The organism is Candidatus Brocadia sp. (assembly GCA_021646415.1).
Taxonomy (GTDB): domain Bacteria; phylum Planctomycetota; class Brocadiia; order Brocadiales; family Brocadiaceae; genus Brocadia.
This window is the reverse complement of sequence record SOEU01000002.1, coordinates 288,357-403,699: the sequence shown is the minus strand read 5'-3', so window position 1 is coordinate 403,699 and position 115,343 is coordinate 288,357. Positions and strand designations below refer to the sequence as shown.

The window sequence follows — 115,343 nt, the reverse complement described above, 5'->3', positions numbered from 1 at the left end:
GATTGAAAATGTACACGATCAAAAATTGTATCATTAATACTTTCAATAATTTGTTTTACAATAACAGGTATTTCTTTTAGTTTCTGTAGAGGTGTTTGATAGGTTACGCCAATTTTAAAAAGGACACGTCTTTTCCCCATTTTTTTATAATTATGAATACGGGCATTTGTAAGATTTGAATTGGGGAAAACTATTTGTTCGCCTCCCAGGCTTGAAATTCTCGTGGTCTTTATACCGACATTTTCTACAACCCCCATTTTGTCATCAACGATAATAAAATCACCAATCTTAAAGGGGCGATCAAAAAATATTATAAAATAACTAAAAAAATCGCTTAACACACTTTGTGCTGCAAATGCCACTGCGACACCGCCTATTCCAAGCCCTGCAATAACCGCTGAGATTTTAAAGCCAAGATTGTCCAGAAGAAAGACTAAACCAAATCCCCAAATGATGATATTTACAATAGTTGATATTGCTGCCAAATTTGTTATGCGCTCTTCAACACCAACCTTTTTTGACCAGTAGTAGCTTATGATATGATTAATAATTATGGTAATAAATCGAAGAATACAAAAAGTAATGATTACAACAATAGCAGAATCAATGATTTTTGTTACCGATGGATCGAGCTTTAAATAAGTTAACCCAAAATAAAAAGCAGAAAAATAGAACAGGGGGATAATGAATTTTTCAATGGTCGAAATGATAAAGTTGCTCGTGACAATTTTGGTGCTTTCAGCCCATACCTTAAACCGCTTCAAAATTACAATTTTAAATATTCTGACAAGGATTAACGACGAAACGAAAATACCGATACTTATAAGATAATCTAATATGGTGTTGTCAAAGTATTTTTGGTTCAGAATAAGTTGTATTTGGTTCAAAATGGGTTGTATCATGTATTCTTTCAGGCTTTCAAGAGAAGATACGAAAACAAGTTCTGCATGACAGGCATGGGTGAGTGTGCAGATGGAAGAGAAAGGGGGTGCACGAAATAAAAGTGCACCCCTTCAATGTTAGTAATTTTTCTGTTCTATTTCTCCTTTTCTTTAAGATACTTTGAAGGGTCTTTTTTAAATGATTCTTCACACATCTTGGAACAGAAATAATAAGTTTTACCGTCATGTTCCAGTTTAACCGCTTTTTCTTTATTCACCTCCATACCACACACCGGGTCTTTGTCGACATCCTTCTTCTCAGTTTCCTTTCCGGCTGCGATAACAGAGCCTACCAACACAGTGTTTACCACACAGACACCAAATATCAATGTACTCACAACAACAAAACTATAACCAAACTTTTTTAACATTTTATTGCCTCCATACATTAAGAAGTTTAACCCGAACTACCGAGAACACTCTCAGTAAAGCTACTATACATAGCGACATAAGTTTACAACTGTCTGTCATTCCGGGCTTGACCCGGAATCCGGTGTTTTTCTGGATTCCCGCTTTCGCGGGAATGACATATTCGTATCTGATTAACGTATCATGAATCATTTGAACTTCGATAACGCTTCATTGAAGGCAGTCTTAAGTTCAGCTATAGCTTTTTCTGTCCCAGACTTTACATCCTCCCATGCATCTTCAGCGGCTGTCTCCAGATCATGCAACCTCGTCTGCATCTCTTTATATTTGCCCTGTAATGAATCAATCGTTTTTTTATATTCAATCTTAGCGTCCGCTTCTGCCTTTTCATATTTGGCCTTTAAAATATCTATCTTTGCGTCCCATTCTTTTAGCTGTGCCGTCAGTTTTTCTATGTACACTTTTCTCTTGTCCATAATCTACCCCTCCTGCTAAAAATTTGTCTTAACTTTCTAAAAATAAAAAAGCCTTACTGCAAAGATATGAACATCTTCGGCAGTAAGGCTATCTTCAATGGCAGAGACGCATTGGCAATGCGTCTCTGCAAAAGACCCTTTACTTTGCGCCCCCTGATTGCTCAGGATTTGCCATTTTCGTGATGTTTAATTTATTTTATGTTATTAAGTTCTTTACATTTGTAGATGTAATAAAATATTTTAACCTTTTAAAAGCTTATCTCGCCTCGCTACTATAAACAAAATATAAATTTAATGTCAATCAAAAAAACACACGTATTAATTTATAATTCTAATTCATCTAACTTTTTGCATATCATATAATTTCTTAAGTTCGGAGATAGTAGTTGATTGTTCGGGATTTTTATCCACTTCATATTCTTTGGGCTTTTCTCTCACCTCTAACTTCTTAGCTCTTTTGTCCAACTCTTTCCATTGTTCGTCAGAAAGCCCTGTTCCTATTTTAGATACTGTCTTGTATTTCCTTCCTTCTCGAATACCGACCAAAAAAGCCCTGCCGCTCTGCAAGGGAGGGACGAATAGGAGTTTCAGGCTCTGCCATAACTTTTGCGAGGCCTTTTAATCCCTTTTCTTTAACCCTCAAGGCTATTTTTCCGATATCTGCTGTTACGTTGTATGCCTGCTCGAGTTCTTTCCTTATTTTATTTTCCGGGAATCAGGTGCTTTTTTGTTCTTCAGTAAAAGACTTTTTCGTATAAAAATAGCTAAATCCTGCAACCAGAAGCAAGATGATTACAGAGGTTGCAGCACCCTGACCAAAATCTCCCTTATAAAAAAAGAGTTTGTAGGCATAAACAGATAAGGTTTCTGTTGAACCTCCTGGTCCGCCGCCCGTGAGTACATAAACAAGGTCAAAAATTCTTAAGGCGTCTATAGCCCGGAATAAAATAGCTACTCCTAATACTGGTAAGATCAAAGGCAGTGTTATAAAACGGAATCGCTGCCAGCTGTTTGCACCGTCAATAATTGATGACTGATATATTTCCATCGGTATCGCAGACAGTCCGGCTAATATAATGATAGCTACAAAGGGGGTCGTCTTCCAAACATCAGCAATAACGAGAGAAAAGAAGGCCAGAAAAGGTTCTCCAAGCCAATTGGTTCTTTTTATTGCAAGAAGCTCGAGAAAATAGTTAATAATTCCTAAATTGTAGTCAAACATCCATTGCCATATCCTGGCCGTTACTACTGTCGGGATTATCCACGGAATAAATATAAGGACTCTTAAAAAGTTATTTTTTGGTGATAATCGATTCATCACAATTCCCAAAAACAAGCCCATGACGGCTTCAAGAAATGTTGAAACGAAAGTATATGAGAGTGTAGTGGAAAGTGAATACCAAAAACGAGTATCGGTCAGAATTGCTTGATAATTATTCAGTCCCGAAAATCTTTCCTGGGGTAAAATTAATTTTGCATTTTTGAAAGAAATGAAAAGGGTATCTACAAATGGTATAAAACTAAAGGCCAGCAGTAATGCAATACCTGGCAATAAAAACAGAAAAGGAGGTTTAGTTCCGGGCAAATTCATTTTGAATATAGTTTAGTCTTTTTTGAATATTTTGTAATGCTTTCTGACTGCTTGTTTGATTCGACAATACCTTATTAATATGTTTTTGCAGAACATCGCTTACCCATTGATAATAAGGAACGTTGGGGCGTATTTGGACATTTTTAAGAGCTCTTTCTACTACGGGGAGAAAAGGCAATTTTTGAAGTACCTCCGGGTCTTTATACAAATGAGTTTTCGTTGGTGCCCAGGACAGATTCATAGCTAATTCCTTTTGTGATTCATTGGAAGTCAGGAACTCAATGAGTTGCCATGCCTTTTCTTTTTTCTTTGAGTGCGCATTGATCGCAAGGTGCCATCCCCCATAGACAGATGAGTTGCTAACGAATTTTGGCAACTGCGACACCCCTACTTTATCTCTCAGGAAAGGGTCTTTCTGGCACAAATCCCAAACATACATCCAGTTTCTCAAAAAAAGACTTCTCCCTTGTTGAAATAAATGTCTTGAGGATTCTTCCATAAGTTCACTGTGGGTATTTGGCGGTGATATGCGATACTTCCAGATCAAGTCGTGCATAAAATCCAAAATCCTTTTGTTTTTTACAGAATTCACAATCACATTGCCGTTAACATCGATTATCCCTCCGTTGTTGCTTCCTATGAATTCAATAAAATTACACACCAGCCCTTCGTATTGTTTTCCCTGCCAGAGATAGCCGTAAATATGCTCAGATCGAGAGATTTTCTTACTGGTATTTATAAGTTCTTTCCACGTGGCCGGTGGTTTTTTATGGTATTTTTCTAATAAATCTTTTCTGTAGTATAAGAGTCCAATATTAGCATCCCAGGGAAGGGCATAAAGATTACTCTGTATGACGTTTATTTTCTCAATTATGGGAATAAAAGATGCCTGATATTCAGCAGTTACGTATTTTCCAAGGGACTCTAACCATCCGGCAGATGCGAATTCGGCAATCCAAATCGTATCAATTCTTACCACATCAATATCGGGAGATTTTGCCCCTAAAGTAGTTAAGTAATAATGGTGTTGTTGGTCTGTAGGTGCAGGCAGGATATTTAATTTTACTTTTACCGAAGGATTTTTCTTTTCAAATTTGTGTAAGAGGTTCTTTACTGTCTTAATTTCATGAGTACCGGCGCCAATACTGAAAACGACATCGTCTTTGTTTTTCGTCCCCGAAAAACTGTAAGCAATCCATAACCCGATTACAATATAAAAGAGTATGAAGATTATGTTCATGCTAAGGAATTCCAAAGTTTTATCATAGCATACCAGACAACCCCCTGAATCCCCATTTTCTAAGGGGGACTTGAAGAAATCCCCCTGAAGAAAGGGGAGCAAAGGGGTTGTTTAACCGTCATTTGTCGTGTCTCTAAAAGTCGCTGCCACAGGTAGCCCAATTTAATTGTATAGGAATTTCAAACAAAAATTTCCTCCCCCTCACTGAGGGGGATAAACAACTGTCCCCTGCTGGCGGGTGTGAAGGGGACCTGGCATTGCGAAAATAAATATTTTAATTTGGTGAAGGCCTCATTTAACCAGGTTATAGACCATTTGCATCTCCCGGCGTTCCTGATATCTCGGACCGGCAGGAGAAAGATGTATTTCTGCCAATATTCCCTGCATCATCTATCCTTGCCCCCGTTATCGGATCAAACCAATGAATATCATCTGGAGAGAATCTCAAGCTTACCCGTTCACCTGTTTTTATTCCATTTAAAAAACTTTTTACGTACCAGATGATGTTTGAGGCAATTTTGACATGGCTTATTGATTCATGACCAAGATATTCTTCATGCTCGACTGTACCAGGTATGGTAAAAGATGAACTTGTTCCTTTCACTGACAAGGGTTTTCCAGTCGTTAGGGTTAATTTTTCCGGCCGTACACCCAGAATAAGATTCTGTTTCGCCGGTATATGAGCAGGAAATTCAATGATACTATCCCCCAGGATAAAGGAGTGAGTATTGCGGATGTTTACTGGCGCCGTGTTCATGGGTGGGGTTCCGACAAAACACGCAACAAAGGTATTCTGGGGATTCTCGTATATCTCATCAGGAGTACCAATCTGTTGTAACATGCCTTTGTCCATGATGGCTATGCGATCTCCCAGGGTAAGCGCTTCGGTCTGATCATGGGTAACATAGAGGGTCGTAACATTCCGTTGTCTTTGAAGTTTCTTTAGCTCTCCGCGTGCCGAAAGCCGAAGACGTGCATCGAGGTTACTCAGGGGCTCATCCATGAGAAAGACTTGTGGATTGCGGACAAGGGCCCTTGCCAGTGCCACCCGCTGTCTCTCTCCACCCGAAAGCTCTTTTGGGTACTTTTGTAACAAGCCGGTTAACCCTAACATTTCAGCCGTTTTAAGAACCTTCTGGTGTACATCCCTTTCTTTTCTGATTCTTAGTGGGAAAGCGATATTATCGTACCCCTTCATGTGAGGATATAAGGCATAATTCTGGAAGACCAGGGCAATATCTCTTTTTCCGGGAGGGACATCGTTAACGACACGCTCATGAAAGAAAATGCATCCGGATGTAGGTGTTTCTAAACCTGCGAGCATGTTTAACGTGGTGGATTTCCCGCTTCCGCTGGGACCCAGGACAACAAGAAATTCCCCGCTGTTTATATCCATAGTTAAGTTTCTCACGACGGAATGGTGATTGTATGCCTTTGAAAGGTTTTCCAGTCTTATTTTCATCCTTTTACCGCACCCGATGTTAATCCCTGTACTACATATTTTTGGAAGAACATCAAAAAGATGAGAAGTGGGAGTGTCACAACGACGGAAGCCGAGGCGATATCTCCCCATGGGATCTCAAACGTTCCCTGGAATAAAGCAACACCAACCGATGCTAATCTTGACGACTCATCCAGGGTAAAGGTTAAAGCAAAGAGGAATTCATTCCAGCAAAAGATGAAGATAAGAACCGCAGATGAAATAATGCCGGGCAATGACATGGGTGCGATTATGTACCGAAAGGTTTGAAAATGAGTACAGCCGTCTATAAGGGCTGCACAATCCATCTCTCCTGGTATTTTATCAAGATACTTTACCATGAGAAAAAACGAGAGAGGAAAATTTTGAGCACAATAGGTAAAGATGAGAGAAACGGGAAGATTGATCCACCCCAGGACATAAAATAGTTTATAAAGCGCGGCTACAAGACTTATTGAGGGGAGAGCAAATAAGATTATTATCATAAATAAAATGACTGTCTTCCCTCTGAAGGAGAAACGAGATATGCCATATGCTGCAAGAAGTGACAGAGGTATTGTGGTAAATACGGTTGCTAATGAAACCATAAAAGTATTGAACAGGTAGTAAGGAAAGTGGCTCCCCAAAAAAACATTTTTGTATGAAACAATACTGTAATTTTTCGGGAATATAGGTGGCAATTGCATAATCTGGGCAGGTGGTTTCAGGGACGTCAAAAGGATCCAAAGAAAAGGGCCTATACTCCAGAATAGTATAAAGATTATAAACAGATAAAAGGCGAGTTTTTTGATCATTATTTTCTCGAATGAAAAATTGAATAACAAAAAACAAGCCCAAATCTCAACGAAAAGATGATATGGTATGGCAGGAGACAATAATTTTTCTGATAAAATGCCCGTACTATACCATAAATGAAATAACACATGAAAAGTCCTTCAAGGATAGTAACAGAATTGATACATTGGGAAGGTAGTGATCCTCTTTTATGAAAAAAAAATGATTGCCTTCTCACTGTCTTTCTTTGCCTTCAGTGTATAATAAATCTCTTTAAATATCCATTGTTATTCCTCTAACTGATGTAAGTATCCCTATGACTATCAGGCTTCTTTCCCTTTCGGAAGATTCTTTATTCTTAAACGCAGAAAGGCAACTCATGTGAATTGCCTTTCTGCTGTCTTCCGGGATCAAATATGCAGATACCTTTCCTTGCGGTATTATTGGCTTTATTTTGAATGGCATTCGCATTTGCAATTTTTTTCCGGTACAGATGGAAAATGTCCGCATTTATCGCACTTCTTTTCCTCAGCGGCTATCGCAGAGCCAAGCAACGTGGTATTAACGACACCAACAGCAAACATCAATACACTTGCAACAACAAGACTATAACCAAACTTCTTTAACATTTTATCCCCTCCTCACATAAAGAAATTTATCCCGGACTACCAAGAACACTCTCGATAAGTTACCGGGATTGATAAAGAATTTCTTTATCGTTATCATTTCCAGAAGAAACACAAACCGAACTATTCATGCCAGATATTTTTAATATGGGACATTTTTCATGATTTTCTGTTTTACAAAATGTCCTGATTTCTTCCACATTAGGATACAAGGTCAGCGACAATTCTCTATAAGCATTACATATTTTTCCGTTTATTTTAAATTTCTTGCAAAAACGATCTTTATCTTTCATCTTTTCTCCTTTTTTCACACGATTCTGTCTCAGTTGTTATTATTTCCTCAAAGATGAATCACATACTCCCTGATAATCCCCTGTATGTCATTTCTATCCGCTTTTCCCTTGAATGAAGCATGAAACGACTTGATCTCTTTGAGCTGTTTCTTGTTAATCCCATAGATTTTTTGAAAATTGGTGGTCTCGTGTTTTGTTAACCAATTTTTTGAAACCAAAAAATCAATGGCATACTGAACCGCATCTTTTTGCACAGCATAACCTTTGGGAAACCACCATCCGAGTATACCTTCCAGGGTATCTTTTGCGTTCCGATGTCTGATAAGGTAATCAAGAAGGGCCATTAGCACCTCCTGATTACTACAGTTTAAGATTTTTTTCTCCATAACGGACACTTCTTCCTTTCTGTCTCAACATCAAACACTGAAAGAAAGTTGTCTTTGCGAGGACGCTCGCCCGAAGCAATCTCGGTGGCAGGATTACTTCCCGGTCACCCGCAATGACTATTTTATCTGTCATCTTTTTTAAGATATTTTTTCTAATAACGTTGTTCAATTTCGCAACAGAAATGCCAAAAGTATTTCTTTTTTATCCTTCATTTTTCCGGGTATTTTGCCATTTGTTAATAATAGATGCGGGTTTTTGACCACATATACTTTTTTTATTATGTTTTTCTATCGCAATAAAAGTCAAAGAGATACAACCAAAATCAATATGCGGCATGAAAATGCGGCGTGGCTACCGCATTTGACAGAAAGGAAGAACTGATTTATACACCTGGTGTGAATTAACAGTAATAGGTCGCATACAATTTACGAATCTTACTATACTACGGGTGGTTTTATATGTATAAAGCGGACATAAAGCAGGTAAATCTAAAAATTTCGTAAGGTGAGGATAGGGAAAAATTACCCGTTTTTTGTCCGGAAGGCATGTGCGTCAAGGTTATATTTTTGAAGAAGCCTCTGAAAAGTCCGCCGGTCTTTTCCTGCGGCTTTTGCGGCGTGTGTGATGTTCCCTTTGTGGGTAATAAGGAGATTTGTTAGATAGGATCGTTCGAACTGACTAATGGCCTGTATTTTAACCTTTTGTAAAGAATGATCTGCCACCAGAAGTTCGGATGCCGTAATGAATGGGCTGAAAGCCTTCTTCTCCTCTCGTAACGAACAGACTTCCAATAATTCCTGCCGCATGGCGAAAGAATGTCGATATCCTCTTCGTGTAATAGACATCCCTGCATTTAAGCGCGGTCTAGGGTCTTAAATGTTAATATTTTCATTATCTTGTTAATTTGATCTTTCCAGCAAGAAGGATCAACATTTATTTTTTGAGATGCGACCCTTCCCCTTTCTTAATCTGGTAGGACAAACGTCCCGCTTGTCAAAAGGCGGTTATTTTCCAGCCAAAAGTTCGAATATTTTCGGATGGAAATGATACGTGTTAATTAAGCTGTGAATATATATTACCTTAAAAATGCATTTTAATCTTCTCATACTCTTTTCTGTAATTTCTCCCTTAGCCAGACGCCTCTGTAAATTTTTAAAGGCAATTCTAAGGCACTTATGTCTTTGCTTTCAGAAGTTATACCAACTAGAAAATAATCTTTTAGACAAATTATCAAGATTCAGAATAACACTGACTACGGCCTTCGTTACATTTACCATAAAGGTAAAATCAAGTTTTTCATAGTTATCGTATGGGGTATGATAGTAAGGGTTTCTGAACATGGCTGTGTCCGTCAACATAAAGGCCGGGTATCCGTGATTCCAAAAGGAGGCATGGTCGCTCCACCGTGTTTGAGGGATAATATAACCTGATAACAGCACCTTATATGATATAACATTAAGTTCAGGGACATATTCATTTGTTATACGGCGGAAGGCATTCATAAGAGACTTAGACCGGTAATTTGCAATAACACCGAGAAAATCACCGGTTTTAGATACTGGAATTCTTACCAACGGAGGGATACCCTGACTTCCCGGTACTTTATTTGTATATCCAACACACTCCAGGATGAGGACTGCCCCGTATTTCCTTTTCCATCTTTTTGCCTCTTTTACAAAATAGTTGCTCCCGACCCGAAATCTGAAGGTCTGTGGTTGGGGTTCTTCAAGGGTAAAGGCGACACATTGGATGGTCGTGTTGAGCTTCTGCCTGCACAGAATCCCCGCTGCTTCAAGGGGCACAGCTACACCGCTAGCATTGTCATCAGCACCCGGGCTTTTCCATGCGGCATCGTAATGGGCACCCAAAAGGATACATTCCTTTCCAACATCACTTCCTCCCATGGTAGCGATGATATTTCGGTATCTCCTTCCATAGAATGGCACATCCTGGTTTTCCACCTTGAGGGTAAAGGAGCGAAAGGTTTCTTCTATAAATTTAGCCCTTTCCTCTAAGGCGTCATAATTCAACCATGCATGACGCAATCCTTCCATGTCACGGACATACCCTTGGATACGGTCTTTACTCACTTCTGAAAGCACTTTGTGAATATTGGATGACAAACGGCCAGACCTCCTCAATCAAAAATTAAAAATAGCGCCAAATAACAAACAAATTCCACTTTCCCAAATCTCAATTACTGGTCTTGATTATATTGATTCTTCGCTGATAAATACCAACAACTGGTAAAGCTGAGATAGTCGTTGGGTAATTGAAATTTTGAATTTGTTTGCGGTTTTTGTTATTTGGAATTTATTGTATCCCATTTCAACAGCATTCATCAGGGAATTGAGATGTTTTTCTGCCACGAACGGTAACGGCATCATGAAACTTATTAGTTCAGTAACAGACCCTTATCAACCCATCGGGACAAAATACAGACTTACGAGGCAGTGCCTTGAAGCCCTTTTACAACACCAGTTCTCCGTGGATATACTCACGAAATCCCCTCTTGTTCTGAGGGATATTGATCTGATTAAGAAATTTCAAGATATAGAAGTTGGCCTTACCATCACAACTGATAATGAAGAGATAAAAAAAGCCTTTGAGCCACATGCCCCACCCATTCATACAAGGATAAATGCCCTGAAAATACTCCATCAAAATGGAATAAAGACCTATGCCTTTATAGGTCCCGTGCTGCCTATGAACCCTGAGGCACTTTCAAGGGAAATAAGACCTCATGTTGACAGTGTTATTATTGACAGGATGAACTACGTCTCAAAGACACTCAGAATATACAAACGAGTGAATCTGAGCAAATGGCTTGATAATGACTTTATAAACGATATTATCAGGAGATTGATGGCCGAATTCGTGGAATACCTGTAAAGTATCCGATATATTTAAATTAACCACAAACGCCTGATGGTCACCTCATCCAGTGTGGTAGTTACACAACATTAAGTGAAATTCTGTAGAATTTTATAACCACCCCTTCCCCTCCTTCGCAAGGCAACGTCATTGAATTAAGATACTGTATCGCCCTGAGCTATATTCTATCAGCCCTTTGGGCTTTACTCGAAGAAAAGCTCTCTCCCTTAATTCACTGACATTGCCTTCGCAAGGTGGGGACTTCGTCGTGAGCTCAGTCGGACGAAAAGGTGAGGTTTTCCATAGCATATTGAATAACTACAGTGTGGACTTGGAATTGTTGGTATCCCCGAACTTATTACTTCGTTTTCATCCGTTCTATTATCATCTTCACTCTTGCAGGAAAAAAATCCCTTTCTTTGCAGAGAAATTCATATAACACATCCTCATCTATTGTTCCATCTTCTACCTTGTAATCTTCTGTAGTTGTAGGACGGTAAAATATTTCTCTTACATCTTCATAATTCTTGCTGACCCTGGATTTTATATCCGGGGGCAGCTGTTCAATACGTCCATACTCCTGTATGAGCCGTAAGGCAGTCTTGGGCCCAATTCCCTTTATACCATGATTAAAATCTGTGCCTATGAGTATGGCTACATCAATAAGTTGCTCTAAAGAAATTTGATAATGAGAAAGTATTTCGTGTGTTTCTATAATTTCCGGTCTAACTGGCCGAAATCTCCCTTTGCTGGGGAGAAATTCTTTACCCGAAATGGTAACGAACCTCAAAAGACGTGGGGTACCGAAAAGAAGTGAATCATAATCCCTATGATAGGGGTAAGCTTTACGCCCATGATAAATTACCCATAGACCAGGCAGCAAAAGTGCGTTGGAATAACCCAAGACTTCAGTCCTGACTCAGACCTGAAGGTCTGAGTTACCGTATCGTGGATAATTTCTGTTTTTTTAACTGCTTTTATAAATCTTTTCCATTGTCTGTATGGTATCAATCTCAGGAGACATCTTGTCATCTCTCACCCTTAATATCAGGGAAGAGGCGAACCTTCCGCATCTACGAAAGGCGGAAAAATGAAGTGTTGCATACCTGCGTTCATGGTTCGACAAGCGTTCATCTGAACTCACCCCGAAAACTCATCACAAATGGTAAACAGGTTACCATACTTCATTTAACGAAACAATTCCAAGATTAAAATCAGAAATCACCGTCCGCGCTGCCGCGGCACTTGATGGAGACGCAAAAGACTACTACGCCACCAATAATATCTCTCAAAGGAATACGTACTATAAGGATGAGGCTTCCTTACCGTCGGCCAAAGGTAGAGTTCCTTAATCTGTATCACCGGATAGGTATATTCCATTTTCCCCAAAGGTAATATCCTCTTACCCTGGATCTTCCCAGCAACGGTAATTGGCTGTCCCTTTATAGAGAGATTACTATCCTGATGACGGTCGTCAAATGCCAGAAACCTTCCCTCCGATTTTTCGATATCTTTTGGTTTTCCACGGAAGTCTGAAGGACTTTGCAATACCTCAAGTAAGGTTCCCCCTTCAGTTTTTTTTGCCCCAACAATAAAACCACTCAGGATAATTAATTCTCCTTTATAACGATCGGGGATCTCCAGCACCTCTCTGAACGTAACTCCTGGTTTCACTTGCTTTCTGATTTGCTCAGATATGACCGGAGCACAGCCAGCTATCAGTAATAGGATGGTAATCGATACTCGTTTCAAGTTTATTGGTAATATCTTATTTTGCAAATAATTCAAAACGTGGATCATTTTTAGGGAGCATCAGGGTCAAGATTTTCAATTTTATTCATATTCTATCAGTATCACAGAAATATTATCTACCCCTCCTTTATTATTTGCCTCATGTATCAAATTATCAACCGCTGCAGTAAGGTCATCCCGGTACTTTTGAATAATCGATCCTATTTCTTTATCTGAAAGCATATCGGTGAGACCATCCGAACAAAGGAGAAGAATATCGCTTGGTTTAAGTTTTACATGCTCTAATCCCGGTTCTAACGTTTTCTGACCGCCAACGGCCTGAGTAAGTACGCGCATCTTTTGCAAGGGAAGATACCCCCCTACCACAACACTCTTTTTCACAACATACATTTCAGCGGTATGATCCCTGGTAATCAGCTTTATTCCTTCTCTGAGAAGATATGCCCTGCTATCACCAACATGGCATATGCACGCAATATCCCTGATGATTAACATCTGTATGAGGGTTGTCCCCATGCCCATGAGATTGATGTCTGTCGTTGACCTTTCCTTTACAGTATTGTTCGCCTTCGACAGAGATTCCATTAGGAGCTTTGAAATATCCTCTTCACTCCTGGCGTTGCCTAAGTTTTCTTTGAGCCAGGTATAACATTCTTTTACCGCCAATTCACTTGCCACTTCACCTGCCTGATGTCCTCCCATTCCGTCAGCAAGGAGGAAAATATTCATCGGTCCATCAACCAGGATACTATCCTCGTTGTGCATCCTCTTTCTACCAATATCTGTCTTGTATGCCACTTTCATATTAAGAGCGGGTTCTTTCACATTTTAAAACAGGTAATACGCCCGATGGCATGGTTTTCACAAATCTTCAGGTAAAATAACCAAACCATTAAATCTGAAATTCAGCCGCAATAAATGTATGATCCGACGGTTTTTTTAAAAGTCTCGGGGTGATATCAATCCATGCTTTTATTGATTTCTTTGCCAGAGGCCGGGTTGCCCAGATTTGATCAATCCGCCAGCCCTTTTTTCTTGCTATGGCGTTTTTTACCCGATAATCCCAAAAGGTATATTGTTCGGGACCATGCTGATGCAGCCGGAAAACGTCAACGAGCCCCCATTCTTTAAATCTCTGGAGGGCCGCATGTTCATCGGGATGGAAGCATATGCTTCCCTGCAGGTGATCCGGATCATAAACATCTATGGGCTCAGGGGCAACATTAAAATCCCCCATCCACAGCAACTCCTTGTCTGAACGGAAGTTTTTGGTAAAGTAATCATACAATCTCTGAAACCAATCCAGCTTATACCGGAATTGCTTCAGAAGCGGATGGACACCCTGAGGAATATAGGTATTGATTATCTGGATTTTATTTACGGTGGCTGTAATCAGGCGGGTTCCTTCGGATTCTTCTTCGTCAAAACCTACCCGGACATCTTTCAGAGGGGCTTTGCTTATTATAGCTACTCCGTTGTATGACTTCTCGCCACGGAAAACGGCATGGTAATTGATCTCTTCAAAAGCAGTTTGTGGAAATTCATCATCCGGCACTTTTGTCTCCTGAAGGCAAAGAATATCAGGCGATTCTTTCCGTATCCAGTCAAGGACTATGTTTAATCTGGCTCTCAGCGAATTGACATTAAAGCTGGCAACTTTCATAGTATCTTCCAAAGATAATTTTGACATTTTTAGCAAAAATATGAATAAAATTAACCCTGTCAGGGTTTTAAACCCTGACAGGGTTGACTCACGAATTTCGTACTTCGGATTTTATCTTTTCCGACTTGTTCGAGTTAGGTAAAAGTTTTCATAAATATTTTGCTATCTCTTTTTTCAGTCTGTCAGAGATTTCCTGGAGTATTATTTCATCAGGAATATACTGAATCTTTATGGTTTCCATCATCTCAAAACCACATTCTTTCAATATATTCTCTACATGGCTAGCCGCCTGTCCTCCCCAGCCATAAGAGCCAAAAGCAAGTCCAATCCTGTTTTTTGGGGATAACCCTTTTAAATATGTTAAAAGCCCTGACACGGTAGGAAGCATATTGCTATTTAAGGTAGGAGAACCCACACAAATAAATCTTGCAGTCAATACATCGGCAATGATATCAGAAATATGATTTTTTCTGAGATTAAGCATTTTTATGGAAACCCCATGTGATTCAAATGCCTCTTGTATCGTATGGGCAATCTTCTCTGTGGATCCCCACATGGTATCATAGATTATCAGCCCTTTTTTCTCCGTCTGATTGGCAGCCCATTTCCTGTATTCACCTACAATAGCATTTACATACGAACGCCAGACAACTCCGTGACCTGGGGCAATCATGTCAATAGGAAGAGGAGAAATCAAATCCATAGCCTTTTGAACCATGCTGGAATACGGTAAAACAATATTGGCATAATATTTTTTTGCTTCTTCAACAACGATACCATGGGGATATTCATCATCAAACCTTTCAGCAGAAGCAATATGCTGTCCAAAGGCATCATTGGAAAAAAAAATATTATCTTCCACCAGGTAGCTCACCATATTGTCCGGCCAGTGAACCATGGGAGTAAGAATAAATTTTATATTTTTATTACCAAGCGAAATTGTCTCATCCGACTTAACAACCCTAAAATTCCAATCCCTGTTTTTGTAATGTGCTATTAACCCTTTCTGCCCGTTCGGGGATGTTATAATTGTAGCATTTTCCGCCGTTTCCATGAGCTGCGGCAGGCTGCCCGAATGGTCCATCTCCACATGGTTCGAGATAATATAGTGAATATTGGAAGGGTCAGTAAGATGTGATATCCGCTTTATCATTTTCTCATAAAGGTAAGGTCTTACATTATCAACTAATGTAATTTTTTCATCAAGTATCAGGTAGGCATTGTACGTTGAACCCCGTTGAGTCAAATAGCCATGAAAATTCCTCAAATCCCAGTCAATTTCTCCGACCCAATAAATATTTTCTTTCAGTTTTATCGGCTTCATGAATCTTTCTCCTGTTACAGTAAAATTTATCCTATTTTTGGATTGTGGCTATCAGAAAACACCAAACCTTTATCAAATTTTCTGAAAAAACATGGTTTATATCATTCATTATATATGTACTACACAGATTTCCAAACGAATAATCTCCGCACATTGAATTAGATGATGTCGGGAAGTCTCTCTTTGAATAAATACAGCAAAGTAGTATAGTATATAAATTATGATGAGCGTTGTGAGTATGACAATGAATTTTTTAGAAAGGAGTTAATAATATATGCAAAACATACATGAACGGAAGCAAAGATGATACTTCTTATTGGTGAGGCAGGTTCAGGATACGATTTCTTTGAAAAATGTGCAGAAAAAATCGTAATGCGCAACGAGGCGGGTAAAGAGACATCACAAGCCCCTTCAAAGAATTCTTTCCGTAGGATCTCCTGTACCTGAAAATGAAGGAATTATTTATTTCAAACGAAAAATCTTAAACCCGGAATGGCTGATATCATTGTCAGGAATTGTTAAAGGGAAATACCATTGCTTCGAAAAATGATCGAGATAATCCTTATCATTATCATAAAAAACAAACAGTGCCGATTTTGGCATCGGGCCTCTGTAGCTAAATCTGCTATAGAGTTGCTGCTTTTCCGGAGTACTTCCCAGGCCACCTTGCTCTAATGGCCAGAGCAGCTTTATCCGATGCCTCTGCTCTTCTGGCATTAAATAATAGAATGTAAATACATTGATATTTGAAATAAATACAGACTCGGCATCCGTCTGAGTCAGCTTTTCCACTATTTGGCGATGGTCATAATAATCCCAGGCATTGTCATATTTACCTCCGACATAGACAGATGGGCTGATAACACCATTCGAACGGCTGTTCGGTATATAATAATTTACTACAAGCAGCATCAAATTTACTAAAATCATGATGCCACCAACAATACGCCACTTCCATGCATAAAGGTCCGTCATCCATACCCCGAGCAAAATCGGAAAGAACCATACAGGAATCAGCCACAGACGTGAACCCATTGAACCGAATGGTGTGATTCGCCAGATTCCAATAAAGTTAAAAACAAGAAAAACCCATATCCCCCAAAATAGTTTCTTTTCCTTTTTACCATCCTTTAAAAAACAAAACGTAACCAAAATAACTATGACAATTCCCAGGATTCCCCAGGCAAATGAAATAACACTTTTACCTGAAAAACGGGCATAGAGCCCATCACCCGATAAAGTATACAAAAGATTTAAAAGTGAAGTTTTCAGCGAAGCCGGAGGGATTGCCGGTCTTTTTTGAAATAAAACATTTCCAAAAACCAATGCTGAAATAAATCGAGGTATCAGGCCAATCAGAAAACCGAGCGAGCAGAAGCTTCCATTGATTAAAAACTGCCGAAGACCAGGCCACATGAATATTGCATAACAAATAACAAGCGCTATGGCACTGGGCAGAAATATTACATGGTTCCACACACCAAGCGACAAAAGAAAACCGGTAAGTATCCAGCCTATTTTATTGATGTATGGTTTTTGACTTCGGCAAAGTCTAACGTATACCCAGATCGTCCCGAAGAAAAGAAAGGGATTAAGGACAAACACCTCGCCGCATAGTCGCGAAAGCATAACAACCGGTGGAAATGTTACAAGGAAGCTGGCTATCCAGAACGCACGAATAGCAGAAAATTGCCGTACGATGTCATAAATCGCAATAATTGTTATGAGTGTGAAAACCGGACCTAAACACCGCAAACTCAAAATTGAATTCCCTAAAATCTTTATAACGATGGCAAGCAAATATGCATGAATTGGAGAGGTATAATAGTTAAAAATGCCATACAACGGCCTTGCGCCATCAAGAATCATTTCTGCAAAGAGGCCAAATACTGCTTCATCCCGGTGCAGTCCGACAATATCCTCTAATCTCCAAAACAAAATAATAGTGCCCGTAAACAGCCAGACCGGAAACCACACTCTCTTCTTTATTTCGTTCACCATCATTGGCAGTTTCCTTCTAATGCCCTGGCTTTCTTTTGCAATACCGGATTGAAAATTATTTCCTGGTCTATACTACGCGGTGAAACAGGAATACCTCCGCGGTGGGAAAGGATGTAGTGAATGGTAACGTTTTCCTTCCCGGAGGCAGTAAACTCCGGAATGTAGCGGCTAAAAGGGTTCATGGGATGAATCAGACTGTGCTCGTCCAATAAGTGGATGAGCATGACGGTGGCCACTTTGGAAACAGAAAAAAGACATACACAAATTACTGTTTTCTTTTCAGCTTATCCCGAGAGTGTTCCCGGAATTTCTTTATCTTCGGGGCAATTATGATGCGACAATATGCTTGCCCGGGATTCAGCTTATAGTACTCCTGGTGATAATCTTCTGCCTTATAAAATACCTTAAATGGAACAATCTCGGTCACGATAGGATCACTCCACAATTTCTCTGTCTGAATCTCCTGGATCACCTGCTCGGCTACAGCCTTTTGTTCCTGGCTGTGGTAAAAAATCACCGAGCGGTACTGCGTGCCGACATCCTGCCCCTGGCGGTTCAGGGTAGTCGGGTCGTGTACCGTGAAGAAAATTTTTAGAATTTCTTTCAATGAAATAACCTTCGGTTCGAACGTGACCTGTACTACTTCGGCATGCCCTGTTTTCCCGGTACAGACCTGTTCATATGTGGGATCATCAACCCAGCCGCCTGAATACCCGGACTCAGCCTGCTCCACCCCTTCCAGCTCTTCAAAAATCGCCTCTATACACCAGAAACAGCCTCCGCCAAGCGTCACGACTTCTTTCTCTTGCATGGAAGTAACAGCTTGATCTTTTGATTGGTTCATATTTACAGAGTCCTTAAAAGTACCAGACAGTGCCATGCTGCCCAGTAATAGACCTAAAAATACTTGTGTGAACATAGCAACACATACCTCATAGTATTGTTACAAAAATATCAACTAACGATGATTCTTTCGTTGAGTAACATGATATGGTACCCCGGCACCCTATACGAGAAATCTCAACCATGATTGAATTTTATGCCATTCTTTGCTGCAAAAGTCAATAATTAAGTAAATGTAATCCGTTATAGTTTTATGCTATAAATTTATTGTATAGCAATTTTTCATTTTATTTATTTATGCGGATTTCTGGGGTATGTGATAACCGATTATGTATTTACTTACATAATCGGCGGATGACCTCCCCTTCATCGTTCGACTGAGCCCTCGGCGTGAGCCCGGTCGAACGCTCACGCCGAAGACTCAAGACGAAGCCCCCTTCTTACGAAGGAGGGAGGAAGAGGGGAGGTTATAACTTAACCCAAAAAACTACTCTTCCACTTCAATATTGAAGAATCTCATGAGGGTGCGATTGATTGCATCGGCAATCTTGCGGCGAGTGTCTTCAAGAGACAAGAGCTTCTCCTCATGAGGGTTGACAATAGTACCACATTCAATTACTACTGCCGGACTTTGTATATTATACAATACGAAGAGTCCCCAGGGACTTACCCGGTTATATATTCCCCTTTTCCTATCAATACAGATCATTTTCTCCACGTCGGCATGGTAGAAATTCGGTTTAAATCCATCGCTCAGCATTTCGTCTGCAAGAAGTTGAGCAAAGGCCTTGCTCCTTTCCGGAAAGCGATTACCCTCTGAGTAATGAATGGAGAATCCACTCATTTCATCCCACAGCGGACTATTCTCTCCTTCTCGCCTTGCCCTTTCAATATCCTCTGCCTGTGCGGCATCATGATGGATTTCAATGTAAAGATCGGAAACGATTCTATTGGCATAGTTTACCCGCTCCTGTAAACCCATGTTTCCTGATGCCAGAATAACCTCGTAGTGTATGCCAAGAACTTGATAAAAGTCACTTTTAAAATGCCTGACAATGGCATCATTAAACTGACATTCAAATATACCCGAATAAGATTGAGCCCCCCTGTGGTCTATTGTGGATGCGGGGTCTTTCACATGTCCTGAAAAGATGAGTACCGTAGGTTCCGTTTTTACAGACTCTGATTTACAAATTTCACCATAAGCCATCAAGAAAAGACAAATAAAAACAAAGAGTACAGACCTTAATTTGATGATCAGGAATTTCATTTTAGAGGGTGGCACGGACAAACTTGTTTGTCCGTGCCTAATTTAATGTTTACAAGGAATTTCAATCAAAAGCTCCTCCCCTTACTGAGAGGGACAATCATCTGTCCCCCGCTGGCGGGGGTGAAGAAGGTGGATTCGCTTCGCTTAATCCACCCTACATACTTTTACTTTTGAAGTTTGGTAAACTTCGAGCCTTCAAGCGTTAGGTTGTACATAAGCCCCTTCTGGCCGAAAACGAACCCGACGATGGGTTCCTTGATTTTCGTTGTGTCGATAGAGGCTGCCGCCCCAAGATTTATCAGGGCTACCGACCCGTCAACCCCTGCCTTCCAGCCGGAGCTTTCACGGAACTTCTTAAGGGCCTCGTCTTGCATGAAGACAAGGATGACGTCTTTCTTTTGGCCCCCGAACTGGAAGCCGTATGAGGCGGCCGCGACGCTGTAATAATCAACGGTCTTTCCATCAATTCTCAGCGCTCCCTCACCGTACTCACCGCCAATAACCAATCCCCCTTTGATGACCCCCGGTAATACAAGCACACCCTTTGCGCTCTTAAGAAATTCCTCTGCACCTTTTACTTCCTTACGGAAGCGATCCAGAGAGGCATCCACGCTCGCATCAATCTCCTTAGCCGTTTTAGCATAGGAGGCGTTGCCCAAAAGAAATCCTGAAACAGCTGTGATACATACGGTTGACGCAAAGATTCTTATAAAGCGTGATTTCATATTTTGCATATTTTTTCTTCCTTTCTATGGTAAATATCAGAGCTAAACTCCTTGCCTTATCCATATCCACCCTCTCTGAAAGAAATGGAGTAGGGGTGGGTTAAACGAAGTGAACCCGTCGGCACAATGGCCTACAACAGGAGATTTGGGGCCCCCGCAGGAATTCCAGGGGCACTATACTTAATTTTCGGATTATTCAGGTAATGAAGAAAAATAATTAAGTATGGCGTCCCCGGAATACCCACACTTCATGAGCAGTACGCAATTGAGACAATAATTCTTTAGCTTTTTTGTGATATGCATCGCGAGGGTTAAGCAGCGCCAACACATAAGCTGTATCAACGAAAAAACGAGCTTGGTTCAAATAATTCTTGATCTTTCATACGCTTATAATCTCGTAACCCAAATAAATCGGAAAAGACGAAATCCGAAGCACGAAATTCATGAGCCAACCCTGACAGGGTTAATTTTATTCATACTTTTTGCTAAAAATGTCATAATTATCTTTGGAAGATACTAAAAATATTATACACCTTACGCCCGCGTTTTAAAAGTATTCGTTCTGCGCCAGCATGTTCTGCCTCTAAGATTGTTTGTCTGAGTACCCCTTTTAGCCTAAAATACAAAATGAATCCTATAGATAATCGTGTCCCTTTAACTACAGATTTACAGAGTAAACATTCATGAGCAGAAAGCACACCAAAGGGCATGAAAATACATCACTCTCCCTTAATCCCGTCAAGGGAGGAAATTTCCCTCGCCCCTTGCCTGTCCTGAGCAAAGCCGAAGGGATGGGAGAGGGTCTGAGTGAGGGGTATTTTTGTACTAATATTTCCGGATTTGAATGTATATATTTCCTCCAATCAATATCTGGCATTATCTCACCTTTTCCTTTTGTAAAAACTTCTTTTTTGTTCAAGTTTTTAACAACCCCCTTCATCCCCCTTTATTAAGGGGGATTTGGGTGCGCTTTGCCTAACCCAACCTTATAAAGATTCTGTCACAATTGCAACAGATGCCGAACAACCTAGCCTGGTTGCCCCAGCCTCTACCAGGGCACGGGCACTTTGAAAATCCCGAATCCCGCCGGCGGCCTTTATGCCGAGTCTGTCACCCACAACTGCCTTTATTAATCTGACATCTTCCAACGTCGCACCACGGGCGGTGAAGCCAGTCGAGGTCTTGACAAATGCAGCGCCAGCTCGCTCTGCCAACAAACATGCCGCAATCTTTTCTGTTTCATCCAGAAGACCTGCCTCGATAATCACCTTTACCGGGACTGGTCCCGCTGCTTCAATGACCGCACGGATATCCTTATAGACCGTCCTGTAATCACCTTCTTTCAATGCACCCAGTGGAATGACCATATCCACTTCGTTTGTGCCTAGCTGTATAACGTGACTCGTCTCCGCAACCTTAGTACTCGTTAAATTTGCCCCTAATGGAAACCCCACAACGGTAATAACCAGACAGCCAGTCCCTGCTAATTGCCTTTGGGCCTCTTCCACAAAGACCGGATTCACACAGACCCCACAGAAATGGAATTGCCTTGCCTCATTGCAAATCCTCAGTATGTCCCTGCGTGTTGCCTCGGGTTTCAATAAGGTGTGCTCAATGAACGGGGCTAAATCGAAGGGTTTTTGGACAGATTTTGGTTTTTCCACGTATTTCCGAATAGCTGGCTCCGTGGATTTAAGCCCCATGGCATTGATTGCTTCGTTAATCTTTTGAATTAATGTGTGAATCATTTCTACCCTTTGCTTGTTCCCAAACCGAGTTTTGGTCCTACCTGAACACCACAGGACCACTCAATAACCAAACAATAACTTGGAAGTCCCTTGTATGATTGAATAATTATTGTCTCTTAAATTTCCGGCGCAGATAGCGCCACACTTTTCCCCAGTTCAGGAAGACGTGCAGGGCTGCAAGGATCAAGGTGGCGTAGGCAAAATAGCGGTGTGGGACAAACCTGCGGAGTTCGAGTCGCGACTGCACATAGCCCACAATTCCTGTAATGGAAATGGAGAATATGAGCAGGATACTGATTATGTAATTTATATCTTCTCGCTTCATTTTTAACACAGCACAGTCCAACCAGTTTTCGCTAATGCATACATGGATAAGATTAACTACTATTCCCCATTATAACTTACCATTATCCAGACTTTTTTTGTTAATTCTTTTCCTTGTTGGAAAACTTTTGAATGATTTTAATTTTATCTTTCCTTATTCCCCTCACGAAAGAGGCACATTGAAGGCATTGTTCTACCTCCCCTTCTCCCCTCCTTCGCAAGGAGGGGATGAAATCTTACAAAATTTCGTCCTAGTATAAACCCGTTCTCTTACATTCATTAGGGTAAGTACTAACAAGATTTGGGAATGAGGAAAAGATGTTTTTTGTTAAGGAAATTTCATGGGCTATCAGTCCGTGAAGATATATGAAAACACCAATTTTAGATAATTGGCCATTTTCTTACCAATACTATAGTGTACCTACCGCATGCAGATAAATAACGGCCTCATTTTGGCCATCGACACCAATGAGCTGGTTTACTTCTTCATCCAGAAATGCACCCACACTCACAGAACCGAGTCCCAGAGAAACTGCCTGCAGGTAAATGTTCTGGCTAATATGCCCGGCCTCCATGTATACGTAGCGAAAGCCACGTTCTCCATACTTGTGACGAATCCGGTCAAAGATGGCCGATAATACAAAGGTAACATGAGCATCTCCTAACATCTCTTGCTTTAATCCAGCGTCGGTAATCACTTTTCTAAAGTCCCCAAGCTTTACCAACTCTAACGAATGATTAAGCACGGCATAATGGTAGATACCCTGAGGCAAACCCTCCGCATTGTTAGCAATTACATAAATCTCAAAGGGATAAAGGGCACCTGCGGAGGGTGCCGTGCGGAGGGGTTGATCATATGATTTGCCCGTTATTCCCTGTGCCGAAAACAGTAGCTGGGATAATTGAAGCAAAGTAAGTGGCTTGCTGGAATAGTTACGGACGGAACGCCGCTTTTCAATGGCCGATTCAAGGGATATTCCACGGTATTCTGGTTTCGGTAATATTATTACCTTTGAATCAGGATAGTTCTTATATTGCGGTGGCCTCTTTGGTCTACGGTGAAACAAATCCCCTATGACACCAAGCCATGTCAAAGAAGTTTCGTGATGGAAACGCTCACCAATGCTTAATTCCTTCTTCACGTCTTTACTATGGGACAACGGTACATAAAAATTTGCTAAAAGCGCAAAACTGGCTATTGCAATAGAAAGAGTCCTTATGTTTAAATAAATTTGCATATAACTTTTAATAGATTTATAGTATGACACTGTAAAAACTTCTTTTTTAGGAAAGTTTTTTACCCCCCTTGTGTCCCCCCTTGCGAAGGGGGGGAAAGAGAGGGGGCTTTTGGTTGCGGCAGTGCTGCGCTAGATAATAATGATACATTGTAATCTTGTATCATATAACCGCAAGTGGAAATTAATGAGAAACTTCCATCCCTTAATTCAATAACAATGATAAACATAGTAATTTTCATTTTATTCATGCGGGTTTTGTGATCATAACCAAATAACAAATAACCCACGATAGACCTCCTTTTCATCGTTCGTCTGAACTCACTCCGAAGACTCACGATGAAGTCCCCTCCCTTGCGAAGGCGGGGAAAGAGAGGTGGTTGTCTTTGGTCGCGGCTATGCTGTGCTAAGGAATTTCGAAATTGCGATTGTAGAGCGAAGAGACTCTTCGCTCTACGTTGAAAAAGTAGCTGAAAACCTAATTTAAATGTTTTAACCGCTTAATGCAAAAAGAGGATGCTATGTCAAAAAACCAATTTGGACTTGTTGGGCTTGCCGTTATGGGGCAAAATCTGGTCTTGAATGCCGCAGACCACGGTTTTCGTGTCTCGGTTTTCAATCGTACCGCAGAAAAAACCCATGAATTTATGGCGGGTGAGGCAAGAGGCAAGAGTATTACCGCTACTTATACGATGGAAGAGTTCGTCAATAGCCTGGAGCGTCCACGCACCGTTCAGATTATGGTCAAGGCCGGTAGGGCGGTGGATGACGTTATCAGCCAGCTAAAACCGTTGCTGGATGCAGGCGATATCATCATTGATGGCGGCAACACCTTTTTTTCCGACACCGAGCGGCGGGCAAGAGAGTTGGGATCAATAAACCTGCGCTTTATCGGCATGGGCGTTTCCGGTGGGGAGGAAGGTGCCCGCTACGGTCCCAGCCTGATGCCGGGTGGCACCAAAGAGGCATACGCCATTATTGAGCCGCTGGTAACGGCCATTGCAGCAAAAGCGCCGTCAGACGGTACGCCATGTGTAACCTACATTGGTCCTGGTGGTGCTGGTCATTACGTCAAGATGGTGCACAACGGCATTGAGTACGGCGATATGCAACTGATCGCCGAGAGTTATGCTGTGCTCAAAACTGCCATCAATCCCTCACCAGAGGAATTTCATCGGATTTTTAGCGACTGGAACGCCGGAGAACTTTCCTCTTTTCTTATCGAAATTACTGCCGACATCTTTACCAAACGGGATGATAAAACCGGTAAACCACTGGTTGATTTAGTTTTGGATAAAGCCGGGCAAAAGGGTACCGGCAAGTGGACCAGCCAAAACGCCCTCGATATCGGTGCCGCTATTCCCACGATTACGGCAGCGGTAGACGGGCGCATTCTTTCCTCCATGAAAGAAGAACGGGTGGCTGCCGCTAAAATACTCTTCGGCCCGAAGGGTACCTATAGTGGTGACCGGCAAAAAATCATTGACGCAGCACGGGCTGCGCTGTATGCATCAAAGATTTGCTCCTATGCGCAGGGCATGGCCCTGCTCAAAAAAGCCTCGTCAGAATATGGCTACGGCCTGGACTTATGTGAAATTGCCCGTATTTGGCGTGCCGGGTGCATTATTCGTGCCAGGTTATTGGACGATATTACGCATGCCTACCGTCGCAACCCGGCCCTGCCCAATCTGCTGATGGATGATGAATTCAAACAAGCTATCCAAAGCCGGCAGGACGCCTGGCGTTTTGCCGTTAAGACGGCTGTTGATTTGGGAATTCCTGTACCAGCAATGAGCGCCTCACTGGCCTATTTTGACTCATACCGCTCAGAACGTCTCCCTGCCAACCTTATCCAGGCCCAACGCGATTATTTCGGGGCACACACCTTTGAAAGGGTCGATCAACCAGGTGTATTTCACACGAATTGGAAGGAAAAATAAGCCGTGATGTAGAGTTCGTTCGTCCCCCTGGCGTGAGTTTATTCATAAACAAAGCACGCTAGTACAGGATAACAGAGTCAATCGTTGTCATTCAAATGTTTTCCACCTTTTTTAAACTGCGACTGTTACCTGCAATTGAACATTGAACAGGTGTTTATTCTTTGTTTCTATCAGGGAAAGAACAAATTAAGGTATCAAATTGATTTTTAATTGAATGTAAAATTTTTTGGCAAAATTCTGTGAGCGTATTATCCCGGGCCCCCATAACAAGGATACCGTCACCGGCAGAAACCATCTTATGAATTGCTGGAATAATATCGTCTCTCCTTTCAATAAAAAAGGCATTTTTGCCGCCTTCTCTTACCCGTTTAACAATATCGGCAGAAGAGATATTTTTTCTTGCAGTGCCTCCGGCATAGAATATTTCTGGCATAAAAAGTATGTCGTGAGGAGAAAGAACTTTCGTAAATGCTTCGACAAATTCCTCTTTCATAAAATTGGTGGGACCATAACCGTGCGGCTGAAAGATGGCAATGACCCGCTTACAGCCAAGCTTTACAGCATTTATTGCTGCCATAACTTTTTCAGGATTGTGGGCATAGTCGTCTATTATCCTTATTCCATCAACCTCACCGGTAATATCCATCCTGCGTTGTACACCCCTGAATTCTCTCAGTGCTGCTGCTGTTTTGCTATCACTGATGTTTAAACTCCTCGCCACAGCGATAGCTGCAAGTGCGTTCGATACATTGTAACTACCGGGGAGATTTATCTCAAAGGCCTGATTGTCCACGGTGAATGTGGATTGAAATGATTTGTAGGCTATATTTTTTGCACATAGACCGGCGTTGTTGTCTAATCCATAGGTAACAACACTCTTATGCTCAAAATCTATCATTCTCAGATACGGACAATCGGTATTGAGAATGAGCCTTTCCCGTGTGTTTTGTGAAAGAGTTATAAACATCTTCGATATCTCTTCGGTAGACTTGTGATCTTTCGAGATATTGGTAATAACGGATACGCGGGGTGTATACAAAACAATGCTGCCGTCACTCTCGTCAGCCTCAATGGAAATAATATCCGAGGCACCCGTCTTTGCGTTACCTAAGGAGGAGTTGTTTACATAATTTTTGATACAGCCACCTACGATAATGGTGGGAGACAGGCCGGCAAAGTCGAGGATGTAGCCCACCATACAACTTACCGTGGTCTTTCCATTCGTTCCTCCAATAGCAATGCCATATCCAGGGTTAAACATTTCAGCAAGGAGGTCGGCACGCTTTATAATCTTTTTGTCAAATATACGTGCTTTTTTAACATCAGGGTTATCTTCTTCGATAGCGGAGGAAACAACTACGTAGTCGGTATTTTCTTTAACACCAGAACCATCCTGAGGATGGAGTGAAATACCCTGGATTAAGAGCTTGGAGAATATATCCTGGGTAATATTTTTATCGTAATTTCTGTCAGAACCACCGACAATATGACCTTTCTCCCTGAGAACCTGGGCAATTGCACTCATACCAATGCCACCTATACCTACGAAGTGATACGAAAATTTCCTGAAATCTCCACAACTCCCCCTCATCCCCCTATCCCTTCTTTAATAACGGGGAAGCACAGCGATTGGGAGGAAATTAACAAAGGAAAATGAAGGAAAATTTGGGATGTATTCTGCTTTATTGCATGTCTCATGGATTAGGACTATACAAGATGGAATTTTAATTGTCAAAATATTTCTCTGTTGTTTCCATTATTCATTCTTGACAAGTTTCATCATTCATTCTAGAATCAAACGCATGTTTATGGCTATTCATCTTTAGCCATTTCTAAAACGATGTTTTTGACCAAAAATTAAATCAAAAGTAAAAAAACATACATTCAAAAATACACATCAAAATAAAACTGAAAGTTGTGTGTTTACTTCTATTACACAGCTGGGGAGGGGCAACATAATGGATGCATTAGGTAGACACATCATTTTGGAGATGTGGGGATGTTGTCACGATATCATTGACAACGTTGATGTTGTAAAAGAAATTCTCACAAAAGCTACAAAGTCCATAAAGGCAACATTGGTAGATGTCGTGTGTCATCGATTTAGCCCCTACGGTGTTACGGGAGTCGCAATTCTTGCAGAGTCTCATATTTCAGTTCATACATGGCCTGAACATGCGTATGCCGCAGCAGACGTCTTCATTTGTGGTGGCAACATCATCAACCCACAAAATGCCGCTGCTTTTATAATACAGGCATTTCATGCAAAAGAAACCTCCCTGTTAGAATTGAAAAGAGGAAATCTCTCGTCCAGGAAGATACAAGATGGCAAAACGATGGAAATGAATGTAAATATCTTGGATTCTTGTTCTCCAATCTGTTTATAGGAACGGTGAGAAATCGTATGGAAAAGGCTCCGGTAAATTGGATAGATGATTATTTTAACAGTTACGAATTGCACAAACATGCCTTCAAGGATGTTGTATGCCAGGTTCAGTCAGAGATCCAAAAAATTATCATAGTCGATACCTATAATTTCGGAAGATGTCTCATCCTTGATAATGAGTTTCAATCGGCGGAAACTGATGAATTTATCTACCATGAAGCACTGGTACACCCTTCTCTTGTTTTACATCCGGGCGCAGAAAACGTACTTATTCTGGGGGGTGGCGAAGGGGCAACGTTGCGAGAGACGCTTCGCTATCAAACGGTAATAAAAGCCGTAATGGTTGATATTGATAAGGAAATGATACATTGTTCCAAAAAGTTTCTTTCCTCATTTCACGCTGGCTCATTTGATGACAACCGTGTGGAACTCGTCATTGAAGACGGCAGAAAATATCTGGAACGGATACAGGATAGGTTTGATGTGATCATTGTAGACGTAAATGACCCGTTAGAGGGTGGGCCATCATATATGCTTTTTACCCTGGAATTTTATCAGATTGTTGCAGAAAGGCTTAAAGAGGATGGAATACTCATCATACAGTCGGGTGCAGCCTCTGTTTCAGAGAACGATGCATTTACTAGCATTTGCAATACATTAAGCAAGGTGTTTCCACATGTATTCCCCTATGTTACATATATCCCTTCTTACGCACTCCAGTGGGGATTTTCCATGGCAACATATAACCCATCTAATCTTGATATCACGGGTGAAGAAATTGATGCAAGGGTCAATTCAAGGATTATCGGCGGGCTTCGTTTTTACGATAGTATTACACATCATGCACTATTTAATCTACCAAAATATTTACGGGCAGACATCCAAAAACAAAAGCATGTAATACGGGATAAAGACCCCCTAAAAGAACACTATCCCGGTATTTCTGTGGACAAGCCGTAAAGCTAATAGTCTTCGCCCCCGGCAATTCATTTCAACCCTGATTGCTGAACGTTCACAGTATGCAAAAACCACTGTCACAAACTGCCTTACATTCCATTTCTAACAAATATTTTTTGATGTGTATCCCGAAGGCATACCCAGTTAATGAACCATCAGAACCGACAACTCTGTGGCAGGGAACAACTGGGGGAAAAGGGTTTTTATTATTTGCCAGACCCACCGCCCTCGCGGCAAGGGGATGTCCAATCTGTTCTGCAACCCACTTATATGACCGACGTTCTCCATAAGGTATTTCTCGTAATTTTCTCCACACCTTTTGTTGAAATGCAGTACCTTCACTTAAGTCTAAAGGAAAATCGAAGTTTACCCGTTTACCTTCAAAATATCTTTTTAATATATCTATTTCGGCTTTCAGAAGTGAATCGTTTTTCTGGATTTTTACCAATGTGCCTTTCAAATATGGACGTGGAAAATCTTCCTCACTGGTGTGGGGGAATGAAATCCGGCAAACCCCTCTTGCGTTTTTTGCAATGTACACGTGGCCTATTGCTGTAAAAAAACTGCCAAAATAAATTATTTCCGGATTATTTACTCGAACCTTTGTGCCCAAATGTTAACCTGTATCCTTTGATAAAACCCATTATCGTTAAAGTAATAAAAAGCAGGGTTGCAAGTACAGAGATCGAAAGGGTGGTAATCCCCCATAATTCCTTTATAAAAAAATCCCATTCTTTGTATTTTAATAAACGTATACCAACTTTTTCAAGGAAGAAGAAAGTCAATGAAAGAATACCAACTCCAAGGACAAGATGTTTGATATCCTGTTTGTGAGGTGCCATAGAAACCGCAAAAATAATAATAGTCAATACGAAGAAGATGTGGCGTATATTTTTTATATGGAGGTGATCCTTAAAGGTATTAAATGTGACCCATACGGTATCAAGCAAATGTCGTATCAGGTCGAAAAACCCCTCGAACGTAAACTGAATTTCCTGGGGAAATGTGCTATTGATCTGGATAGGGTTGGAGAGTATCTTTGATATAAAAAAGATAAAAAACGCACAACCAAAAATTGGCGCTGAAGCAATCATGAAGTCGAAGAGAAAAGGGACCTTTGGCTTGTCGTATTTAATCCCCGTATTATTGGATGTAAACAAATTCAGTTCTTTAATAGTTGTTCCCGTGATAAGACACAACAACGCATGGCTGAGTTCATGTACGATTGTACCAGGGAAAAGAAATCCTTTAACCATCTTGTTATTGGTATATTTCGTCCATAGTCCACAAGTTGCAAAACTGAGGAAAATGACAAGAATAAGACCGATAGCTAGTGAAAAATAAATCATATGTGTGAATTAGATTAGCAGAGGTCTTTAGGTATGTCAACCCCAAAGGTAATTTTAACAGTAAATATTATCCCACGAGGGCGATGCATGAAACTGGCATCAAAACCATAACCATGTAGCCGTAATTTAGCTGAACTTTCACGCAAAGAATTGCTTTGCAATTTGGAATTTGTAATATATAATATTGATTCAAATCGCCGCAGAGAGCGCAAAAGAACACAAAGAAACGGCATGGAAGATGTAAGGATAATAATTGTGTTTTGCATCTTCTCAACCACACAAACTCTCAATTTCAATCTCTGCATTTTCAGCATTCTCTATGGTAACCTGTACTGTCAAATATTTATAACTATATGGGGACGTAGCTCAGTCCGGGAGAGCGTCTCGTTCGCAACGAGAAGGTCGGGGGTTCGATTCCCCTCGTCTCCATTTTTTACCTCCTTGTATGTCAAGCACCTACGACTTTTGCCCCCCTCAAAAAACCGTCACCAATGTGCCCCTAATTAAAAGTGCGTTTTATAAGTGTCTATACGACTAATATTTATACTTTATTACGAGGGGTTCGATTCCCACAGTTTCCCCCAATAACTCTGCTCTTTTCAAAACGATATCAATAGCCTTTTGCTGTTTGTCCGTCAGTTCAATTGAAATCATCTTCATCATCAGCCAATCCAATATACCTGCCGGTGTCAATACATAGTTCAAGGCTTTCATTAAGTCACGAATTATCAATAAATTAATTGTCTCACAGGATACAAATGCTTATACTTAAGACTCGTAAGTAGGTAAGACATTTCTTTATTATTGACCAGAATCAAAATTTACTGGTAGTAAAGGAAGTTCCCATGCTGGAAAGAATACAAATTTCTGTCAGAGGTCTTGTTCAAGGGGTAGGGTTTCGTCCTTTTATCTATAATCTCGCTACAAAGTTTTCATTAGCTGGTTTTGTACAAAATGACACAAACGGTGTTTTCATAGATGTCGAAGGCCGTAATGAATCTATAAAAGAATTTCTTGACCACCTTATGAAATCACCACCTCCCCACGTTATTATTGAAGACATCCGCTATAGGTCATTTCCTCCAAAAGGTTACAAAGAATTTGTCATCGAAGAAAGTGCTATAAAAGAAGGCGATACTACGATAGTTTCTGCCGATATTTCGATCTGTCAGGATTGTTTCAATGAAATGCACGACCCGACAGAACGGCGTTATCGTTACCCCTTCATTAACTGTACCAATTGCGGCCCCCGTTTTACTATTATAAAAAATACCCCTTATGACAGGGCCAATACAACGATGTCAAGTTTTACTATGTGCCCGGATTGTAGGAAGGAGTATTATGATCCCCAAAATAGAAGGTTCCATGCCCAGCCCAATGCCTGCCCTGTTTGTGGTCCTCAGCTAACATTATACAGTAGCAAAGGCTTGAAAGTGCATACACTCGACCCCCTTTCTACTGTTTGCACCCTTCTGAAAGAGGGAAAGATTGTTGCTGTGAAAGGGATTGGGGGATACCATCTGGTCTGTGACGCAATGAATAGCATGGCTGTTTCTCTGCTGAGGAAAAGAAAGAACAGAAATGACAAACCATTTGCCGTAATGATGGAAAACATCGGGACTATAAGGCAGTTTTGCCACATGAATGGCAAGGAAGAGACTCTCTTATTATCGGCACAAAAACCTATCGTGCTGCTGAGAAAAACGGGCCGTTGTGCGCTTTCCCCAGAAGTTGCCCCTGAGCATAAATATCTTGGTGTAATGCTGCCTTACACCCCCCTTCACTATCTGTTACTAAATGAATCAGGACTTCCCCTCGTGATGACAAGTGGAAACATGCGCGATGAGCCAATCGTTTATAATGACTCAAGTGCCTTCGCAAGGCTCAAAGGTATTGCAGACTATTTCCTCATGCATGATCGTGAAATCTTTATAAGATGTGACGATTCGGTTGTAAGAGTAAACGAAGATAAAGAAACGATCATCCGCAGATCGAGAGGTTATGCACCATTTCCACTAAGACTGCAATACACTATTACAAGACCTATCCTTGCCTGCGGGGCATTTCTGAAGAATACATTCTGCCTGGCACATGGAAACCATGCTTTTATAAGTCATCATATAGGAGACCTCGAAAATACAGAAAGCTTACACTCTTATGAGTTAAGTATCGAACATTACAAAGATCTTTTTTCCATAGAGCCGGAGATAATTGCATACGACCTTCATCCGGAATACCTTTCCACCAAATATGCCCTTACTCAGAGCGACAATATTTTAAAAATAGGAATTCAACACCACCATGCCCATATTGTAAGCGGTATGGCTGAGAATGGCATTAGCCATAAGGTTATTGGTGTGGCATTTGACGGATTAGGATACGGAGACGATGGCAACTTGTGGGGAGGGGAATTTCTCATTGCGGATCTTTCAGGTTACGAAAGGGTTGGTTACCTTGATTATGTGCCCATGCCCGGCGGAGAACAAGCAATCAAAGAACCATGGCGTATGGCTCTTTCGTATCTTTATCAAATTTATGGTGATGCTATCTCACAGTCCTCCCTCCTTCCTCCTCTCCAGTTTGCTGCGCAAGCAAAGAAAAACTTAGCAATACTTTTTAAGATGCTGTCACACCGTATTAATTCACCGTTAACATCAAGCATGGGGAGGCTCTTTGATAGTGTGGCTTCAATACTTGGCTTGCAGCATTCCGTTAACTACGAAGGTCAAGCTGCAATAAAACTCGAATTAATTGCGGATGAATATGAGACTGGAAGCTACCCGTTTTATATTGATGTCATTGAAGGGGCACGCTTCAGCATGCCCTTGCACATCGTTCAATGGTGGCAAATTATTGAACATATAGTAAATGATCTGAAATCTAAGACTGCAAATTCGGTAATTTCTGCGAAATTTCACAATACTATAGTAAATACGGCACTTCAGGTGTGCACAATACTCCGTGGCTGCCTGGGTTTAAACGACGTCGTTCTGTCGGGTGGAGTGTTCCAAAACAATTTCCTTTCCAGCCGGCTTATCCGTGAACTCTGTTCAAACGGTTTCAAGGTATATTTCCATCAAAAAATCCCATGCAACGATGGGGGTATCTCATTAGGACAGGCAGTTATTGCCAGCGAAAGGTGTAAGACATGTGCTTAGCAGTTCCCATGAAACTTATTAAAAATAATGGCATCACCGGTGTGGTCGAACTTGGCAGCCTGAAAAAGGAGATCGGGCTTCAGCTTTTAGAAGATGTAAAGGTTGGTGATTATGTGATCGTCCATGCAGGTTATGCTATTCAAAAGTTAGATGAAAAAGAGGCGGCTGAAACGATCGCATTGCTTGAAAGTTTTTTGCAATAATGATTTTTTTACTGAGATATGCCGCATGTTTAAATACCTTAGAAACCTGTATTGCCATATCCTTTGTATAAAGCAGGAAAATAGTTTGCATTTTCAGACAAGTTCATATAATATTCAAAACTTTAAAAATAATATAAAAGACCTGTTTTGAAGCATAGTTGTGATAGTCAAAATTATAGAGTTTTAGAAGTTTTTATTTGACGCATTAATACTTATAAAAGGAGATGACATGACAGTGCAAAAGGCTACCAATATCAAATGGCATCATGGCAAAATTACCAAAGACGATAGAATCAAACTCATGAAACAAAAAGGGGTAACCATCTGGCTCACAGGCCTGTCAGGTTCGGGAAAGTCAACAATTGCGGTTGAGCTTGAGCATGCCCTCCTTGAAAATAAACATCTGGCGTATATACTTGATGGTGACAATATTCGTCACGGTCTCAATAAAAATCTTGGTTTCTCACCCGAAGACCGTACGGAAAATATTCGGCGCATTGGCGAGGTGGCAAAGCTGTTTACGGATGCAAATATGATAACCATAACGGCCTTTATATCGCCATACAGACAGGACAGGGACAATGTCAGGAAACTCCTGAAAGATGGGGAATTTGTAGAGATTTATGTAAAATGTCCCCTTGAGGTCTGTGAACAGCGTGATACAAAAGGGCTTTACAAAAAGGCACGCGCAGGCGAAGTCAAGGAATTTACCGGCATATCAGCACCGTATGAAGAGCCTTTGCATCCTGAGTTGATGATCGACACCTCAAAGATGACCGTTGAGGAATCAACGAGGATAGTATTAAATTATCTTGAGGGAAAGGGGTATGTGAAGTTTTGAGGAATGTGGCTGGATGTAATACAGGTAGGTTGGATTCACTTCTTTAACTAACAATTCAAATATCTCTGTCACGCGCAATCGTAGCCAAATTGACCACCCTACTCCCCTCCTTCGCAAGGAGGGGACAAAGGGAAAGCAAAAACTTGTCTTTTTAAAAAAGGAGAAAAAAACTAAAAATCTTTTATAATGCTGAACCACGCGCGCTTATTAAACTCTTCTGAACCATTTAAGGGTAATTCATACCCTGCAAGCACACAAAGTTCCTGGCAAAGATCCCATCGAAGCCCCCGGCAGGAGATCGACGAAATATTGTTCTTCTTCATCCAATCCAAACCCCTTATGCCCGTTTAATTCAATAAAAGGCGTAATACCATGCAAAACAGGATTTTTGTGTATGGTAAAAGTTTTTGATACCGCTGCGCCGTAAAGAAAATCCATATCGGCATCTTCTTTGTTGTTTCCACTTGTGGGAACATCCACACCCAAAAAGGTATGGAGACTTATGAGATGTCCCAGGTCTATCCAGGAGGCAAGTTGTTGACCGAGAGTTGTTATTCCATCACCCAACTCACGATCCTCATCACCGGTGGGAATATTGATTAAGGAACCTGTAGATAACGATACCCTATCATTCTCAACAAGCATGGCTCTCAGAGCAATCCTGGTATCACCAAATCCTACATTATCGGTATCTTCAACGGTATTGACATGCAGTACCTTTGGCTCAACATCAACCTTGAAACGAAGAGTAAGAGGCAATTCTAAGGCAAATGCAAACTCATTGACATCCGCTTCACCATGATGTTCGTCATCTATATAAATATAGTTAAAGCGAACTTCCCTTTTGAAGAATGCCGGCGTAATGCGCAAAAGTGGCACTCTCGGCGCCTTGAATTCGGTTTCTTCACACGTCTGCCGGGTGTAAGCCACCCCTCAAAAAAATTTAGAAATCCAAGATTTCTTTTTATACCATGATGTTCAAGCGGTGTTTTTAATAGCTCACTCGTAGATGTATTCCCCTTGATTTGATGGATTTTTTCTTCGTGCGCAAAACCTTAGGCTATTTCCGTAATGAACAAACCCAGCAAACATAATAAAACTGTCATACGACAAGGCATGTTTCTTCTCCTTTCTGCATATTAAAAATGATCGCCTCCGGACAGTAAACATTCTATAGTTGATTTTCATTCAAATTTAAACTGGGAGCGTTCCCGATTTTTTGTGATTTCTGCTGGTTTTGGTGAAATGTTGCAGAGTGTTAACCCTGACAGGGTTTAGAACCCTGTCAGAGTTGTGTCGTCCTGCCCCCATGAACAGTTACAAAAAATCGGGAATGCTCCCATTTAAACCTTCGTATTAAATCTGTTGTTTAAGATATTGTCAACAGTCCAGATCTAAATATTTTTCCAAATCTTCCGATAATACTTAAGCTTAAGCCTATATTGAATACTTTAGACAGCTATTGAATATTCTAGAATACATGGGAATACTTGAGAATATCTTAACATGTATAATTAATGTCGTTAAACTAAACAAGATTTTTCTTGTAGCAAAAACTCCGGAAAAAAGGAGAAAATGTATGTGGTTGACAATAGGAAAAAAGGTGAATAGCAGTTTTGTAGTAATAACTTTGATAGTAACGATTATCGGTGGTTTGGTTTTGCATCGGATAACGGACTCTACAGCACCTAACCAGACAATATTAAAGATGATAACACCATCCATGATCGGAGTTGAAACTCTTTGTGGATTAGCCTTTAGCACAGTACAGGGTTCTATTTCCTCTGGAAATGAAAGATACATTCAAGACCTTGAGAATAGAAATAATGTTGCACGTCTTTATTTTAATCTAAACCTTGCATCCTTGTGTAAATCGATAGATGAAAAGGCAGATGAACTATTAACTATTCTTGAGGGTATGCCATATTCAGAGATGGCAAAAGATGCTCAGTTGGCTACGGCACACTTCAGGGCAGGAATAGCACATTCTGGTTTTGCAATATCGGAATTTCTGAAAATACCAGATGAAGCATATGTAAAGGAGTATGAAACTGCAGTCGTTTTGCGTAAGAAGGGATTAGCCGACTTGCAGGTATGCTCAAAATGGTTAACCGGCAGTGCTCAGGAATTAATTGATAACCTGCGAGACGAGGATGAACAATTTATGAACCATGCGAAAAGGGTGTTTGAGATACAGAGGGGAAATGATTATCAATTTAACCCAAAATATCTGGAGGAAAAATTCGTATATAATCCTTAAAAATACAAGAAGGATACGATCTTTTCAGATCTGCGTCGTCTTTCAAATCACTGGAAATCCATTGCTTCAATGCCTGCGCTAAGTTTGACAACGGTCTTCATTGTCTTCCAATCTCTCTAATAGGCCGTCTATGTTGTCCAAATACAGCGCTTCTTCATTCACTTCTTCCCATGTGATACCGTATGGGAAGACGGCAGGAGTACAACCCGCGATATAAGCAAATGTCTCATCTGAATTTTCGCAATGTTTATGCACAAATTGTTCCTGCTTCCTATTCTGCCTTGCTTTGATTTGATTTGATTTGATTCTCCACGGACTGTTTTATTTTTGCAACATAAGAAGGATCGAGTTTAACGTCCAACATTTGTCGTTCTGTTATAGCACAGAGTCAATCCACCCCAAAATGGTTCTTATAGCCTTTTAAAATATTCTCCCTTCGTATTTGGGAAGCCAATGTCTCGCAGCTTGAAGTCTTCACTCCCTTTTCATACGCTTGTGGCCCGGAAGCAAGGATTTCTTCTTTTTCTTCCTGGCCATTATTATCTATTGCGGTAACCTATTAAATTTTCAATTTCCTTTTCTAACATTTCCAATTTTCTGACATCTGGCGGGGTCTTGTCACTTTGCATATCTAATTGTTGCCACTCTTTAAGAAGGTTGAATTGTTATCATTATTGCATTGTTTTGCCTCATTTTCGGCAAAACCACCGTGGGCGGCGTATAAGTGACCCCTTTTGGCTTTCTTTTAATCAGTTGTGCTTATGTATGAAAGCGATCAGGCGACCCACAAGTAAGTAAACCAGTCCGGCGAAGGCGGCCAGCCAGGCCGACAATGCGATATACACAAAGTAGCGCGGAATCACGTGCAGAAATTCCAGTTCCATCGCCTGAGCCATCTGGAATGTACAAGCGGTATACATGCCCAGAGGAAAGATCGCTCCCCAATATAAGGGATCGTACTTCAATGGGAATCGCTTGTAGACATACCTCCACGCAGCCAGAATAAAAAGCATGGGGATCCACCACGTCCCGGTCGCCCAAAAAAATACCGTGAAACCCTTCAGGAAGGGGAGCAGCGACCGAAGGAATGGAGCGTCAGGAGAGTTGATAATCAACAGAGAACCGGCAAGCGTGGAGATGGCCATTGCGCCCATGTTGATCCAGTAAGGTGGCGTCAGGTCACCGGGAGAAAACCTGAAGAACGTGTAACGGTAGAAAATAAGGGAAATCATCCAGATGTAAAGCATGCCGCCCCACAACCACATGGACAGGGCAAAGAAATTTACCTCAAGCTTATACGGTTGTTCCCAGTGTGATGCTATGAGGGCGCTCAGGACAGAGATCGACTGGGTGGAAACGACAGCAAGCAGCCACGCACCGGTAATGCCCTCGTCCAGAAGTGGCTTATTCTCCTTAATGGTAAATGCGGTAAAAATGGTGTAGGTCAAAGCTATCCAAAGGACGATTCCCAGAATCCATAAAAATATTGCTACCCGGTAGTTCCCTGAGATCAACACAAACTGGCTACCGAGAACGCAGGATCCGGCAATGGACGTGAAGAAACCCGGACCCCGTTTATGGTCGACCATATCGCTGAAGAACAGGCTTCTGAACCAAATGACTCGCAGCACATTTAAGAACCATAAGACCAAATAAACGATGATATTCAGCCAGAACAGGGCAAAAGCGATAAATGGCATCCCTAGCAAGTGGGCTGCAAGGGAAATAATACCTGTAGCCATGACCATTGCGAAATAGGCTGGAGACAAATCCTTTACTCTCTCTTTCAAGCCATTCTTGAGAAGTGAATAAGTGTCAACATGAACCATCGTATGTGCCTGCCGCTCTTCTACGGGATATTATCTCTAATTTCTTTTCAGTTCCCCCCAGTTTCGTAAGTCTCCTGGCACTTTCCCCAGTGATAAGAGCTACGAGGCTGAGCCTGACCAGAGACGTCTTTTCTTTACTACCGGTCAACTTCGCTGCCTTATCAAGCAATTCATCTTCTATGTTTATTGTTGTTCTCACCGTATTTCCCAGTGGTAAATTATTCTCCACTTTCCTGCAATACCATATGCGTCCCACCGCATTTGTTGCAATGAAAAGCGCCTGGCTCAATCTCTCCGTGCTCATACATAGTTGCCAACTCCATTGCATGTTCTTCCGTGTTGGCATACGCAACGACGGTGTCTAGTTCGGTGTAAATCTTGTAACAATTGAATGGATGTACCTCCCCGTCTACAATTGCATATAAATTTTTGCTCATATCTCCCCCCGTCCTGAGTATTTTTAAAAACTACCCCCAGAGTACACTAAGAAATCTATGAAAATCAGCAAGTTACAAATTTTATAACCGTATTCCACCGTGTCTATTATTTCAGTGCTCAGCATACATGATCTTCACTGCTGATATTAACACGCGCAATAAAACTATACAAAAATACACTAGAATAAACAATATGAAATTGCCTTGAATCGGCTGAGATTAAAAGTAAAATCAATAAATGGCTCACAAAAGAACATTATACTATATCACCCCCTATCCCCCTCGTTAAGGGAGGGAAAATACCCTCACCTTTCTTGGGGAAGGGTCTGGGTGAGGGTTATTTTTGTATCGATACAAACATTGATATTTCTATGAAATACATTGATGAGTTTCGTAACGGGACTGTTGCAGCGGGCATATCCAAAAAAATTGCTTCCCTTGTGGAAGGTCACGACAGGATTACCGTTATGGAGGTATGCGGCAGCCATACCATGTCAATATACCGGTATGGACTTAAAAATCTGCTCCCCAAAAATCTGCGATTACTCTCCGGGCCCGGGTGTCCCGTTTGTGTTACTTCTACGAGTTATATAGACACTGCCATAGCAATGGTACAGAAAACAAATTCACGTTCTGTTTCAGAAAAGGAAGTACTGGTAACCACATTTGGGGATATGATGAAGGTCCCCGGGTCTTCTTCGAGCCTTGAAAAGGAAAGAGCTAAAGGGGCAGCAGTTGCAGTGGTTTATTCTACCCTTGATGCTTTACGTCTGGCGGAGAAGCATCCGGATAAACAAATCGTATTCCTGGCTATAGGCTTTGAGACCACTGCGCCAACCATTGCAGCATCGATTATTGAAGCGGAGCGGAGAAGATTAAAAAACTATTTTGTTCTTACAGCACATAAGGTAATGCCACCAGTTATGCAGGCACTTCTAAAAGATAGAGATTTGGATCTCGATGGATTTTTATGTCCGGCACACGTAAGCACCATTATCGGATCGAGACCATATGAGTTTATAGCGCAGGAATTTCATATTCCTTGTGTAATCGCAGGTTTTGAACCATTAGACATATTGCTTGGAATATACATGCTCATTGAGCAAATTGTAAAGAAGGAGGCAAGTGTCAAAATTCAATATTCACGGGTAGCAAGAGAGGACGGGAATCAGAAGGCACTTTCTTTATTAGAAAGGGTTTTTGAGCCCTGCGATGTTGAATGGCGCGGACTTGGGCTTATTCCGAAAAGTGGCCTTAAATTAAGAGGTGTTTACGCAACGTATGATGCCCTCTCGGTATTTCGGATTTCGGATTTCGGATTTCGGATTAATCCAGAAATCCGAAATCCGAAATCCGAAATAAATGGCTGTATCTGTGGTGATATCTTGAGAGGTATAAAAATGCCATCCGAATGCAAACTTTTCAAGAAGGTTTGTAATCCTGAGCATCCAGTAGGTGCATGTATGGTTTCAAATGAAGGAACATGTGCCGCATGGTACAAATATGGTGAAACGTAACCCGAATAAGGCGATAAAGGCAAAATCCGATGCACGAAATTCGTGAGTCAACCCTGTCAGGGCTTAAAACCCTGACAGGGTTAATTTTATTCATAATTTTTGCTAAAAATGAAAAATACTAAGATAACACTTGCACATGGCAGCGGTGGGAAATTAACTCATGAGCTTATCAAGCAACTCTTTTTACCAAACTTCAATAACGTAGCCCTTTCTCAGTTAAGTGACTCCGCACTTTTACAATTAAACGGCATGAAATTGGCTTTCACGACAGACTCTTATGTTGTTAAGCCACTATTTTTCCCCGGCGGGGACATTGGAAAACTTGCGGTTAGCGGTACTATTAATGACCTAGCCGTTGTGGGGGCAAGACCGACGTTCCTTTCGGCAGGGTTTATTATAGAAGAAGGCCTTGAGATGTCGCTGCTTGAGAAGGTCGTACGTTCTATGAAGGAAACAGCAACAGGAGCTGGTGTTGATATTGTAACCGGTGATACAAAGGTTGTTGAGAAAGGCAGTGCTGATAATCTCTATATTAATACCTGCGGGATAGGGATTGTCGATGACAGGGCAAATCTTTCCCCATCATCCATTACAATAGGCGATAAGATAATCATGAGCGGTACGATCGGAGACCACGGGTTAGCAGTCCTTTCCGAGAGAGAATCTCTGGGTTTTAATCCCTTGATTCAAAGCGATTGCGCCCCCCTATCCAGCATGATTTGCAAGCTAATCGCTTCAGGTGCAAATATAAAATTCATGAGAGACCCCACACGGGGAGGTCTTGCAACCACGCTGAATGAAATAGTAAATCCACAAAAATACGGTATCGTAATCGAAGAACAAAGCATTCCTATGAACGATAGCGTAAGGGCGTTATGCGAGATACTGGGATACGACCCCCTCTATATTGCCAATGAAGGAAAGGTGGTAATTGTTGCCTCAGCCGATGATGCTGTTAGGATACGTGATATACTCAGGGAAGACGATCTGGGCAAAGATGCTGAAATTATTGGAGAGGTCGTTGGAGATTCACATGGCAAGGTGTGTTTAAAAACTGTGATTGGGGGAACGAGGATTATTGATATGCTCGTAGGTGACCAACTTCCCAGAATATGTTGACCGTGAAAAAGAAAGAATCCACTTTGGTTTGTCATTCTATATGTGTTTCAGAATTTTTTTCGTGATTACTTCGTTTGGCCAAATAGTTACAAAAAAAATAAATGATATTTATCATCTCTATGTTATAATGATTTATTAAAAATACTTCAGTAAGCGTTAGTATTGATACTCTTTTTACAAACGTAAGGTGCGTTGATGAATCCCAGTTTCTCTGTAGGAAATATTCCCATATATGGGGACTTGATTCTCTCCCCTATGGCCGGTTTTTCAGATATTCCGTTTCGGCTTATCTGCCGGGAATTTGGTATGGCAATGAGTTACACAGAAGTAATTTCCATGGAGGGGATACTCTGGAAAAACAAAAAGACCTTCAAACTCCTTGATTTCAGGCCAGGAGAGAGACCTGTCATCTTTCAGATTCTAGGTAATGACGAAGACAGGATCGCCGAGGCCTGTCAAACAATAGAGACGCTGGGACCAGACATCATTGATGTTAATATGGGTTGTTCTGTATCGGATATAGCCGGCAAAGGTGCCGGAGCGGGACTCCTGAAAAATCCTGCCAAGATCGGTCGCATTTTTCATAAACTCTCAAAGACTCTCCGGGTCCCCGTAACAGGTAAAATTCGACTGGGATGGGATGACAAATCACATAATTACCTGGAGGTCGTCAGGATTCTTGAAGACAACGGCGCCTCTCTTATAGCCGTTCACGGCCGAACGAGATCGCAATTCTTTAACGGCAGGGCTAATTGGGATGCAATTGCTGAAATCAGGCAGACTGTAAAGATCCCGGTAATTGGAAATGGAGATGTAAAGTGTGTGGCTGATATCGAACGAATGAAAAAGAATACAGGATGCGATGGGGTGATGATTGGACGGGCCGCAATAGGTCACCCCTGGATTTTTCAACGTAAGGACAGGGATCAGATTGCACATTTCGATAAGATAGAAATTATCCGGCGACACTTATCGCATATGCTGGAATACTATGGAAGTGATACCGGTATTATCCTTTTCCGTAAACATGCAATCAAGTATATTATGGGCATGCCTAACGCAACGGAATTGCGCCCACGTCTTGTAACCTGCAATAGTTCTGAAGAAATTATCGATCTTATTGCATCTCATTTTGACCGTATTCAGAAACATGTGGCTGCGTAATTATTATTTCATTGTGGACGCTGATGAACACGGATTTTTAGTATTTTCATTTAGACAGGATTGACAGGATAGACAAGATAATACTGAGAATTAAAACAAGTAATTTTGTAAGATTATCAAATAGTAAATGCTTTACGGAGACTTAACAGAGAAGATTATAGAGAATCTGAATAAAATTCATGAAGTACAATTGGTTAATTATCTCAAAGCCGTTAATAAAGAAGTTGGTATACTTTTAAATTTCGGCAAAGAAAAACTGGAATTTAAGAGAAAAGTCTTAAAATTGTGAAAAATGGGACTAGTTGTATAAAATAGGTTAGATAAATGAAATCAAAATATCCTGTAAATCCTGTCTAATAACAGAAGGGAAAGTATGAAGACCGGTGTAATATTAATTTCGCATGGCAGTAAATTGAGTAGCGGCAACGACGGATTATTTAAGGTGACAGAGATGCTCCGCGCGATGAACCGATGGGATATCGTAGAAGCCGCCTTTCTGCAATTGGCAGAGCCAGGATTCCCTGAAGTTGTAAAAAAAACCGTGGAAAGTGGAGCGAATCGTATTGTAGTAATGCCCCTCTTGTTATTTAAAGGGAATCACGTCTATAAAGACATCCCGGAAATGCTGGAAATCGAGAAGAAGAAATATCCTCACGTCGAGTTTATCTATTCTAACAATATTGGCGCTGATGAGCGAATTGCCCTCATTGCGGCTGACCGTATTCATGAAGTGTTGATAGAAAAACAGTATGGGAGCAGGCAGCGTATCGAACAACCGCAAGCGATCGTTGACGAAAGTTTTGAAATTATAAATAACCTGGTCGATTTGGAGTCAGTACCCGAACTGCACAGACCAATTATCCAACGCGCTATCCATGCTACGGGTGATACAGAATATGCATATAATTTGGTTTTCCATCCCAGGGCAGTTGAAGCGGGCATTCACTCATTAAGAAGTGGTAAAAACATTGTTACGGATGTAAATATGGTGAAGTCTGGAATCAGTAAGAGCCCTGTTGAAAAATTTGGGGGCAAAATCGTTTGTAAGATTTCGGACAGATCCATTACTGACGAGGCTAAACGCTTGGGTAAGACCCGCGCCATCGTGGCTATGCAACATTCCATCGATGAGATGAAAGACGGTATTGTGGCTATTGGAAATGCCCCCACTGCCTTATTTGAGCTTATTGACCTGATAAAAAAAGGATTAGCACAACCCGCCCTGGTAGTTGGTATTCCTGTGGGCTTTGTAGGGGCAGTCGAGGCAAAACATGCGTTAAAGGATATTCCCATACCTTACATAACCAACACCAACCGGAAGGGTGGAAGCGCCGTGGCAGTGTCGATTGTAAACGCTATTATAACGTTGGCCAAAGAACAACGAGGAAAATAACAGGAAGGGATACGTGAGGAGAAAAGAGAAAGGAACAATCATATGTCAACCGGGAACGATTGGCCTACTACCAAAAAAATTTTCGGATTTACCATGATAATATCAAATCCACCATCCATCATAATTAATAGGACAAACGTCCCCGCTTGTCACGATAAGGCATTTCATTATTTATTTCTTTTTTTCTGTCATAAATACTGATAAGATATTTTTACCGTTAATGTGTATTTATGACTTTAAGAATTTAGGATCTAAATAAATTTTTAAAAAATTATTTATGCCTTTACAATTTGGCTACACAACGGGAAGTTGCGCCACTGCTGCGGCCAAGGCGGCTGCAATCGGGTTATTTAAGGGGAACATTCCTGATGAAGTAGAAATCGATACCCCGGCAGGTATTAAAATTAAGCTTAAAATACTCGATAAGCAATTATCAGACAATACGGCATGTTGTGCTGTACAGAAAGATGCCGGAGATGACCCGGATGTGACGAACGGATGTATGGTGTATGCACGGGTTGTTCAGGCTTTTAGCGAAACCATTGAAATTGATGGTGGTGAAGGCGTGGGTCGGGTGACAAAGCCAGGGTTGCAGGTACCTGTGGGTCATGCGGCGATTAACCCTGTACCGAGAAGCATGATTGAGAATGCGGTCAGAGGAGTTATTGGTAATAGCGCAGGAGCAAAGGTTATAATCTCAGTACCCAATGGAAAGGTTTTAGGAGAGAAGACATTTAATCCAAAGCTCGGCATCATTGGCGGGATTTCAATCATTGGAACCACAGGGATTGTGAAACCCATGTCAGAAGACGCCTACAAGACCTCTTTACTGTGCGGACTTGATATTGCTAAGGGAATTGGATACGAAACGGTAGCGCTGGTGCCGGGCAGTCTGGGTGAGCGCGCCATATTAAATCTGGTAAACATCCCCAAAGACCAGATCATTCAGATAAGCAATTTTGTTGGTTTTATGCTGGACGCAGCCCGAGAAAGGCGCTTTAAGAAGATCATTCTCGCAGGGCATCCGGGTAAATTGGTAAAGTTGTTACGTGGTGATTTTCATACACACAGCGCCGTCTCAAAACCTGCAAATGATATTCTCATTGATATTATCATTCAGCATTGTCACAACCAATTGACCACCCCTCTTTCCCCTCCTTCGCAAGGCGGGGATGCAGGGGAGGTAAAAACTTTCCAAAAAAAGAAGTTTTTACAAAGTACTACTATAGAGCCGCAGGTACAAAATGGGGATCAGGAATCGGGGGGCAGGGGACAGAAGCCCGAAGTGAGAAACCCGGCCCCTATAAGTGAACTCGATGAAAGCGAGAATACCTTACAAGGGAATACTACCTTTGAAAGTTCCCCTCTACCAAATGAAATATTTAACCGGCTGAAAGAGGTTTCAACGGTAGAAGGAATTGTTGAATTATTAAGAGATTATCAATGTATGTTTATAATGGATGAAGTTGCAGAGAGGGTTGAAGCAAAGGTACTCGAATTTTACCGGGCTAAACAGCCGTTCTCCACAATAGAGGTTGGCGTAATTTTATTTGATATGAAAGGTGCAATTATAGGTATTTCCGATAGTGCTCAATCATGGTTGAATCTTACAAAAACAAGGTCATTATCGTAGGGTGCGGACCGGGATTAAAGGCTTATATTTCACCGAAAGCCCTCTACAACATTAAAAAGGCAGATATCCTCGTGGGAAGCCGACGCTTATTAAAGCTTTTTCCCGGTGTAGATGCAGAAAAAATAATCTTAGAGAAGAATTATAGTGTCCTGGTAAAAAAGGTTGCCGACTGGAGTGCTAAAAAACAGGTTGTGGTTCTGGTGAGTGGTGATCCGTGTTTCTTCAGTTATGCAAAAACGATTGTAAAGAAGCTGGGTCGTGAATCTTGCACAATTATTCCTGGAATTAGCAGCATACAGCTAGCCTTTGCAGCCGTTGGGGAAAGCTGGGATGACGCCTGTTTTGTTAGTTTGCACGGAAGAAATGACGAATATGCCCAACTCATTAAAAAAGTCAGAGAACATGGGAAGGTTGGAATTCTAACGGACCGTGAAAATACGCCTGCCGTTATTGCCCGGCAGTTATTAAAAAGCGGAATCCAGGAGAGACAGCTGTTCGTGTGCGAAAATCTTTCCCTTCCTGAAGAATCTGTTCGTGAGACAGATTTAGTCTCAGCGGCACATTTAAAAACAAACGGCGCATCTGTAGTGATTATAAAAAAATATTAAAATGGAACCTGGTAACTTCTACGGCATTGGATTGGGTCCCGGAGATCCCGAACTCCTTACACTACAGGCGATTCATACCATTCAAAAGGTAGATTGTATCTTTGTCCCGAAATCTGATACGAAAGAAGATAGTTTAGCATTAGAGATCGTTAAGGATTATGTAAGAGGGAAAAGGGTAACCGAACAGGTCTACCCTATGACAAAGGACAAATCCATACTCAATACCGCCTGGCTTAAAGCCGCAGAAGAGGTTCATGCCGAAGTTGCAAAAGGATGCGATGTAGCTTATCTAACCTTGGGTGATCCCATGACATTCAGTACCTATATATATTTGCTGCGTCATTTAAGCGCCATGCTGCCAGAACACGTCATACATACAATACCCGGTATTACCTCATATAATGCCGCTGCATGTATGGCCAATTATCCACTATTGACGGGCGACGAGCAGCTGGCAGTGGTTCCCGTACCAAAGGACATTACGGAATTGCGTCCCATCTTAGAAGCATTTGATACAGTTATTCTGATGAAGGTGGCCAAGAAGCTGGACGAGGTGATTCAATTACTGGAAGAGATGAAGCTTTCTGGAAATGCCTTATTCGCCTCTTATATCGGGCAAAAAGACGCCTATCTTACTTGTGACGTCGTATCGTTAAAGGGCAGCGGAAGGGGCTACATGTCAGTATTAATCGTGAAGCAAGTGCGGCATTAATTCACTATTTAAAGCAATCATTGAACATCGACAGCTTCAAGCACAATATTCTTTTCGATAATGTTTTCGCCACGCAAAATCTTGACTCTGATTTTGTCACCTACCTCATAACGGGATATTTCTCTAATCAAATCATCCGGTTCATTAAGCTTTACCCCTTCAATCTCAACAATAACATCGCCCAATATGACACTTCCGGTTCTACTCCAGATAGTACCCTGTAAACCAGCTTTATAAGCTGCACTTCCGGGGAAAACTTCCATGATAATCGCCCCTTGTATTCCGAAACGTGCAGCAATATTTCTTGGTATAAGGGTAATTCCCAGTCCGGGACGTTCTACTCTACCTTTTACAATTAGTTGAGAAGCTATCCGATTTATTGTATCTACAGGAATGGCGAACCCAATACCTGCGCTGGTACCACTAGCGCTCAAAATTGACGTATTCATTCCGATGATTCGGCCAAAGGAATCAAGCAGAGGTCCACCAGAATTCCCTGGGTTAATGGCAGCGTCTGTTTGTATAACGTCAAAGATGGTTCGTCCGGTCATTGACTCAATGGTCCGACCCAAAGCGCTTATGATGCCCGTTGTCAGGGTTAAATCCAATCCAAACGGATTACCGAGCGCCAGCACTTTTTGCCCAACCTCAAGATTCGAGGAACTGCCAATCATTACTGGTTTTAACTTTGATGGGGGGGCATCGATTTTTAATACCGCGACCTCATGGTCAGGATCGGCACCTACAAGGCGAGCTGTCCATACGGAACCGTCATGCAACGTTACGTCCACCTCGTTCGCTTCATAAATCACATGAAAGTTTGTTACGACATGGCCCTTTTCATCCCAGACAAATCCGGACCCCGAACCTCGTGGAATCTTAAAGATATCGAGGGTAAACAAATCCCTGCGTACTTGTCTGTTCGTAATATAAACAACCGAAGAGGAGGCCGTTTTGAACACCTTTATCGTTGCAAGTTCATCTTCACTCAATTTACCAGGGGCCGGAGTTACATGCCGAAGTCCTATTTTTTCCTTCGATAATGACAAATTCGTCCTGCTTAAGGATATCAAAGTAAAAAAAACAATAACTAACGGTATTAATTTTTGATGTTTCTTATTCATTTGAGTGCCTCTTTTCTGAAAAATGCGAAAATTTTTTTCTTAGCGCCTATTGATATCTTTATTCTATAATCGTCGCCATGTTATTTTATGACATCGCTGGTGCCAAGCAGAATCAGCGGCCTGCCTCCTGGCAAGACACTTCATATTTTTACTACTTCATGACAAATACGCGTAACCTTTTCTTGCCAAATCGCAAGGCCTTTTTGTGCGATTCCATCCATATCTCTATTCGTCTCCCTTTGACCGCCTTGCCAACGTCTTCTGCCCTGAAAACCTTGTTCCCAAACCCTTCTATTTTTAACTTTGTTCCAAGCGCTATCATCTTCGGGTCCACAGCAACGGTACCGTGCGAGGCTACTTTTCCACTTTTGGTTATTCCATAGGCTTTATGCCTTGGAGTTTTCCCCGTGCATTTTTTGCAATTATCATAAGCCCTTACCGTCATAAGATACACTTCAGCCGAAACTGTTTTCAGTGGTAAAAGCATAAAAAAGAGTATATAAATAATCTGATGAATTGCATTGCCAGAAATCTGTGGTTTCAAACGTTTTTTCATCGGACTGATGGTTGCCTCACTGGAGCCTTTAGAAACGTAAAAAAACGACCTTCAACAGAATTGGTACAAACACTATTTATCCCTGCTTATGTTTGATCAGCCTATCTCTTGGCGAGACACTTACTATTCTATATTCTTAAAACGTAACATCTGTTTTTATCTTTTCTATAATTACCTTCATGGTATTTTATGACATAGCGGATGTCAAACAGAATAGGCAGCGCTACTCTGAAACCCGAAAGATATTTTAGATATAAGATTGAATTTTTTATTCCACTGAATCATAGTATTCCATTGTAAAAACTTCTTTTTTATGCAAAATCTATAGTTCAAAATCACCTAGGCAACAATCATTGCTTGTGCAATTTCCCTTGCTTTCGGCTCGCCATAGAGCAACTCTACCAATTTTAATGCAAACTCCAGAGCAGTCCCCGGTCCACGACTGGTGATGCACGTACCGTCCACGACTACGCGTGTTTCCGCAGCACTGGTATCTTCGAGTTGTTGGATAAAGTTAGGATGAGAGGTTGCTCGACGTTGACCCAAAAGACCGTGGTGCTGAAGTACAACTGCCGGAGAGGCACAGATCGCCGCATACAATCGTCCATCCAGCTGTTGACGCTTTAAGATTTTCTCCAAATCCTTCGAGTCACGCAGGTGTTCCGCCCCGGGCATACCACCAGGCAAGGCAATTAAATCATAGGTGCCATTCACACAATCTGCAATGAGTATATCAGCAACTAATTTCACCCCACGAGATGCAGTGACCTGCAATTTGTCAACAGAAGCGACAGTTACTGATGCACCTGCCCGCCGTAAGACATCAATGATGCACACTGCCTCTATTTCTTCCGTACCATCGGCAATGGGAACCAATACTTTTTTGGACATATCATGCTCCGACTATCTCTTTCTAAGAATTTTAGCTATACGTTTACTATTCGTCTTTTTTGTTAACAAAATTGAGTGAAGCAGAATTGATGCAATAGCGGAGCCCGGTTGGTGGCGGGCCATCGTTAAATACGTGTCCAAGATGCGCATCACACCGGCCGCACGAAACTTCTGTTCTTGTCATACCAAAGCTTGTGTCCGTAGTCGTTTTAATGTTTTGTTCAGAGATCGGCTCCCAAAAGCTTGGCCAGCCTGTTCCGGAATCGAATTTTGCCTCTGACCTGAACAAATCATTGCTACAACAGACACATTGAAATATCCCCTTTTCTTTAAAATTGTTGTATTTGCCTGTAAATGGTGGTTCTGTTCCTTTTTTTCTGGTGATCTTATATTGTTCCGGTGTAAGTATCCGTTTCCACTCTTCGTCGCTTTTGATTATTTTCTCAGGCATGGATGTCCCCTTCTTGTCAAAAACCTTGGAATTACTTTCTGCCAATGTCTCTGTTTGCTTTTCAGTGGTTTTGGCTTTATTGCATGCAAGCAAGCTACTTGAAAATAAAAACAGAATGAGAAGCAAACGGGACTTTACAAGTCTATTAGTCACAAAAAACTCTCTTCTGGATGTTCATGCTTCTTCTGTCCATGCTTAGACATCAAACAATTAGTTTCTCCCGCTCAATGGGGAGACAAGGTGGAGCTAGGGTGAAGGAGAACGGCTGATCACCCTCCCCTACCCCTCACATCAAGGGCAATGTCATTGAATTAAGATAATATGTCGCCCTTTCAGGGCTAAAAATATTATTAAATCCTTATCCCAGGGCTGACGCCCTGGGCTATACCCTGCCAGCCCTTCGGGCTTTGCCCAGAAGAGAAACACTCTCTCGCTTAATTCAATGACATTACCCGTTAAGGAAGGGAAAGTTGTAATTTGTGCTGCTGCCGAAAACCTGATTTAATCCCGGCAATAAAAGTCATCCTCCATCCTGACGGAAATCAATCAGGACGGGTGGTTTGAGTAATGGTTCCTCGAAAAGCCGTAGGGCTGTTTCCAGGACTGCATGTTGACGCTTTGAGTCTCCTGGTGTATCCAGAGGGTAGCCGTGGCGAAATGGCACGAACAGGGCACGTGGTGGGCGTACGCGTTCTGCAACCTCCCGCAAGAGTTGGATTGCTACTGTTGAGATTCCCTGCCGCTCCAGTTCTGCCGCAATCAGACCCACGGTCTGGTTACACATCGGTCAGACCGGAACCAGGAGAACTGCATCGACACCGTCATCTATCAGCAATCGTGCTACTTCAGGTGCCGTATATTGTATCAAACGTCCTGGCGCTGTGATCGAGCCCATAAAGGAAATATGCCGGTGATTTACTGAATCTATGCGTCCTGTCTTCACAAGTTCATTCACCCGGTCGATTGGAAAGGCAAGGTTTGGATCCTGGCGTATCCCGGAGTGATTAAAGGATTCGCTTCGATGCGTGTCAACCAAAGTTGCAACGTTAGTGTCATTCGGGATTTCACGAAAACCCGGATCACCCCCGCGAATAGATTCGTCGAATGGGGCCTGATTGGGGAGTACGAAACCTGCACTGGAAATCAGGGCTAACCGGCACCTGCTGAGCGGTTTGCTCAATGGCACCCATGGAACCGGATCAATCCGTCGCCACGGATATGCCTTAAGAAACAACCGCACTGGAATAGTAAACTCGTTCAGTTCACCCATGACGTATCTCCTTCAGTACCGATGATAAATAGTGCTTTTTTGCTGATTTTATAAATTTATTTTTAGGAATTTCAAACAAAAATTTCCTCCCCCTTAATCCCCCCGCTGAGGGGGACAGCCAATTGTCCCCCGCTGGCGGGGATGAAGGGGGGTGGACTCCTGTCAGGAAAATTTGTATTTATAAGTCGCCGAAGGCCTAATTCAAAAAGTAGCTGAAGACCTAATTTGCAATGTAATTACACAAATCCCTTAGTCCTCAGAACGGAGAATAGGCCGTCGCGTGCGTTTTGTCTCACCCCTGTGGCGCTTGGATTCCAAACGAAGCTTTTTCGAAGAAGACGTAGGCCTTGTTTTACGACGAAGTTTCGGCTTTTCAGCAGCCTTGTGAATCAATTCAATCAGGCGGTCAATCGCATCCTGACGGTTACGTTCTTGCGTGCGGAACCGCTGAGCGTTTATGATGAGTACACCATCTTCGGTAATACGCTTACCAGCGAGGCGAACCAGACGTTCGCGGACATCACCAGGAAGGGAGTGAGAGTTGTGCACGTCGAAACGAAGTTGCACGGCCGTAGCAACCTTGTTGACATTTTGTCCTCCGGGACCAGAAGAGCGAATGAATGCCAGCCGAATTTCATCCTCATCAATTGAAATAGTGCGTGTAATCCGGATCATGTTTTTTTTCTTGCCCACAATGAACAACAGGCGTGCGGTCTCCCGGCGCACGCATAGCCGCAACAAAAATTTTTACCATGGAGTGGTGGAGTAGTGCTGTGAAGATAATTCCTGTAATCCATTACTCCACTACTTCATACCAAAATAGATTTGCTGTAGCGATAGAAAACTTACACAAAAAGAAGTTTTAAAGGGTAATACTATAAATATTGGAGAAATCTCAGTGCTCCTGGTTTTTTGTCGGTTGAACGCCTTTCAACTCTCACTAATTGTAACCTTCGTCATGATATCCCCCTGGCGAATTGCATTGACAACATCCTGGCCGTCGACCACTTTACCAAAGACTGTATGCATGCCGTTGAGGTGTGGCTGCGGCGAGTGTGTAATAAAGAATTGGCTGCCGTTCGTGTTCGGACCGGCATTGGCCATCGAAATCACACCGGTGTCATGGGTCAGGGGATTGCCTTTTACTTCATCTTCAAACTTATATCCAGGTCCGCCTCTCCCACTGCCGGTGGGATCACCACCCTGAATCATGAAGTTGCTGATCACCCGGTGAAATGATACACCATCATAAAATCCCTCTTGGGCTAGGAAGACGAAGTTGTTGACCGTTTTGGGGGCGTATTTTGGATATAACTCTATTTTAATCGTACCCCTGCTGGTCTCAATTGTTGCATGGTAGGTTTTCTGTGGGTCGATCTGCATTGCTGGTGGGGTGCTCCACTGTTTGTTGGACAAGGTGACTCCTTTCTAGAGAAACATATTTTAAAAATCTAAATCTGTAAATGTTTTTATGAAACGCAATACTCTATCCTTCTATGGTATGTGTGGTTCTGAAACCCCGGCTTCATGAAATGTGGCCATTTCAGTTAATAATTTTACTCCTGCTTCTACCAGGTTCATACCCAAAGCGGCACCGGTTCCTTCACCGAGCCTCATGTTTAAATCGAATAATGGGATTTTGTTCAATAGCTTCAACATTATCCCGTGTCCCTTTTCTGCTGAAACGTGGGAGGCTATAAGGTATTTGTTTACTTTTGGCTCGATCGCATGGGCTATCAGGGCGCCAGCCGTCGAAATAAAACCATCCAGAATTACTGGAATACGATAACGAGCCGCGCCTAAACACAAACCAGCAAGTCCGCCAATCTCGTACCCGCCAACCTTCGCCAGTACGTCTATCGGATCATGAGGATTCGGTTGATTCGTATCGATTGCCTTTTTTATTACACGAATCTTTCTCTGGAACGACTCTTCATCCAAACCCGTTCCCCGGCCTGTTACCGAATCAGCATCCATTTGGCCTAAAACAGCAAGTATGGCGCTGCTCGGGGTCGTATTGGCAATCCCCATATCTCCCGTACCAACAATATCAATCCCTTCTTCAAGTTCTTCCTCAATCAATTCAATACCAGCCTCAATAGACCGAACTGCCTCTTCTCTTGACATTGCGGGGCCAAAAGCCATATTCTTTGTACCAAAGCCAACCTTCTTTATCTTTAAAGAAGGATTCTTTTCAACTTGTGATGCAACCCCGCAGTCAACCACAATCACCCTCGCACCGATATGACGTGTAAGGACATTAATAGCGGCCCCCCCTTCTATAAAATTCCGTACCATTTGTCCGGTGACTTGCTGCGGAAAGGCACTGACACCCTCTTCCACAACACCATGGTCACCTGCCATGGTAAATATTTTCTTATGGTTTATTTTGCAATTTACACCGCCTTTTATGGTTGCATATATCGTTGCCAGCTCTTCCAGTCTCCCCAGACTACCTTTTGGTATGGCAAATGTTTTAAATTTTGATGCAATTTCACCATGGGGATCCAAGTGAACCTCTTCTATATGATCCAGGGTATGTTTTAGTAGTTTCATTATAAAGTTTCTGTAATAAAGAAGTTATACCAATAACCTTGATTAAAGTTTTTTCAAATATGACCGATAATAATAGTTGATTAGTATACTATTTAAAGGAGTTGAAAATACAGATATTTTAAAAACAGTTATTACAGATTTTATATGTCAAAACAGTATATTTCAAGCAAATTTAACACAAATAATCACTCCCATCAGACAGAATATGCCTTGTTGAATGGTGGTATTATCAACGAGGAACAACTGGATAAGGCAAGGGAAATCCAGAAAAAAGAAGCTATTCAACTTGAAGAGGTTCTTGTTAACCTGGGATATACGACTTATTCAGACATCATTCAATGTCTGGCAGCCCAATATGATTTACCGGTAATCGATTTGGATAAAACCATAATATCTCCGGAAATGATATATTTGTTGCCAGTATCACTTATAAAGAAACATGGTATTGTGCCTGTTTCAAAAAATAACGGTAACATTACTCTCGCCGTAAGTAGTCCGCCAGACATTGGATTTATAGACAATCTGCGCTTTATGCTTAATGCGGATATCAAATGCGTTCTTGCCCCACCAGACACCATAAAGAACACTATCCGTAAATGTTTTGAAATGGAACCTTGTGAAACCGTTGATACCCTGCTGAAGGAACTCACAGTCCGTGAAACACCTGTCGGCGAGAGAGAGGTTGAACAGACAGATAAGCCACATGGGGAGGCGAAAGCAGTTGAAGATGAAGGTCCTGTTATCCAACTGGTTTCTTTGATTATCAATAAAGCCGTTGCCTCCCGCGCCAGCGATATTCACGTAGAACCCCTTTCCAATAGATTGCGCATACGATACCGTATCGATGGCGTATGCCAGGAGGTGGATGTTCTTCCGAAACATCTTCAGGATTCTATTATTTCCCGAATTAAAATACTGGCGAATATTGATATCTCAGAGAAGAGAAGACCGCAAGACGGGCGCATCAGTCTCAGACATGCAGGCAAAGAGTTGGATGTTCGTGTATCTTGCCTGCCGTCTATTTATGGAGAAAGCGTGGTCATGCGCCTCCTTGAAAAATCGGCAATCCTGATAAATTTAAAAAATCTTGGATTTTGTGAAAATGATTATAGGCTATTTTATTCCATTATCAAAAGACCGCATGGCATAGTGCTGATTACCGGCCCTACGGGAAGCGGCAAAACAACTACTTTATATGCTGCTATAAACGAACTGAATAAAACTGACACAAAGATTATTACAGCGGAAGATCCTGTGGAGTATACCCTTCCGGGCGTTAATCAAGGGGAGGTAAATGAAAAGATCGGCTTTAATTTTCCTACTATTTTAAGAACCATGCTCCGTCAGGATCCAAATATTATCCTTGTTGGTGAGATCCGCGATATCGAAACAGCCGATACTGCCATTGCAGCAGCCCTGACAGGACACCTTGTACTCAGTACTCTCCATACCAATGATGCCCCTTCTGCCATAACGAGACTGATTGATATGGGTATAAAACCCTTTCTTGTCGCTACGTCTTTGCAGGGTATCATGGCTCAGCGTTTGGTCAGGGTGATTTGTACAAATTGTAAGGAACCCGTTCAATATACCCCAGAACAATTGTTAGAAATGGGATTTGAGACAGAAACCCTGAAAGATTTTTCATTCTATAAAGGAAAGGGTTGCAAGAACTGCAATAATATAGGGTATCGAGGCAGAATGGGTATCTACGAACTGGTAGATATGAATGAAACTTTACGAGATATGGCCTACCGAATGGCTACAACAAATGATATCAGGGAGGTCGCCAGAACACTGGGAATGACAACACTAAGAGAAGATGGGTTGAGAAAGGTAAAAGATGGTAAAACCACTCTGGAAGAGGTGTTTAGGATCACGGGAATAGAAGATTAGCACAAACAAAGCCTTTAAAGTAATGAAATAGCTTGATTATGCAGATACAAGAGAACAAAAAGATAGATTTAAAGACAGGAGCAAAGATAAGGCTCTTAGGGCAGTTATTGAAAGACAAAGGATTTGTTACGGAAGACCAGATCCAGGAAGCATTGCTTGTTCAAAAACAGCGAGGTGGCTTGCTTGGTGACATCCTGGTCAGTCTTCATTACGTAACCAATAAGCAGATTATGCAGACATTGAGCGAGCACCTGGGGTTAGAGATTGTAACCATTGAAAACATGGAAATACCGGAAGAAATTATTCATCTGGTACCACATGCCATCGTTCATCTGTATCGTATAATTCCCGTAGGCTTTAAAGACAATATCCTCACTGTCGTTCAGGAAGATCCCTTAAATTTTGAAACCATAGATGATCTGAGATTACTACTCAGGTATTCGATAAAACCTGTCCTTTGCAACAGAGATGAGGTTCTTCGTGCCTTGGAGAAGTATTATCCAAAAAAGCATGAATCTGTGGAACAATTATTATCAGAATTTAAAAAGGACACGTCTTGTCCGGAAACTATCAATGGAGAGTATATTGATATTGAAGAACTCAGGAAGATGGCTGATGCTGCTCCTGTAAAGAAGTGGGTTGGTCTTATGTTTTTGGATGCCGTTTTGAACAAGGCCAGCGATATCCATTTTGAAGCCTTTGAAGACGGATTTAGGGTCAGGTACCGGATAGATGGCGTGCTTTACGAGAAGATTTCTCCGCCAAGACAATTAGGGATACCGATTACTTCAAGAATAAAGGTCATATCGGGTATGGACATTTCCGAACGCAAATTACCTCAGGATGGACGCATTCAATTAAATGTTGGTGGAACGCCCATAGACATGCGGGTTTCCACACTCCCTACGAAATACGGGGAAAGCATTGTCATGCGTCTGCTGAATAAATCGGCTGTATCGCTTAATCTGGATACCTTAGGATTGAATTCTGAAGAACTGAAATTAATGTGCCAATTACTGAATAAACCAAACGGAATAATCCTTGTTACAGGTCCAACCGGCTCGGGAAAAACAACAACCTTGTATGCAGCATTAAATTATTTAAACGATGTTGGCACAAAGATTATTACTACGGAAGATCCCGTTGAATATAATATTGATGGTCTCATTCAGGTACAGATAAATCCGTCTATCGGCGTTGTTTTTGCAAATTGTCTGAGGGCAATTTTAAGACAAGATCCTGACATTATTCTGGTTGGTGAAATACGGGATGAAGAATCAGCCAGAATTGCCATACAAGCCTCGTTAACGGGGCATCTGGTTTTCAGTACGCTGCATACCAATGATGCCCCTACCACGGTAACTCGTTTAATTGACATGGGCATTAAACCGTATTTGATTGCTGCTACGGTAGAGGTTGTTATTAGTCAACGGTTAGTACGTAAGATTTGTGTATCCTGTAGGGAGGAATACGAGCCTTCAGAAGAGTCTTTAATGGAACTCAATCTTACAAAGGTAGATGTTACAGGGAAAAAGTTTTTCAGGGGCAAAGGCTGTAATAATTGTAATAAAATAGGCTATAAGGGACGTATAGGAATATTTGAAATCATGGTTATAAACAACGAAATACGACGGTTGATTACCGAACACGCAAATACAAACACAATTAGAATGACGGCAAAAAAAAATGGAATGAAGATCTTGCGGGAGAGTGGATTAATGGCAATAGAGAACGGATTAACAACGATTCAGGAAGTTGTAAGGGAAACAATGTTAGTGTAATTTTACGGTAAGAGACTTGCAAGGCGAAACCCCAGATCAGTTAAAAACAATATGCAAGGTTTCATTGAAATGCTTCTATGAATAAATGGCTATAAGGTTAAATGTTTGTGTGGTTAATAACCATGCAGTCATTTGACCATCCAACATCGAAAACTTGACTCACATATAATGATAAATCGTGGATAAAGATTTTTAATCTTTAAACCAAAATTGAAGGAGTTTGCCAATGGCTGTTTTTCAATATAATGCCGTTGATAACAGAGGAAAGACTGTAAAGGACAGAATTGAGGCACCCACATCAGATGAGGCGATTGCGAAGATACGTGGGTTGGGCTACTATCCCACTGGTATGAAAGAGGTCCACGTTCGCCAGAAATCCGGTGAAATATCCGCCACAAACATGCCTTCCAAAAAGCGCGGGGAGATATCGATCTCTTTGGGTGGGGTTAAATCGAAAGAATTAACCGTTTTTACGCGTCAACTATCAACGCTCCAGGACGCAGGTCTGCCCATCATACGCGGTTTAAAGATACTCGCATCTCAAATGAAGAAAGGGTTACTAAAGAAAACAACATTAAAAGTCATAGAAGATATTGAGGGAGGGAACACCCTCTCCGGAGCGCTTGCAAAACATCCAAGGGTTTTTGATAAACTGTATATTAATATTGTAAGGGCCGGAGAGGTGAGTGGTTCACTGGACGTTATTTTACAGCGGTTAGCTGATTTCCGTGAAAAAATAGAGCGGCTTGTCAGAAAAATAATCAGCGCCATGATATATCCCACCGTTGTTGCGATTGTTGCCGCAGGTATTTTAATCGGCCTCATGATTTTTATCATACCAAATTTTGCAAAGATTTTTGATGAATTGAATTTGGAGCTACCTACTCCTACCAAAATGCTCATTACCTTTAGCATGATTTTAAAGACTCAATGGATGTTTATCCCTTCTGTACCTTTTGGTGCTTTTGTACTCTATAAGATTGCAGGAAAGATAAAAAAAGTACGGTTGTTAATAGACAAAACCAAATTTAAATTGCCTATCTTTGGGACGATTATAAATAAATCTACCGTTTCGAGGTTTACCCGTACGCTTGCTACTCTGACTTCCAGTGGGGTACCCATATTGGATGCACTCAATAATGTCAAGGAGGCTTCAGGAAATGCGGCTATGGCGCAAGCCATCCAGCATGTCCACGACAGTATCCGTAGCGGAGAAAGTATTACGAAGCCTTTGCGCGCTTCTAAGATTTGCAACGAGATGGTAGTCAATATGGTGGAGGTGGGAGAAGAAACAGGGGAATTGGATAAAATGCTCACAAAGGTGGCGGATAATTATGACGACGAAGTGGACAGGGCTGTAGAGGCAATGGTCAGCCTGATAGAGCCTATTATGATTGTATTTCTTGGTGGATCGGTTGGTTTCATCGTGATTGCCATGTTTGTACCACTGATAAAATTGATGCAGGGCATTGGCGGCCAATAACCTATTTTTGTTTGCAGTAACAGTTCAGCCCACAGCATAGAACGCCGAGACTTCGTCGTGAGCTCAGTCGAACGATCGCAGAAAGTTTTAGAGGGTAAACAGAAAATATTGTGCGGATTTTCCCCTTTTTATTTGTTTCTCTGCGTTCTCCGCGCCCTCTGGCTCAAAAATTTCTTATTAAGCGACGCCGTGATGTTTCGGTGTGTCCCCACACCGAGACGTATGTACATTTCCATGTTATTTTGTTTCGGTGAGAGGACTCACCGAAACATCTAAAATATTTTCATGGTTTCAGGGTGCCGCAAAAGCGGCATGATGACTGCGGTGAACTATTATCTTTTGCAAAATCATTGTACTATAAAAACAAATAGGACATCTAAAGATGTATAACCAAAAGGGGTTCTCCCTCATTGAGATGATAGTGGCTGTAGCCATAATTGCTACTTCAGCTGGAATTGCTATTCCTGTCTATGTCAGCATGAAACCATCAATTTGGTTAAGCGGGGCAACCAGACAAATTATGGGTGATCTGATGTGGGCAAGAATGCAGGCAATCAGCCAGAATAATCAATTTAGGATATTTTTTTTAGAAGACAATCATCGGTATAAGATTCTGGATGATGACAATAATAACGGCAATATTGACGATGGAGAATTGACGGTGATAAAAGATATTCAAGATGAATATCGCGATGTAACTTTTATTTCAACGAACGACCCCGTTTTCAATCCCAGGGGGAATGCATCGAATTTACCTGTTATAACCCTTACAAATTCTCACGGACAAAAAAAGGTAGAAGTTGTTATTACGGGTCAGGTCAAGCAAGTCAAGATAGAGTAACGTGTTTAAATAAACTGAGTCTTCAGAAAATAGTGTGGCTATAAAAACTTATTATAATTACTTTAACCCGTAGGGGAAAAATGTTCATAGGCAGGCAATTTATTGCCTGTTTATAGGTATATAAAAATAAAGTCCCGTAGGGACGATCGGGCATAAAGGATTATCTATGGCAAACACCTATATAAATATTCTTATTCATACAGTTTTTAGCACAAAAAATCGTGAATCTTGGCTTTCTTCTTCACTTCGTGAACGACTCTATCCTTATATGTGTGGTATTGCAAGGGGGAATGGTTTGAAAGTCCTTTGTATTGGAGGCACAGACAACCATATCCATATTTTATTGTCATCGGATTCAACCACTTCGATTGCAAAGGCAATTCAATTTATCAAAGGTGGTTCATCAAAGTGGATTCACGAGACGTTTTCAGAACTGAGACTATTTTCATGGCAAGAAGGGTATGGTGCTTTTAGCATAGGTATTTCAAATGTAGATGAAACGAAGAAATATATTGAAAATCAAGAGAAACATCATAGTAAGGAAAGCTTTCATGATGAATATTTAAAATTTCTTAGAAAAAATAAGATAGATTTTGATGAAAAATATATGTGGGGATAAAGACTAAGGTACAATCCAATCGTCCCTACGGGACTAATTTTTTATATTATTAAAGCACAGGCAATAAATTGCCTGCCTAGTATTATATGCCCCTAATGGGGCTAAAAGAATTCGTATTTTAACATTAGTTGTATTGTGGTGACTTTTTTGTAAATTTCCATAACAGTGGGTATTCTACCCACACAAAAGTCGGAAGAACCAATAAACTTCAATAATCATGCAAAATACTTTGAAATTACACCATGATAAAGGCTTTATGATGATAGAGGTTATACTAGCGATAGCCATTATCGCCATCGGATTGTTTGCCGTAATGAGTTTGACAGCCATAGTGATAAAAGGTAATGCGCATAGCAAAATGGTTACCACTGCAACAACCTTGGCACAGGACAAGATAGAATATTTTAAAGGGATAGGTTACGATAATGTATTAGGAACTTATACAGTCTATACTGATTATTATTTGGAGGCAATTGTGCAGCCCGATACTCCGGGCACGAATACAAAAACCATTGACGTTAAAGTGTACTGGAATCCGGGAACTACAACGTCAATCCATAAAGTTGAATTGAAAACTATTCTTGCAAAATAGGAACGAGATAATGTCTTACTCACAGAAAAGCAATGAACGTGGTTTTACGCTTGTTGAATTAGTGATCGGTCTTGCAATCAGCTTGATCCTTATGGGTGTGGCAGTCAGTATGCTTAATGTTCAACGTAAATCATATAGCTTTCAGGAACAGGTTACTGAGATGCAGCAAAATATCCGTGCCGCCACAGATATGATGGTGAGAGAAATCAGGATGGCCGGATATGACCCATCCGGTGCAGGTTTTACAGGAATTGGTACCCATACAACGGAATTGCTTCAAATATTGGCAGATCTTGATGGCAATGGGATGACTACTGGCTCGTATGAAGACATAACCTATCGGTATTATAACGCCAGTGATGCGACTTATCCTCGCCAAATCTGGAGGAACACGGAAACCGAATCTCAAACACTCGCCGAGAATATTGAGGCACTTAACTTCTCTTACTACGATAGTGATGGCGTTGCTACAAGTACGGCATCCAGTATTCGTCAGATAGAGATTACAATAAGAGGAAGGACTGCCAAAAATGATCCTGATTTTGGCTATAGTTACGGTACGCTGACTTCTCTTGTAACTCCGGTAAATCTTGGTTATTAAACGATTCTATTTTTGCTGAACTGTAGTTACTTAAAATTATATTGAATAATTTGTATGAATTTAAAACGTCAATCAAAAAATTTACATATGAAATTAACATACGCAGCTGAAAGTGGAATAGTCCTTATTGCCGTTCTTGCGCTCGTGACTGTTTTGGCGTTGGTGGGAATTGTTTCTGTTGTAACAACTAATACTGACATTAAAATAAGTAGCAATTACAAGACCAGCGTACAGGCGCTCTATGCAGCACAGGCGGGAACAGAAGAGGCGAGGGCACGACTCAGAGGTTCATCCTCGGCTAACACTTATACAGGAGATACTGCAGCAAGTCCCAATCCAAAGTGGTCAGCTTATATCCTGACGTCAAACTCCTGGCAGACCTCTGATGATCCAGATTACAACGCTAATTATGAAAACTATATCCCTAAGCATAACCCTATCGATCATACAAATAAAGCTATAGTAGCAAATAGTCTTCAAACTGATATCTCATATTGGGTTAAAATGAGACACAAGAGGGAATATGATGCCGAACAGGCAGGCCATACTACTACATCGCTCCATTATGATGACAAAGATGAAGACGAGGCAACCCATACTGCTGAATTGCCGGGCAACATTGTCTACTATGGATACGAAGACTCGCTGGCTACAACCGCAGTTCAATTTACTTCAAACTCACCGCTGGCAAAATATAAACCCGTGGAGATCATAACTGCATACGGGTATAGCGGGAGCAGTTTGAACAAGATTGAAATTGAAGTGGTTTGTTACCCAGGTCCTCCCATATTTGCTCCTTTTTATTCAAAGGGCGGTGTAACAATAAATGGTAGCTCTGGAAAATTCTATGGTACAGATACTTGCTCAGTAAATTCATCCCTTCCACCAATTTACACTAATGGTTCGATGGGAGGAGGGGGGAATCCTACATATACTGGGAATCCACCATCACCGGTGGAAAGTGGTACATTAGTTATAAACGTCGAGGAATACATACAGGTAATGAAAGATAATGCTACAATAACAATAACCGAAGATCAAAGTGGCACTAACTATGGGGATGCAAGCAATTTTGTTACCTGCTACGCAAATATGGCTGAGTTAAAATTAAATAATGTAACTGGTTTTGGAATTTTATTAGTAGAGGGTGATTTAGAACTGGGAGGTAACTTCAACTGGAATGGATTAATCTTGGTTACCGGCAAAATTAAAATGAATGGAGGTGGTACAGGGATAATTATATCTGGAGCAATTTTCTCCGGCGATTCCTCCCAAACCGATTCCACAAATGGCCAAGTAACTGTAAAGTATGATAGCTGTGAGATAGAAAATGCCCTGATTAATCAACCACTAAAAGTAATCAAATGGAGAGAGATTTACTGAAAAAAGGCATGAATTCTCAATGGCAATCAAAAATAGTAAGGATAGTGCCAACATATAGAGATGAAAAGGGAATAATCCTCATTGTTGTCCTCGCCTTAATAGCCATTTTGTCACTGGTGGGAACTACGGCGGTTATCACCACTACTACCGATATTAAGATCAGCAGCAATTACAAGACAAGTGTGCAGGCATTTTATTCAGCAGAGGCAGGGATACATGATGGCATTAACCGTTTATTAAATGGTACCATATCGGATAACGGTTCAAAAACAGACCCAAATTGGAATGGGACATCAACCTATTCATCGAGTGCTTTTAATAATAGCTTTACCCTCAAGCATGTAGTGAGCGGAGGAAATGTGGTAAATGATTCAAACGGCAACCCTCTGTATATAATTACCTGTACTGGCACGAGTTCTTCCTCAAAAAAAGTATTAGAAACGGTATTTTCCTTAACGTATGATTCTATTTTTCATGACTCGCTGCTTGGGTGTGACGGCGTGTATGCGTCAAGCTCTATTGTCACGGATAGTTATAATTCTGATAATGGAACATATGAAAGCCAAACGCACGGAAATTATGGTAATATCAGCACTACCAATGCCGGAGCAAATATTACCATTGCAAGTAGTTCCGTTATTAAAGGAGACGCCAATTCGACAGGAAATCTTATAATAAATAGCAGCGCTCAGGTTAACGGAGATGCCAATGCAACCGGGAATATAGCAATGAATAGCAGTTCTAAGGTGCTCGGGAACGTAAATACGGGCGGGAGTCTTACCATGGAAAGTAGCAACAGGATTTATGGAAACGTGAATGCAACCGGGAATATAGCCATGAGTAGCAGTTCACAAATTGATGGGAATGCCATTACCGTGGGAAATATCGAACTGTCCAGTAGTTCTGATATTTTAGGAAATGCAACCGCGGGCGGCATCGTAAGCATTAATAGCGGGTCTTCTGTTTCAGGAACCGTCACTCAAAGTTACACTGGTTATTCTGGTTATCCTGGTGTGCCAACTACGGATTGTGATCCATCAGATACCTCTGCCTTTTTCAATGACAATGCGGCACCGATAACGTCCGGTAATGATAATGGGGAATTAAGCTCTTTCTATTATGATATTTTTACCCATTCCTTTTCCATTGGCAGCAGCAATAGTTACACACTCGGGGTTGCTGGAGAAAGTAAGAAATATTATTTCAGTAGTTTGAGTGTTACTTCAAGTTCTCGATTGATAATAACGGGAAATGTTACGCTATACATAAATGGAAATTTTACTTTTAGCAGCAGTTCCGATCTTGTACTTGCCAGCGGCGCAAAACTAACTGCATACGTTACCGGTATAACAAGTGTCGGTTCATCCGGTAAAATAAATGCTGCAAATGACAAAAAGCCGGCAAACTTCTTTCTCTGGTCTTCCGCCACTTCTGCTGATAATAGTGACTACAAGGTTACCCTGACTTCAAGTTCAGACGTATATGCAGCCATATATGCCCCACGAGCCGCAATTAGTATCACTTCTAGTGTGGACCTCTATGGCGCAGTCAGGGGAAAATATGTTAACATAGCCTCAAGCGGAGATTTCCACTACGATGAAACCCTGAAGAATATGGCCGTAGGAAATCCAACGAGTTACAAAATAGTATCCTGGCGCGAAGTCAATTAAACTACTTTTATAAGGAATTTTTATGATTATCTACTCTGGTAAAAAAATAAATGTCAGAAAAGATGAAATTGTGCTGGATGATGGAAGGGCGGTAATGAGAGAGGTCATTGAACATCCCGGTTCGGCCGCCATTATTCCTTTTATTTCCGAAAATGAAATCATTCTTATCCAGCAATACAGACATGCCGTCAAGGAGACCATTTACGAAATTCCTGCCGGCACACTTGATCAGGGCGAAACATTCGATGTGTGTGCAAGGCGTGAATTAGAAGAGGAGACTGGCTACAGAGCAGGCACCCTCGAACCCCTCATAGTTCTTTATCCCTCGCCTGGTATCTTAAGTGAGACAATGCATCTCTTTAAGGCAACCAATCTTGTTAAAACCCAAACAAATTATCAAATGGATGAATCAATCAAAGGTATTGTACACGTCAAGCTGAGTGATGCAGTGGTGATGGTAAAGAAAGGTGAGATTAAAGACGCTAAAACAGTTTGCAGTATTTTGCTGTGCCTTAAATGACTGAATTTAATGTTTTAGGCATTTCAATAATCATTATGCTTTTCTTAATTCGGCACCGAGGGTTTTATGAAGGGTATCGAGAATAATTTGCTGGGCGCTATCGACTTCTTCACTTTTTAGTGTTCGGTCTGGGGCTTGAAAACAGAGGTTAAAGGCGATGCTCTTTTTTCCTGCTGGTATCTGTTTTCCACGATATACATCAAAGAAATTCGTTTCCTTCAAAAAAGCTGCCTTTGTTTCTGTGATGCATTTTTCGATAGACGACCATGTCACCTCCTCATCGACAATGATAGCAAGGTCACGGAAAACAGGGGGATGCTGTGGTATGTTTTGATATTTTTTGGCGAAATTTGACTTTTCAATCAATAAATTCAGATCTATTTCCGCTAAACAGGATAACGTTTTGAATCCCAATTCTCTGCTGGCTTCTCCAAGATATCCAAGGGCGGTATTATCCATTTGAATACTCGCTGCCCTTTTATCCATAAATAGTCTGGATTCGTTAAAGCCTGTCCATTCCTGCTTTAGAGGTATGCCGAGGTTCAGCAAAAGAGATTCGACTATTCCCTTTAAAGTCAAAAAATCTGTATCCGCCAGGATGGATAGACAGGTCTTTTCTTGTGGTAGTTTATTTCCTGCAAGGTAAATGTTAGCGATTTCGAAGATTTTTACCTGTTCGGTACCATGTGCCACGTTATATCGTTTAGTATTGATAAGACTCGGTAGTAAAGAGGTCCGCAAACGGCTTTCTTCCTGTCTCAGTGGGTTGGCAATATCGATACCCACCCTATCTGACCACAGATTCACGGACTGTAATGGCGAGATATCAACAATGCTAAAAGTTTTGACTTCATAAAAACCAAGGCCGGTTAGAAACTGACGAATAGTATCCTCGACAATCTCGTACTTATTCTTTGCACTGCCACGGACAGTGATAGAAGTCTTTGTCGGAATATTATTATACCCGTAAATCCTGGCCACCTCTTCAATCAGGTCAATTTCACGATAGACATCCCCTCGAAAGCTCGGCACCTCAAGATCAATGAAGTTGCCGATATCATTGAGAATGTTAAATTGAAGCTTTTTTAAAATATCTATAACAACGTCTCTTTTTATTTCCACCCCTAAAACTTTGTGAAGCCGTTCCATGCGGAGGGTAATTTTTTTTGTTTCATGCCTCCCTGTTCTTATATCAATGGCGCCATCGGCAATTTCTCCACCCGCATAGTCTTTGACAAGCTTTACGGCCCTTTGGGATGCACGGTCTACACCTTCGGGATCCGTACCCCTTTCAAACCGATATGAGGAATCTGAAGCAATGCCCAATGCCCTGGACGTACGCCGTACTTGTCTTGGCTCGAATTGTGCGCATTCCAGGAGGATGTTTCTGGTTGATTCGGAAACTTCTGTTTCCTTGCCACCCATAATACCAGCAACGGCAACAGGCCGCCTGCCGTCCGCAATGACCAACATGTCATGAAAAAGCGCCCGTCTGGCTCCGTTGATGACAACAATTTCTTCTCCGCTTCTGGCTTTTCTTACAATAATTTTTTGTTCTGTTAGCTTGTCCAGATCAAAGGCGTGGAGGGGTTGCCCTGTTTCCATCATCACATAATTGGTGATGTCTACGATGTTGTTTACAGGTCGAAGACCGATGCACTTCAGCCTCTTTTGTATCCATTCCGGGGAAGGTCCCACGGTTATCTGGCGAATTACCCGGGCCGTATAGCGGGGACACAGTATCGGTTCTTCAACGGCGATATCAATAAATTTTGATATCTCGGTATTTGCGGTTACAAAAGGTGTTTCCGGGAAGTGCAGGCTTCCTCCCACCGCTGCCGCCACTTCACGTGCAATACCAGTAATTCCGAGGCAATCGGGACGATTGGAAGTAACTTCTATGTCCAGACAAAAATCGTCTTCTACAGGTTTAATGTCGGCAACTACCAATCCCACGCTGGTCAACCTATCGGCCAGTTCCTGTGGTGACAGGGAAAAATAGACATATTCTTTTAGCCAGTTATAGGTGATTTTCATTTACAATTCAGAATTGAGATAAAAAACGTATGTCATTTTCATAGAAGAGACGAATGTCGCAAATACCATATTTCAGCATGGTGATCCGTTCGACACCCATTCCAAATGCAAAGCCTGTATACTTTTCTCCATCATAATGTACGGCCTTGAGTACATTTGGGTCGACCATACCAGCCCCTAATATTTCAACCCATCCACTATAAGAACATACATTACACCCTTTGCCTCCACAGAGAGAACACGAAATATCAACCTCGGCGCTCGGTTCGGTAAAAGGAAAGAATGACGGCCTGAAACGCATCTGAATATTCTGGCCGAAATAGGTCTTAATAAATTGGTTCAGTACCCCTTTCAGATCCGCAAAGCTCACCCCTTCATCCACTAACAAACCTTCCACCTGATGAAACATAAATGAGTGTCTGGCGTCAACGGTATCGGGCCTGTAAACCCTGCCTGGCGCAATAATACGAATGGGTGGTTTTTGTTTTTCCATGATACGAATTTGAACGGTGGATGTTTGACTTCTGAGAAGAATATCGTCTTTGATGTAGAAAGTATCGAAATCCGTGCGAGAGGGATGATCGGATGGAATGTTCAATGCCTCAAAGTTGTAATACTCTAACTCCACTTCCGGGCCGTAAGCCACATCGAAACCCAATCGGGCAAAGGCCTCTTTAATATCGTCAATTGTTTGAGTAAGCGGATGCCTTTTTCCTAGAGAGGGGCGTTTCCCCGGCAAAGTAACATCGAATATTTCACTTGTAACTTTTGGAATTGCTTCTGATGAGAACTTTTTAATAAGCCCTTCTATTATGTCCGTAATTTCAATCTTTAGAGCGTTGATCTGTTGCCCAAATGCGGCGCGTTTTTCAACTGGCAGTGTTGGAATAAGTTTCATGAGATCATTGACACCACCATTCCTTCCCAGGTATTTTATCTTGAGCTGTTCCGCCCCTTTCAGGGTACTAATACCTTTGGTTTCTTCTTGTAAATTTCTTTTTATCTCTTCTAACGTATCTAACATGCAGATGGGTTTATAAAAGCATAAAAAACACAGGCACGCTCCTTCTATTCTGGCAAACTACCGGAAAAGGACGTGCCTCATATTTTAGAGATACAACATTACATGAACGGGAGAGACAGCTCAGTAATTACTTGTGTGGCGGAAGCGATGTCTTACCATTATCGATCAAAGTTTCAGACTACCGCTTTTACCTGTTCGACTAATTTATCAAAAGCAGGCTTGTCATTGACGGCCATCTCAGCCAACATCTTTCTATTTAAATCTATTTTGGCTTTGATTAATCCACGAATGAAATGGCTATAAGAAATACCGCGTTCTCTGACCGCAGCGCTAATTCTGGAAATCCATAGTTCTCTAAATTTTCTTTTACGCGCCTTCCGATCCCGGAACGAAAAGGCCATGGCACGGATATACGTTTCCATGGCCTTGCGATACAAATTTCCTCTTCCACCCCAATAACCTTCCGTTTTATTCAATAATCTTTTTCTCGATCTTTTTCTTGCACAACCTTTTGTTGCTCTTGGCATGTTACAACTCTTTCATATAAAAAAATTTAAAATTTACCTTAAGACCCTCGTAATGCCCTCGTCATGGTCTTATTGAAGGCGGGTGAGACCCCTTCTTTTTTTCTCAAATGTTCCCTTCGCCTTCCTGATTTTCCTGACAGCAGATGGCCCTTTCCGGCTTTCGATCTCTTGACCTTGCCCTTTGCACTAATTTTTATTCGTTTCTTAAGCCCTTTATGGGTTTTTAGCTTTGGCATTTATAAAACCTCCATATTAACAGAATTCATGCTGATTTGAGGGTGGCACGGACAAACTTGTTTGTTCGTGCCTAATTTTATCTTTAATCTTTAATCTTTACTTAGGGGACAAGATTATTCCCATTCTACGATCATCCGATATCCTATCCTTTTCTACTTTGGCTATGTCCTCGAGCGCATCGGCAACTTGTTTTAAGATTTCATTGCCTAACTCTGTATGAGCGCGTTCCCTTCCTTTAAACATCATACTGATGAGAACACGGTCTTTATTTTCTAAAAATTTCCTAGCCTGACGAATCTTTGTTTGTATATCATGTTCACCTGTCTTTGGTCTCAGTCTTAATTCCTTTAGTTGAACTACATGTTGCTTCTGATGCGACTTTTTCTTTTGTTTATACTTAAACTTGCCATAATTCATGATCCGGCAGACAGGTGGGTCTGCCTCCGGGGCAACCTCCACAAGGTCGAGTTCCACACTTTTTGCCTTTGCAATAGCTTCTTCCTTGCTAATTACCCCGACCTGCACACCATTCTCGTCTATCAACCGTACCGTAGACGAACGGATCCGTTCGTTAATTCTTAAGTCTTGTGAAATGTATAATCTCCTCCGAAAAAGTTAAAACTATCTTTTCTCTCTGATTTCAGATTCCACGGTTTTTATGAAATCTTCAATTGCCATTACCCCTTCATTTCCCTTTTTTCTGCTTCTCACAGAGACGGTGCCACCTTCTATTTCTTTGTCACCTACTACCAGTAAATAAGGAATTTTCTCCAGCGTACCTTCTCGTATCTTATAATTAATTTTGGCATTGCTCGTATCACATTCTACCCTAAAATTCTTCATAAGCAACTGAGTTTGTAATTTTTTTGCATACTCTATGTGCGCATCAGTAATGGGTAATATCCTCATTTGAATTGGTGCAATCCACAAGGGGAAATCACCTGCATAATGTTCGATCAAACAACCCACAAACCGTTCCATAGCCCCCAGGACTGTGCGATGAACCATTACCACCCGGTGATGAAAACCATCCGGGCCAACATAATTGACATCGAATCTTTCCGGAAGGTTGAAGTCAACCTGAATTGTAGGCCCCTGCCACCCACGCCCTATAGCATCCTTGACCTTAATATCGATCGCCGGGCCATAAAACTTTGCCTCTCCCTCCATCCGTGTATACTTTAGTCCTTTTTTGTCGAGGGCAATCCTTAAGGCATTTTCGGCATGATCCCAAACATCGTCCCGGCCTATATACTTATCCTTTTCTCCCTTACCCCGCACGCTTAATTCTATCTCATATTCCTTAAATCCAAAACTTGACAACATGAACTGAGCCAGTTCAATTACTCCCAGGATTTCATTTTCTAATTGATCCGGGGTGCAGAATATATGGGCATCGTCTTGGGTAAATCCGCGTACACGCAATAATCCATGTAAGACGCCTGACCGCTCATATCGATACACAGTTCCCAATTCCCCCCACCGCAAAGGCAGATCCCGGTAACTGTGAAGTTTTGTTTTGTATATAAGCACCGCAAAAGGGCAATTCATGGGTTTTAGGATATATTCATGCCCGTCAACCTCTATTGGTGAGTACATACTTTCACGGTAAAAATTCCAATGACCACTGGTCTTCCATAAATTGATCTTTGCAATATGGGGGCTGTAGAGAATTTCGTATCCCCTCTTGAAATGCTCTTCTCTCCAAAAATTCTCAATAATATTACGTATCCTGGCGCCCTTTGGATGCCAAAAGGTTAAACCAGACCCACCTTCTTCATGAAAACTGAAAAGATCTAAATCTCTCCCAATTTTCCGATGGTCACGCTTTTCCGCCTCTTCCAGGAATTTTAAATATTTGTCAAGCTCTGTCTGGGTAAAAAACGCCGTCCCATAAATACGCTGTAACATGGGATTCGTTTCTTTCCCACGCCAATAAGCACCCGCTACGCTGAGGAGTTTGAATGCCTTAACCTTGCTTGACCTCTGAATATGCGGACCTCGGCACAAGTCCACAAAATCTCCTTGTGTGTAAAAAGATACGGTGTCGTCCTCGATATCCTTAATAAGTGCTACTTTAAAAGGCTGACCAATGGCTTCCATCTTCTGTATGGCTACATCGCGAGGTAATTCCATTCTTTTGAATACAATATCCTCGCGGATAATTTTTGCCATTTCTTCTTCAATCTTCCTGAGATCTTCTTCAGACAAGCTGTGCTGGAGGCCGAAGTCATAATAAAATCCATTTTCAATGGTAGGACCTATACCAAGCTTTACGCCGGGGAAAAGTCTGCTGACCGCCTGCGCCATAATGTGGGCTGTACTGTGGCGAAGGATTTCCATACCTTCTTCTGTATCGTCAGTAATTACCGATAAGGAAATATCTTCTTTTATGGGATAACTAAGGTCTACAAGAACACCGCTAGCCTTTCCGGCTAACGCCCTTTCACCAAGGCGGATACCTATATTGCTGACAACCTCACCAATGGTTATATTATCCTTATACTCCTTTTTTGTCCCGTCAGGTAATGTGATCTTAACCATGATCCTAAAACTTATTTATCGAAATTTCGGAATATACGTTTAACAAAAATTAATGGTGGGCGATACTGGGCTCGAACCAGTGACCTCTTGCTTGTCGAGCAAGCGCTCTAGCCAACTGAGCTAATCGCCCTAAGTATTTAACCCCCGGTAATGACACGCATCTCCCGAAATCTTTAAGAATATCATACTTAGGTCAAATTATGGTATCAAATAGGTTTTTTATTGTCAAGAAAAAACGGTTTAAAAGTTTTACAGAATTTTTAAAAAAGTATTTAAAAACAATTTATGCTTTGTTATGATTAGCTTATCATAATTTATGAAAACGAACAAAATTATTCACCATGTCTACTATAATAGATAAAATCAATGAGTTAAAGAAAAAAAGGAATGCGGTTATCCTTGCGCATAACTACCAAAGAGGGGATGTGCAGGATATAGCAGACTTTACAGGCGATTCGCTAGGACTTTCCCAGAAGGCTGCAAAGACACAGGCGGACATAATTGTATTCTGCGGTGTTCACTTTATGGCTGAGACGGCTTCTATCCTCTGTCCTGATAAAATGGTACTATTGCCCGATGAGCATGCGGGTTGTCCCATGGCCAACATGGTAACCCTGAGAGAACTCAGGATAAAGAAAAAAGAACATCCGAATGCCAAAGTTGTTTGTTACGTAAATAGTACGGCTGCTATAAAGGCAGAGAGTGACATATGTTGCACTTCTTCCAATGCAATGAAAATTGTGTCATCAATTCCCAAAGACCAGGAAATCCTCTTTATACCAGACAAGAGTCTTGGAGGCTATGTATCGTCCAAACTGAATCGACCTATGATACTTTGGGAAGGATTCTGCCCTACCCATCACAGGATATTGGCAGAACATATTATTAAATTGAAGGCTGCACACCCTAACGCCAAGGTCGTCGTTCACCCTGAATGCACACAGGATGTGATCGCATTGGCAGACCATGTTGCCAGCACTACCGGCATTGCCAAATATTGCAAAGAAACGGATACTAAAGAATTTATCATTGGCACAGAGACGGGTATTCTCCACCGTTTAAAAAAAGAGAATCCGCAAAAAGCATTTTATGCTATTACACACCTTGCCGATTGTTCCAATATGAAACTTATCAGTTTGGAAAAGGTATTGTGGTCTTTGGAGGACCTCGTTTATCAGATAAAGGTACCTGATGATATTGCGGCGAAGGCTCGGGTGGCTATCCAAAAAATGCTTGATTTGTCGTAATAATTCACCGCAAAGACGCCAAAGGGGCGCAAAGAAAGACGTATGGATACAGAAGAAAAACTGAAAAAATTAAAGGATACTATAAAAACCCTGGAAAGCGTTGTGGTGGCCTTTTCAGGGGGCGTGGATAGCTCCCTCGTGGCGAAGGTTTGTTATGATGTACTTGGGGACAGAGCCCTTGCAGTAACTGCGCGGTCGGAGACGTATCCCGCATATGAATACGAAGAGGCCAGGAAGATTGCAAAAGAAATTGGCATTTCCCACATGACCATCGATACCAGCGAACTGGGCATCGAGGGATTTGCCCAAAACCCGCCCAACCGATGCTATTTCTGTAAATCGGAACTATTTGGAAAGCTCAAAGAAATTGCCAGGGAAAAGGGTTACAAAAACGTTGCGGATGGCGCGAACCTGGACGATACGGGCGAGTATAGACCTGGTCTCGATGCAGCGAAGGAACTTGACGTGCGCAGTCCCTTAAAAGAAAGCGGATTGAGAAAGTCGGATATACGTGAGATTTCGAAATATCTGAAACTTTCCAACTGGGACAAACCCCCCTATGCATGCATGTCTTCCCGGTTTCCCTATGGAAACTCAATTACCGAGGAGAAATTGGCGATCGTTGCCGCAGCGGAAAATTACCTGAGGAGTATCGGACTGAAACAATTCCGTGTCAGACACCACGACACCATTGCACGAATTGAGGTACCGCCAGAAGATATCCCTGCACTCTTACAGAATGGCAAGCGTAAAAACCTTGTCAAGAAATTCAAGGAAATCGGTTATAAATACGTCACGATCGATATGGAAGGATATCGGAGTGGCAGTATGAATGAGGTGTTGTAAGCAGTTGGCAGTTGGCAGTTGGCAATTATAAATTATTATTGAATATAGATTACTCAGATGTACTTTTCTGCTAATCGCTGAGTAATCACACAAAAACGAAAAAGGGTAATATCAAGAAGAATATTACCCTTTTTAAATAAGCATAAAACAGGGCGAGTTATTGCAATATTGCAGTATCTGTTCCTGCACCTGTACCCGTACTTGTATAAATATCATCATACGTTGAACCGTTGTAAAAGCCGCACGTGCTAGTACCTTTCCATTCCACATGACCGTCTATATAAAGCACATTCTGCCCTTTTTGATTGTGATTGTCTGAAAGTGTAGTACCAGTGCCCTTTGCATCCGCTGCGATAGCCACACCTGGGTCATTTCCCGCTGTATGGTTAACATCGTAACCATAACTACATCTTGCTGTTGTAAAGGTTGTAATATCTGTTGCACTCAAACCTAAAACACCTGTCGTGGTTGTGTCTGAAACAGCACTATCACTCGCACATTTAAAGACTTTTCTATCAGTAATATACGCATCATAAAGTTTTCCCAGTGATTCCATTCCTGTAGCACCGCCCGTAGGGAAGGCCTCAGCATTGTCGTTGGCGTACATATTAAGGGCCAAACCGATCTGTTTTAGGTTAGAAGCGCACTGCGTCCTGCGTGCTGATTCGCGCGCCCTGGTCAATGCCGGTAACAAAATACCTGCAAGGATACCGATTATGGCAATTACGACCAACAACTCTATTAATGTAAAACCTGCACTTCCCTTTTTCTTCTTCATAACTAAATCCTCCTTTTTGGATTGAATTAATCTCGTTCTATACCTATACTAAATATTTAGATTCAGTTCAAGATAAAACATTTCTAGAATTCTTCATAAATTAATGTAAAACTTACTATAAATTATTTATCGGAACAATTAAAAAATAGTTTAGCAGAAATTTATCCCGGATCCTTCTTTACAGGACACAAATACATAAACGTGATTAAAAACTTGCCAGAATGAACAAAAAACGGTAATATAAAACCCTATGAAAGAAGCGATGTTTTTTGAAAAACTTGGGGATAGCAAGGTAAAGTGCTATCTGTGCCGTCATCACTGTGTCATTGATGACGGTAAAAAGGGCATTTGCCGGGTCAGAGAAAACCATGGCGGCACGCTCTACTCCCTTGTTTATAGAAAACTCATTTCTGAGAATATCGACCCTATTGAGAAGAAACCCCTTTACCATTTTTATCCGGGTAGTACCGCCTTTTCCGTTGCAACAGTAGGGTGCAACTTCAGGTGTCTGAACTGTCAAAACTATGAGATCTCTCAACTACCGAGGGGTCATGACCAGATCGTGGGAAGAGATGTTGCGCCGGAACAGATCGTTGAAGATGCCTTGGGTTATCAATGCAAGAGTATTGCCTATACCTATACGGAACCAACCATTTTCTTTGAATATGCGTATGAAATCGCAAAAATAGCCTCCGGGAAAGCCATTAAAAATATATTCGTAACAAATGGATATATCACACGTGAGGCCCTGACAACAATAAAGCCGTATCTTCATGCCGCCAATATAGATTTAAAAAGCTTTTCTGATGAAACATACAAAATGCTCTGTGGCGCACGGCTGGAACAGGTGCTCGATTGCATCCGTTCCTATAAAGAGATGGGTATCTGGATAGAAATTACCACCCTGATCATTCCTGAAATTAACGATTCAGAGCCTGAGTTGAGACAGATTGCAGAATTTATAAAGAGTATTGGACCTGAAATTCCCTGGCATGTGAGCCGCTTTTACCCAAAATATAGGCTGATAGAAAAACCACCAACCCCGGTGGGCGCGCTCAGGATGGCCAGAGAAATTGGCCTTGAGGTGGGTCTGCGCTATGTTTACGAAGGTAACGTACCCGGCGAGGGAGGTGAAAATACCTATTGCTATAAATGCAAAAAGGTCCTTATCAAAAGATATGGATATCAGATCATCGAGAGCAACATCATCAACTCAAGATGTCCAGCATGTAACACAATCATTGACGGTATTGGCATGTAGCACAAAAGGAAAAGGAGATCTCATGATTATATTAAAAAAGATACTATGCCCCGTAGACCATTCCGAATGTTCGTATCTTGCCTTGAAATATGCTATTTCTCTGGCATTAAAGGACGAGGCAAAATTATACCTCATGCACGTGATAGACACCCGTTTGTATGATACAGAAATATACAAATTCAGCCCGTATAAAATTACTGAGATTGACATGTCTAAAATCCGTGAAGATTTGATGAGAAGTTTGCCAGAAGGTACAACGGACGTCTTAGACGTAGAAACGATTGTAGTGAAAGGGGTGCCGTTTCATGAGATTGTTAATGCTGCAGCAGAAATTGGTGCGGATATTATAGTGATTGGCACTCACGGCAGAACAGGACTTTCTCATATTGTGATGGGCAGCGTAGCAGAAAAGGTAGTGAGAAAAGCCGCCTGTCCTGTACTTACGGTTAGAATGCCACCCCCGCTTCCAGATACAAATTAAATTTATTAGTAAGTATCTTTTGGGACAAAAAAACGAGCCATTGCAGTAATATGTACACCGCAATGGCTCTTTTTACAAAGGGGTCCTTGGGAGAAAACTACCTTTGTTTATATTTACCGTACTGAATATTTTCCCATATGCCTATCATGTAATTCACCAATTTTCGACTTATTCCAGTTAGATACCCGGCTATAATATCCTACGATACGGGTAACCCCGTAGAGGCGGGTGGTGATTCCCGTTTCCAGGGCATGAATAACCGATTCTAAATCTTGCCTGATCACCGAATCCACATCTATGGCAAATGCACATTCTAATTTGTGATTAATAATTTTAAGACAATCCTCTTTGGGTGTATTTCCCGGGATGTCACCATCTATCTCTAAAAACTCATGGCCTTCAACTGCCGCATCAAAGGCATTCAACTTTTCTTCAATAAACAACTGTATGTCTTCCTTGCTGCCAATCCTCTCCCCTACCATAGGATTTTCCAGTATTGCTGTTGTCATTTCTCCATATCTCCTTTATGCATTTTTCAGTAATCCTTTTACAACTTAACGATAACTGCTTTTTATGAGTACCATCGTTTTTCCACTATAAAGCCCTTGGTTATTTACAACTTCTGTATCCCTTAAAAGTACGTTTTTTTCGATCACCTCCTTTTCCTTTTAAGATAATTATCAACTTCATTACCATATATTGTACATCAGACGGTATATATCTATATCATAAAAAAAAACTTTGTCAAGAATAAAACACAACATTTTGTATGTCCTTTTAAAATGAGTACAATCCGTTGGAATTTAACTGCTTTTTTTATGGCCACTTAGGATTTTGATAAATATATGCAATTAATCAACCTCTTGTATGCGAAAAGCGTTATTAATTTAAACAAATTTTTATTGAAAGGCATTCGTGTACGTAGTAGAATCCACCATGTGAAAAAGGCGGCTATATTCGATATTAATGGTACAATAATAAAGAATAGCTCTTCGGAAATGGTATTTTTCCGCTATCTTATTGAAAAGGGAATTATTACTTCCAAGGATTTATTAAGGTTTGCAAATATCGGGAACATTAAGATCGTGTGTATGCAAAGCTTAATCGTTGGAAGATTGTAGAATTTTGAGAGGAAGGGTACATGGATATTTATGAAGTTATAAAGAAAAGGCGGAGTGTCCGTTCGTATAAATCAAAACCCGTTGAAGAGGAAAAGCTAAGGCGGATATTGGAAGCGGCACTCTCTGCCCCCAGTGCTGCCAATAGACAACCCATCTGTTTTCTCGTTATTAAGGATGAAAAAATAAAGCAACAATTAAAAAAGGCCTACGATGAAGAATGGTTTTATACAGCACCGGTAATTATCTGTGCCTGCAGTATCCCAGAAAGGGCGTGGAAGCGAAGCGACGGGAAAAACTATGGTGATGTTGATGCCACGATTGCTATGGACCATCTCATCCTTGCTGCAACGGCAGAAGGATTGGCTACTTGTTGGGTTGCGGCGTTTAAGGTACTGCTCGTAAAATCCATACTGAATCTGCCTCCAGAAATTGAGCCTCTGGCGTTGACACCGGTTGGATATCCCTTACATATCCCAGAACCGACTTATCGCAAACCTTTGGAGGAAATAGTTCATACCATCTAACGGGCAACGGGCATCCTTAACCGTTCACGTAATTCTTCAGCATTTTGAATGACCATTTCCTGATGTTCTTGTTTGGGTAGCCGCTTTAAAGGGTCTAACTGATAGGTGAAGTAATGTTCGTCCTTCAGTTTCATGGGTAACACTATTTCAGAGAAAAAGTCTAGCGGTAAAATCTGATAGAAAGGTGGTTTGATCTTTTCATAGGCAATCTTTCTTTCATACAATAGCCTGCCTTCCGTATCAACTTTTTCCAAAGTAACCTTTCGTGTTCCATAATAGGTAAATGTTGTTGTTACAGGTGTCTCACCAATTGGCTCATCATCCAAATAGACCATAGCACCTGGAGGTTCGGAATCAATCGTGAGGGTACGTAATACACACCCACAGAGCGCTGCACCGCTCATGAAACAGCACATAATGGTAACAAGAACGAGTTTTGAAAATTGTCTGGACATTTCTAACCTTTATCCAAAGATACAGATGAAAGGTCAATAATCTCAGCACGGAATGTTTCAAGGTCTAGCACTGCAACAGTACTCTTTCCATATAACCACGCACCGCACTCACCAGGATTGACATGCAAAGGTCTCCCTTCTTTAACTTCAGGGACATGCGTATGGGCACTGATGATGATATCCGTATTTTTCGTTGATCTTTTTGAAAGACTCTCCATCATATGAGTGACCAGAATATGTTTGCCGTTTAAAAGGAGGTCATAAGGCGGCTCATGAATATTTTTGCAAACATTCATCAACCCCTTCCGCTCACCATCATTATTTCCAAATATTCCTATAAACTTTGCCTTTAGCTTCATTAATTTTTTTAAGGAGAATGGAGCGACATAATCTCCGGCATGAATGACATATTTTAGATCCTGTGCATTAAAAAAACAAACAGCCTTTTGAATAGCAGCGATATTGTCATGCGTATCTGCGAGGATTCCGATCTTCATTGAGATGACGCAGTGAGAGTATTGAGATATTTTGTATTTGCAATTATTTGCTTGTAGCAAAAGCTGTATATCATACAAATACATGGCGGAGAGGCCGGGATTCGAACCCGGGGTAGAGATTTTGTCTCTACAACGGTTTAGCAAACCGTCGCTTTCAGCCGCTCAGCCACCTCTCCGTTCTTTGGGTATTTAGTGTAGAAATATTTTAAAATAAAATAACCACAAATATCCTCGCTTTGTAAAATAGTGGATATTCGTGGTTTTCTGAATTTACTTTAGCAATACCATATGCAATGAAAAGCGGAATTCTGTAAAGATAAGATACATGGCGGAGGGAGTAGGATTCGAACCCACGGGAGACTCACGCCTCCAGCAGTTTTCAAGACTGCCGCCATAGTCCACTCGGCCATCCCTCCTCATTTTTTTCTGAACTGTCGGAAACAGGTTTAAAACGCATCTTCCGATTTGCAAACTTCCTCTAAAACCTTTTTGGCCACAAAGATCGGTGTATTTTTTTGCATTGCAAGTGCTATAGCGTCGCTAGGCCTGGAATCGATTTCTACCGTTGAGCCGCTTTGCTGCAATATAATCTTTGCGTAAAAAGTATTATTCCTTAAGTCACTAATAATAATTCTTACCACTCCTGCACTCAGGCCTTCGATGATGTTGCTGATTAGGTCATGCGTTAAAGGACGCGGAGTGGTAATCCCTTTTACTGCCCGATCAATTGCCCATGCTTCATGGAGTCCAATAACAATCGGAAAACTTCGCTGTCCTTCCTTTTCTTTGAGGACAATAATCTGATGATCGCTTGTCTCAGTAATGATAATCTTTGAGAGTTCCATAGGAATCATAACCATCCCCTTCGTTCAAGCGACAATTCTATACATGCGGCTGCTATTATGCTATTCCGCACATGGGCAAAATGGGCAAACTAGCTGAAATTTTAGCACACCAGCCCCTTTTGTCAAATGTTTTTTGATTTAAAACCGCAATAGTCAGAAGAATCTTTCCCGCTGTCTACGGTTTTCAGAGTTTTTGAAACTTTATTGACACCCCGCAGATTGGCTGCTATACTAACCTCACATCTTTTCAAACCCCTTTAAACCTTTGTTTTACCAAAAGACATGAATATTTCCTCCTGTAACTATTTTCTTATCATTGCTGGGGACTCCGGCTCTCCTCTGTGATATTCTTCATGGCAAAGCTGTTAATGTAAATGAATTCGTATTTCCATCGTTCAAAGAGCCTGGCCAATAGTTTTTTGTTTATCCTGCCCCTATTGGTTTTATATGAAGTAGGGATTGCTCTGCAGGGGGCAAGTATTAAAAATACTGCTGATGTCATCGTTAAGACTCCTCTGCTTTTATTTGGCAAAAATGGTTCTTTGATATTTAATTCGCTCGTTATTGCCTTTTTGGTTGTATCGGTATTTTATATAGAAAAGGAATACCGCTTAAATTTCCGGATATTTATCCCCATGGTTGTCGAAAGTATGGTCTATGCCCTTTGTATGGGTTATGCGTTGGGATTCGTTGTTTATAAGGTATTATTCCCTTATGTACTGGCAAAACCTTTTTCCACGAATATGTGGATGGGAATTATTCTTTCTGTTGGCGCAGGGGTTTATGAGGAAATTGTATTTCGGCTCCTTCTCCTGTCAATATTATATTATCTATTTGTGACCCTATTAAAGATAAATAAACCCATTGGTGCAATAGTAAGTATTATTTTGGGCGCTCTCATATTTACCAGCATGCACTATGTGGGGACTTTAAGCGACAGCTTTACATATACAAGTTTTATGTTCCGGTTGTTAGCGGGAATATTTTTATCCGCTATCTTTCTGTTCCGGGGATTGGGTATCGCTGTTTATACACATGCTATCTATGACGTGCTTTCCGTGCTGAAGCCTTTTCATGTCTAAGGAGATTTGTGTGGAAAACATTATTGTTGGCATTACAGGGGCAAGTGGGGTAATCTATGGTCAGCGTCTCATACAAATCCTTTGCAGAAAGGAATGCAATATCCACCTATCAATATCGGATGCCGCAGCCCTGGTTATTAAGCATGAATTAGGAGTTGATTTAGACCGTAACCACCCGGATCTTGTGCAACTTTTGGGTTACACAGCAGACAATATCACCTATCATAGCAATTCAGACATTAGTGCGGCAATTGCCAGTAGCCGATACCCCATTAAGGCAATGTGCATTGTCCCTTGCAGTATGAATACCCTGTGCTCTATTGCCCACGGTATTTCAAATAATCTTATTCAACGTGCAGCAAGTGTAACTATTAAAGAGGGGAGAAAACTTGTGGTGGTGCCGCGAGAAACACCATTATCTTCCATTCATCTGGAAGCTATGTTAAAATTATCTTCCATCGGGGCATGTATATTGCCAGCCATGCCCGGATTTTATCATAAGCCTAAAACTGCGGATGATCAGGTGAATTTTGTAGTGGCTAAGATATTGGATGCGTTGGCTATAAAACATATGCTCATTCCGGAATGGCACGGTGAAGAATGTATCAGTGCAGTGAAGGAAGGGAGGTAGAGAGGGTTTATGACAGATACACAACATGACAATATCCCACCAGAGGCGGGATTGCAACCCATATACATCAAGAAGAGCAGAGGCGCTGGTTTCTGGGTTGCCGTTGGACTAGCCTCATTCTTTTTTTTATGTACGCTCTTTTTATTCATGCTCTTTATCGGTTCTCTTGTCCTCAGCAAGGCGCTCATTACGAGCACTGCAACAAAAGACAAGAAACAAGTCTTTGAAACTGTTGTCGGGGGAAGCGGAGAGAGCAAGATTGCCATAATTCCCATCAAAGGCATATTGAGTAATGAATCGGCAGAGGGTCTGTTTATAGAAAAACCCAGCATAGTCGAGGTCGTGAAACAACAATTGGAACAAGCCACCGATGATGCCCATGTAAAAGCCATTCTGTTAGAAGTAGACAGCCCTGGTGGCGGTATTACGGCTAGCGACATTATCTACAATCAGATTACAAAATTTAAAGCGGAGACACAGAAAAAGGTTGTCGTCTACATGCAGGACATTGCTGCCTCCGGCGGATATTACATCTCCTCTGCAGCTGATGCCATCGTTGCGCATCCCACGACAATCACAGGGAGTATTGGGGTAATTATGCCACTCATCAATGTGGCGGAACTTATTAATCGGTATGGCATAAAGGATAATTCCATTGCCTCCGGTAATCTAAAAGAGATCGGCTCTCCATTGAAACAGATGACAGCAGACGAAGCAGCCGTTTTAAAAGGTATCATCGATGAAATGTATATGCAGTTCGTAAAAGTGGTTTCCACGGGGAGGAACCTGGATATCGAAGAGGTAAAAAAGATTGCTGATGGAAGAATCTATACCGGCAAACAGGCCCTCGATAAGGGATTGGTCGATCAATTAGGTTATCCGGAAGATGCCATTGCGTTAACTAAAAAATTGGCGAGACTTACCGAAGCGACTATCGTAAGATATGAAGAACATTACGGATTAGCCGATCTTTTTGGCCTAATGTCCGGAAAAATTTTCCAAAATAATACGATAAGGCTGGATATTTCTCAATTACAAGAACGGGGTGATACCAGACCTATGTACCTTTGGACTGGCTATTCCAGGGGTAAGTAAATTACGAAATACAATGCGATATTATGTTAAAGGAATTACGTTTCACAGTCACGTTATCGCCAGACCAAAAAGATCGATTAAGAGTTACAGCCTGTAAAGAAAAGGGCAAGATAATCAAATTTGCCGTCCAGTATGAAGCCTATTATTAATGACTGGAGAAATATAGTGAGATACGATACATCTCATGGTTTTGCTCATAAAGACCTAATTCACCCGAACGGTACAATAGATAAGCAACCTCTGCCATTCACAGATTTCACTGTAGCATTTACCTTTGCTATACAAGACCTCAAGATATTGCAGTATAGTTGAATATTTTGATATTAAATATCGATTTATCAAATATCGCTAAATATTAACATATGGTACGAGTTCGTTTTGCACCTTCGCCTACAGGGCTCTTACATATCGGAAATGCGCGCATGGCCGTTTTCAACTGGTTATTTGCAAGACGGCATAAAGGCACTTTTATCCTAAGGATCGAAGATACCGATGTTGCCCGCTCTGAGAAAAAGTACATGGACCAACTTATCGAAGACCTGGACTGGCTGGGATTGACATGGCAGGAAGGACCTGATGTGGGAGGTCAGCACGGTCCCTATTTACAATCAGAACGTTTGCATATCTATTATGACATCTGCCAGAGATTTTTGAAAAAAGGTCTTGCGTATCGTTGTTATTGTACCCCTGAAGAATTGGAAGAACGCAGACAGATAGCCAGACTAACCGGGAACCCTCCCCGGTACGACAACCGTTGTCGTGATCTGACCGACAGGCAAAAAAAGGAGTTTGAAACATCAGGTCTGAGTTTTACCATTCGTTTTAGAGTACCAGAAGAATTACTGGTATTCGACGACCTGATCCGAGGCACATGCCAATTTGATATGAGCCTGGTTGGAGATTTTGTGATTATGCGGTCAGATGGAACACCCTCATTCCACTTTGCCGTTGCCGTGGATGATACCCTGATGCAGATCACCCACGTTATCCGTGGAGAAGATCATTTATCAAATACACCCTGTCATATATTGCTTTTTCATGCCTTAAATCGAAAACCTCCGCAATTTGCCCATCTGTCACTCACCATGGGTGCAGACCGCACCTTATTGAGTAAACGACACGGGGCATTTTCTCTTTCGGAATACCGTAAATTGGGTTACTTACCGGAAGCACTCCTCAACTATATGATACTTCTTGGGTGGGCACCCAGGGACAAAAAGGAGAAGTTTAAGATTGACGATATCATCGACACATTTGAGATAGGCACTATGAGTAAGGCATCCTCTGTGTTCGATCAGCAAAAATTGGATTGGTTGAGCGGGCAATATATCCGTGAAGCAGATTTAGAAAGGCTTACAAGCCTGGCGATACCTTACCTGCAAGCCGCCGGTTTCATTTCTACGGATGAAAACAAAATTGACAGGGCTCAATTGAGATTGATGATAGATGCAGTGAGAAACAACATATCCTGTATGTCTCAAATTGTTCAGGAGGTTGATATCTTTTTCAAGGATGCTGTCGTCAGTGAAAAACATATTGAATTTTTATCGTCGGAGATATCGCAATCGGTCCTCTTGTCCTTTTACCGGGAACTCCAAAAACTGGACGCCCTCTCTCCTGAAATCTTTAAAGAGGCGTTAACGGCAGTGCAAAAAGAAACAAAGGTAAATGGTAAAGGGCTTTATATGCCTGTCCGTATCGCCTTAACTGGTAGAGAACACGGACCGGAACTGTATAGTATTGCCAATATTTTGGGTATTAATACATGCAATAAACGGATCGAACGATTTCTTTTGGTGAAAAAGTAACTATTCAGCCGTCATAACAGTTCATCCGAATAAATCATTTGGTAAGGAGATTTATTATGGCACAAATTGCTGCCGAGAAGAAAATAAAAAAATATACCTACGAGGATTATTGCAAAATCTCAGATGACAAGAGATATGAACTTATCGATGGAGAATTACTTATGACACCATCTCCGGTTACGAATCATCAAAGAATTTCAAGAAGGCTTGAATTTATCCTTGAAAAATTTATAACGGAAAATAAACTCGGTGAACTCTTTGATGCGCCATATGATGTGTATTTTGATAATGAAAATGTAGTTCAACCCGACATACTATTCATTTCAAAGGATAAAATAGGCATTATTGGGGAGAAGAATGTCCAGGGTGCACCCGACCTCGTAATAGAAATAATTTCGGAGAACAGCGCATACAGGGACATGGTGCTAAAGAAAAAACTGTATGCGAAATTTGGTGTAAAGGAATACTGGATAGTAATTCCGGAAGGCGAAGAGATAGAGATTTACACCCTGAAGGATAATACCTATCAGATTTATAAGGCATACGGCAAAGGCAATACCCTCGAATCCCCTTTGCTAAAAGGCTTAAAGATAGGATTAATGGATATATTTTGTGCGTAGCGTACTATCAGAAAATATTTGAAATCTTAAGAAATGAAACCATGACACTAAAATTTTACAATTCATTAACGAAACAGAAGGAAGTTTTCACCCCTTTGCATGAAGGTTACGTTACTATGTATGTGTGCGGTCCTACGGTGTATGATCATCCGCATCTCGGACATGCCAAGAGTTACGTTAGTTTTGACGTGATAGTTCGTTATCTCCGATATCTGGGCTACAAAGTGCGTTACATACAGAACATTACAGACGTCGGTCATCTGACAGACAACGCTGATACGGGTGAAGACAAGATACTGAAACGTGCGCAAAGGGAACGTATAGAACCTGCCGAACTTGTCGAAATATACACGCGAAGCTATTTCGAGGACATGGATGCCCTCAATAACGTACGACCTGATATCTCACCACGGGCAACGGCTCATATTCCTGAGCAAATTGAACTCGTAGAAAGGTTAATTGAGAAAGGATATGCCTACGTATCGAATGGCTCTGTGTACTTTGATGTGCAGAAATTCAAGGAATATGGAAAACTCTCCGGGAGAAAACAGGAGGAGCTTGAGGCTGGTGCCCGATTAGAAATCAATCCTGAAAAAAGAAACCCCTCCGATTTTGCACTCTGGAAGAAGGCAGCGCCTGGCCACATCATGCGATGGAAAAGTCCATGGGGGGAAGGTTTTCCCGGCTGGCATCTTGAGTGTTCTGCCATGTCCATGAAATACCTGGGGCAGACATTGGATATTCACGGGGGAGGACTTGAAAACACCTTCCCTCATCATGAATGTGAAATCGCACAGAGTGAGGCAGCAAACGATTTGCCTTTTGTACGATACTGGATTCACAATAACATGGTCACCGTAAATGGTCAAAAAATGGGAAAATCCCTTGGTAACTTTATTACCCTCAAGGATGCCTTCAAGAGTTACCACCCGTTAACGATAAGGTTCTTTATCCTCACTACCCATTATCGCAGTCCCCTTGATTATAGCAGCGAAGCGTTGGATGCAGCCAATAAAGGACTGGAGCGCATGTACAATGCAGTCAAAAACCTGCGGGAGCGGTTAGAATATGCGAAGGACGGTTCAGCACCGGGTGAAATTTACGAAAAATTGGAAAAATATAAAAAGAGATTCCTTGAGGCAATGGACGAAGATATCAATACCCCCGGCGCTATTGCCGTTCTTTTTGATCTATCAAAAGACGTAAATACCTTATTAAACTCTGGTCAGGAGCTAAGCAAAAAATGCCTGGAAGACATTGATAAACTGTATCAGGAACTCGGGGGAGATATCCTGGGTATAATTGAGCTTAAACCTAAAACATTGACTACAACCTTCACATTCAGTTGGCAAGTAGAAGATAAAACAACTGAAGACATTATGAAAGTTCTCATTGACACCCGCAATGAACTCCGGAAGGCAAAACAGTGGCAATTGTCTGATTTCATCCGTAGCAAACTCTCAGAAATAGGCATCGCCCTCGATGATAAACCGGATGGTACTACATGGAAAAAAACAAAATAAGAAAAAATATGATTACATTAGAACAGATCAAGAAACATCCGGACGTTAAAGTATATATAAAAAAAGCAAATGACTTTCTGGGAGTAATCGGTTATACAGAGCACGGAGAACGCCATGGAAATTATGTTGGCAAGAATGCACGGAAAATTCTTAAAGAACTCGGATACGATGCAAACACCTGTGAGCTTGCAGCTATTGCCGGATATATCCATGACATCGGAAATGTGATTAGCCGCCATTCGCATCCGGAGCACAGCGCACACTTAGCGGGTCAATTTTTGAAAGAGCTAAACATGCCTGTGGAAGACCGGGTTCTTGTCATGAGTGCGGTAGGAAATCACGATGAAGGCTTTTGTGATATTGTAAGCCCGGTATCAGCTGCACTCATTATTGCAGATAAATCCGATGTCCATCGGTCGAGGGTGAGAAGTCGAAAGGAGATTAAATTTGATATTCATGACCGGGTCAATTATGCCGTAACAAAATCCAAGCTTCTCATGAATACTCAAAACAGGACAATTACTCTTGTACTCGATATTGACAAGGAAATCTCAGATATGGTGGAGTACTTTGAGATCTTTACCGCCCGCATGGTTGCCTGTCGCCGTGCCGCTAAACTTCTTAGGTGTACGTTTGACGTAAAGGTAAACGTCACTTCGTCGATACCTTATCGGTAGAATCCGGATTTTGGATGAATAGAGAGTTGAAATATTCGAATATCAAAAACCGAAACAAATCCTCATATCAGATGATAGAAATTGGAAACGAGATTTGTAACATTTGAATTTGTAATTTTGAAGTTGTTTTCGAGTTTCGGACTTCGTCGTGAGCGCTCAGTCGAACGATTTTGTGCCTCTGATTTGGCAGGGGCTAAAAAGAATAGCTTGTACTGTCGGTTATTTTTCAGGAATTTTCATCAGGGATGTTTTTAAGCTTACGATGGCATCTGAAAGATAGATCAGTTGATCAACACCCAGACATTCTCCCCTTATTCGCTCATCCAGTTGCATATCTTTCATAATCCCCTTCAGGTTTTCCCTTGAAATTTTGGGTAAGTTTAAGTTTTCAAGACTATTTATCAACATCTTGCGCCGGGAAGTAAATATGGCGTAAATGATCTTTCTGAAAAATGGATAGTCTGTTATTCTGTCTGCGTACTTCTCTTTGTGGACAACTATCTTAACAAGGGACGAATGAACCTCCGGTCTTGGCCAGAATACTTCCGGGGGTAAAGTCTTCACGACTGCTACTTCTGAAAACAACTGGGTAATTACCGATAATATGCCATATTCCCGTGTGCCTGGAATTGCCGTCATACGCTCTGTAATCTCCTTCTGAAGCATCATCACCATCAAATCGATAGGCAAATCACCTTCCAGGAGGTTGATAATCACGGGTGTGCTGATATTGTATGGCAGATTGGAAACTACTTTTATCCGGGGTTGATTGTGCTCCTTTAGCCAATTGAGCACCAAAGATATAATATCCGGATTCAGTTCGTGTTTCGTTTTTAAGATGTCGGTATTAACAAGGGTAATATTTGTATAAAATTTTAATATGTCAGATGAGAGTTCAAATAACTTTTTGTCCAATTCTACCGTAAATACATGCCGGGACCCGGAGGCCAATAATCTGGTCAACCCCCCTGTTCCCGTGCCTATCTCCAGTATAACGTCATCTTCCTTCAGGTCTGCAATATCAGGAATGCATAATAGGATATTCTGATCAATGAGAAAATTTTGACCAAACCGTTTGCTGGGAGTAATTCCCCTGCGGCTGAAAATCTGTTTCAGTACGGCCGGTGTGTGAGGGATAAAGTCTATTTCGTTTTGTGGCATAATCGCTTTGTTATAATTGGCGGCATGGACTTCGTCGTGATGGTTCGACATGCTCACCATGCACGGTGCTGCGCCCTGAGCCTGTCGAATGGCCAGTCGAACGGCAAACATGTTTGTCCGTGATCCAAAAATGGGATTTATTTATATTTTTAGCTTTTTATAACTATCAACTAATTTATAGCACCTCTTCATCTTCTGGTCGCCAGGCCGGGTCAACAATACACAAAAATTTTAAATCGTCATGTCCGATGTTTTTCATACATTGTATTGCATTCGGTGGGATATAAATGGCCTGGCCCGGGCGAACTTCTACAGACTCATTATCAATATACATCATTCCTTTCCCTTCCAGGATGAAATATACCTCTGAGTGCTTTAATTTGTGCCGGTATGAAGTTTCGCCCTGTTTAATAACTGCATGTGCTAAACTGTAGCGAAGCTTTAAATCCTCCTTATCAGGATGCAGAAGTTCGCGAAGGACTGCATTGTCTCCGGCGATAAATTCTTTGCAATTTTTCAAGTCTTTTACAAACATTTTCCTCTGTGTTTCTGTGTTTCCGTGGTTAACTGCATCTTACCATTCTCACTGCCATTTTTATAGCCTCCATCATGGAATGGGGATTGGCAATACCTTTACCCGCAATGTCATAAGCAGTACCATGGTCGGGTGATGTGCGTACGAAAGGAATACCCAGGGTAATGTTTACCCCGGTCTCAAAGGCGTGCAACTTCAGGGGAATTGCACCCTGATCATGATAAATGGCTACAACCGCATCATAAGCACCTTTCAGTGCCTTATAATATATCGTATCGGCTGAGACTGGACCATCACATAATATGCCCTTTTTCTTTGCCTTTTCAACTGCAGGGATAATAACCTTCCTTTCCTCGTCTCCGAAAATACCTTCCTCTCCTGCATGGGGGTTTAAACCACAAACAGCAATCCTGGGCTTTTTTAAACCAAAATACTGTTTGAGGTTGTTATTGCTGATGATTATTGTCCCCAAAATATCTTCTAAGGTAATTGACTGCGGTACGTCTTTTAAGGCAATATGTGTGGTCACAAAGGCCACCCTTAGCTTTCCACCCGCCATCAGCATAACGACACGCTCAGCACCAGAAAAAATTTTGAGTATTTCTGTATGGCCGGGGTAGCCATATCCACCGAGATGGATGGCCTCCTTGCAAATCGGTGCTGTAACGAGGGCGTCAATGTGCCCGCTCATGGCGAGATTGATTCCCCTGAGCACGCATTGTACCGATAATTCTCCGCCTTCAGCAGTGGGCTTCTTCTGTTTCATAAGTCTCGACTTAAAATTATTTATAGATAACAACGAAACTGTTTGATTTGAGTTCTCCGTTTCTGATATATGGGAAATTATGCGATATTTTAAGGGTATTTTTAAATACCCTGCCGCTTGCTCAAACACGTTCTTATTGCCAATGATAACATAATTGGCAATCTTTCTGATAGCTGGAGCTTTTAACGACTTTAAGATAATCTCTGGTCCGATCCCACAGGGATCACCCATCGTTATCCCGATCAGTAATTTAGATTTTTTGTTTTTTTTCATATTTGCTTTTGGAATCAAATACTGGTACGACTGAAGTCAAGTTCGGTCGTACGGTTCACCATATCGACTACTGCACAAAGTTAGATGCCCTGATCCTTATCATCTGATTTCCACCACGTTGAAACTCATATGGCACCTTTTGAACCTCCACCGCGTACCCGCCACGCTGTAACCCCTCCGTGATTTCATCCACATAGGGTGAAGGCAGCCCTTCGAGGTCAAGCAATGGAAAAATCCGCACTTCCTTTGCAACCCTAATCATTTCTGCTATGGCTGTACGGTGGAATTCAAATGATAGCTGCTTTGTGTATAAAAAAAGAAAATGAGAACACAATGCAAGGTCAAACTGACCATCCCCAAATGGAAGTGATGGCAAACTTTCAGCTAGATATCGCCTCTCCTGTTTTCCCTTCTCATAATCAGCAAGAAACTCACGCATAGCCGACATGCGCACTTGGCCTAGCTCCCCAACTGACTTAATCGTGTTCCAAATGTAGTCCCCCTTGTTCTCATGCAACTGCTCTATAATATCGTCATACGTTTCCTGAATCCGTTTCTCTATTTGTTTAGCATCAAATTGGTAAATGGGATCAATTGAAATAGCAATGTAACCACGTTTATTCATCCCACTATTAAAGCTGGCAGGCCCATCACTGCAACCCAATATCCGTAATTTAAGGTCTTCGTCGGTCATGCCAAACATCTTGACGTACTCTTCAAACGAACGACCCCATGGAACAACTTTATCCAGCGTAAACCCCATTCTTACTTCTCACGAATACAAAATCTATTAACAATTTGCAATACCGAAACTATATTGATAAACAGGAATATACTATCAAATATGAGGTTTTCAATTCCTTTTAATCCCGATAATGCCAGTAGATATATCATAACATAAATAACCGCTCCTCCAGAAATAAGGCCCAACGTATAACCAAGCCAATGCCGACATGAAAGAAGAACTGATGTTACGAGGTAAAGCGGAATAAAAAGCATATCAGGGTATATAAGAGCCTTATATGCTTCCCTTGGAAAGGCCTCAGGTTTCTTCCAATTTCCAGTTACAACCATGGAAACAGCAAAAGCTTGAAAAAGACCCCAAATACCAAACCAAATAATTGCAACCCAAGGTCTCTTCACTAAGTTTTCCTCTGACTACAGGGTTTTTATATACACCCTTGTTTCTGCTGGTTCAATCTTGCAGATTGAACCATACGTTTAAAACAGCATGCAAGTTCTGATACCTTTATCCACATTCCACACGGACAAACAAGTTTGTCTGTGCCACGCCTTGGTATGATATTATTAAAACCCGTAGAGACCTTTGTAATACATTTCTGTACAGCTGTGTACCGTATTACAGAAACCCTTGTTCCATCAATTGCTCCTGAGTAATACTGCCCTTTTTCTCTTGCATATTTGCCAAAAGTTTTTTGATCCATTTCCCCATCGTGTCAATCTCGATATTCACCGGATCCCCTGCCTTCCTGAATCCCAGGGTAGTCGAGGATAATGTATAAGGGATTAATGCCACAGAAAAAGCGCCATCCAAAAGATCAACGATTGTAAGACTGATGCCGTCTATGGCAACAGAACCCTTTTCAATCATCATATCGGTAAATTTTTTCTCGACCGAAAAGGACACGGTACATTGATCGGCAGATTCTTTTTTCACTCTTATGACGCCTGTACCATCCACATGACCCGTAACAAAGTGTCCCCCTATTCTGTCACTCACCCTTAACGCCCTTTCAATATTGACATTTTCTCCGTAGCGTAAATTCCCCAGTGTGGTTTTTTTCAAAGTTTCACTGGATACATCAAAGCTTATAATCTTGCCCGAAATCTCTTTCACCGTGAGACATACTCCATTAATGGCAATACTTTCTCCCAACGTAAGGTCGTCATAAAAGCCCGAAAAATCTAAAAACAGTTCGCCCCCCCCTGCTTTCAGAGACAAGTTTTTTACTGATGCCAAATGTTCGATTATGCCGGTGAACATAAATATTATTTGTTAGAATTCAAAAGGAAGAATTCATAATAAAAATTTTGCATTTTTTCACTGCGGTTCTATACATAGCGACATAAGTTTACAACTGTCTGTCATGCCGGGCTTGACCCGGAATCCAGTATTTTTCTGGATTCCCGCTTCCGCGGGAATGACATGCTTGTCCCCGTGAAAACGGGGATTCGTATCTGATTAATGACGCTATGCATAAATAAACTATTGGTTACTATCGTATATTCTCCCTAGTATGGTCTTTCCTGCCGTCACTTTTTCCCCTATCCTGACCATCACTTCAAACTGAACTGAATTGGGAACAAAGACCTCCACCCGTGAACCAAATTTGATCATGCCGAATCGCTGTCCCTGCTCAAAAATATCCCCTACCTTACAGGCGCATACGATACGTTTGGCGATTTTGCCCGCAATTTGTTTTACTGCGATCTTTCTATGACTTCCCATTAGAGACAAGCCCATCAGATTGTTTTCATTGCTGATGAAACACTCATCGTCCCTGGCATCCAGGAATTTGCCTTTTGTGTGTTTTATGAACTCGACACGGCCATGTACAGGTACACGGTTCACATGCACATTCAACACCGACATGAAGATACTGATCTTTGTCGTATCGCATTTCAGGTAATTTTCTTCAAAGACTGGTACGATATGAGATACGGTTCCATCTGCAGGGGAGATTACCAATTCTGCACCTTGCGGGGTATCTCTCTTCGGGTCGCGAAAGAAATTCAGCAAGAAGGCCAAAAAAAATAATGGAATAGGGACAATCCATGGAAATACTACAATGGAGACTCCTGTTCCAACAACGCAGGGAATACCAAAGATCATTAATTCCCTGATTCCGTATTTTGTCAATGGGATGCTCATAAAGTTATTTCTCTTTCATGTAAGGGCAAATGGAATATATATACCAGAAAAGTCCTGTTTTTCCATAAAATATTTGATATGATATTTCTCCGATTATGATTGAAACTTGTTGAAAGGAGGATGGTAAAAATATGAACCGGGGGAATAAACTTTTTTTATTTGGATCGGTACTTGTTGTGGCAGTGTTTTTTCCGCCATTTTTTCCGGATGAACAGAAGGATAAAAACAAACCATCAAAAGCAGCATTTATGCAAAAAACGCAAAGACTCCAAATTCCTTTCATCGCCAATGAACAACAGATGGATGAAAGAGTAGCATTTTTTGCAAATACTTTTGGGGGAAACATATTTATAACGAACGGTGGGGAACTCGTCTATTCATTGCCGCAAATGCGTGAGAAAATTTCAGATGAGAAATGGCCAAAAAAAGCGATCCTCAAGGAGGAGTTTATCGGTGGGAAAGTAGAAAAAATAAAAGGAGAAGGAAAGACGGCAACAAAAGTGTCTTATTTTAAAGGGAAGGACCCATCCAGATGGAAAAGTAATATCTCAACATATGATGTTGTTAACCTTGGGGAGGTGTATGAGGGTATCAGCTTACGGCTGAAGGCGTTTGGAAATAATATGGAAAAGCTATTTACGGTGAAACCCGGCGCAAACCCGAACCAAATAAAAATAAAACTGAACGGGGCAAATGCCGTAAAGGTAAATGAAGAAGGACAGCTTGAGGCGGAGACAGAGTTAGGAACCGTTGTATTTACAAGGCCTGCAGCATATCAGGAGATACATGGTGAGAGAGTTGTGGTCGATGTTGAATATCGGCTGCGGGAGCCGGAAGTCAGCAGTCAGAATGCAGAAGTAAACCTCTCAAATCCGAAAATCCCAAAACGAAAATTACAAGTATTTCATTCTCTGTCTGAACCCTGCTGCTCGAAACCAGAAACAGATAACCTGCAACTGGCTTACGGTTTCAAAGTAGCAGCTTATGACAGGACAAAGGAACTCATCATTGATCCGCTTCTTGCCTCTACGTATTTGGGAGGTCTTGATTCGGATTATGGCTATTCTCTAGCCATAGATTCAGATAAAAATATCGTTGTCGCTGGTTATACTATGTCTTCAGATTTTCCGGTATCAACAGGCGCATATGATGTTTCTTATAGTGACAGTGATATCTTTGTAACAAAACTAAATGGTGATTTAACACGTCTTATTGCATCTACCTATTTAGGAGGAGCCTCCGAGGATTATGTGCGTTCCATAGCCATAGATTCTTTTAAAAATATTTATGTGACCGGTCAAACTTCATCATCGGACTTTCCCGTTACTCCTGATGTTTTTGATACTTCGAAAAGTGGTTCTAGTGATGCCTTTTTGGTAAGGCTGAATGGAGATTTAACCCGCATTCTCGCATCCACCTATTTAGGAGGGTCGTCAGATGATCATGCTCATGCTATCATTTTAGATCCGGGTGGAAATAACATATATGTAACCGGCAGGACTTTGTCATCAAACTTTCCAACAATCCCCGGCGCTTATGATACTTCGTTTGACAATGGGGATGTCTTTATATCGAAAATGAATTGGAATTTAACCCACCTGCTTGCTTCCACCTATTTGGGGGGAACCGATAACGACTATGGCACTTCGATAGCTATAGATTCAGACAGGAATATTTATGTAAGTGGTGAGACCTGGTCGTCTGACTTTCCTGCAAGTATCGGCGCTTATGATACCTCCTTTAATGGGGGTTTTGGTGACGTCTTTGTCTCAAAGTTAGATCGGGATTTAACACACCTTCTTGCATCCACCTATCTTGGAGGAACTACAGATGATTCTGCCACTTCTATTGCCATAGACTCACGTGGGAATATCTATGTAACCGGTCAAACTGAATCATTAGACTTTCCAACCACACATGGCGCTTATGATACTTCGTTTCATAATGGCGATGCCTTTGTATCGAAGCTCAATTGGAATTTGACACACCTTCTTGCATCTACATTTCTGGGAGGGGCGGATGATGATGTGGGCAATTCCATAGCAATCGGCTCAGGAGGGGATATATACATTGCAGGTTACACGGGATCACCAGACTTCCCAACTACTCCGGGTGCTTATACTACTTCCAAAGGTGTCTTTTTTGATGCCTTTATATCAAAGCTGAGCAATGATTTAAAAAGTCTCATTGCATCTACCTTTTTGGGTGGATATTATAGAGATATTGCTCACTCTATTGCCCTGGGTCCAGGTGGAAATATTTATGTGGCAGGTGAGACTCGCTCTTCAAACTTCCCAACAAATCCGGTTTCTTACGATCCTTATTACAACGGTGATATTAGTATTTCTTATACTTATGATGCCTTTGTGTCAAAGCTTGATAGTAATCTTTCAGCAGCACTTCATACGAATACTAAATAATAATTTTCTTGATGGCAATGGAGGCATCATCGGGAATCTAACAAATGTAAGATAGATTTATTTCCATGTGGTTAGTATAGCAAACTTGGTATACGTTGCATCTTTAACCCTTAATCATCATCGTCTTCTTCCTCTTCATCAAAATATTCTGCGTTGGGGTTGCCGTAATTCTTTCCGTTAATCTTCATTCTGTGGCATCTCAGACAATCTCCGTAATTGTATATGCCATGTTCCTCATGCTCGTGTCTGATATGGGATGTGTTATGCTCATGACAGCTCAGGCATGTATACTGCTTATAATTACCATTCTGATGACAGGTAGCACATGAGACATAGTGCACTCCGGTAAGAGGGAAATATTTACCATGGTCAAAAATTGCCGGTCTCCACTTTTCTGTATTGTGACACGTCCTGCAGTCCTCAGAGACGGTTTCATGGAGGTTGTCTTTGGGTTTTTTATGACACTCTACACAGGTTTGTGTTGGAACGAGTGCGTCATGGTGAAAGCGTACTTTTTTCCAATCCTCCATGGTATGACAGGTTTCACAGGTAGCCGGATATTGTTGGTGCTTTTTGTCACCGGGCATAGGATGGCAATTTATACAAGGCATTTTTCCCAAGATAGCAATATGGTTAAAAGATATAATTTTCCATCCTGTAGTAGAAATATGGCAGGTCTTGCAATCCATATCAAATTTATTGGGATGAGATCTCTGATAGTCTTCATTATGACACGCCGCACACTCATTAAGTATTGTTAATGCAAGAGTTTTGTGATCAAAGGCTTTTGTGATCTTTCCCGCAATTCCTTTGTGTTCGGTGTGACAATCCAAACAATCTTTGTTGACGTAAGAGATGTGGAGGTCAGACAATGATTTACTCGAAAGCTGAGATAGTCTTTCGACTGTATGACAGTCACTGGTCATGCACAAACTTGAAACTGCACCTTGGAAAGGCATATGGCACTGTCTACAGTTTTTAATACCCTGATGGTCTTTGTATAGATCTCCGGGAGAATAAAGATGGGTGGGGAATCTACAACCTACGGCCCAAATAATGAACAATACGACTGATGTGATAAGTAATACGAGTAAGATTGATTTATTCATAGTAAAATTATTTCAAAAGCCCATCATAATACAGGGCAGACAGGATATGAAATGTTATTGTTAGAGCTAAAATAAAAACAATGGGAATATGAACGGTACGCCAATGTTTCATGAGTCTATGCGCTACAATAAGGGATAATTGTGTGTTTTCAATTTCCTCTTTAGCCATGCCGCTTTTTTCCATTTCATTTTTCCGTAACATGAGTTCTTCGCTTACCTGTAAGTAAAGATATCTACCCGTAAGTCCACTTACAACAGTTACAAACATAACACCTGTTGTCAATAAAGGGACAAGGGCATGTCCATGAAATCCGCCATGGACAAAGATAAGGCCGGTTCCCACAATGGCAAGCCATTCATGTGCAATGAGCCATTTCTTTACGTACCCAAATTTAAAAATAAATTTTCTTTTTCTCAAAGTGTAGATAATTGAGATTACTATAAGAATAGTGCCTGTCATTCCAATAATGTGTTTAAATGATCCCATGCCAGTAAAATCAAGGAATATTTCCAGGAATATGGCACCTGTAATCGTAACAACTATGCATGCGATAAGTGCAATGAATCGGAGGAATATAATTTTCATCTCAAATGTTGTTGTCCTTTTTCCATAGATTTTAAAAGTATTTGCGATAACAGAATATTGTGCATACCGCAAGACCGAATAAATTGTAAAAGACTTTGCCTGTTTGTAACATCAAGCTGCAAAAACATCTTTTTTTGAGATTTTTTCCCTCGTTCTCTCCCCTCTCCTTGCAAAAGAGGAGAGACAAAAGAATCATGAAACAGATAACTGGCTACGGCATTTATCTGCTCTGCCCAAAGGATGGTGCTGGAAGAGTAAGTCTGACCATGGTTTGCCACACTAAGAATATTACTCTCGTTTTCGCAGTATTGGTTGATTTCCTTATCCAGTATCTCTTTCCATAAATCATACAATGCCCCGTAACCGGAACTGTGACATTCTACGCAGGACCCACGTACGGGTTTAAATGCGGACCCGTCCAATTCCAGCTTGTGGCAATCATTACAGGAGACATTCTTTGACATCCAATCGGGTACGTCAGTGATCATGTCCTGAATACATCCATCCATATAGTCTTTTATCCCTGCATGACATTTCAAACATTCTGCATTGCGCACCTCTTTATGATGACAGGTTACACAATCTTTATTCTGTATAATCAGATTGCCATGTGGTTTCGTATCGGCAACATAGTTCTCGTGGCACAAATTACAATCCATCCCCTGTTTCGGTGAATGAACCCTGTGCCGGAAAAACTCCGCTCCGTACATCGTTTGATATGTCACATAATTCACATGGCACCTGTCGACGCAAGAGCCTGTGGAATAGTATGTATGCGGCTGTTGTATTCCGTTAAACAGTGAAAGACTCGACTTTTTTGAAGATTTTCTCATCTTACCTTCATCGCCTTTCTGCAAAGCAGGGGAAGCCGCGGAAGGCAACTGGTATGTTTCCTGTTGTGATGTGATATGATCAGTATTCCCCCATGCTAATTGTTGTGATAGCATGAAACTTATAAAAAAGATATATCGTAATTGCATTTTAATCCCATATTTCATAAGTTTTCATGTAACGATAAAATTTCAGGGTTTTGCTTTGTTATTTGTTTCAACTGCCCAATGCAGTACCCCAGAAGATTCTTAACGTATTTTATATTATGGGCACCCAGACTACCGTCTTTCTTGATTAAGGTATAATTTGCTTCCGCCTCCTGAATGATGCGGTCTGTGTTAACGTCCTGATATCTTTTCGCTTTAATCAGCAAGGTCTTTAACAACTGTAAGTTAAATGATACAAAACGCCTCTGTTCAAATAGTATTTTATCAAATCCTCTGCCATGACAGTTGTTACATACCTGGGGTTTCACATTCGTAAATAATGTATCTTTATGGCATGCGGAACAATTTAAAGTTGCAAGGTACATAGGGTCTGGTTCACCTTCGACACCAGAACCACCCCTTCCCATCATCATCAAATTTTGTACTTCGGAGCCGGTATCCACGAATTGTGAATTATGTCCGCTCCCGTCAATCTTATTATTTACCTTAATCCAGCCGTGGGTAATAGGATTATGGCACGATGTACAGTCTGTCTTGCAGGTATCACTATGGATGCGATGCATGTCGGATGCATTATGAAAATCACCGCTTACCTTTACGTGACATTGACCACAACTCTCTTTATCTACTTTCCCATTGCCCTGAACAATTTTAAAATGGCAATCAGAGCAACTCACCTTTTCGTTTCCTTCATACATATCGTGTCTAAAAGTCTTCTCATATATCTTCAAGGTCTTTTCAATATGGGTATGGCACAGGGCACAATCGGAGATGGGTTTTTTGCCCTGTGAACCAGGATGTTTGGGAGTATCGGTAAAATGGCACACATTACATGTCCTCGTATCTGTTTCAAAATGTTTCTCTCCACCGAGATTTGCATGACAAGAAGTACATTTCAACTGAAAATTTTCGGCAAACTTGCCTGTATGTGTCTTATGTTCAAATGGTGTAATCTTTTTATATTGAACAGCCGTAGCTGACAATTTACTCAAAGGATGGCAAGATTCTGTTGTACAATGCTCGTCTTTTATTTTTATCCCCATCACCATGGCACCTTTATTTTCGTGGTTGTGACACTCACTACAGGCAATGTCCTTCGATGATTGTTTTTTACAAACAGTATTCAATGAAATATTGCTGTGACAGTTGATACAAAATTGCCTTTGTTTCGGGTTTGTTACCGTAACAAACATGACGACAAGCACAATTCCCATTGCTACTCCTGAGAATATAGCAAGCTTAATAGTATGCTTTTTGTTTAATCTTTTTACTTCGTCAAACATGGTAGTCAAATTCCTGGGGTTTCTCAATTACTGAGACAATCGTACTATTATAATTGTTCACAAATCCCTGTTGTTCTTACCATAAAGAAATGCATACCCATAAATAATCCCATAATCAGCGGTATGCCTGCTACATGCGTGGCATATAGGTATATCAACATGGCCGAATGCTTGTTCACGTTACTTACCGATAACAAATTCCCTGTGTAATAAATGAGTACGGTCAATATAAGCAGACATGCACCTGATACCCAGTGAAACTCTCGTGGATGCCTGTAAATCCCTTTAAAGAGAATGCGAAGCATGTGACTAAATACCATTCCAAGCATAATATTAGGCCCAACTGCATGTATACGTTGAATAAGCCATCCATAGGGGACGTTATGAGTCACATTTTGAATACTGGTTAATGCATCTCTTTCACCAGGAATAAAGTGGAATACAAGAAATATTCCTGTAACTGCCTGGATCATGAATGCAAACAATGACAACCCCCCCATACATCCAAACCAGCTCAACCCTTTGGGAATCAATTTTCTGGTAATATTGATTTCTATAAGTTCTTTCAATATACCCTTACTTTCCATTTCATTATTCATTACTTCAGTTTTTTTATCATTCATATTCGATTCCTGAACAAGTCTGAAAAGATAAAATCCGAAACACGAAATTCGTGAGTCAACCCTGTCAGGGTTTAAAACCCTGACAGGGTTAATTTTATCCATATTTTTTGCTAAAAATGCCAAAATTATCTTTGGAAGATACTGTATGTTCGTAGTTCATTGACTAAGAATGGACGGCTCATTTTGATGACGGGATTATCTCCTTATGGTGTCGTTCCTTACTTAGCAACACAAATGCCGGATTTACCGCGTTCTTATCAAGAATGGGGAAAAAGTCAAGCCAGGAGAAGCTGAGAAGGGGAAAATATTTTTTTTGGAAAAGTATTTCGTTGTATTTATAGTCAAATTCCTGTAAAAATTACAAAATTATTTTGTAAAACTTACATAGTTTGGGTTAAAAGCAATCGCTGGTATACATGGAAAATAAAGGTCGTCAGGCAACGATTATCCTGATCATTTGCAATGTCTTTCTGTTCTCTATCAAGATAACTGCCGGTATAATGTCGAACAGCCTGGCAATTATTTCAGATGCCGTTAACTCGCTGACCGATATTATTTCTTCCGTAATCATATTCTATGCCGTAAAGACCTCTTCCAAACAGGCGGATGAGGGACATCCTTTCGGTCACCATCGTGCAGAACCGATAGCAGGTTTGATCGTGGCTATTTTTGCGGGTATTTTAGGATTTGAAATCCTGCACACCGCTGTGTTCAAGCTGATGGAGACACATGTGCATAAGGTCGGTATTCCTGCGATCGTAACACTGCTGGTGTCTATAGGCATGAAGTTGATCCTGTCCGGGTACTTAAAAAAGGTAAGTCTTAAAATTAATAGCCCTGCTTTGCTGGCAAGCTCTATCGATAGCAGAAACGATGTATATATATCCACGACCGCCCTTGTCGGTGTTATCTGTGGACGTTACGGATATACACACATGGATGATATTGCAGCGACCCTTATCGGTTTTTGGATTATCTACTCGGGGTATAAGATTGGCATTCATAATATCGATTACCTCATGGGCAGACAGCCTGAATCAGCTATCATGGAAGAAATAAAAAAGAAGGCATGCGCGGTATCAGGCGTTATGGGAATTCACGACGTCCGTGCGCATTATGTGGGCAATTACATTCATGTTGAAATTCATATAGCATTAGACCAGTCCTTAACACTAACGCAGGCACACGGCATTGGGAAAAATGTCCAACGGGCAGTAGAGTCTATAGAAAGCATCCACAAGGCATTTGTGCATATAGACCCGATATAAAGAGTACACAATGTGATACTATATCGCGCGGAGTCAATGGTCTGATTTAATCTTAAATTCAAAATTGCCAGAAAGTCATAAGACGGACTATTGAACCTGCAAAGTTGACAAAGGTCTGATCAAATGTAAGGAATTTCAAACAAAAATTTCCTCTCGCAGAAGGGGACAACCAATTGTCCCCCGCTGGCGGGGGTGAAAAGAGGTGGACTCCTCTCAGGAAAATTTGTATTTATAGGTCACCGAAGGCCTAATTTAATCACTCTTTGGGACGAGAAAGGAGGGTGTCTCATTCCTGGGAATGAGACACCCTGTTGGGCGGAGCGCCATTTCGGAGTCTTCGTGTTGTTTGGATATATTTTTTGCCGATAGTTGCGGCATTATCATAATCAAACCGTTGAAAACAATGCTGGCATTCGATATAGTTGTCGTTTTGTCTCAGGCTGGGGAGAATATTACTTTCCTCAGTCCTTATACCTTGCTCAGGGGATTGTTTAATAACTTGAAAGTTACTCGTAAAAATTTTAAATTCCTTATCGTTACCACAACTGGTACATACAAAAAATGTTTTCGTTATCATGTGTTCAACCTCCTTACGAGTATAAGCAACAATAATCAATCTAAAATTTATATAGCAGTAAACACGATATGAAATTATTTTGTTCCCAATAAAGATGCTGTCCTATAACTCAATCATTCATAAGGCATGGTCATTAAGAAAAAAGTATATAAATCACACCATGACAAATGTATATCGGCTGGTGAATTCTTATGGAGATGCCTTGCCTGAAGTAACTGTTGATATTTATGGCAAAAATATCCTGGTGCAATATTTTAAGCCATACGAAGACCAGGCAAAAAAAGGTATTTATCATGCCCTCAAAGAAACGTTAATGCCCGAAAATATAACCGAAAAGGTACGATTAAAGGGTGAAGATATTAAAACGTATTCGGTTTACGGTGCGGCAATTCCTAAAGATTTTGTGGTGCTGGAAAACGGGATAAAATTTGATATATCGTTTCGTGAGGGTGGTGGAACCGGACTGTTTTTAGACCAGCGGGATAATAGAAGAAAGGTACAATCCCTGGCTGAAGGCAAGGAAGTATTGAATTGTTTTTGTTATACCTCCTCATTTTCAATTTACGCAAGCCTTGGAGGCGCAGCGCGGACAGTTAATGTGGACCTGTCCAGGAAAGCAATAGAATGGAGCAAAAAAAATTTTATCCTGAATCAAATCGACGTTAATAACCACGAGTTTATAATGGGTGATGTCTGGGATTGGATCAAACGATTCCAAAAAAAGAGGCGGACATTTGACATGATTATTATCGATCCCCCCAGTTTTTCCACCGGTAAAACAACAGTATTTGCTGTAGAAAAAGATTTTCCCAAATTAATTGGACTGGGACTCGATCTTCTTCGCGGGGATGGTATTCTGGTCTTTTCTACGAACATAGCCAAAATGAACTTCTCGAAATTTTTCCAATTATTCCAGAAGGTAAAAAATTTTACCTCAAAGTCGTACAAGCTTATCGGTGTTTCATCACAAGGTTTAGACTTTCCCATAAATGGAATACATTTCCCGGAGCCCTATCTAAAGTTTGTCATGTTGTCGTGCTAGCAACTAATTCTACAGATTTTTGCGCCGCTTTTTCAGTAAATATCCCACAAAAACTGTTATCCCGAACACAATAAATACCCCAATAATGCCAGCATACTGTTTGTTGAATCTCTGTTTTACGGTGGGCATTGTGTAATCAGGCATAGGAGCCTTCAGCATGGGTTTGAAATCCTCTTTTTTTAAAAATCCCATGGTCTCTTCCGACACTTTTTCAAGTCCATCGGGCTTCTCCGAGACAAACGGAATAATAAGGAATATCAATCCTATAATAAAGGATAAACCGAAGACGAGAAACAACACGATATTTTTTTTGGATAGATTCATAAAATCCTGGAGTTCTCCGTATATATACTATAATTTCGGCAATTGCAATAGATCCGGTCTTACCCGCGAAAGCAGGCTTAATGCAGCAACGGTAATAAGCCCCTCTCCAATGCCAATCATGGCATGAATACCTGCCATAGCCGGCACAACGATCTTCAGGGGCATCGTGCCGGAAATACTTAATTCAGTGGCACAACAGACTGCTGACAGGACAAGAGAGCACCATGCCGCCGTAAAACCGCCGATAAAAATACCTTTTTTGCCCTGAGCAAAATATTGGAAAATATTATGGATGTAGTATCCTAAAAATCCCCCGATAATACCCATGTTGAATATATTCGCTCCCAAAGCAGTAAGTCCGCCGTCCTGAAAGACAAGACACTGGGTGGTAAGCACCGTAGTCATGATAAGTACAGATGCCCATGGACCGAGCAAAATAGCGATCAGGGTAGCACCCATGAAATGACCGCTCGTCCCGCCGCCTACGGGAAAATTGAACATTTGAGCCGCAAAGACAAAGGCTGCCATGACGCCCAATAAGGGGATGTGTTTCTCTGATATTTTCTTATTTGCCTTTCGAACTGCAATACCAATAAATAAACACGAAATACCGCCCATCCCAATCCACGTCTTCGTGTCCAGAAATCCGTCAGGGATATGCATTCAAACACCTTTCATAAAACTCAATTTATTTTATAATTTATTTCTGAATGTATATAGCAAAATGGAACGATAGATACAATAAAAACTTGGAAAAGTTTTCTCGCAATTCTCTATGTCGTAGATACAAAATTAATTTTGAGGCTGAATGCACGTATTAACGACTATTGGGGCAATTTGGGGCATCAAGTTTCAATCCTCATCCAGCCCGAAGGCTGGATGCTACTTTCTCTTTCAGCTTTTCACATTTCGGACAATCTGTTTCAATCCTCATCCAGCCCGAAGGCTGGATGCTACGCCAGTGATTAGGTCTATAATTTTTTCTTTGTTGGTTTCAATCCTCATCCAGCCCGAAGGCTGGATGCTACATGTTTCATTAGCCATTACCTTTGCCAGAACGACGTTTCAATCCTCATCCAGCCCGAAGGCTGGATGCTACGAACTGAATATTACCCTGAATTTGTTGTGAAAAAAGTTTCAATCCTCATCCAGCCCGAAGGCTGGATGCTACGCGGCTGGCGGGAGCGTGGTGGCTGGCGGGTACGTGTTTCAATCCTCATCCAGCCCGAAGGCTGGATGCTACGTTATAAGCCGTGCCTGTTGCTTGTATGTCCTCGCGTTTCAATCCTCATCCAGCCCGAAGGCTGGATGCTACTTACTCCGTATCTGAGACCTGCTTTCCACGAAAACGTTTCAATCCTCATCCAGCCCGAAGGCTGGATGCTACAAAATCTGTTGTTTCCTCCGTGCCCGACCTATAAGTTTCAATCCTCATCCAGCCCGAAGGCTGGATGCTACGTCCCACGGTGGACACCTTACCCACGGATTTAAGTTTCAATCCTCATCCAGCCCGAAGGCTGGATGCTACATTTGCCAATGCCTTCGGCCCTATCAGGTCATTCGAGTTTCAATCCTCATCCAGCCCGAAGGCTGGATGCTACCCGAATTCCGCAATGGTTAAATCATCTATCAAAGTTTCAATCCTCATCCAGCCCGAAGGCTGGATGCTACGCCTGGTGGATTTTGTGGAAGGAGGGGTGATCTGTGTTTCAATCCTCATCCAGCCCGAAGGCTGGATGCTACGGTCGCACATGGAACGTCTCACAGTTTATATATTTATGTATTTCCATCTGCGAACGATCAATTTTTACTCTATCAAGACATCGTTTATCAATAGGTCACCTCCTCTAACAGGTTTGATTTTATTATGATACATAAACTGCGAACCCTCCGGGGTTTTCAATATCGCAACAGGTTCGCGTTAAATAATTAAAGGTTCGTCAAAGAATACCGTCCTGTTAACGCCATGTTCTTCTACATGTGCATCTCTTGGTTCCTGCAGCCTATAGAATCTAAGGCTGTCTTCTTTTACATCAATCTCCTTCAATAGATTGCGTCTTAACGTCTCAAATTGCGCCTGATCCACAGAACATTCAAAGACCGACTTCTGTACCCTTTGACCAAAGTTCTTGCATGCCTGGGCAACCCTGCGAAGCCTCCTGCGCCCTTCCTTTGTTTCTGTCGTAACGTCATACGTGACTATAACCCACATCTCTTCCTCCTTTACGAATACAAAACGGGAATATATTCTTCCATATCTCCGCGTAAGTGCCTTGCCAGGAGACGCGCCTGAACATGAGGAATCAAGCCAAAGGGTACTTTCTCCTCCAATAATGGATGGGTGAATTCATCCTGCTTTCGTTTCTGATATGCAACGACAACGGCCTTTCTCCCCCCTTCATTGAGATAAACTGCACCCCCTTCTCTCTCCTCAAAATCCTTCTCTGTAATCTGTTTCAGGTTTATAAGGGTAAGGGCAAGTCTGTCTGCCAGTATAGAACGTAATTCCTCCATCAAGTCCAGTCCCAGAGAGGGTCTGCCCGGTCTGATGGCATGCAGAAAACCCACCTGAGGGTCGAGTCCCACCCCTTCAGCTGCAGATACACAATCATTGAGAAGGAGCGTATAAATGAACGATAGCAACGCATTCATCGGATCTCTCGGCGGACGTCGGTTACGGCTTTTCATGATAAAGGTTTCCCGATTTTCCTTGACCATCGTATCAAAGACCTGGAAATAGGCATTGGCAGATATGCCCTCAAGTCCCCTGGTCTCGTCAATAGTACCACTTTTCTTAAGATTGATGAGTGCATCAGAAAGGGATGTCGCTGCCTGTCTTAGTCCCGCTTCTATCCCAGTATTTTCTATCTCTCTGGCGCCCCTTAAAAGTATTTGGCGTGAATTCTGCAATTTTGCGGCTACGATATTCTTTGCAATAGAGGCGGCCTTATTTGCATCACTTGCTGCCACATACTGTGCCTGTCTGAGGAGTACATTTCCCGTTGTTTTTCCGACAACCCTGGCAAGAAACTGACCATTCATATTGAGAAAGACGACAGCCTTGCCATTTTCAGTGCAGCGATGCATAAGAAACGGGCTCATCATCACATTTCCCATGGTAAATATCGCCCCTAAATGATGGAGCGGTACCTGAAGCTGGGTCTTCCCCTCAACTTCCACTTTTACTGTCTCATGGTCCAAGGTAAGGTAAGCACCCTGGGTCATTACATAAAGTGTATTCAGAAGCTGCTTCATATTAGATTCCTGAATGAATTTATGATATAAAAAACCAACCACAGAAAACACGGAGAATATTCAAGACATTATCACGCTGTTTCCTCTCTGGAATAAACCAGGGGACTAAGGGGTGTGTTTATTCCTCTCCTCCCCCACGAATTTTTTTTATTCCACAACAAACAGCTTTTTCGTTATACTGTGGTGTCTGGTCTTATTGTGTATCACCTCAGGCAAACACGATTCTTTGAGAGAACAGTCCCTGCACCGCTTGTCGTTTACTGGTGGTGGCAGGTATCTTTCAGCAATCATCCTGTGGGTAGCGACGGCAACTTCTTCCACCTGTTTTCGCATGTCCTCTGTAAAAACAACCTCTTTTCTTTCTCTGGATGCATGCCAGAAGATGGCTCCTTTCTCCACCTTCACCCCAAGCATCTCCTCCAGGCAGAGTGCCTGTGCGCAAAGCTGCAGGCTTTCATGATGGCCGATCCTGTGTCTCCCCGATTTATATTCCACAGGATACGGAACGTTTCCATGAAATTCTACCATGTCTGCTTTCCCGACAAGATTTAATCGTTTTGACCAGATAGGAAGCGACCTTTCATATCGTACGCCTTCCAGCATATGAGAAGATTCTATATCAACAGTTTCATGCACAGCTCTGCCGCGCAGGGTATACAAGTTTTCATCAAAGGTCTGCTCCACGTGGATGAGTGCGCACTGGCGCGGGCAGTAGCTGTAATGTTCCACTGAAGAGAGCTGGATTAAATCGTCTTCATTATAGGTCTTATTTGTCATATCTGTCTTGTTCTTTTGTTTTCCGCATCTGTGATCGTGTACGATAGAGTCTTTCCGTGAATCCACCATTTTTCAGGAACTCCTTTTCCAATGCCCGCAACTGTTGGTCAAGCAGGTAGTTTGTCTGGTGAATCAGGCAGATCATGGTGTTTGCAGCAGCTTCCGGCGAGCTTTGCTCGACATAGGTCTTATAAGTCATATAGGACCTATTTTTCTGATAGCAGAGACTTCTGATTTCTTTAGCTTTCGGATGCTCTTTTCCCCAAAGCGGCAGCCCCTTTTGCCTCAAAAAGTCCTGAAAATCAAGGAGCAATTCTTCAAGGCTTGCCCGTGCCACGCCGATGAGCTTAAGTTCGGTCTTTTTGGACGTGCCCGAGGCCATGCTGCCTTCGGCGATGTTCTGTTTGCCGCTGCGTGCCGCCTGCACCATCTGGTCATGGGTACGGGACCGACGATCAATGAAACGGTTGCAGAATACTATCGTGGCGTCATACACAATCTCCGCCATCTGGTAAGACTGCAGCTCCCGATACCCGCCGTGCAGCGGGATAAGCTGCGGGGATTCTTTTTGATCGGTCATAGTGTGTTACCTCTTGTTTTTATATTATTAATCCCAATTGGTCTAACCATACTTTTTGCTCTCTGTTATAAAGTACTCCGTAAATGCAAAACGTAAATAAGGGCACACTGGCAAGACATTAGCTGTAATGCTCCAGGGCGGAGACCATAATGGGTTCGTAATTCTGTATTGCCATGCTCACTTACCCTACTAATTTTGTAAGAGTAACACCCTCAGGAAAATTGGTTTCATTAATGGATACTTTATAATCACTAAAACATCTCGTTGATTCAGCGTTATCATTACGCTTTACTTTTATCCTGTCAAATAAAGTGTGTGCAGACGCATTACCTAATTCACTATTATGACTAAAAATATAAAGCCCGCGACATGCCATCAACCCTCTGCTAGCAGAGTGGTCTATATCCCATATGTTTTGAAGGGCCGACCAGAAGAGTTTCAAATCTTCATTCGATACACCGGTGTCTTTGGCAAATGTAGGTGTAAAAAAACCATATCCTAGATAAAGGCCATATGGAAGCAATGCTTTTCTTCCCATTTGTGATGACGAAGCTATTTCGTCATCTTCCTGACCAATACCAGTATCACCAGCATTTGTTAAAGCGACACGAGTAATTGAAAGATCAAGAGGAATAACTGGGTCTATTGAACGTGCAAAAGTAAGTTGTAGCGGCCCTCGAACTTGGCCACAATTCCATTTCTTGTTGCTATCTTTTGTCTTACCAGTTGTCATTACGACACCGAACATTCTTACGTCATAATAATTCTGGCACATCCATTTCCTAGCTTCTTCATTTGGAGAATCACCGGGTTCAGCTTTTATTGCTTCATAAGCACGTTTTTGCTCATTAGCCAAAATCCCTTTGTTTTGCACATAAATTTTCATATTAGCTTTATTGCCATTTGTGACATCTATAAAATTCCTAACTTTTCTTTTAATACACACATCAGTTACCAATCCCTGCATAGTTTCAGGATCTACCCGAGGAAGATTCCCTGCGTCTGGGTCACCATTAGGGTTGCCGTCAGTTACGTCAAACAGAAGAACAAAATCGTGTCGTTTTGTCACATCATTGTAAATGGCATTGGTCATTTGTGTATCTCCTAAAAATGTGGTTTAAAATGCTTACGAGATTCCGAAACAAGTTCGGAATGACAATAAAAATATCAATGTCATGCTGAACTTGATTCAGTATCTAATTTTCTGTTTTTCTCTTCTTGTTGAGACTGCTTGTAGGCGATGGCTCCTGCCCTGTCAGCAGCCCTCTGATGATAATAGCCAAGCGCAAAGCGCCCTTGATCTTCTAAAGTCAATGTCTTAGGAAATGAATTCAATCCTGATTGAACCTCATCGAGTTTCTTTTCAAGTGCCTCAAAGGTGCCACGTTTCTCTTTTCGTAACTTACTGAGGTGAAACTGCGCGCCTCGCAAAAGTCTTCCAAATACTGATGCAGGCGCAGACGATGCAGTGCCAAAAAAACGGTCTACAACGGTAGCCTTTGCCCCAGGGATTGCGGCCATTTGAACCGACTCAATTACACCGAGCAGACGACCGCAAAGATATGCCGGATTGCGGTTTTCCAAATCAATCTGTTCCATTTTATCCTCCTCTATAAAATTGTTGTTTTGTGACTGTAAGACCATTTTTATAAGGACTGCACGGGATATTGTGACCTTCTGTTCAGCCCTGTTTCTTCTTACTGCCTGATATAAAAGCCACATGGGTAACGCCCCACCATTTAACGCTGCATGAATCAGTACCTTGAAAATATTCGGAGACAGGCCGTTAATATCACGCCTCCTTTTTACTTCTGGAGCTAAATCGTCTATAATGCCACTTATCCATTTTTTATCTTTTCCGAAGTAGCCTTTAATAGGCGACGGCAAAGTCTCATCTCCTGTATAAACATCCACTATTTGCTGAAGTTTAAACCAACGTGCCAGATTTTCCTGGGCATTACTCACTGTTGTTTCTAACCAGTCTCTAACTGCAACACGGGCGCCACTGGCTGAAAATGCAGTAGCGTAGAAAGGTGTAGAATCTATTTCTACCGCTGCCTTTTTACCGCTAAAGACGGATTTCACAAGCATCTTCACCTCTCCTGGTTCTGGCTTGGAAAGGATGGAGGCAAAGGAGAAGCCTGTTTCCTCTTTTGTCCAGAAGATATAGACCAGTTTGCCTGCTGTGATATGTGTGTTTTCTCCTTCCAAAAGTGAGTTTGCAGCTTTACTAAACCTTTCTCCACATTCCTGGCAGGTCGGAGCAATAAGAGACTCTTCAAGTCCGTAAGATTCGAAGGCGGGCGAATTGGCTGAAATCATAGCCGTTCCAGCGGTTTGACCACCTGGTATTCGCTTAATCTTAAATGGCAATCGCCTTATGGCAGGTTTTTCTTCACCGCAAATAAGACATTGCATGATATCCTTTCCCCTTACATCACCATCTTTACTGTTAGTTTCTTCTCCTGTGTATCCAGACCAGAATTTCTGGATGGATGGTAGGTCTATGGGTAATATACCATTAATACGGAAAGTTAGATTTTGACTTGGATCAAAGTCTTCTTTCAAAATAAGTTCCGCACAATTCGTATGTTCGTAAAATTTTAAGATAGAGTAGATTGTGGATTCATTTGTACACTCAGCAGCTTTTTTTATAAGTTCAACAAAAGCTCTATTACATTCCTTAACACGTGCAGTGTCGGAGTCTTTGCGTGCCTTACCTAATACATATTCACCATTATCAGCTAATAGTTTCGCCTTAATTCCTGACGCCCTGCCAATATGTGGAGCAAGAAAACTCTTCCCTTTATCATTCTTTTTCTCTCCGTCTGAAGTAGGGATAATCCCTTGTAATTGACCATCCATATCAATGTCAATTATCCATTTAATAACCATCTTCCCATACATGGAAGGGGTTGAAGGAATACGTTTAGAATATTCTTTGAGTCTTTGCAAAAGCATCGCTATTCCTCCTTCTGGTAAAGATCGATAGGTACAATTAAAATTCCATTTTTTAACTTCGCATGGAAAAAGATTGGAGTACCGCGCCCTGATTTTCCCTCTTCATATTTCATATCAAAGAGCATTTTTCCCAAGTCGTCACTTTGCTCAATAGGCTTTTCGCTGCCTTCAGGTTCTCCAAAGGAGGCTGTAAACTCACGGCATCCTAAATAAGGTGTATGGTGACATTGACCTTTAGCTACCCTACGTCTGAATTGATCACGATATTTAGCATCCGGATCAGTAGCATGTGATTTCAACACTGCATCCGCCTTAATAATATAAGCCACATCCCTGAGAGCCAGCGTATGGCGCTGTGCCCTGTTTTTTTCGTTATTGTCTGAAAAGTATCCCCCGTATCCATCCGACGCCCAGCCTTTTACAGTTGAAACAACTACTTTGTGGTTCACTTCGTTACGCAGAATAGAAAAATGCCGTATTGGATTCAACACGTGAATCTCTCGCACCTGCCATGAGAACTCCGGCTTCCAGAAAATAGCTTCCAGAACGCCGCGCGCCGCTGATGGCGTCATAACAGGATAGCTTACCCTCTCGGCTTTCATTTCCGGCCTAGTAAAGCAGGCAAGTTCTCCCCAGACCTTCACCTCTAATGGCGGCCCTTTTTGCATATCGCCTCCTTTCATGAATTATAAATGATACTCACATCTTAATTTACTTGTATATTCACGAATTCAAACCATGTAGGATGGATTAAGCAAAAACGAATCCATCATTGCCATTTTCTGGCTATTGGCAAAAAAATATTCGTTGGGTGCGCTGCGCTTCACCCAACCCACTCAACTCCCTCAGAATGGCAATAAAGTACCGATAAAAGTCGTTTTGAACAATGTCGAAGCATCTAACTTGTAACCACCAAATCTTCCGGATTTATGCCCGATACAACCAGTCCCCTCACTTTGTCATAAACGCTAAGCCATTCCCAGAGTCCTGGTTTTATTTCCACTATCAGACCATCTCTCTGGTATTCATTTTTGAGATACTCAGGGATACTTACTATAAATGGCTGAAGTCTTCGGAGCAATATACTTGGTGATCTTCCTCGAATATTTTTAAGGTATGGCAAAAGTTTATCTACTTCCCTATCTTTTCCTTCAGTCCCATAATATTTAACAATAACAGAGATTGATAATTTTTTGATCATCTGAAATCTTGCATCAACGTCACGATAATTATAAGTTTGTCGTAATTCCTGAATATTGTCTTTATCCAAATTTACTGCTTGATAAAGACGTTTAAAATATTCCTCATAAAGTAAAGGATTATGGAAATCAAAATCATCATAATTTAAGAGGCTCATAGCAGTATCCGTCCCGGTACAATAGTCACCGGGAGGAACACCGCCATCCTCAGGACTAAAAATTATCATTTTGCCAGCAGACAGCTTTCCTTCCCTGTTACAACGCCCTGCTGCCTGAACAATTCTGTCAAGGGGGCCAACTGCTCTTAACACTAGTGGAAAGTCAAGGTCGACTCCCGCTTCTACCACTTGCGTTGAGACAAGACGACAGGGCTTACCATCCGCTATCAGGTTTCTAACTTGCCTAAGCACATCCCGCCTGTGTTCGCCACACAATAACGTTGAAATATGAATGGCCGATGGATCATCAAGGGCGTCCAAAAGAGAAATAGCATCCTTCTTTGTATTTACAACTGTCATGCACTGTGTGACTTTTCTCATTTCAGTAGCAACTCTTGCCCAATCCCATTTTTCATCTTTATTTACCCATGTATACTCAACCCTTTTCAGCATGCTAAAGGACCTTTTAGGTTCTGGAACAATCTCCCTTATTCCGTCTATCCCTTCCTGATATGGGCTGCTTTCGAGAGCAGGTTGTGTGGCTGTACAAAAAACTACTGTCACTTTATAATAAGACACTAACTGCCTGAGAGCATCAAGTATTGGAGTAAGTAACCCTGTAGGTAGGGTCTGTACTTCATCAAGGATAATAACACTATTAACGATATTGTGAAGTTTACGGCAACGGCTGGTTTTGTTTGAAAAGAGGCTTTCAAAGAGTTGGACAGTTGTCGTGACAACTATCGGTGCATACCAGTTTTCAGCGGCAAGTCGAGCCCATGATGTCCCATCGTCCACCGCATCTTCATTTTCTGAAGGAGTAACGGCGCTATGATGTTCCAACACCACATCTTTGCCGAATATTTCACGATAAACCTCAGCAGTTTGCTCGATAATACTTGTGTATGGAATAGCAACAATAACCCTGTCCATTCTATACCTGATTGCATGTTTAAGTCCGAATGCCATACTGGAGCGTGTCTTACCGCCTCCGGTTGGAACTGTCAATTTGAAAAAGCCAGGCGGGAGTTCCGCAGCATCCAGGCAATTCTCGTAAACCTCGTTACGGATGATATTGAGTTGGTCTAAAGACTTACCAGTAATTTTCTTCTGATTTTCCTCAAAATGACACCAGAGTTCATTAAGAGATGGATAGCCCCCTCTTTTATCGATAATTTTTGGATTGAAATGAGATTCTGTATCCAGAAAATCTGCGTCTACTAAAGCAGAAAACAGCATTCGAATGAAAAATTCACCATCAAGAGGTGTTTTTACAAAGGTAGGTGGCAAAAGGCTTGATTGTGGAACAATTTGTATCCCTTCACTTTTTGCTATATTCAAAGCTTCTTGAGAAGGTGAAGAATTGGATTTTTCAGGTAACCAGACCGCCTTCAAATTTGCACTATTTGGAAGACCGCCATGATGCCCGGCTATGAGAAATACTAAGGGTTCCAAATGCTTTAGTGCTAAGAATGCACCAGCACCTTTGTGATCGGGTCCCCGATGTATCTTTTCCGGTTCTCCCTCGCACTTTAGCAAGTACTCCTGAAAGGCAGGGTGGAATTTCCCCACATCGTGCCACAAACCCGCCCAATAAGCAAGATCACCAGCGCCAAATTTATCAGCAAATATTTTAGCCAGACTGGCAACCTCATTTAAATGGTCAACGAGTCTGTGTCTTTGACCTTGTGAGTTAGCTGAATGGGCATATGGTTCTTTCACGATAAATAACCCCTCAACCACCTGATCGGCAAAATGGAATTGTGTTTTTTTCAAAGAAAAGGAATCAAGATTAGTTTGAGAATATGTTTACAATTCTCCGTATTATGCGGAATTCTACTACAGACGAAATTTTCATGCAATAAATATATTTGCCCTGTTCAATGGATAAAAGTAAAATCTGAAGCATCTTAGATCATGCACAATAACTGTCATATATAGACAATTACTGTATAACTACTTCTTTTTTGGCAAGTTTTTACAACCCCCCCTTTACCTCCTTTTGTAAAGGAGGATAGAGGGTGATTATAATTTAGTTGCTGAGCATCTATTATGGGATAGTGGCTTGTGAGTGTTTGGGTTTTATTATGATAAATCTGGACTGATTCATCTTCTAAGCCGATGCCTTCCACGTAAATCAGTTCATATTTCCCCCTGCCTTGCCCAATCCCCTGCTTTCCCAATTCGGTAAAGGTATAGGGTAATCTATGGCATGGCCGATGAGGATTAAATGGAAGGAAAATTCTTCACCAGGCGCAAAGGACTGTTTTCCCGTAGTCAAGGGTTCTATGACAAATGGGTGAGGTACTTTCGGATAGAGGCGAAGCATCCCGGTGTCTTCCGGAGGCGGGGTCTCAAAGAGATATACGAATAGATGCACTTTTGCTTCAGGAGGCAGTCATCACATGCCCTGTCTTTAATTACACAGACGACACGCTTGAAGGCATACCCAAAGCCGCCGCGAAAGCAGAACCCTTATAGGCTGGAAGGCGTATGTGCTCTTTAGCACCGACGGCGAATTTGAACTTTGCCAGCCGAAAGGCCATGGGTACTTCAAGCCCGTGAGAAAATGAATGAATGCCATTCAAGCAGATTTCTCCCGACGATAGCTTTTTTCATAGCTTAGATTCAGTGGTAAGTAAAATCAATAAAAAAATTGACGATAATAAGTACAGGTGCTATCATAAATTTCATTAACAATTTAGCTTTTTGAAAGATATCTTTCAACCCAACCAATTTAAATCATCTCAATTTTCCTGCTTTGATTGGTTCGTTAAAAACCAGCTGGTGATAATGGATAAAATTACTTACAACTTAATTTTAAAGAGCGGTAAGAAATACACGTTTGAAGTTGATATTGATAGACAGGACCGCATGGAAGAAACAAATAATGAGATACATGCCTTCTGGACAAAATTAGACTTCAATCAGTGCTGCAATTGCCCACTTCAGACATCAAGCCACTGGTACTGTCCGGTCGCGCTGGATATTGAAGAAATTGCCAGGAAATTTGAAGATG

The 115,343-nt window shown here is 41.5% G+C and carries 121 protein-coding genes, 4 tRNA genes, 1 pseudogene, 1 CRISPR repeat array and 1 riboswitch (2 of these 128 cut by a window edge); of the genes and pseudogenes, 43 read left to right on the top strand and 83 right to left on the bottom strand.

Translation table 11 applies throughout. The features are described 5' to 3' along the window. The 14 genes from E3K36_03725 to E3K36_03660 all read right to left on the bottom strand — a co-directional run. Positions 1–902, bottom strand: the 5' portion of a protein-coding gene (locus E3K36_03725; protein MCF6154362.1) for a mechanosensitive ion channel family protein. 241 nt of this gene lie to the left of the window's left edge; only the first 902 of its 1,143 coding nucleotides appear in the window; its start codon is at positions 900–902; its stop codon lies off the left edge, out of view. Between the two features lie 134 nt (positions 903–1,036). Beyond that, complete coding sequence (locus E3K36_03720) at positions 1,037–1,312, bottom strand: YHS domain-containing protein (GenBank protein MCF6154361.1); 276 nt, start codon at positions 1,310–1,312, stop codon at positions 1,037–1,039. Between the two features lie 186 nt (positions 1,313–1,498). Beyond that, positions 1,499–1,789 (bottom strand): coiled coil domain-containing protein, encoded by a 291-nt coding sequence (locus tag E3K36_03715; GenBank protein MCF6154360.1) that lies wholly within the window; start codon positions 1,787–1,789, stop codon positions 1,499–1,501. 72 nt (positions 1,790–1,861) lie between these two features. Next, positions 1,862–1,969: riboswitch (cyclic di-GMP riboswitch) on the bottom strand. Between the two features lie 153 nt (positions 1,970–2,122). Further along, positions 2,123–2,377 carry a hypothetical protein gene (locus tag E3K36_03710; protein MCF6154359.1) on the bottom strand — a complete coding sequence of 85 codons (255 nt, stop codon included), beginning with the start codon at positions 2,375–2,377 and terminating at the stop codon, positions 2,123–2,125. 124 nt (positions 2,378–2,501) lie between these two features. Further along, entirely contained in the window at positions 2,502–3,377 is an 876-nt protein-coding gene (locus E3K36_03705; GenBank protein MCF6154358.1) for a sugar ABC transporter permease, read from the bottom strand. Further along, positions 3,358–4,617, bottom strand: coding sequence for an ABC transporter substrate-binding protein (locus E3K36_03700; GenBank protein MCF6154357.1), 1,260 nt, complete (start codon positions 4,615–4,617; stop codon positions 3,358–3,360). The genes E3K36_03705 and E3K36_03700 overlap by 20 nt, the downstream gene beginning before the upstream one ends. A gap of 304 nt (positions 4,618–4,921) precedes the next feature. After that, positions 4,922–6,079 carry an ABC transporter ATP-binding protein gene (locus tag E3K36_03695; protein MCF6154356.1) on the bottom strand — a complete coding sequence of 386 codons (1,158 nt, stop codon included), beginning with the start codon at positions 6,077–6,079 and terminating at the stop codon, positions 4,922–4,924. After that, positions 6,076–6,891 carry a carbohydrate ABC transporter permease gene (locus E3K36_03690; protein MCF6154355.1) on the bottom strand — a complete coding sequence of 272 codons (816 nt, stop codon included), beginning with the start codon at positions 6,889–6,891 and terminating at the stop codon, positions 6,076–6,078. Before E3K36_03690 ends, E3K36_03695 begins: the two co-directional genes overlap by 4 nt. 253 nt (positions 6,892–7,144) lie before the next feature. Then, positions 7,145–7,336 (bottom strand): hypothetical protein, encoded by a 192-nt coding sequence (locus E3K36_03685; protein MCF6154354.1) that lies wholly within the window; start codon positions 7,334–7,336, stop codon positions 7,145–7,147. Next, entirely contained in the window at positions 7,321–7,500 is a 180-nt protein-coding gene (locus tag E3K36_03680) for a hypothetical protein (protein MCF6154353.1), read from the bottom strand. The genes E3K36_03685 and E3K36_03680 overlap by 16 nt, the downstream gene beginning before the upstream one ends. 59 nt (positions 7,501–7,559) lie before the next feature. Further along, positions 7,560–7,790 (bottom strand): hypothetical protein, encoded by a 231-nt coding sequence (locus E3K36_03675; protein ID MCF6154352.1) that lies wholly within the window; start codon positions 7,788–7,790, stop codon positions 7,560–7,562. A 47-nt stretch (positions 7,791–7,837) separates the two neighbouring features. Then, complete coding sequence (locus E3K36_03670) at positions 7,838–8,176, bottom strand: hypothetical protein (GenBank protein MCF6154351.1); 339 nt, start codon at positions 8,174–8,176, stop codon at positions 7,838–7,840. Between the two features lie 522 nt (positions 8,177–8,698). Further along, positions 8,699–9,022, bottom strand: a complete 324-nt coding sequence (locus E3K36_03665; GenBank protein MCF6154350.1) for a hypothetical protein — start codon at positions 9,020–9,022, stop codon at positions 8,699–8,701. A 342-nt stretch (positions 9,023–9,364) separates the two neighbouring features. Further along, a complete protein-coding gene (locus tag E3K36_03660) occupies positions 9,365–10,300 on the bottom strand; it encodes a M28 family peptidase (GenBank protein ID MCF6154349.1) in 936 nt (311 codons plus the stop codon). Positions 10,301–10,571: 271 nt separating this feature from the next. Here E3K36_03660 and E3K36_03655 point away from each other — a divergent pair. After that, positions 10,572–11,069: pseudogene (locus tag E3K36_03655) on the top strand (radical SAM protein). Between the two features lie 340 nt (positions 11,070–11,409). On the opposite strand, the gene E3K36_03650 reads toward E3K36_03655, so the two are convergent. From E3K36_03650 to E3K36_03585, 14 genes are all read right to left on the bottom strand, one after another. Further along, the gene (locus E3K36_03650) at positions 11,410–11,955 is read right to left on the bottom strand and encodes a hypothetical protein (protein MCF6154348.1); all 546 of its coding nucleotides are present in this window, start codon (positions 11,953–11,955) and stop codon (positions 11,410–11,412) included. Positions 11,956–12,272: 317 nt separating this feature from the next. Then, on the bottom strand, positions 12,273–12,851 hold the full coding sequence (locus tag E3K36_03645) for a hypothetical protein (GenBank protein ID MCF6154347.1): 579 nt from the start codon (positions 12,849–12,851) through the stop codon (positions 12,273–12,275). 33 nt (positions 12,852–12,884) lie between these two features. Further along, a complete protein-coding gene (locus E3K36_03640; protein ID MCF6154346.1) occupies positions 12,885–13,607 on the bottom strand; it encodes a serine/threonine-protein phosphatase in 723 nt (240 codons plus the stop codon). An 88-nt stretch (positions 13,608–13,695) separates the two neighbouring features. Then, positions 13,696–14,466: an exodeoxyribonuclease III gene (gene xth / locus E3K36_03635; protein ID MCF6154345.1), complete on the bottom strand. Its 771-nt coding sequence runs from the start codon at positions 14,464–14,466 to the stop codon at positions 13,696–13,698. 148 nt (positions 14,467–14,614) lie between these two features. Then, a complete protein-coding gene (locus tag E3K36_03630; GenBank protein MCF6154344.1) occupies positions 14,615–15,790 on the bottom strand; it encodes an FprA family A-type flavoprotein in 1,176 nt (391 codons plus the stop codon). Positions 15,791–16,252: 462 nt separating this feature from the next. Beyond that, a complete protein-coding gene (locus tag E3K36_03625; GenBank protein MCF6154343.1) occupies positions 16,253–17,794 on the bottom strand; it encodes a hypothetical protein in 1,542 nt (513 codons plus the stop codon). Then, positions 17,791–18,015: a hypothetical protein gene (locus E3K36_03620; GenBank protein MCF6154342.1), complete on the bottom strand. Its 225-nt coding sequence runs from the start codon at positions 18,013–18,015 to the stop codon at positions 17,791–17,793. The genes E3K36_03625 and E3K36_03620 overlap by 4 nt, the downstream gene beginning before the upstream one ends. 41 nt (positions 18,016–18,056) lie before the next feature. Next, entirely contained in the window at positions 18,057–18,602 is a 546-nt protein-coding gene (gene msrA / locus E3K36_03615; protein ID MCF6154341.1) for a peptide-methionine (S)-S-oxide reductase MsrA, read from the bottom strand. Positions 18,603–19,121: 519 nt separating this feature from the next. After that, a complete protein-coding gene (locus E3K36_03610) occupies positions 19,122–19,925 on the bottom strand; it encodes a hypothetical protein (GenBank protein ID MCF6154340.1) in 804 nt (267 codons plus the stop codon). A 143-nt stretch (positions 19,926–20,068) separates the two neighbouring features. Next, the gene (locus tag E3K36_03605) at positions 20,069–20,638 is read right to left on the bottom strand and encodes a hypothetical protein (protein MCF6154339.1); all 570 of its coding nucleotides are present in this window, start codon (positions 20,636–20,638) and stop codon (positions 20,069–20,071) included. Positions 20,639–21,615: 977 nt separating this feature from the next. Then, a complete protein-coding gene (gene deoC, locus E3K36_03600; protein ID MCF6154338.1) occupies positions 21,616–22,332 on the bottom strand; it encodes a deoxyribose-phosphate aldolase in 717 nt (238 codons plus the stop codon). Positions 22,333–22,483: 151 nt separating this feature from the next. Continuing rightward, on the bottom strand, positions 22,484–22,702 hold the full coding sequence (locus E3K36_03595; GenBank protein ID MCF6154337.1) for a hypothetical protein: 219 nt from the start codon (positions 22,700–22,702) through the stop codon (positions 22,484–22,486). 409 nt (positions 22,703–23,111) lie between these two features. Then, positions 23,112–23,969: a SagB/ThcOx family dehydrogenase gene (locus E3K36_03590; protein ID MCF6154336.1), complete on the bottom strand. Its 858-nt coding sequence runs from the start codon at positions 23,967–23,969 to the stop codon at positions 23,112–23,114. Between the two features lie 29 nt (positions 23,970–23,998). After that, positions 23,999–24,226: a hypothetical protein gene (locus E3K36_03585; protein ID MCF6154335.1), complete on the bottom strand. Its 228-nt coding sequence runs from the start codon at positions 24,224–24,226 to the stop codon at positions 23,999–24,001. Between the two features lie 231 nt (positions 24,227–24,457). Between E3K36_03585 and gndA the strand changes: the two genes are divergently transcribed. Beyond that, positions 24,458–25,876, top strand: coding sequence for an NADP-dependent phosphogluconate dehydrogenase (gndA, locus tag E3K36_03580; GenBank protein MCF6154334.1), 1,419 nt, complete (start codon positions 24,458–24,460; stop codon positions 25,874–25,876). A 154-nt stretch (positions 25,877–26,030) separates the two neighbouring features. Here gndA and murC read toward each other — a convergent pair whose 3' ends face one another. Beyond that, positions 26,031–27,467, bottom strand: a complete 1,437-nt coding sequence (gene murC, locus E3K36_03575) for a UDP-N-acetylmuramate--L-alanine ligase (protein MCF6154333.1) — start codon at positions 27,465–27,467, stop codon at positions 26,031–26,033. Between the two features lie 367 nt (positions 27,468–27,834). Here murC and speD point away from each other — a divergent pair, with 367 nt between their 5' ends. Both speD and speE read left to right on the top strand, forming a co-directional pair. Next, positions 27,835–28,263 (top strand): adenosylmethionine decarboxylase, encoded by a 429-nt coding sequence (gene speD / locus E3K36_03570; GenBank protein ID MCF6154332.1) that lies wholly within the window; start codon positions 27,835–27,837, stop codon positions 28,261–28,263. A gap of 17 nt (positions 28,264–28,280) precedes the next feature. Continuing rightward, positions 28,281–29,222 (top strand): polyamine aminopropyltransferase, encoded by a 942-nt coding sequence (gene speE / locus E3K36_03565; protein MCF6154331.1) that lies wholly within the window; start codon positions 28,281–28,283, stop codon positions 29,220–29,222. A 52-nt stretch (positions 29,223–29,274) separates the two neighbouring features. Here speE and E3K36_03560 read toward each other — a convergent pair whose 3' ends face one another. After that, complete coding sequence (locus tag E3K36_03560; GenBank protein MCF6154330.1) at positions 29,275–29,832, bottom strand: methylated-DNA--[protein]-cysteine S-methyltransferase; 558 nt, start codon at positions 29,830–29,832, stop codon at positions 29,275–29,277. Next, entirely contained in the window at positions 29,807–30,568 is a 762-nt protein-coding gene (locus E3K36_03555; GenBank protein ID MCF6154329.1) for a hypothetical protein, read from the bottom strand. Before E3K36_03555 ends, E3K36_03560 begins: the two co-directional genes overlap by 26 nt. 355 nt (positions 30,569–30,923) lie before the next feature. Between E3K36_03555 and E3K36_03550 the strand changes: the two genes are divergently transcribed. Further along, a tRNA-Ala gene (locus E3K36_03550) sits at positions 30,924–30,997 on the top strand. 105 nt (positions 30,998–31,102) lie between these two features. Here the strand turns inward: E3K36_03550 and E3K36_03545 are convergent. Further along, positions 31,103–31,282: a hypothetical protein gene (locus E3K36_03545; GenBank protein ID MCF6154328.1), complete on the bottom strand. Its 180-nt coding sequence runs from the start codon at positions 31,280–31,282 to the stop codon at positions 31,103–31,105. 131 nt (positions 31,283–31,413) lie between these two features. On the opposite strand from E3K36_03545, the gene hypF reads away from it, so the two are divergent. From hypF to cysC, 3 genes are all read left to right on the top strand, one after another. Then, positions 31,414–33,726 (top strand): carbamoyltransferase HypF, encoded by a 2,313-nt coding sequence (hypF, locus tag E3K36_03540; GenBank protein MCF6154327.1) that lies wholly within the window; start codon positions 31,414–31,416, stop codon positions 33,724–33,726. Further along, positions 33,717–33,929 carry a HypC/HybG/HupF family hydrogenase formation chaperone gene (locus E3K36_03535; protein MCF6154326.1) on the top strand — a complete coding sequence of 71 codons (213 nt, stop codon included), beginning with the start codon at positions 33,717–33,719 and terminating at the stop codon, positions 33,927–33,929. The genes hypF and E3K36_03535 overlap by 10 nt, the downstream gene beginning before the upstream one ends. A gap of 229 nt (positions 33,930–34,158) precedes the next feature. After that, positions 34,159–34,770: an adenylyl-sulfate kinase gene (gene cysC / locus E3K36_03530; GenBank protein MCF6154325.1), complete on the top strand. Its 612-nt coding sequence runs from the start codon at positions 34,159–34,161 to the stop codon at positions 34,768–34,770. Positions 34,771–35,007: 237 nt separating this feature from the next. On the opposite strand, the gene E3K36_03525 is transcribed toward cysC, so the two are convergent. Next, positions 35,008–35,700, bottom strand: coding sequence for a hypothetical protein (locus E3K36_03525; GenBank protein ID MCF6154324.1), 693 nt, complete (start codon positions 35,698–35,700; stop codon positions 35,008–35,010). A 649-nt stretch (positions 35,701–36,349) separates the two neighbouring features. Here E3K36_03525 and E3K36_03520 point away from each other — a divergent pair. Continuing rightward, on the top strand, positions 36,350–37,030 hold the full coding sequence (locus E3K36_03520) for a hypothetical protein (protein MCF6154323.1): 681 nt from the start codon (positions 36,350–36,352) through the stop codon (positions 37,028–37,030). 749 nt (positions 37,031–37,779) lie between these two features. Here E3K36_03520 and E3K36_03515 read toward each other — a convergent pair. From E3K36_03515 to E3K36_03505, 3 genes are read right to left on the bottom strand one after another with little or no spacing between them, the layout of a single operon-like run. Continuing rightward, positions 37,780–38,859 (bottom strand): C4-dicarboxylate ABC transporter, encoded by a 1,080-nt coding sequence (locus E3K36_03515; GenBank protein ID MCF6154322.1) that lies wholly within the window; start codon positions 38,857–38,859, stop codon positions 37,780–37,782. After that, on the bottom strand, positions 38,846–39,058 hold the full coding sequence (locus tag E3K36_03510) for a type II toxin-antitoxin system VapB family antitoxin (protein ID MCF6154321.1): 213 nt from the start codon (positions 39,056–39,058) through the stop codon (positions 38,846–38,848). The genes E3K36_03515 and E3K36_03510 overlap by 14 nt, the downstream gene beginning before the upstream one ends. Positions 39,059–39,077: 19 nt before the next feature. Then, positions 39,078–39,296 (bottom strand): hypothetical protein, encoded by a 219-nt coding sequence (locus E3K36_03505; GenBank protein ID MCF6154320.1) that lies wholly within the window; start codon positions 39,294–39,296, stop codon positions 39,078–39,080. 371 nt (positions 39,297–39,667) lie between these two features. Here E3K36_03505 and hypD point away from each other — a divergent pair, with 371 nt between their 5' ends. From hypD to cobI, 8 genes are all read left to right on the top strand, one after another. Beyond that, on the top strand, positions 39,668–40,813 hold the full coding sequence (gene hypD / locus E3K36_03500) for a hydrogenase formation protein HypD (GenBank protein ID MCF6154319.1): 1,146 nt from the start codon (positions 39,668–39,670) through the stop codon (positions 40,811–40,813). A gap of 108 nt (positions 40,814–40,921) precedes the next feature. After that, positions 40,922–41,932, top strand: a complete 1,011-nt coding sequence (gene hypE, locus E3K36_03495) for a hydrogenase expression/formation protein HypE (GenBank protein ID MCF6154318.1) — start codon at positions 40,922–40,924, stop codon at positions 41,930–41,932. Positions 41,933–42,127: 195 nt separating this feature from the next. Then, positions 42,128–43,096: a tRNA dihydrouridine synthase DusB gene (gene dusB, locus E3K36_03490; GenBank protein MCF6154317.1), complete on the top strand. Its 969-nt coding sequence runs from the start codon at positions 42,128–42,130 to the stop codon at positions 43,094–43,096. A gap of 127 nt (positions 43,097–43,223) precedes the next feature. Beyond that, the gene (locus tag E3K36_03485) at positions 43,224–43,385 is read left to right on the top strand and encodes a GxxExxY protein (protein MCF6154316.1); all 162 of its coding nucleotides are present in this window, start codon (positions 43,224–43,226) and stop codon (positions 43,383–43,385) included. Between the two features lie 333 nt (positions 43,386–43,718). Next, entirely contained in the window at positions 43,719–44,489 is a 771-nt protein-coding gene (locus E3K36_03480) for a precorrin-8X methylmutase (GenBank protein MCF6154315.1), read from the top strand. A 277-nt stretch (positions 44,490–44,766) separates the two neighbouring features. Next, a complete protein-coding gene (cbiD, locus tag E3K36_03475; protein MCF6154314.1) occupies positions 44,767–46,122 on the top strand; it encodes a cobalamin biosynthesis protein CbiD in 1,356 nt (451 codons plus the stop codon). Continuing rightward, positions 46,086–46,730, top strand: coding sequence for a precorrin-6y C5,15-methyltransferase (decarboxylating) subunit CbiE (cbiE, locus tag E3K36_03470; protein MCF6154313.1), 645 nt, complete (start codon positions 46,086–46,088; stop codon positions 46,728–46,730). The genes cbiD and cbiE overlap by 37 nt, the downstream gene beginning before the upstream one ends. 1 nt (position 46,731) lies before the next feature. Then, a complete protein-coding gene (cobI, locus tag E3K36_03465) occupies positions 46,732–47,442 on the top strand; it encodes a precorrin-2 C(20)-methyltransferase (GenBank protein ID MCF6154312.1) in 711 nt (236 codons plus the stop codon). A gap of 17 nt (positions 47,443–47,459) precedes the next feature. On the opposite strand, the gene E3K36_03460 is transcribed toward cobI, so the two are convergent. The 9 genes from E3K36_03460 to cobT all read right to left on the bottom strand — a co-directional run bounded on the left by E3K36_03460 (position 47,460) and on the right by cobT (position 54,290). Next, entirely contained in the window at positions 47,460–48,566 is a 1,107-nt protein-coding gene (locus E3K36_03460; protein ID MCF6154311.1) for a PDZ domain-containing protein, read from the bottom strand. A gap of 151 nt (positions 48,567–48,717) precedes the next feature. After that, entirely contained in the window at positions 48,718–49,122 is a 405-nt protein-coding gene (locus E3K36_03455) for a hypothetical protein (GenBank protein ID MCF6154310.1), read from the bottom strand. Positions 49,123–49,461: 339 nt separating this feature from the next. Next, complete coding sequence (locus E3K36_03450) at positions 49,462–50,013, bottom strand: DJ-1 family protein (protein ID MCF6154309.1); 552 nt, start codon at positions 50,011–50,013, stop codon at positions 49,462–49,464. A gap of 46 nt (positions 50,014–50,059) precedes the next feature. Further along, entirely contained in the window at positions 50,060–50,464 is a 405-nt protein-coding gene (msrB, locus tag E3K36_03445) for a peptide-methionine (R)-S-oxide reductase MsrB (protein ID MCF6154308.1), read from the bottom strand. A gap of 520 nt (positions 50,465–50,984) precedes the next feature. Next, positions 50,985–51,248, bottom strand: a complete 264-nt coding sequence (locus E3K36_03440; protein ID MCF6154307.1) for a hypothetical protein — start codon at positions 51,246–51,248, stop codon at positions 50,985–50,987. A gap of 3 nt (positions 51,249–51,251) precedes the next feature. Next, a complete protein-coding gene (locus E3K36_03435; GenBank protein ID MCF6154306.1) occupies positions 51,252–51,734 on the bottom strand; it encodes a hypothetical protein in 483 nt (160 codons plus the stop codon). 249 nt (positions 51,735–51,983) lie between these two features. Further along, complete coding sequence (locus E3K36_03430; GenBank protein MCF6154305.1) at positions 51,984–52,409, bottom strand: aminoacyl-tRNA hydrolase; 426 nt, start codon at positions 52,407–52,409, stop codon at positions 51,984–51,986. A gap of 255 nt (positions 52,410–52,664) precedes the next feature. Further along, a complete protein-coding gene (locus E3K36_03425; protein MCF6154304.1) occupies positions 52,665–53,117 on the bottom strand; it encodes a peptidylprolyl isomerase in 453 nt (150 codons plus the stop codon). Between the two features lie 111 nt (positions 53,118–53,228). Next, positions 53,229–54,290, bottom strand: coding sequence for a nicotinate-nucleotide--dimethylbenzimidazole phosphoribosyltransferase (gene cobT, locus E3K36_03420; protein ID MCF6154303.1), 1,062 nt, complete (start codon positions 54,288–54,290; stop codon positions 53,229–53,231). Positions 54,291–54,434: 144 nt separating this feature from the next. Here cobT and E3K36_03415 point away from each other — a divergent pair, with 144 nt between their 5' ends. The 10 genes from E3K36_03415 to E3K36_03370 all read left to right on the top strand — a co-directional run bounded on the left by E3K36_03415 (position 54,435) and on the right by E3K36_03370 (position 65,676). Further along, positions 54,435–56,186: a type II/IV secretion system protein gene (locus tag E3K36_03415; protein MCF6154302.1), complete on the top strand. Its 1,752-nt coding sequence runs from the start codon at positions 54,435–54,437 to the stop codon at positions 56,184–56,186. A 38-nt stretch (positions 56,187–56,224) separates the two neighbouring features. After that, a complete protein-coding gene (locus E3K36_03410; GenBank protein ID MCF6154301.1) occupies positions 56,225–57,967 on the top strand; it encodes a pilus assembly protein PilB in 1,743 nt (580 codons plus the stop codon). A 226-nt stretch (positions 57,968–58,193) separates the two neighbouring features. Continuing rightward, positions 58,194–59,450, top strand: coding sequence for a type II secretion system F family protein (locus tag E3K36_03405; GenBank protein MCF6154300.1), 1,257 nt, complete (start codon positions 58,194–58,196; stop codon positions 59,448–59,450). A gap of 382 nt (positions 59,451–59,832) precedes the next feature. After that, entirely contained in the window at positions 59,833–60,291 is a 459-nt protein-coding gene (locus tag E3K36_03400) for a prepilin-type N-terminal cleavage/methylation domain-containing protein (protein ID MCF6154299.1), read from the top strand. Between the two features lie 166 nt (positions 60,292–60,457). Then, a complete protein-coding gene (gene tnpA, locus E3K36_03395) occupies positions 60,458–60,910 on the top strand; it encodes an IS200/IS605 family transposase (protein ID MCF6154298.1) in 453 nt (150 codons plus the stop codon). A 256-nt stretch (positions 60,911–61,166) separates the two neighbouring features. Further along, the gene (locus E3K36_03390) at positions 61,167–61,502 is read left to right on the top strand and encodes a hypothetical protein (GenBank protein ID MCF6154297.1); all 336 of its coding nucleotides are present in this window, start codon (positions 61,167–61,169) and stop codon (positions 61,500–61,502) included. Positions 61,503–61,512: 10 nt separating this feature from the next. Continuing rightward, a complete protein-coding gene (locus E3K36_03385) occupies positions 61,513–62,103 on the top strand; it encodes a prepilin-type N-terminal cleavage/methylation domain-containing protein (GenBank protein MCF6154296.1) in 591 nt (196 codons plus the stop codon). 87 nt (positions 62,104–62,190) lie between these two features. Continuing rightward, positions 62,191–63,486 (top strand): hypothetical protein, encoded by a 1,296-nt coding sequence (locus E3K36_03380; protein MCF6154295.1) that lies wholly within the window; start codon positions 62,191–62,193, stop codon positions 63,484–63,486. Then, positions 63,468–65,156: a hypothetical protein gene (locus E3K36_03375; GenBank protein ID MCF6154294.1), complete on the top strand. Its 1,689-nt coding sequence runs from the start codon at positions 63,468–63,470 to the stop codon at positions 65,154–65,156. Before E3K36_03380 ends, E3K36_03375 begins: the two co-directional genes overlap by 19 nt. A gap of 22 nt (positions 65,157–65,178) precedes the next feature. Then, positions 65,179–65,676 carry an NUDIX hydrolase gene (locus E3K36_03370; GenBank protein ID MCF6154293.1) on the top strand — a complete coding sequence of 166 codons (498 nt, stop codon included), beginning with the start codon at positions 65,179–65,181 and terminating at the stop codon, positions 65,674–65,676. Positions 65,677–65,709: 33 nt separating this feature from the next. Here E3K36_03370 and E3K36_03365 read toward each other — a convergent pair whose 3' ends face one another. From E3K36_03365 to E3K36_03335, 7 genes are all read right to left on the bottom strand, one after another. Next, the gene (locus E3K36_03365; GenBank protein MCF6154292.1) at positions 65,710–67,713 is read right to left on the bottom strand and encodes a phenylalanine--tRNA ligase subunit beta; all 2,004 of its coding nucleotides are present in this window, start codon (positions 67,711–67,713) and stop codon (positions 65,710–65,712) included. A 7-nt stretch (positions 67,714–67,720) separates the two neighbouring features. After that, positions 67,721–68,737 (bottom strand): phenylalanine--tRNA ligase subunit alpha, encoded by a 1,017-nt coding sequence (gene pheS, locus E3K36_03360; protein ID MCF6154291.1) that lies wholly within the window; start codon positions 68,735–68,737, stop codon positions 67,721–67,723. Between the two features lie 173 nt (positions 68,738–68,910). Beyond that, the gene (rplT, locus tag E3K36_03355) at positions 68,911–69,264 is read right to left on the bottom strand and encodes a 50S ribosomal protein L20 (protein MCF6154290.1); all 354 of its coding nucleotides are present in this window, start codon (positions 69,262–69,264) and stop codon (positions 68,911–68,913) included. Positions 69,265–69,302: 38 nt separating this feature from the next. Beyond that, positions 69,303–69,500, bottom strand: a complete 198-nt coding sequence (gene rpmI / locus E3K36_03350) for a 50S ribosomal protein L35 (GenBank protein MCF6154289.1) — start codon at positions 69,498–69,500, stop codon at positions 69,303–69,305. Positions 69,501–69,597: 97 nt separating this feature from the next. After that, positions 69,598–70,095 (bottom strand): translation initiation factor IF-3, encoded by a 498-nt coding sequence (locus E3K36_03345; protein ID MCF6154288.1) that lies wholly within the window; start codon positions 70,093–70,095, stop codon positions 69,598–69,600. A 27-nt stretch (positions 70,096–70,122) separates the two neighbouring features. Then, entirely contained in the window at positions 70,123–72,045 is a 1,923-nt protein-coding gene (gene thrS / locus E3K36_03340; protein ID MCF6154287.1) for a threonine--tRNA ligase, read from the bottom strand. A gap of 53 nt (positions 72,046–72,098) precedes the next feature. Beyond that, positions 72,099–72,175, bottom strand: a tRNA-Val gene (locus E3K36_03335). Between the two features lie 211 nt (positions 72,176–72,386). Between E3K36_03335 and nadA the strand changes: the two genes are divergently transcribed. Further along, entirely contained in the window at positions 72,387–73,292 is a 906-nt protein-coding gene (nadA, locus tag E3K36_03330; protein MCF6154286.1) for a quinolinate synthase NadA, read from the top strand. Between the two features lie 42 nt (positions 73,293–73,334). After that, on the top strand, positions 73,335–74,138 hold the full coding sequence (gene larE, locus E3K36_03325) for an ATP-dependent sacrificial sulfur transferase LarE (protein ID MCF6154285.1): 804 nt from the start codon (positions 73,335–73,337) through the stop codon (positions 74,136–74,138). Between the two features lie 157 nt (positions 74,139–74,295). On the opposite strand, the gene E3K36_03320 is transcribed toward larE, so the two are convergent. After that, on the bottom strand, positions 74,296–74,916 hold the full coding sequence (locus E3K36_03320) for a DUF1559 domain-containing protein (protein ID MCF6154284.1): 621 nt from the start codon (positions 74,914–74,916) through the stop codon (positions 74,296–74,298). Positions 74,917–75,166: 250 nt separating this feature from the next. Between E3K36_03320 and amrS the strand changes: the two genes are divergently transcribed. Together amrS and E3K36_03310 are read left to right on the top strand one after the other, a co-directional pair. Continuing rightward, positions 75,167–76,177, top strand: a complete 1,011-nt coding sequence (gene amrS, locus E3K36_03315) for an AmmeMemoRadiSam system radical SAM enzyme (GenBank protein MCF6154283.1) — start codon at positions 75,167–75,169, stop codon at positions 76,175–76,177. Between the two features lie 22 nt (positions 76,178–76,199). Next, on the top strand, positions 76,200–76,658 hold the full coding sequence (locus tag E3K36_03310; GenBank protein ID MCF6154282.1) for a universal stress protein: 459 nt from the start codon (positions 76,200–76,202) through the stop codon (positions 76,656–76,658). Positions 76,659–76,771: 113 nt separating this feature from the next. Here the strand turns inward: E3K36_03310 and E3K36_03305 are convergent, their stop codons facing one another. Then, a complete protein-coding gene (locus E3K36_03305; GenBank protein MCF6154281.1) occupies positions 76,772–77,167 on the bottom strand; it encodes a hypothetical protein in 396 nt (131 codons plus the stop codon). 632 nt (positions 77,168–77,799) lie between these two features. Between E3K36_03305 and E3K36_03300 the strand changes: the two genes are divergently transcribed. Continuing rightward, on the top strand, positions 77,800–78,303 hold the full coding sequence (locus tag E3K36_03300) for a nitroreductase (GenBank protein MCF6154280.1): 504 nt from the start codon (positions 77,800–77,802) through the stop codon (positions 78,301–78,303). Here the strand turns inward: E3K36_03300 and E3K36_03295 are convergent. The 5 genes from E3K36_03295 to E3K36_03275 all read right to left on the bottom strand — a co-directional run bounded on the left by E3K36_03295 (position 78,300) and on the right by E3K36_03275 (position 80,109). Then, positions 78,300–78,758 carry a PEGA domain-containing protein gene (locus E3K36_03295; GenBank protein ID MCF6154279.1) on the bottom strand — a complete coding sequence of 153 codons (459 nt, stop codon included), beginning with the start codon at positions 78,756–78,758 and terminating at the stop codon, positions 78,300–78,302. The genes E3K36_03300 and E3K36_03295 overlap by 4 nt on opposite strands. A gap of 2 nt (positions 78,759–78,760) precedes the next feature. Next, the gene (locus E3K36_03290; GenBank protein MCF6154278.1) at positions 78,761–79,339 is read right to left on the bottom strand and encodes a metallophosphoesterase; all 579 of its coding nucleotides are present in this window, start codon (positions 79,337–79,339) and stop codon (positions 78,761–78,763) included. Further along, positions 79,339–79,431 (bottom strand) — tRNA-Ser (locus tag E3K36_03285). The genes E3K36_03290 and E3K36_03285 overlap by 1 nt, the downstream gene beginning before the upstream one ends. 150 nt (positions 79,432–79,581) lie before the next feature. Next, positions 79,582–79,671: transfer RNA gene (locus E3K36_03280), tRNA-Ser, on the bottom strand. Between the two features lie 30 nt (positions 79,672–79,701). Continuing rightward, complete coding sequence (locus tag E3K36_03275) at positions 79,702–80,109, bottom strand: bifunctional nuclease family protein (GenBank protein MCF6154277.1); 408 nt, start codon at positions 80,107–80,109, stop codon at positions 79,702–79,704. Positions 80,110–80,474: 365 nt separating this feature from the next. Here E3K36_03275 and E3K36_03270 point away from each other — a divergent pair, with 365 nt between their 5' ends. The 7 genes from E3K36_03270 to E3K36_03240 all read left to right on the top strand — a co-directional run bounded on the left by E3K36_03270 (position 80,475) and on the right by E3K36_03240 (position 87,536). Then, positions 80,475–81,182: a CPBP family intramembrane metalloprotease gene (locus E3K36_03270; GenBank protein ID MCF6154276.1), complete on the top strand. Its 708-nt coding sequence runs from the start codon at positions 80,475–80,477 to the stop codon at positions 81,180–81,182. A 10-nt stretch (positions 81,183–81,192) separates the two neighbouring features. Then, on the top strand, positions 81,193–81,813 hold the full coding sequence (locus tag E3K36_03265; GenBank protein ID MCF6154275.1) for a UbiX family flavin prenyltransferase: 621 nt from the start codon (positions 81,193–81,195) through the stop codon (positions 81,811–81,813). Between the two features lie 9 nt (positions 81,814–81,822). After that, positions 81,823–82,908, top strand: coding sequence for a signal peptide peptidase SppA (sppA, locus tag E3K36_03260; protein ID MCF6154274.1), 1,086 nt, complete (start codon positions 81,823–81,825; stop codon positions 82,906–82,908). A 362-nt stretch (positions 82,909–83,270) separates the two neighbouring features. Continuing rightward, on the top strand, positions 83,271–84,716 hold the full coding sequence (locus E3K36_03255) for a glutamate--tRNA ligase (GenBank protein ID MCF6154273.1): 1,446 nt from the start codon (positions 83,271–83,273) through the stop codon (positions 84,714–84,716). 56 nt (positions 84,717–84,772) lie between these two features. Next, entirely contained in the window at positions 84,773–85,336 is a 564-nt protein-coding gene (locus tag E3K36_03250) for a Uma2 family endonuclease (protein MCF6154272.1), read from the top strand. Positions 85,337–85,377: 41 nt separating this feature from the next. Continuing rightward, positions 85,378–86,859 (top strand): cysteine--tRNA ligase, encoded by a 1,482-nt coding sequence (locus E3K36_03245; GenBank protein MCF6154271.1) that lies wholly within the window; start codon positions 85,378–85,380, stop codon positions 86,857–86,859. An 8-nt stretch (positions 86,860–86,867) separates the two neighbouring features. Beyond that, a complete protein-coding gene (locus tag E3K36_03240) occupies positions 86,868–87,536 on the top strand; it encodes an HD domain-containing protein (protein ID MCF6154270.1) in 669 nt (222 codons plus the stop codon). A 219-nt stretch (positions 87,537–87,755) separates the two neighbouring features. Here the strand turns inward: E3K36_03240 and rsmA are convergent, their stop codons facing one another. The 7 genes from rsmA to E3K36_03205 all read right to left on the bottom strand — a co-directional run bounded on the left by rsmA (position 87,756) and on the right by E3K36_03205 (position 93,164). Beyond that, positions 87,756–88,808 (bottom strand): ribosomal RNA small subunit methyltransferase A, encoded by a 1,053-nt coding sequence (gene rsmA, locus E3K36_03235; protein ID MCF6154269.1) that lies wholly within the window; start codon positions 88,806–88,808, stop codon positions 87,756–87,758. A gap of 64 nt (positions 88,809–88,872) precedes the next feature. After that, on the bottom strand, positions 88,873–89,232 hold the full coding sequence (locus E3K36_03230) for a cupin domain-containing protein (protein MCF6154268.1): 360 nt from the start codon (positions 89,230–89,232) through the stop codon (positions 88,873–88,875). A gap of 28 nt (positions 89,233–89,260) precedes the next feature. Then, a complete protein-coding gene (gene pdxA, locus E3K36_03225) occupies positions 89,261–90,271 on the bottom strand; it encodes a 4-hydroxythreonine-4-phosphate dehydrogenase PdxA (GenBank protein MCF6154267.1) in 1,011 nt (336 codons plus the stop codon). Positions 90,272–90,338: 67 nt separating this feature from the next. Further along, the gene (locus tag E3K36_03220) at positions 90,339–91,034 is read right to left on the bottom strand and encodes an SAM-dependent methyltransferase (protein MCF6154266.1); all 696 of its coding nucleotides are present in this window, start codon (positions 91,032–91,034) and stop codon (positions 90,339–90,341) included. Positions 91,035–91,036: 2 nt separating this feature from the next. Next, positions 91,037–91,414: a hypothetical protein gene (locus tag E3K36_03215; protein MCF6154265.1), complete on the bottom strand. Its 378-nt coding sequence runs from the start codon at positions 91,412–91,414 to the stop codon at positions 91,037–91,039. A gap of 217 nt (positions 91,415–91,631) precedes the next feature. Next, positions 91,632–92,276, bottom strand: coding sequence for a riboflavin synthase (locus tag E3K36_03210; protein ID MCF6154264.1), 645 nt, complete (start codon positions 92,274–92,276; stop codon positions 91,632–91,634). Between the two features lie 222 nt (positions 92,277–92,498). Then, entirely contained in the window at positions 92,499–93,164 is a 666-nt protein-coding gene (locus E3K36_03205; GenBank protein MCF6154263.1) for a phosphatidylserine decarboxylase family protein, read from the bottom strand. Between the two features lie 131 nt (positions 93,165–93,295). Between E3K36_03205 and E3K36_03200 the strand changes: the two genes are divergently transcribed. After that, a complete protein-coding gene (locus tag E3K36_03200; GenBank protein MCF6154262.1) occupies positions 93,296–95,584 on the top strand; it encodes a hypothetical protein in 2,289 nt (762 codons plus the stop codon). Positions 95,585–95,694: 110 nt separating this feature from the next. Here the strand turns inward: E3K36_03200 and E3K36_03195 are convergent, their stop codons facing one another. From E3K36_03195 to E3K36_03175, 5 genes are read right to left on the bottom strand one after another with little or no spacing between them, the layout of a single operon-like run. Further along, complete coding sequence (locus tag E3K36_03195) at positions 95,695–96,693, bottom strand: hypothetical protein (GenBank protein MCF6154261.1); 999 nt, start codon at positions 96,691–96,693, stop codon at positions 95,695–95,697. 7 nt (positions 96,694–96,700) lie between these two features. Then, positions 96,701–97,279 carry a hypothetical protein gene (locus E3K36_03190; protein MCF6154260.1) on the bottom strand — a complete coding sequence of 193 codons (579 nt, stop codon included), beginning with the start codon at positions 97,277–97,279 and terminating at the stop codon, positions 96,701–96,703. After that, positions 97,276–98,277 (bottom strand): hypothetical protein, encoded by a 1,002-nt coding sequence (locus E3K36_03185; GenBank protein MCF6154259.1) that lies wholly within the window; start codon positions 98,275–98,277, stop codon positions 97,276–97,278. Before E3K36_03185 ends, E3K36_03190 begins: the two co-directional genes overlap by 4 nt. Continuing rightward, positions 98,274–99,560, bottom strand: a complete 1,287-nt coding sequence (locus E3K36_03180; GenBank protein ID MCF6154258.1) for a hypothetical protein — start codon at positions 99,558–99,560, stop codon at positions 98,274–98,276. Before E3K36_03180 ends, E3K36_03185 begins: the two co-directional genes overlap by 4 nt. Positions 99,561–99,607: 47 nt before the next feature. Further along, positions 99,608–100,285 (bottom strand): hypothetical protein, encoded by a 678-nt coding sequence (locus E3K36_03175; protein MCF6154257.1) that lies wholly within the window; start codon positions 100,283–100,285, stop codon positions 99,608–99,610. Positions 100,286–100,599: 314 nt separating this feature from the next. Here E3K36_03175 and E3K36_03170 point away from each other — a divergent pair, with 314 nt between their 5' ends. Beyond that, the gene (locus tag E3K36_03170) at positions 100,600–101,451 is read left to right on the top strand and encodes a cation transporter (GenBank protein MCF6154256.1); all 852 of its coding nucleotides are present in this window, start codon (positions 100,600–100,602) and stop codon (positions 101,449–101,451) included. A 286-nt stretch (positions 101,452–101,737) separates the two neighbouring features. Here E3K36_03170 and E3K36_03165 read toward each other — a convergent pair whose 3' ends face one another. Beyond that, positions 101,738–102,028: a hypothetical protein gene (locus tag E3K36_03165; protein ID MCF6154255.1), complete on the bottom strand. Its 291-nt coding sequence runs from the start codon at positions 102,026–102,028 to the stop codon at positions 101,738–101,740. Positions 102,029–102,107: 79 nt separating this feature from the next. On the opposite strand from E3K36_03165, the gene E3K36_03160 reads away from it, so the two are divergent. Then, complete coding sequence (locus E3K36_03160; protein MCF6154254.1) at positions 102,108–103,070, top strand: class I SAM-dependent rRNA methyltransferase; 963 nt, start codon at positions 102,108–102,110, stop codon at positions 103,068–103,070. A gap of 9 nt (positions 103,071–103,079) precedes the next feature. Here E3K36_03160 and E3K36_03155 read toward each other — a convergent pair whose 3' ends face one another. The 11 genes from E3K36_03155 to E3K36_03105 form a co-directional block, all read right to left on the bottom strand. Further along, complete coding sequence (locus E3K36_03155; GenBank protein ID MCF6154253.1) at positions 103,080–103,394, bottom strand: hypothetical protein; 315 nt, start codon at positions 103,392–103,394, stop codon at positions 103,080–103,082. Between the two features lie 27 nt (positions 103,395–103,421). Further along, the gene (locus tag E3K36_03150) at positions 103,422–104,057 is read right to left on the bottom strand and encodes a cobalamin biosynthesis protein CbiM (protein MCF6154252.1); all 636 of its coding nucleotides are present in this window, start codon (positions 104,055–104,057) and stop codon (positions 103,422–103,424) included. A 186-nt stretch (positions 104,058–104,243) separates the two neighbouring features. Then, positions 104,244–105,137: a CRISPR direct-repeat array (repeat unit 37 nt; unit sequence GTTTCAATCCTCATCCAGCCCGAAGGCTGGATGCTAC). Positions 105,138–105,315: 178 nt separating this feature from the next. Continuing rightward, positions 105,316–105,606, bottom strand: coding sequence for a CRISPR-associated endonuclease Cas2 (cas2, locus tag E3K36_03145; GenBank protein MCF6154251.1), 291 nt, complete (start codon positions 105,604–105,606; stop codon positions 105,316–105,318). A gap of 11 nt (positions 105,607–105,617) precedes the next feature. Continuing rightward, entirely contained in the window at positions 105,618–106,649 is a 1,032-nt protein-coding gene (cas1c, locus tag E3K36_03140) for a type I-C CRISPR-associated endonuclease Cas1 (protein ID MCF6154250.1), read from the bottom strand. Positions 106,650–106,796: 147 nt separating this feature from the next. After that, complete coding sequence (gene cas4, locus E3K36_03135; protein MCF6154249.1) at positions 106,797–107,426, bottom strand: CRISPR-associated protein Cas4; 630 nt, start codon at positions 107,424–107,426, stop codon at positions 106,797–106,799. Further along, a complete protein-coding gene (locus E3K36_03130; GenBank protein ID MCF6154248.1) occupies positions 107,416–108,006 on the bottom strand; it encodes a four helix bundle protein in 591 nt (196 codons plus the stop codon). The genes cas4 and E3K36_03130 overlap by 11 nt, the downstream gene beginning before the upstream one ends. Before the next feature lie 181 nt (positions 108,007–108,187). Beyond that, positions 108,188–109,099: a type I-C CRISPR-associated protein Cas7/Csd2 gene (gene cas7c, locus E3K36_03125; protein ID MCF6154247.1), complete on the bottom strand. Its 912-nt coding sequence runs from the start codon at positions 109,097–109,099 to the stop codon at positions 108,188–108,190. Between the two features lie 80 nt (positions 109,100–109,179). Next, positions 109,180–110,967 (bottom strand): type I-C CRISPR-associated protein Cas8c/Csd1, encoded by a 1,788-nt coding sequence (cas8c, locus tag E3K36_03120; protein ID MCF6154246.1) that lies wholly within the window; start codon positions 110,965–110,967, stop codon positions 109,180–109,182. A gap of 2 nt (positions 110,968–110,969) precedes the next feature. Further along, the gene (gene cas5c, locus E3K36_03115) at positions 110,970–111,635 is read right to left on the bottom strand and encodes a type I-C CRISPR-associated protein Cas5 (GenBank protein ID MCF6154245.1); all 666 of its coding nucleotides are present in this window, start codon (positions 111,633–111,635) and stop codon (positions 110,970–110,972) included. A gap of 230 nt (positions 111,636–111,865) precedes the next feature. After that, complete coding sequence (cas3, locus tag E3K36_03110; protein ID MCF6154244.1) at positions 111,866–114,046, bottom strand: CRISPR-associated helicase Cas3'; 2,181 nt, start codon at positions 114,044–114,046, stop codon at positions 111,866–111,868. Between the two features lie 415 nt (positions 114,047–114,461). Next, the gene (locus tag E3K36_03105) at positions 114,462–114,704 is read right to left on the bottom strand and encodes a hypothetical protein (GenBank protein ID MCF6154243.1); all 243 of its coding nucleotides are present in this window, start codon (positions 114,702–114,704) and stop codon (positions 114,462–114,464) included. Between the two features lie 413 nt (positions 114,705–115,117). On the opposite strand from E3K36_03105, the gene E3K36_03100 reads away from it, so the two are divergent. Further along, positions 115,118–115,343, top strand: partial view of a hypothetical protein gene (locus E3K36_03100; protein MCF6154242.1) — the beginning only. It continues 461 nt past the right edge of the window; 226 of the gene's 687 nt are visible here — the first part of the coding sequence; its start codon is at positions 115,118–115,120; the stop codon falls past the right edge of the window.

What these genes read in the sequence shown, in the direction of transcription:
- E3K36_03720 (MCF6154361.1), bottom strand. Translation starts at nt 1,312, where the DNA reads ATGTTAAAAAAGTTTGGTTATAGTTTTGTTGTTGTGAGTACATTGATA.
- E3K36_03705 (MCF6154358.1), bottom strand. Translation starts at nt 3,377, where the DNA reads ATGAATTTGCCCGGAACTAAACCTCCTTTTCTGTTTTTATTGCCAGGT.
- E3K36_03700 (MCF6154357.1), bottom strand. Translation starts at nt 4,617, where the DNA reads ATGAACATAATCTTCATACTCTTTTATATTGTAATCGGGTTATGGATT.
- E3K36_03695 (MCF6154356.1), bottom strand. Translation starts at nt 6,079, where the DNA reads ATGAAAATAAGACTGGAAAACCTTTCAAAGGCATACAATCACCATTCC.
- E3K36_03690 (MCF6154355.1), bottom strand. Translation starts at nt 6,891, where the DNA reads ATGATCAAAAAACTCGCCTTTTATCTGTTTATAATCTTTATACTATTC.
- E3K36_03685 (MCF6154354.1), bottom strand. Translation starts at nt 7,336, where the DNA reads ATGCCATTCAAAATAAAGCCAATAATACCGCAAGGAAAGGTATCTGCA.
- E3K36_03680 (MCF6154353.1), bottom strand. Translation starts at nt 7,500, where the DNA reads ATGTTAAAGAAGTTTGGTTATAGTCTTGTTGTTGCAAGTGTATTGATG.
- E3K36_03675 (MCF6154352.1), bottom strand. Translation starts at nt 7,790, where the DNA reads ATGAAAGATAAAGATCGTTTTTGCAAGAAATTTAAAATAAACGGAAAA.
- E3K36_03670 (MCF6154351.1), bottom strand. Translation starts at nt 8,176, where the DNA reads ATGGAGAAAAAAATCTTAAACTGTAGTAATCAGGAGGTGCTAATGGCC.
- E3K36_03665 (MCF6154350.1), bottom strand. Translation starts at nt 9,022, where the DNA reads ATGTCTATTACACGAAGAGGATATCGACATTCTTTCGCCATGCGGCAG.
- E3K36_03645 (MCF6154347.1), bottom strand. Translation starts at nt 12,851, where the DNA reads ATGATCCACGTTTTGAATTATTTGCAAAATAAGATATTACCAATAAAC.
- E3K36_03640 (MCF6154346.1), bottom strand. Translation starts at nt 13,607, where the DNA reads ATGAAAGTGGCATACAAGACAGATATTGGTAGAAAGAGGATGCACAAC.
- xth (MCF6154345.1), bottom strand. Translation starts at nt 14,466, where the DNA reads ATGAAAGTTGCCAGCTTTAATGTCAATTCGCTGAGAGCCAGATTAAAC.
- E3K36_03630 (MCF6154344.1), bottom strand. Translation starts at nt 15,790, where the DNA reads ATGAAGCCGATAAAACTGAAAGAAAATATTTATTGGGTCGGAGAAATT.
- E3K36_03625 (MCF6154343.1), bottom strand. Translation starts at nt 17,794, where the DNA reads ATGATGGTGAACGAAATAAAGAAGAGAGTGTGGTTTCCGGTCTGGCTG.
- E3K36_03620 (MCF6154342.1), bottom strand. Translation starts at nt 18,015, where the DNA reads ATGCTCATCCACTTATTGGACGAGCACAGTCTGATTCATCCCATGAAC.
- msrA (MCF6154341.1), bottom strand. Translation starts at nt 18,602, where the DNA reads ATGCAAGAGAAAGAAGTCGTGACGCTTGGCGGAGGCTGTTTCTGGTGT.
- E3K36_03605 (MCF6154339.1), bottom strand. Translation starts at nt 20,638, where the DNA reads ATGCAAAATATGAAATCACGCTTTATAAGAATCTTTGCGTCAACCGTA.
- deoC (MCF6154338.1), bottom strand. Translation starts at nt 22,332, where the DNA reads ATGGGGCTTAAATCCACGGAGCCAGCTATTCGGAAATACGTGGAAAAA.
- E3K36_03595 (MCF6154337.1), bottom strand. Translation starts at nt 22,702, where the DNA reads ATGAAGCGAGAAGATATAAATTACATAATCAGTATCCTGCTCATATTC.
- gndA (MCF6154334.1), top strand. Translation starts at nt 24,458, where the DNA reads ATGTCAAAAAACCAATTTGGACTTGTTGGGCTTGCCGTTATGGGGCAA.
- murC (MCF6154333.1), bottom strand. Translation starts at nt 27,467, where the DNA reads ATGAGGGGGAGTTGTGGAGATTTCAGGAAATTTTCGTATCACTTCGTA.
- speD (MCF6154332.1), top strand. Translation starts at nt 27,835, where the DNA reads ATGGATGCATTAGGTAGACACATCATTTTGGAGATGTGGGGATGTTGT.
- speE (MCF6154331.1), top strand. Translation starts at nt 28,281, where the DNA reads ATGGAAAAGGCTCCGGTAAATTGGATAGATGATTATTTTAACAGTTAC.
- E3K36_03555 (MCF6154329.1), bottom strand. Translation starts at nt 30,568, where the DNA reads ATGATTTATTTTTCACTAGCTATCGGTCTTATTCTTGTCATTTTCCTC.
- E3K36_03545 (MCF6154328.1), bottom strand. Translation starts at nt 31,282, where the DNA reads ATGAAAGCCTTGAACTATGTATTGACACCGGCAGGTATATTGGATTGG.
- hypF (MCF6154327.1), top strand. Translation starts at nt 31,414, where the DNA reads ATGCTGGAAAGAATACAAATTTCTGTCAGAGGTCTTGTTCAAGGGGTA.
- E3K36_03535 (MCF6154326.1), top strand. Translation starts at nt 33,717, where the DNA reads ATGTGCTTAGCAGTTCCCATGAAACTTATTAAAAATAATGGCATCACC.
- cysC (MCF6154325.1), top strand. Translation starts at nt 34,159, where the DNA reads ATGACAGTGCAAAAGGCTACCAATATCAAATGGCATCATGGCAAAATT.
- E3K36_03520 (MCF6154323.1), top strand. Translation starts at nt 36,350, where the DNA reads ATGTGGTTGACAATAGGAAAAAAGGTGAATAGCAGTTTTGTAGTAATA.
- E3K36_03515 (MCF6154322.1), bottom strand. Translation starts at nt 38,859, where the DNA reads ATGGTTCATGTTGACACTTATTCACTTCTCAAGAATGGCTTGAAAGAG.
- E3K36_03505 (MCF6154320.1), bottom strand. Translation starts at nt 39,296, where the DNA reads ATGAGCAAAAATTTATATGCAATTGTAGACGGGGAGGTACATCCATTC.
- hypD (MCF6154319.1), top strand. Translation starts at nt 39,668, where the DNA reads ATGAAATACATTGATGAGTTTCGTAACGGGACTGTTGCAGCGGGCATA.
- hypE (MCF6154318.1), top strand. Translation starts at nt 40,922, where the DNA reads ATGAAAAATACTAAGATAACACTTGCACATGGCAGCGGTGGGAAATTA.
- dusB (MCF6154317.1), top strand. Translation starts at nt 42,128, where the DNA reads ATGAATCCCAGTTTCTCTGTAGGAAATATTCCCATATATGGGGACTTG.
- E3K36_03485 (MCF6154316.1), top strand. Translation starts at nt 43,224, where the DNA reads ATGCTTTACGGAGACTTAACAGAGAAGATTATAGAGAATCTGAATAAA.
- E3K36_03480 (MCF6154315.1), top strand. Translation starts at nt 43,719, where the DNA reads ATGCTGGAAATCGAGAAGAAGAAATATCCTCACGTCGAGTTTATCTAT.
- cbiD (MCF6154314.1), top strand. Translation starts at nt 44,767, where the DNA reads ATGCCTTTACAATTTGGCTACACAACGGGAAGTTGCGCCACTGCTGCG.
- cbiE (MCF6154313.1), top strand. Translation starts at nt 46,086, where the DNA reads ATGGTTGAATCTTACAAAAACAAGGTCATTATCGTAGGGTGCGGACCG.
- cobI (MCF6154312.1), top strand. Translation starts at nt 46,732, where the DNA reads ATGGAACCTGGTAACTTCTACGGCATTGGATTGGGTCCCGGAGATCCC.
- E3K36_03460 (MCF6154311.1), bottom strand. Translation starts at nt 48,566, where the DNA reads ATGAATAAGAAACATCAAAAATTAATACCGTTAGTTATTGTTTTTTTT.
- E3K36_03455 (MCF6154310.1), bottom strand. Translation starts at nt 49,122, where the DNA reads ATGAAAAAACGTTTGAAACCACAGATTTCTGGCAATGCAATTCATCAG.
- E3K36_03450 (MCF6154309.1), bottom strand. Translation starts at nt 50,013, where the DNA reads ATGTCCAAAAAAGTATTGGTTCCCATTGCCGATGGTACGGAAGAAATA.
- msrB (MCF6154308.1), bottom strand. Translation starts at nt 50,464, where the DNA reads ATGCCTGAGAAAATAATCAAAAGCGACGAAGAGTGGAAACGGATACTT.
- E3K36_03440 (MCF6154307.1), bottom strand. Translation starts at nt 51,248, where the DNA reads ATGTGTAACCAGACCGTGGGTCTGATTGCGGCAGAACTGGAGCGGCAG.
- E3K36_03435 (MCF6154306.1), bottom strand. Translation starts at nt 51,734, where the DNA reads ATGGGTGAACTGAACGAGTTTACTATTCCAGTGCGGTTGTTTCTTAAG.
- E3K36_03430 (MCF6154305.1), bottom strand. Translation starts at nt 52,409, where the DNA reads ATGATCCGGATTACACGCACTATTTCAATTGATGAGGATGAAATTCGG.
- E3K36_03425 (MCF6154304.1), bottom strand. Translation starts at nt 53,117, where the DNA reads ATGCAGATCGACCCACAGAAAACCTACCATGCAACAATTGAGACCAGC.
- cobT (MCF6154303.1), bottom strand. Translation starts at nt 54,290, where the DNA reads ATGAAACTACTAAAACATACCCTGGATCATATAGAAGAGGTTCACTTG.
- E3K36_03415 (MCF6154302.1), top strand. Translation starts at nt 54,435, where the DNA reads ATGTCAAAACAGTATATTTCAAGCAAATTTAACACAAATAATCACTCC.
- E3K36_03410 (MCF6154301.1), top strand. Translation starts at nt 56,225, where the DNA reads ATGCAGATACAAGAGAACAAAAAGATAGATTTAAAGACAGGAGCAAAG.
- E3K36_03405 (MCF6154300.1), top strand. Translation starts at nt 58,194, where the DNA reads ATGGCTGTTTTTCAATATAATGCCGTTGATAACAGAGGAAAGACTGTA.
- E3K36_03400 (MCF6154299.1), top strand. Translation starts at nt 59,833, where the DNA reads ATGTATAACCAAAAGGGGTTCTCCCTCATTGAGATGATAGTGGCTGTA.
- tnpA (MCF6154298.1), top strand. Translation starts at nt 60,458, where the DNA reads ATGGCAAACACCTATATAAATATTCTTATTCATACAGTTTTTAGCACA.
- E3K36_03390 (MCF6154297.1), top strand. Translation starts at nt 61,167, where the DNA reads ATGATGATAGAGGTTATACTAGCGATAGCCATTATCGCCATCGGATTG.
- E3K36_03385 (MCF6154296.1), top strand. Translation starts at nt 61,513, where the DNA reads ATGTCTTACTCACAGAAAAGCAATGAACGTGGTTTTACGCTTGTTGAA.
- E3K36_03380 (MCF6154295.1), top strand. Translation starts at nt 62,191, where the DNA reads ATGAAATTAACATACGCAGCTGAAAGTGGAATAGTCCTTATTGCCGTT.
- E3K36_03375 (MCF6154294.1), top strand. Translation starts at nt 63,468, where the DNA reads ATGGAGAGAGATTTACTGAAAAAAGGCATGAATTCTCAATGGCAATCA.
- E3K36_03370 (MCF6154293.1), top strand. Translation starts at nt 65,179, where the DNA reads ATGATTATCTACTCTGGTAAAAAAATAAATGTCAGAAAAGATGAAATT.
- E3K36_03365 (MCF6154292.1), bottom strand. Translation starts at nt 67,713, where the DNA reads ATGAAAATCACCTATAACTGGCTAAAAGAATATGTCTATTTTTCCCTG.
- pheS (MCF6154291.1), bottom strand. Translation starts at nt 68,737, where the DNA reads ATGTTAGATACGTTAGAAGAGATAAAAAGAAATTTACAAGAAGAAACC.
- rplT (MCF6154290.1), bottom strand. Translation starts at nt 69,264, where the DNA reads ATGCCAAGAGCAACAAAAGGTTGTGCAAGAAAAAGATCGAGAAAAAGA.
- rpmI (MCF6154289.1), bottom strand. Translation starts at nt 69,500, where the DNA reads ATGCCAAAGCTAAAAACCCATAAAGGGCTTAAGAAACGAATAAAAATT.
- thrS (MCF6154287.1), bottom strand. Translation starts at nt 72,045, where the DNA reads ATGGTTAAGATCACATTACCTGACGGGACAAAAAAGGAGTATAAGGAT.
- nadA (MCF6154286.1), top strand. Translation starts at nt 72,387, where the DNA reads ATGTCTACTATAATAGATAAAATCAATGAGTTAAAGAAAAAAAGGAAT.
- larE (MCF6154285.1), top strand. Translation starts at nt 73,335, where the DNA reads ATGGATACAGAAGAAAAACTGAAAAAATTAAAGGATACTATAAAAACC.
- E3K36_03320 (MCF6154284.1), bottom strand. Translation starts at nt 74,916, where the DNA reads ATGAAGAAGAAAAAGGGAAGTGCAGGTTTTACATTAATAGAGTTGTTG.
- amrS (MCF6154283.1), top strand. Translation starts at nt 75,167, where the DNA reads ATGAAAGAAGCGATGTTTTTTGAAAAACTTGGGGATAGCAAGGTAAAG.
- E3K36_03310 (MCF6154282.1), top strand. Translation starts at nt 76,200, where the DNA reads ATGATTATATTAAAAAAGATACTATGCCCCGTAGACCATTCCGAATGT.
- E3K36_03305 (MCF6154281.1), bottom strand. Translation starts at nt 77,167, where the DNA reads ATGACAACAGCAATACTGGAAAATCCTATGGTAGGGGAGAGGATTGGC.
- E3K36_03300 (MCF6154280.1), top strand. Translation starts at nt 77,800, where the DNA reads ATGGATATTTATGAAGTTATAAAGAAAAGGCGGAGTGTCCGTTCGTAT.
- E3K36_03295 (MCF6154279.1), bottom strand. Translation starts at nt 78,758, where the DNA reads ATGTCCAGACAATTTTCAAAACTCGTTCTTGTTACCATTATGTGCTGT.
- E3K36_03290 (MCF6154278.1), bottom strand. Translation starts at nt 79,339, where the DNA reads ATGTATTTGTATGATATACAGCTTTTGCTACAAGCAAATAATTGCAAA.
- E3K36_03275 (MCF6154277.1), bottom strand. Translation starts at nt 80,109, where the DNA reads ATGATTCCTATGGAACTCTCAAAGATTATCATTACTGAGACAAGCGAT.
- E3K36_03270 (MCF6154276.1), top strand. Translation starts at nt 80,475, where the DNA reads ATGAATTCGTATTTCCATCGTTCAAAGAGCCTGGCCAATAGTTTTTTG.
- sppA (MCF6154274.1), top strand. Translation starts at nt 81,823, where the DNA reads ATGACAGATACACAACATGACAATATCCCACCAGAGGCGGGATTGCAA.
- E3K36_03255 (MCF6154273.1), top strand. Translation starts at nt 83,271, where the DNA reads ATGGTACGAGTTCGTTTTGCACCTTCGCCTACAGGGCTCTTACATATC.
- E3K36_03250 (MCF6154272.1), top strand. Translation starts at nt 84,773, where the DNA reads ATGGCACAAATTGCTGCCGAGAAGAAAATAAAAAAATATACCTACGAG.
- E3K36_03245 (MCF6154271.1), top strand. Translation starts at nt 85,378, where the DNA reads ATGACACTAAAATTTTACAATTCATTAACGAAACAGAAGGAAGTTTTC.
- E3K36_03240 (MCF6154270.1), top strand. Translation starts at nt 86,868, where the DNA reads ATGATTACATTAGAACAGATCAAGAAACATCCGGACGTTAAAGTATAT.
- rsmA (MCF6154269.1), bottom strand. Translation starts at nt 88,808, where the DNA reads ATGTTTGCCGTTCGACTGGCCATTCGACAGGCTCAGGGCGCAGCACCG.
- E3K36_03230 (MCF6154268.1), bottom strand. Translation starts at nt 89,232, where the DNA reads ATGTTTGTAAAAGACTTGAAAAATTGCAAAGAATTTATCGCCGGAGAC.
- pdxA (MCF6154267.1), bottom strand. Translation starts at nt 90,271, where the DNA reads ATGAAAAAAAACAAAAAATCTAAATTACTGATCGGGATAACGATGGGT.
- E3K36_03220 (MCF6154266.1), bottom strand. Translation starts at nt 91,034, where the DNA reads ATGGGGTTTACGCTGGATAAAGTTGTTCCATGGGGTCGTTCGTTTGAA.
- E3K36_03210 (MCF6154264.1), bottom strand. Translation starts at nt 92,276, where the DNA reads ATGTTCACCGGCATAATCGAACATTTGGCATCAGTAAAAAACTTGTCT.
- E3K36_03205 (MCF6154263.1), bottom strand. Translation starts at nt 93,164, where the DNA reads ATGAGCATCCCATTGACAAAATACGGAATCAGGGAATTAATGATCTTT.
- E3K36_03200 (MCF6154262.1), top strand. Translation starts at nt 93,296, where the DNA reads ATGAACCGGGGGAATAAACTTTTTTTATTTGGATCGGTACTTGTTGTG.
- E3K36_03195 (MCF6154261.1), bottom strand. Translation starts at nt 96,693, where the DNA reads ATGAATAAATCAATCTTACTCGTATTACTTATCACATCAGTCGTATTG.
- E3K36_03190 (MCF6154260.1), bottom strand. Translation starts at nt 97,279, where the DNA reads ATGAAAATTATATTCCTCCGATTCATTGCACTTATCGCATGCATAGTT.
- E3K36_03185 (MCF6154259.1), bottom strand. Translation starts at nt 98,277, where the DNA reads ATGAAATATGGGATTAAAATGCAATTACGATATATCTTTTTTATAAGT.
- E3K36_03180 (MCF6154258.1), bottom strand. Translation starts at nt 99,560, where the DNA reads ATGTTTGACGAAGTAAAAAGATTAAACAAAAAGCATACTATTAAGCTT.
- E3K36_03175 (MCF6154257.1), bottom strand. Translation starts at nt 100,285, where the DNA reads ATGGATAAAATTAACCCTGTCAGGGTTTTAAACCCTGACAGGGTTGAC.
- E3K36_03170 (MCF6154256.1), top strand. Translation starts at nt 100,600, where the DNA reads ATGGAAAATAAAGGTCGTCAGGCAACGATTATCCTGATCATTTGCAAT.
- E3K36_03165 (MCF6154255.1), bottom strand. Translation starts at nt 102,028, where the DNA reads ATGATAACGAAAACATTTTTTGTATGTACCAGTTGTGGTAACGATAAG.
- E3K36_03155 (MCF6154253.1), bottom strand. Translation starts at nt 103,394, where the DNA reads ATGAATCTATCCAAAAAAAATATCGTGTTGTTTCTCGTCTTCGGTTTA.
- E3K36_03150 (MCF6154252.1), bottom strand. Translation starts at nt 104,057, where the DNA reads ATGCATATCCCTGACGGATTTCTGGACACGAAGACGTGGATTGGGATG.
- cas2 (MCF6154251.1), bottom strand. Translation starts at nt 105,606, where the DNA reads ATGTGGGTTATAGTCACGTATGACGTTACGACAGAAACAAAGGAAGGG.
- cas1c (MCF6154250.1), bottom strand. Translation starts at nt 106,649, where the DNA reads ATGAAGCAGCTTCTGAATACACTTTATGTAATGACCCAGGGTGCTTAC.
- cas4 (MCF6154249.1), bottom strand. Translation starts at nt 107,426, where the DNA reads ATGACAAATAAGACCTATAATGAAGACGATTTAATCCAGCTCTCTTCA.
- E3K36_03130 (MCF6154248.1), bottom strand. Translation starts at nt 108,006, where the DNA reads ATGACCGATCAAAAAGAATCCCCGCAGCTTATCCCGCTGCACGGCGGG.
- cas7c (MCF6154247.1), bottom strand. Translation starts at nt 109,099, where the DNA reads ATGACCAATGCCATTTACAATGATGTGACAAAACGACACGATTTTGTT.
- cas8c (MCF6154246.1), bottom strand. Translation starts at nt 110,967, where the DNA reads ATGCTTTTGCAAAGACTCAAAGAATATTCTAAACGTATTCCTTCAACC.
- cas5c (MCF6154245.1), bottom strand. Translation starts at nt 111,635, where the DNA reads ATGCAAAAAGGGCCGCCATTAGAGGTGAAGGTCTGGGGAGAACTTGCC.